The organism is Leclercia adecarboxylata (genome assembly GCF_006171285.1).
In the GTDB taxonomy this organism is placed as follows: Bacteria; Pseudomonadota; Gammaproteobacteria; order Enterobacterales; family Enterobacteriaceae; genus Enterobacter; species Enterobacter barmai.
Genome location: NZ_CP040889.1, coordinates 3,278,087 through 3,393,087 on the forward strand (window position 1 = coordinate 3,278,087; position 115,001 = coordinate 3,393,087).

The 115,001-nt window shown below is 58.4% G+C and carries 103 protein-coding genes and 2 pseudogenes (2 of these 105 running past the window's edge); 60 read left to right on the plus strand and 45 right to left on the minus strand.

Annotated elements, in window-relative coordinates; all coding sequences use genetic code 11:
• A protein-coding gene (locus tag FHN83_RS17400; protein ID WP_139564485.1) for an alpha/beta hydrolase-fold protein crosses the window boundary here: on the plus strand, positions 1-1,224 show its 3' portion. The gene continues 345 nt to the left of window position 1, outside the view; the window shows 1,224 of its 1,569 coding nt (coding positions 346-1,569); its start codon lies off the left edge, out of view; the stop codon is at positions 1,222-1,224.
• On the opposite strand, the gene FHN83_RS17405 is transcribed toward FHN83_RS17400, so the two are convergent.
• Positions 1,210-1,458: a DUF1158 domain-containing protein gene (locus tag FHN83_RS17405; protein WP_039031581.1), complete on the minus strand. Its 249-nt coding sequence runs from the start codon at positions 1,456-1,458 to the stop codon at positions 1,210-1,212. The two genes, FHN83_RS17400 and FHN83_RS17405, sit on opposite strands and share 15 nt — an antisense overlap.
• A gap of 491 nt (positions 1,459-1,949) precedes the next feature.
• On the opposite strand from FHN83_RS17405, the gene FHN83_RS17410 reads away from it, so the two are divergent.
• The 3 genes from FHN83_RS17410 to FHN83_RS17420 all read left to right on the plus strand — a co-directional run bounded on the left by FHN83_RS17410 (position 1,950) and on the right by FHN83_RS17420 (position 9,008).
• Positions 1,950-4,658 (plus strand): cation-transporting P-type ATPase, encoded by a 2,709-nt coding sequence (locus tag FHN83_RS17410; RefSeq protein WP_139565451.1) that lies wholly within the window; start codon positions 1,950-1,952, stop codon positions 4,656-4,658.
• 126 nt (positions 4,659-4,784) lie between these two features.
• Complete coding sequence (locus FHN83_RS17415) at positions 4,785-5,864, plus strand: efflux RND transporter periplasmic adaptor subunit (protein WP_139564486.1); 1,080 nt, start codon at positions 4,785-4,787, stop codon at positions 5,862-5,864.
• Between the two features lie 9 nt (positions 5,865-5,873).
• Entirely contained in the window at positions 5,874-9,008 is a 3,135-nt protein-coding gene (locus FHN83_RS17420; protein WP_139564487.1) for an efflux RND transporter permease subunit, read from the plus strand.
• Here FHN83_RS17420 and FHN83_RS17425 read toward each other — a convergent pair.
• The 4 genes and pseudogenes from FHN83_RS17425 to FHN83_RS17440 all read right to left on the minus strand — a co-directional run bounded on the left by FHN83_RS17425 (position 8,959) and on the right by FHN83_RS17440 (position 12,218).
• Positions 8,959-10,080 (minus strand): YbdK family carboxylate-amine ligase, encoded by a 1,122-nt coding sequence (locus FHN83_RS17425; RefSeq protein ID WP_139564488.1) that lies wholly within the window; start codon positions 10,078-10,080, stop codon positions 8,959-8,961. The two genes, FHN83_RS17420 and FHN83_RS17425, sit on opposite strands and share 50 nt — an antisense overlap.
• A gap of 55 nt (positions 10,081-10,135) precedes the next feature.
• Positions 10,136-10,555 carry a helix-turn-helix domain-containing protein gene (locus FHN83_RS17430; protein ID WP_039031586.1) on the minus strand — a complete coding sequence of 140 codons (420 nt, stop codon included), beginning with the start codon at positions 10,553-10,555 and terminating at the stop codon, positions 10,136-10,138.
• Positions 10,552-10,863: pseudogene (locus FHN83_RS17435) on the minus strand (type II toxin-antitoxin system HigB family toxin). Before FHN83_RS17435 ends, FHN83_RS17430 begins: the two are co-directional and overlap by 4 nt.
• Positions 10,864-11,078: 215 nt before the next feature.
• Positions 11,079-12,218, minus strand: a complete 1,140-nt coding sequence (locus FHN83_RS17440) for a DSD1 family PLP-dependent enzyme (protein ID WP_139564489.1) — start codon at positions 12,216-12,218, stop codon at positions 11,079-11,081.
• A gap of 86 nt (positions 12,219-12,304) precedes the next feature.
• Here FHN83_RS17440 and FHN83_RS17445 point away from each other — a divergent pair, with 86 nt between their 5' ends.
• From FHN83_RS17445 to FHN83_RS17475, 7 genes are all read left to right on the plus strand, one after another.
• Positions 12,305-13,228 (plus strand): LysR family transcriptional regulator, encoded by a 924-nt coding sequence (locus tag FHN83_RS17445; RefSeq protein ID WP_309241910.1) that lies wholly within the window; start codon positions 12,305-12,307, stop codon positions 13,226-13,228.
• A 43-nt stretch (positions 13,229-13,271) separates the two neighbouring features.
• On the plus strand, positions 13,272-13,517 hold the full coding sequence (locus FHN83_RS17450) for a YmjA family protein (protein ID WP_139564490.1): 246 nt from the start codon (positions 13,272-13,274) through the stop codon (positions 13,515-13,517).
• Positions 13,518-13,612: 95 nt separating this feature from the next.
• Positions 13,613-14,101, plus strand: a complete 489-nt coding sequence (locus tag FHN83_RS17455; protein WP_039031591.1) for a cold-shock protein — start codon at positions 13,613-13,615, stop codon at positions 14,099-14,101.
• A gap of 202 nt (positions 14,102-14,303) precedes the next feature.
• The gene (locus FHN83_RS17460; RefSeq protein WP_139564491.1) at positions 14,304-15,017 is read left to right on the plus strand and encodes a GNAT family N-acetyltransferase; all 714 of its coding nucleotides are present in this window, start codon (positions 14,304-14,306) and stop codon (positions 15,015-15,017) included.
• Positions 15,018-15,583: 566 nt separating this feature from the next.
• Positions 15,584-15,793, plus strand: a complete 210-nt coding sequence (locus FHN83_RS17465) for a hypothetical protein (RefSeq protein WP_138369660.1) — start codon at positions 15,584-15,586, stop codon at positions 15,791-15,793.
• Between the two features lie 494 nt (positions 15,794-16,287).
• Positions 16,288-16,440: a Hok/Gef family protein gene (locus FHN83_RS17470; protein ID WP_139564492.1), complete on the plus strand. Its 153-nt coding sequence runs from the start codon at positions 16,288-16,290 to the stop codon at positions 16,438-16,440.
• Between the two features lie 375 nt (positions 16,441-16,815).
• Complete coding sequence (locus tag FHN83_RS17475; protein ID WP_039032710.1) at positions 16,816-16,968, plus strand: Hok/Gef family protein; 153 nt, start codon at positions 16,816-16,818, stop codon at positions 16,966-16,968.
• 96 nt (positions 16,969-17,064) lie between these two features.
• On the opposite strand, the gene FHN83_RS17480 is transcribed toward FHN83_RS17475, so the two are convergent.
• The 4 genes from FHN83_RS17480 to FHN83_RS17495 are packed head-to-tail and all read right to left on the minus strand — an operon-like array spanning position 17,065 to position 21,805.
• Positions 17,065-18,564 carry an FGGY family carbohydrate kinase gene (locus FHN83_RS17480; protein WP_139564493.1) on the minus strand — a complete coding sequence of 500 codons (1,500 nt, stop codon included), beginning with the start codon at positions 18,562-18,564 and terminating at the stop codon, positions 17,065-17,067.
• A gap of 14 nt (positions 18,565-18,578) precedes the next feature.
• Positions 18,579-19,997: an L-fucose/L-arabinose isomerase family protein gene (locus FHN83_RS17485; protein ID WP_039031450.1), complete on the minus strand. Its 1,419-nt coding sequence runs from the start codon at positions 19,995-19,997 to the stop codon at positions 18,579-18,581.
• A 34-nt stretch (positions 19,998-20,031) separates the two neighbouring features.
• A complete protein-coding gene (locus tag FHN83_RS17490) occupies positions 20,032-20,982 on the minus strand; it encodes a transketolase family protein (protein ID WP_139564494.1) in 951 nt (316 codons plus the stop codon).
• On the minus strand, positions 20,975-21,805 hold the full coding sequence (locus tag FHN83_RS17495) for a transketolase (RefSeq protein ID WP_039031448.1): 831 nt from the start codon (positions 21,803-21,805) through the stop codon (positions 20,975-20,977). The genes FHN83_RS17490 and FHN83_RS17495 overlap by 8 nt, the downstream gene beginning before the upstream one ends.
• Before the next feature lie 296 nt (positions 21,806-22,101).
• Between FHN83_RS17495 and FHN83_RS17500 the strand changes: the two genes are divergently transcribed.
• The gene (locus FHN83_RS17500; RefSeq protein ID WP_139564495.1) at positions 22,102-23,052 is read left to right on the plus strand and encodes a sugar-binding transcriptional regulator; all 951 of its coding nucleotides are present in this window, start codon (positions 22,102-22,104) and stop codon (positions 23,050-23,052) included.
• Positions 23,053-23,463: 411 nt separating this feature from the next.
• Here the strand turns inward: FHN83_RS17500 and FHN83_RS17505 are convergent, their stop codons facing one another.
• The 11 genes from FHN83_RS17505 to hypA all read right to left on the minus strand — a co-directional run bounded on the left by FHN83_RS17505 (position 23,464) and on the right by hypA (position 34,229).
• On the minus strand, positions 23,464-24,552 hold the full coding sequence (locus tag FHN83_RS17505; protein WP_039031446.1) for an ABC transporter permease: 1,089 nt from the start codon (positions 24,550-24,552) through the stop codon (positions 23,464-23,466).
• Between the two features lies 1 nt (position 24,553).
• Positions 24,554-26,080, minus strand: a complete 1,527-nt coding sequence (locus tag FHN83_RS17510; protein ID WP_176556502.1) for a sugar ABC transporter ATP-binding protein — start codon at positions 26,078-26,080, stop codon at positions 24,554-24,556.
• A complete protein-coding gene (locus tag FHN83_RS17515) occupies positions 26,080-26,688 on the minus strand; it encodes a DUF2291 family protein (RefSeq protein ID WP_139564496.1) in 609 nt (202 codons plus the stop codon). Before FHN83_RS17515 ends, FHN83_RS17510 begins: the two co-directional genes overlap by 1 nt.
• A gap of 11 nt (positions 26,689-26,699) precedes the next feature.
• On the minus strand, positions 26,700-27,641 hold the full coding sequence (locus FHN83_RS17520) for a D-ribose ABC transporter substrate-binding protein (RefSeq protein WP_039031444.1): 942 nt from the start codon (positions 27,639-27,641) through the stop codon (positions 26,700-26,702).
• A gap of 135 nt (positions 27,642-27,776) precedes the next feature.
• Complete coding sequence (gene entD / locus FHN83_RS17525; protein ID WP_139564497.1) at positions 27,777-28,421, minus strand: enterobactin synthase subunit EntD; 645 nt, start codon at positions 28,419-28,421, stop codon at positions 27,777-27,779.
• Between the two features lie 48 nt (positions 28,422-28,469).
• Positions 28,470-30,554: a formate hydrogenlyase transcriptional activator FlhA gene (flhA, locus tag FHN83_RS17530; protein WP_139564498.1), complete on the minus strand. Its 2,085-nt coding sequence runs from the start codon at positions 30,552-30,554 to the stop codon at positions 28,470-28,472.
• 51 nt (positions 30,555-30,605) lie between these two features.
• Entirely contained in the window at positions 30,606-31,616 is a 1,011-nt protein-coding gene (gene hypE, locus FHN83_RS17535) for a hydrogenase expression/formation protein HypE (protein ID WP_139564499.1), read from the minus strand.
• A complete protein-coding gene (gene hypD, locus FHN83_RS17540; protein WP_139564500.1) occupies positions 31,613-32,734 on the minus strand; it encodes a hydrogenase formation protein HypD in 1,122 nt (373 codons plus the stop codon). The genes hypE and hypD overlap by 4 nt, the downstream gene beginning before the upstream one ends.
• On the minus strand, positions 32,734-33,012 hold the full coding sequence (locus FHN83_RS17545; RefSeq protein ID WP_138369647.1) for a HypC/HybG/HupF family hydrogenase formation chaperone: 279 nt from the start codon (positions 33,010-33,012) through the stop codon (positions 32,734-32,736). Before FHN83_RS17545 ends, hypD begins: the two co-directional genes overlap by 1 nt.
• Positions 33,003-33,875: a hydrogenase nickel incorporation protein HypB gene (hypB, locus tag FHN83_RS17550; RefSeq protein ID WP_139564501.1), complete on the minus strand. Its 873-nt coding sequence runs from the start codon at positions 33,873-33,875 to the stop codon at positions 33,003-33,005. Before hypB ends, FHN83_RS17545 begins: the two co-directional genes overlap by 10 nt.
• A gap of 3 nt (positions 33,876-33,878) precedes the next feature.
• Positions 33,879-34,229, minus strand: a complete 351-nt coding sequence (gene hypA, locus FHN83_RS17555; RefSeq protein ID WP_039031437.1) for a hydrogenase maturation nickel metallochaperone HypA — start codon at positions 34,227-34,229, stop codon at positions 33,879-33,881.
• 233 nt (positions 34,230-34,462) lie between these two features.
• On the opposite strand from hypA, the gene FHN83_RS17560 reads away from it, so the two are divergent.
• The 18 genes and pseudogenes from FHN83_RS17560 (at position 34,463) to FHN83_RS17645 (ending at position 50,133) form a co-directional block, all read left to right on the plus strand.
• Positions 34,463-34,921, plus strand: a complete 459-nt coding sequence (locus FHN83_RS17560; RefSeq protein ID WP_139564502.1) for a transcriptional regulator — start codon at positions 34,463-34,465, stop codon at positions 34,919-34,921.
• A 77-nt stretch (positions 34,922-34,998) separates the two neighbouring features.
• On the plus strand, positions 34,999-35,604 hold the full coding sequence (locus FHN83_RS17565) for a 4Fe-4S dicluster domain-containing protein (RefSeq protein ID WP_138369644.1): 606 nt from the start codon (positions 34,999-35,001) through the stop codon (positions 35,602-35,604).
• On the plus strand, positions 35,604-37,436 hold the full coding sequence (gene hycC, locus FHN83_RS17570; RefSeq protein WP_139564503.1) for a formate hydrogenlyase subunit 3: 1,833 nt from the start codon (positions 35,604-35,606) through the stop codon (positions 37,434-37,436). Before FHN83_RS17565 ends, hycC begins: the two co-directional genes overlap by 1 nt.
• Before the next feature lie 2 nt (positions 37,437-37,438).
• On the plus strand, positions 37,439-38,362 hold the full coding sequence (locus FHN83_RS17575; RefSeq protein ID WP_139564504.1) for a respiratory chain complex I subunit 1 family protein: 924 nt from the start codon (positions 37,439-37,441) through the stop codon (positions 38,360-38,362).
• Positions 38,363-38,377: 15 nt separating this feature from the next.
• The gene (gene hycE, locus FHN83_RS17580; protein ID WP_139564505.1) at positions 38,378-40,087 is read left to right on the plus strand and encodes a formate hydrogenlyase subunit HycE; all 1,710 of its coding nucleotides are present in this window, start codon (positions 38,378-38,380) and stop codon (positions 40,085-40,087) included.
• Positions 40,088-40,096: 9 nt separating this feature from the next.
• Entirely contained in the window at positions 40,097-40,642 is a 546-nt protein-coding gene (locus FHN83_RS17585) for a formate hydrogenlyase complex iron-sulfur subunit (RefSeq protein WP_139564506.1), read from the plus strand.
• On the plus strand, positions 40,639-41,403 hold the full coding sequence (locus tag FHN83_RS17590) for an NADH-quinone oxidoreductase subunit B family protein (RefSeq protein ID WP_039031430.1): 765 nt from the start codon (positions 40,639-40,641) through the stop codon (positions 41,401-41,403). The genes FHN83_RS17585 and FHN83_RS17590 overlap by 4 nt, the downstream gene beginning before the upstream one ends.
• Positions 41,403-41,813, plus strand: coding sequence for a formate hydrogenlyase maturation HycH family protein (locus FHN83_RS17595; RefSeq protein ID WP_139564507.1), 411 nt, complete (start codon positions 41,403-41,405; stop codon positions 41,811-41,813). Before FHN83_RS17590 ends, FHN83_RS17595 begins: the two co-directional genes overlap by 1 nt.
• Complete coding sequence (hycI, locus tag FHN83_RS17600; RefSeq protein ID WP_139564508.1) at positions 41,806-42,261, plus strand: hydrogenase maturation peptidase HycI; 456 nt, start codon at positions 41,806-41,808, stop codon at positions 42,259-42,261. Before FHN83_RS17595 ends, hycI (FHN83_RS17600) begins: the two co-directional genes overlap by 8 nt.
• 187 nt (positions 42,262-42,448) lie before the next feature.
• The gene (locus tag FHN83_RS17605; protein ID WP_139564509.1) at positions 42,449-42,931 is read left to right on the plus strand and encodes an Hcp family type VI secretion system effector; all 483 of its coding nucleotides are present in this window, start codon (positions 42,449-42,451) and stop codon (positions 42,929-42,931) included.
• Between the two features lie 12 nt (positions 42,932-42,943).
• On the plus strand, positions 42,944-43,393 hold the full coding sequence (locus FHN83_RS17610) for an STM2901 family protein (RefSeq protein WP_139564510.1): 450 nt from the start codon (positions 42,944-42,946) through the stop codon (positions 43,391-43,393).
• Between the two features lie 9 nt (positions 43,394-43,402).
• Complete coding sequence (locus FHN83_RS17615) at positions 43,403-43,735, plus strand: DUF1493 family protein (RefSeq protein ID WP_139564511.1); 333 nt, start codon at positions 43,403-43,405, stop codon at positions 43,733-43,735.
• An 80-nt stretch (positions 43,736-43,815) separates the two neighbouring features.
• A pseudogene (gene hycI, locus FHN83_RS17620) lies at positions 43,816-43,920 on the plus strand (hydrogenase maturation peptidase HycI); the annotation flags it as partial.
• 441 nt (positions 43,921-44,361) lie between these two features.
• Positions 44,362-44,736 carry a cell envelope integrity TolA C-terminal domain-containing protein gene (locus FHN83_RS17625; protein WP_139564512.1) on the plus strand — a complete coding sequence of 125 codons (375 nt, stop codon included), beginning with the start codon at positions 44,362-44,364 and terminating at the stop codon, positions 44,734-44,736.
• 278 nt (positions 44,737-45,014) lie between these two features.
• Positions 45,015-46,277 carry a DUF4062 domain-containing protein gene (locus tag FHN83_RS17630; protein WP_139564513.1) on the plus strand — a complete coding sequence of 421 codons (1,263 nt, stop codon included), beginning with the start codon at positions 45,015-45,017 and terminating at the stop codon, positions 46,275-46,277.
• Positions 46,278-46,393: 116 nt separating this feature from the next.
• A complete protein-coding gene (locus FHN83_RS17635; protein WP_139564514.1) occupies positions 46,394-47,185 on the plus strand; it encodes a DUF4393 domain-containing protein in 792 nt (263 codons plus the stop codon).
• Positions 47,186-47,428: 243 nt separating this feature from the next.
• Positions 47,429-48,304, plus strand: coding sequence for a transposase (locus tag FHN83_RS17640; RefSeq protein WP_139564515.1), 876 nt, complete (start codon positions 47,429-47,431; stop codon positions 48,302-48,304).
• A 287-nt stretch (positions 48,305-48,591) separates the two neighbouring features.
• Complete coding sequence (locus FHN83_RS17645; protein WP_139564516.1) at positions 48,592-50,133, plus strand: hypothetical protein; 1,542 nt, start codon at positions 48,592-48,594, stop codon at positions 50,131-50,133.
• 227 nt (positions 50,134-50,360) lie between these two features.
• Here the strand turns inward: FHN83_RS17645 and FHN83_RS17650 are convergent, their stop codons facing one another.
• The 3 genes from FHN83_RS17650 to FHN83_RS28245 all read right to left on the minus strand — a co-directional run bounded on the left by FHN83_RS17650 (position 50,361) and on the right by FHN83_RS28245 (position 55,178).
• Entirely contained in the window at positions 50,361-50,816 is a 456-nt protein-coding gene (locus FHN83_RS17650) for a hypothetical protein (protein WP_139564517.1), read from the minus strand.
• A gap of 293 nt (positions 50,817-51,109) precedes the next feature.
• Positions 51,110-51,631: a hypothetical protein gene (locus tag FHN83_RS17655; RefSeq protein ID WP_139564518.1), complete on the minus strand. Its 522-nt coding sequence runs from the start codon at positions 51,629-51,631 to the stop codon at positions 51,110-51,112.
• Positions 51,632-51,854: 223 nt separating this feature from the next.
• The gene (locus FHN83_RS28245; protein WP_176556503.1) at positions 51,855-55,178 is read right to left on the minus strand and encodes a peroxidase family protein; all 3,324 of its coding nucleotides are present in this window, start codon (positions 55,176-55,178) and stop codon (positions 51,855-51,857) included.
• A 573-nt stretch (positions 55,179-55,751) separates the two neighbouring features.
• On the opposite strand from FHN83_RS28245, the gene hydN reads away from it, so the two are divergent.
• The 6 genes from hydN to FHN83_RS17690 all read left to right on the plus strand — a co-directional run bounded on the left by hydN (position 55,752) and on the right by FHN83_RS17690 (position 65,218).
• Positions 55,752-56,297, plus strand: coding sequence for an electron transport protein HydN (gene hydN, locus FHN83_RS17665; protein WP_139564519.1), 546 nt, complete (start codon positions 55,752-55,754; stop codon positions 56,295-56,297).
• 38 nt (positions 56,298-56,335) lie between these two features.
• Positions 56,336-58,486, plus strand: a complete 2,151-nt coding sequence (fdhF, locus tag FHN83_RS17670; RefSeq protein WP_139564520.1) for a formate dehydrogenase subunit alpha — start codon at positions 56,336-56,338, stop codon at positions 58,484-58,486.
• A gap of 3 nt (positions 58,487-58,489) precedes the next feature.
• Positions 58,490-60,712, plus strand: coding sequence for a carbamoyltransferase HypF (gene hypF, locus FHN83_RS17675; protein WP_139564521.1), 2,223 nt, complete (start codon positions 58,490-58,492; stop codon positions 60,710-60,712).
• Between the two features lie 20 nt (positions 60,713-60,732).
• Positions 60,733-61,746: a HoxN/HupN/NixA family nickel/cobalt transporter gene (locus FHN83_RS17680; RefSeq protein ID WP_419146421.1), complete on the plus strand. Its 1,014-nt coding sequence runs from the start codon at positions 60,733-60,735 to the stop codon at positions 61,744-61,746.
• A 150-nt stretch (positions 61,747-61,896) separates the two neighbouring features.
• Entirely contained in the window at positions 61,897-64,044 is a 2,148-nt protein-coding gene (gene fdhF / locus FHN83_RS17685) for a formate dehydrogenase subunit alpha (protein WP_139564523.1), read from the plus strand.
• A 712-nt stretch (positions 64,045-64,756) separates the two neighbouring features.
• Positions 64,757-65,218, plus strand: coding sequence for a hypothetical protein (locus FHN83_RS17690; RefSeq protein WP_039031415.1), 462 nt, complete (start codon positions 64,757-64,759; stop codon positions 65,216-65,218).
• 544 nt (positions 65,219-65,762) lie between these two features.
• Here the strand turns inward: FHN83_RS17690 and FHN83_RS17700 are convergent.
• Positions 65,763-68,003: a TonB-dependent siderophore receptor gene (locus FHN83_RS17700; protein ID WP_139564524.1), complete on the minus strand. Its 2,241-nt coding sequence runs from the start codon at positions 68,001-68,003 to the stop codon at positions 65,763-65,765.
• 255 nt (positions 68,004-68,258) lie between these two features.
• Between FHN83_RS17700 and fes the strand changes: the two genes are divergently transcribed.
• From fes to entF, 3 genes are read left to right on the plus strand one after another with little or no spacing between them, the layout of a single operon-like run.
• Complete coding sequence (gene fes / locus FHN83_RS17705) at positions 68,259-69,464, plus strand: enterochelin esterase (RefSeq protein WP_139564525.1); 1,206 nt, start codon at positions 68,259-68,261, stop codon at positions 69,462-69,464.
• Between the two features lie 11 nt (positions 69,465-69,475).
• On the plus strand, positions 69,476-69,688 hold the full coding sequence (locus tag FHN83_RS17710) for an MbtH family protein (RefSeq protein WP_039031412.1): 213 nt from the start codon (positions 69,476-69,478) through the stop codon (positions 69,686-69,688).
• A complete protein-coding gene (gene entF, locus FHN83_RS17715) occupies positions 69,685-73,551 on the plus strand; it encodes an enterobactin non-ribosomal peptide synthetase EntF (protein ID WP_139564526.1) in 3,867 nt (1,288 codons plus the stop codon). Before FHN83_RS17710 ends, entF begins: the two co-directional genes overlap by 4 nt.
• A 130-nt stretch (positions 73,552-73,681) precedes the next feature.
• On the opposite strand, the gene fepC is transcribed toward entF, so the two are convergent.
• From fepC to fepD, 3 genes are read right to left on the minus strand one after another with little or no spacing between them, the layout of a single operon-like run.
• The gene (gene fepC / locus FHN83_RS17720) at positions 73,682-74,476 is read right to left on the minus strand and encodes an iron-enterobactin ABC transporter ATP-binding protein (RefSeq protein WP_139564527.1); all 795 of its coding nucleotides are present in this window, start codon (positions 74,474-74,476) and stop codon (positions 73,682-73,684) included.
• Entirely contained in the window at positions 74,473-75,462 is a 990-nt protein-coding gene (fepG, locus tag FHN83_RS17725) for an iron-enterobactin ABC transporter permease (protein ID WP_139564528.1), read from the minus strand. The genes fepC and fepG overlap by 4 nt, the downstream gene beginning before the upstream one ends.
• On the minus strand, positions 75,462-76,466 hold the full coding sequence (gene fepD / locus FHN83_RS17730; RefSeq protein ID WP_138369623.1) for a Fe(3+)-siderophore ABC transporter permease: 1,005 nt from the start codon (positions 76,464-76,466) through the stop codon (positions 75,462-75,464). Before fepD ends, fepG begins: the two co-directional genes overlap by 1 nt.
• Before the next feature lie 111 nt (positions 76,467-76,577).
• Between fepD and entS the strand changes: the two genes are divergently transcribed.
• The gene (entS, locus tag FHN83_RS17735) at positions 76,578-77,825 is read left to right on the plus strand and encodes an enterobactin transporter EntS (RefSeq protein WP_139564529.1); all 1,248 of its coding nucleotides are present in this window, start codon (positions 76,578-76,580) and stop codon (positions 77,823-77,825) included.
• Positions 77,826-77,916: 91 nt separating this feature from the next.
• Here the strand turns inward: entS and fepB are convergent, their stop codons facing one another.
• Entirely contained in the window at positions 77,917-78,876 is a 960-nt protein-coding gene (gene fepB, locus FHN83_RS17740) for a Fe2+-enterobactin ABC transporter substrate-binding protein (protein WP_138369621.1), read from the minus strand.
• A gap of 187 nt (positions 78,877-79,063) precedes the next feature.
• Here fepB and entC point away from each other — a divergent pair, with 187 nt between their 5' ends.
• The 5 genes from entC to entH are packed head-to-tail and all read left to right on the plus strand — an operon-like array spanning position 79,064 to position 83,888.
• A complete protein-coding gene (gene entC, locus FHN83_RS17745) occupies positions 79,064-80,239 on the plus strand; it encodes an isochorismate synthase EntC (protein ID WP_039031405.1) in 1,176 nt (391 codons plus the stop codon).
• A 9-nt stretch (positions 80,240-80,248) separates the two neighbouring features.
• The gene (gene entE, locus FHN83_RS17750; protein ID WP_139564530.1) at positions 80,249-81,859 is read left to right on the plus strand and encodes a (2,3-dihydroxybenzoyl)adenylate synthase EntE; all 1,611 of its coding nucleotides are present in this window, start codon (positions 80,249-80,251) and stop codon (positions 81,857-81,859) included.
• Positions 81,860-81,870: 11 nt separating this feature from the next.
• Positions 81,871-82,725: an isochorismatase gene (locus tag FHN83_RS17755; protein ID WP_139564531.1), complete on the plus strand. Its 855-nt coding sequence runs from the start codon at positions 81,871-81,873 to the stop codon at positions 82,723-82,725.
• A 2-nt stretch (positions 82,726-82,727) separates the two neighbouring features.
• Positions 82,728-83,474: a 2,3-dihydro-2,3-dihydroxybenzoate dehydrogenase EntA gene (gene entA / locus FHN83_RS17760; protein ID WP_139565454.1), complete on the plus strand. Its 747-nt coding sequence runs from the start codon at positions 82,728-82,730 to the stop codon at positions 83,472-83,474.
• Positions 83,475-83,888: a proofreading thioesterase EntH gene (entH, locus tag FHN83_RS17765; RefSeq protein ID WP_139564532.1), complete on the plus strand. Its 414-nt coding sequence runs from the start codon at positions 83,475-83,477 to the stop codon at positions 83,886-83,888. It begins immediately after the preceding gene.
• A gap of 103 nt (positions 83,889-83,991) precedes the next feature.
• Here the strand turns inward: entH and FHN83_RS17770 are convergent, their stop codons facing one another.
• Genes FHN83_RS17770 through FHN83_RS17780 form a run of 3 tightly spaced genes read right to left on the minus strand, consistent with a single transcriptional unit; the run spans position 83,992 to position 86,298 of the window.
• Positions 83,992-85,104: a M20 family metallopeptidase gene (locus FHN83_RS17770; RefSeq protein ID WP_139564533.1), complete on the minus strand. Its 1,113-nt coding sequence runs from the start codon at positions 85,102-85,104 to the stop codon at positions 83,992-83,994.
• Between the two features lie 13 nt (positions 85,105-85,117).
• Positions 85,118-85,582, minus strand: coding sequence for a YjiG family protein (locus FHN83_RS17775; RefSeq protein ID WP_139564534.1), 465 nt, complete (start codon positions 85,580-85,582; stop codon positions 85,118-85,120).
• Positions 85,582-86,298: a nucleoside recognition domain-containing protein gene (locus FHN83_RS17780; protein WP_039031398.1), complete on the minus strand. Its 717-nt coding sequence runs from the start codon at positions 86,296-86,298 to the stop codon at positions 85,582-85,584. The genes FHN83_RS17775 and FHN83_RS17780 overlap by 1 nt, the downstream gene beginning before the upstream one ends.
• 291 nt (positions 86,299-86,589) lie before the next feature.
• Between FHN83_RS17780 and cstA the strand changes: the two genes are divergently transcribed.
• Both cstA and FHN83_RS17790 read left to right on the plus strand, forming a co-directional pair.
• A complete protein-coding gene (gene cstA / locus FHN83_RS17785; protein WP_039031397.1) occupies positions 86,590-88,695 on the plus strand; it encodes a pyruvate/proton symporter CstA in 2,106 nt (701 codons plus the stop codon).
• Positions 88,696-88,754: 59 nt separating this feature from the next.
• Positions 88,755-88,952: a YbdD/YjiX family protein gene (locus tag FHN83_RS17790; protein WP_139564535.1), complete on the plus strand. Its 198-nt coding sequence runs from the start codon at positions 88,755-88,757 to the stop codon at positions 88,950-88,952.
• On the opposite strand, the gene FHN83_RS17795 is transcribed toward FHN83_RS17790, so the two are convergent.
• The 4 genes from FHN83_RS17795 to FHN83_RS17810 form a co-directional block, all read right to left on the minus strand.
• The gene (locus FHN83_RS17795) at positions 88,949-89,353 is read right to left on the minus strand and encodes a helix-turn-helix domain-containing protein (protein ID WP_039031395.1); all 405 of its coding nucleotides are present in this window, start codon (positions 89,351-89,353) and stop codon (positions 88,949-88,951) included. The two genes, FHN83_RS17790 and FHN83_RS17795, sit on opposite strands and share 4 nt — an antisense overlap.
• Positions 89,334-89,630 carry a type II toxin-antitoxin system RelE family toxin gene (locus FHN83_RS17800; protein WP_039031394.1) on the minus strand — a complete coding sequence of 99 codons (297 nt, stop codon included), beginning with the start codon at positions 89,628-89,630 and terminating at the stop codon, positions 89,334-89,336. Before FHN83_RS17800 ends, FHN83_RS17795 begins: the two co-directional genes overlap by 20 nt.
• A 190-nt stretch (positions 89,631-89,820) precedes the next feature.
• Positions 89,821-90,564: an SDR family NAD(P)-dependent oxidoreductase gene (locus FHN83_RS17805; protein ID WP_039031393.1), complete on the minus strand. Its 744-nt coding sequence runs from the start codon at positions 90,562-90,564 to the stop codon at positions 89,821-89,823.
• Positions 90,565-90,623: 59 nt separating this feature from the next.
• The gene (locus FHN83_RS17810) at positions 90,624-91,721 is read right to left on the minus strand and encodes an oxidoreductase (RefSeq protein ID WP_039031392.1); all 1,098 of its coding nucleotides are present in this window, start codon (positions 91,719-91,721) and stop codon (positions 90,624-90,626) included.
• Positions 91,722-91,880: 159 nt separating this feature from the next.
• On the opposite strand from FHN83_RS17810, the gene FHN83_RS17815 reads away from it, so the two are divergent.
• From FHN83_RS17815 to FHN83_RS17830, 4 genes are all read left to right on the plus strand, one after another.
• Positions 91,881-93,383 carry a sugar ABC transporter ATP-binding protein gene (locus FHN83_RS17815; protein ID WP_139564536.1) on the plus strand — a complete coding sequence of 501 codons (1,503 nt, stop codon included), beginning with the start codon at positions 91,881-91,883 and terminating at the stop codon, positions 93,381-93,383.
• Positions 93,380-94,375 (plus strand): ABC transporter permease, encoded by a 996-nt coding sequence (locus FHN83_RS17820; RefSeq protein ID WP_039031390.1) that lies wholly within the window; start codon positions 93,380-93,382, stop codon positions 94,373-94,375. The genes FHN83_RS17815 and FHN83_RS17820 overlap by 4 nt, the downstream gene beginning before the upstream one ends.
• A 20-nt stretch (positions 94,376-94,395) precedes the next feature.
• Positions 94,396-95,460 (plus strand): sugar ABC transporter substrate-binding protein, encoded by a 1,065-nt coding sequence (locus FHN83_RS17825; protein ID WP_139564537.1) that lies wholly within the window; start codon positions 94,396-94,398, stop codon positions 95,458-95,460.
• A gap of 92 nt (positions 95,461-95,552) precedes the next feature.
• Positions 95,553-96,794, plus strand: coding sequence for an LVIVD repeat-containing protein (locus FHN83_RS17830; protein WP_139564538.1), 1,242 nt, complete (start codon positions 95,553-95,555; stop codon positions 96,792-96,794).
• A 53-nt stretch (positions 96,795-96,847) separates the two neighbouring features.
• Here the strand turns inward: FHN83_RS17830 and mtnK are convergent, their stop codons facing one another.
• Positions 96,848-98,047 carry an S-methyl-5-thioribose kinase gene (gene mtnK, locus FHN83_RS17835; RefSeq protein WP_139564539.1) on the minus strand — a complete coding sequence of 400 codons (1,200 nt, stop codon included), beginning with the start codon at positions 98,045-98,047 and terminating at the stop codon, positions 96,848-96,850.
• A 105-nt stretch (positions 98,048-98,152) separates the two neighbouring features.
• On the opposite strand from mtnK, the gene mtnA reads away from it, so the two are divergent.
• Positions 98,153-99,172 (plus strand): S-methyl-5-thioribose-1-phosphate isomerase, encoded by a 1,020-nt coding sequence (mtnA, locus tag FHN83_RS17840; protein ID WP_139564540.1) that lies wholly within the window; start codon positions 98,153-98,155, stop codon positions 99,170-99,172.
• A 101-nt stretch (positions 99,173-99,273) separates the two neighbouring features.
• Here mtnA and FHN83_RS17845 read toward each other — a convergent pair whose 3' ends face one another.
• Genes FHN83_RS17845 through FHN83_RS17855 form a run of 3 tightly spaced genes read right to left on the minus strand, consistent with a single transcriptional unit; the run spans position 99,274 to position 101,113 of the window.
• Positions 99,274-99,816 carry a 1,2-dihydroxy-3-keto-5-methylthiopentene dioxygenase gene (locus FHN83_RS17845; RefSeq protein ID WP_139564541.1) on the minus strand — a complete coding sequence of 181 codons (543 nt, stop codon included), beginning with the start codon at positions 99,814-99,816 and terminating at the stop codon, positions 99,274-99,276.
• Positions 99,813-100,502 carry an acireductone synthase gene (gene mtnC, locus FHN83_RS17850; RefSeq protein WP_039031384.1) on the minus strand — a complete coding sequence of 230 codons (690 nt, stop codon included), beginning with the start codon at positions 100,500-100,502 and terminating at the stop codon, positions 99,813-99,815. Before mtnC ends, FHN83_RS17845 begins: the two co-directional genes overlap by 4 nt.
• Positions 100,499-101,113, minus strand: a complete 615-nt coding sequence (locus FHN83_RS17855; protein ID WP_139564542.1) for a methylthioribulose 1-phosphate dehydratase — start codon at positions 101,111-101,113, stop codon at positions 100,499-100,501. The genes mtnC and FHN83_RS17855 overlap by 4 nt, the downstream gene beginning before the upstream one ends.
• A gap of 124 nt (positions 101,114-101,237) precedes the next feature.
• Between FHN83_RS17855 and FHN83_RS17860 the strand changes: the two genes are divergently transcribed.
• Positions 101,238-102,398 (plus strand): pyridoxal phosphate-dependent aminotransferase, encoded by a 1,161-nt coding sequence (locus tag FHN83_RS17860; protein WP_138369610.1) that lies wholly within the window; start codon positions 101,238-101,240, stop codon positions 102,396-102,398.
• 64 nt (positions 102,399-102,462) lie between these two features.
• Here the strand turns inward: FHN83_RS17860 and citR are convergent, their stop codons facing one another.
• On the minus strand, positions 102,463-103,359 hold the full coding sequence (gene citR / locus FHN83_RS17865; RefSeq protein WP_139564543.1) for a DNA-binding transcriptional repressor CitR: 897 nt from the start codon (positions 103,357-103,359) through the stop codon (positions 102,463-102,465).
• Positions 103,360-104,047: 688 nt separating this feature from the next.
• Here citR and ahpC point away from each other — a divergent pair.
• Together ahpC and ahpF are read left to right on the plus strand one after the other, a co-directional pair.
• Entirely contained in the window at positions 104,048-104,611 is a 564-nt protein-coding gene (ahpC, locus tag FHN83_RS17870) for an alkyl hydroperoxide reductase subunit C (protein ID WP_032617008.1), read from the plus strand.
• Between the two features lie 161 nt (positions 104,612-104,772).
• Positions 104,773-106,338 carry an alkyl hydroperoxide reductase subunit F gene (gene ahpF, locus FHN83_RS17875; RefSeq protein ID WP_139564544.1) on the plus strand — a complete coding sequence of 522 codons (1,566 nt, stop codon included), beginning with the start codon at positions 104,773-104,775 and terminating at the stop codon, positions 106,336-106,338.
• A gap of 57 nt (positions 106,339-106,395) precedes the next feature.
• On the opposite strand, the gene uspG is transcribed toward ahpF, so the two are convergent.
• A complete protein-coding gene (gene uspG, locus FHN83_RS17880; protein WP_138369607.1) occupies positions 106,396-106,824 on the minus strand; it encodes a universal stress protein UspG in 429 nt (142 codons plus the stop codon).
• A 224-nt stretch (positions 106,825-107,048) separates the two neighbouring features.
• Between uspG and FHN83_RS17885 the strand changes: the two genes are divergently transcribed.
• On the plus strand, positions 107,049-108,290 hold the full coding sequence (locus FHN83_RS17885) for a zinc-dependent alcohol dehydrogenase (protein WP_039031378.1): 1,242 nt from the start codon (positions 107,049-107,051) through the stop codon (positions 108,288-108,290).
• A 70-nt stretch (positions 108,291-108,360) separates the two neighbouring features.
• Here FHN83_RS17885 and rnk read toward each other — a convergent pair whose 3' ends face one another.
• Positions 108,361-108,771: a nucleoside diphosphate kinase regulator gene (gene rnk / locus FHN83_RS17890; protein WP_039031377.1), complete on the minus strand. Its 411-nt coding sequence runs from the start codon at positions 108,769-108,771 to the stop codon at positions 108,361-108,363.
• 410 nt (positions 108,772-109,181) lie between these two features.
• Between rnk and FHN83_RS17895 the strand changes: the two genes are divergently transcribed.
• Complete coding sequence (locus FHN83_RS17895; protein ID WP_138369606.1) at positions 109,182-109,802, plus strand: flavin reductase family protein; 621 nt, start codon at positions 109,182-109,184, stop codon at positions 109,800-109,802.
• Between the two features lie 4 nt (positions 109,803-109,806).
• Here FHN83_RS17895 and rna read toward each other — a convergent pair whose 3' ends face one another.
• Together rna and dcuC are read right to left on the minus strand one after the other, a co-directional pair.
• Positions 109,807-110,616: a ribonuclease I gene (rna, locus tag FHN83_RS17900; protein ID WP_138369605.1), complete on the minus strand. Its 810-nt coding sequence runs from the start codon at positions 110,614-110,616 to the stop codon at positions 109,807-109,809.
• Between the two features lie 88 nt (positions 110,617-110,704).
• Complete coding sequence (dcuC, locus tag FHN83_RS17905; RefSeq protein WP_139564545.1) at positions 110,705-112,078, minus strand: anaerobic C4-dicarboxylate transporter DcuC; 1,374 nt, start codon at positions 112,076-112,078, stop codon at positions 110,705-110,707.
• A gap of 736 nt (positions 112,079-112,814) precedes the next feature.
• Between dcuC and pagP the strand changes: the two genes are divergently transcribed.
• Entirely contained in the window at positions 112,815-113,390 is a 576-nt protein-coding gene (gene pagP, locus FHN83_RS17910) for a lipid IV(A) palmitoyltransferase PagP (protein WP_251929718.1), read from the plus strand.
• Between the two features lie 190 nt (positions 113,391-113,580).
• Positions 113,581-113,790, plus strand: a complete 210-nt coding sequence (gene cspE, locus FHN83_RS17915; protein WP_002439184.1) for a transcription antiterminator/RNA stability regulator CspE — start codon at positions 113,581-113,583, stop codon at positions 113,788-113,790.
• Positions 113,791-114,009: 219 nt separating this feature from the next.
• Here cspE and crcB read toward each other — a convergent pair whose 3' ends face one another.
• Positions 114,010-114,393, minus strand: a complete 384-nt coding sequence (gene crcB, locus FHN83_RS17920; protein ID WP_039031372.1) for a fluoride efflux transporter CrcB — start codon at positions 114,391-114,393, stop codon at positions 114,010-114,012.
• A 66-nt stretch (positions 114,394-114,459) separates the two neighbouring features.
• On the opposite strand from crcB, the gene FHN83_RS17925 reads away from it, so the two are divergent.
• Positions 114,460-115,001, plus strand: the 5' portion of a protein-coding gene (locus tag FHN83_RS17925) for a deaminated glutathione amidase (RefSeq protein WP_039031371.1). It continues 247 nt past the right edge of the window; the window shows 542 of its 789 coding nt (coding positions 1-542); it begins with the start codon at positions 114,460-114,462; its stop codon lies beyond the right edge, outside the window.

Consider the following 115,001-nt stretch of genomic DNA (forward strand, 5'->3'; position numbering starts at 1 on the left):
ATGAAAGAGACTTCTGCCTTACCGCGCGTACAAATGCTGATGCCTGAAAGCCCGACGCTGCAGGCGCTGGCTAAAACGGTTGCTGCCGGGGGAAGTACCGATGCGTTCTGGCAGGCGCAAATTCGGCAGGGAACGCCGATGGTGGAGCCGGTTGACGCGCACCACAAGCGCGTCACCTTCCTGTGGCGTGGCGCGCGCGGCAACGTCTTTATTCTCGGTTCTCCGGCGGGGGATCACGATCCGCTGTTCCGCCTCGGTAACAGTGACGTCTGGTTCCGCAGCTTCGTCGTGCCCGCCGACACGGTGATGCAGTACAAGCTCGCCCCGGATGTGCCGACAATTGACGGCTCTCCCCGCGAACAGCGACGGGCGATCCTCGTCAGCGCCCAGGCCGATCCGCTAAACCCGAACACCTTTGGTGAACAGAAAACCGATCGCTGGAACCGCTACTCTCTGCTCGATCTCAGCCCGGCGCGCTACTGCTCCGTTCAGGCCACCTCCAGGCCGCTGACGCAGGGCTCGCTGAGCCGCCAGACGCTGACCAGCACTATTCTGGGTAATTCCCGGGAAGTAATGATCTACAAACCGCGTGGGCCGCAGCCTGCACGCTGGACGTTAATCCTCTTTGACGGCCAGATCTATCAGGACGAGTACCATTTCGCCAACGTGCTGGATGGCCTGATTGCCCGTCACCATCTCCCGCCGGTCAACGTGGTGTTTGTCGACAGTCTCGATCACGCCCGACGCAGTAAAGAGTTGCCGCCGAATGCGGATTTTGCCGACTTTATGGCGCACGAACTACTGCCGTGGTTGCGCGGGCAGGGGGTCGCCATGCAGCGGCAGAAAACCGTGCTGGCGGGGTCAAGCTATGGCGGGATCGCCTCTTCATGGGTGGCGCTGCGCTATCCGCGTCTCTTTGGGAATGTGCTGAGCCTGTCCGGCTCCTACTGGTGGGCCCCGAAAGGGGAAGCGCCAGGCTGGCTGACGCGTCAGTACCAGCAGTCACCGCAGTATCCGGTGCGCTTCTGGCTACAGGCCGGGAAGTTCGAAACCACCGGGCCGGGGGGAGGGATCTATCGCACGACCCAGGATTTTGAACAGGTTTTGCGGCAGAAAGGCTACCGTGTCAGCTTCCATCCGTGGTCCAGCGGCCACGACTACGCGGCCTGGTGTGAAGCCCTGATCCACGGCATGCGCGATTTAACCGGCTTACGCCGCCCGTGAAAACCAGCGGCGCCAGATGAAACGCAGAACAAAGAATTCGATGGCGCCGAGGACTAAAAACCACAGGCAGAAGAGGATGGTGTAAAGCTGGTTGAGATCCATCAGATGGAAGGTGCCCATCAGCTTTTGCGCCAGCACCAGCCCCAGGGAGGGTGCTGGCAGCAGCAGAACGGAGAGAAAGGCCATCAGTAAGATGCCGCCAGCCGTTAACAGCGATTCTAACGGGTGTTTCATAATAATGTTAATCGTCAGTTAAAAATAACATTGTCACGGATAGGGCTTCGTAAAGCAATATCAACCGTCAGAGAGGAGGATGATAAATAATCCTCCGCTAATCCGCTGAATTATCCCTGCCAGAAAAGAATTAATTCAATTAATCTCCGCTAATGTAAATTACTGTCACCCTCCGGCTAATAGTTTTACAAAGGTATAGGTGCTGTATCCAATTAACGTCGCAATAACAACTGCTGCGATTATATATAACGCCAGTCGACGCCCGCGATAAATTCCAAACATGCTGACCTCCGTTTAGTTTAGGTTTAGAAATAATTTGTAAAAATAGCTGTATTGAAATGAAACGTTATCTGTTTAATGCCGTCGATAGCAATAATAGTGCGTTAAATTAATTTCCGTGACAACCCATTATTGTCGACTGATTTATAAAAGCAGAAATGGAATTCAGGCTTTTGCTCACCGCAAACTGAAGGAGCTGATATATGACCAAAATGCACCACACCCAGACGCCGCCCGCGCCGGGCACCACGCCGAACCTGGCGTACCAGCAGACCCTTGACCAGACGCTTGCCGCGCAGCAGAGTACCGCCGCGGGTCTGAGCCGTGCTGAGGCGCAGGCGCGCCTGCAGCAGCATGGCCATAATGCCCTGCCGGAGAAAAAATCCCGACCGGCGTGGCTGCGTTTTCTGGCCCATTTTAATGACGTCTTAATTTATGTCCTGCTGGCCGCCGCGGCGTTAACGGCAATTATGGGCCACTGGGTCGATACCCTGGTTATTCTGGGTGTGGCGGTCATTAATGCGTTAATTGGTCATATTCAGGAAAGTAACGCCGAAAAATCCCTGAAGAGTATCCGTAATATGCTCGCCAGCGAGGCGCGGGTTATTCGTGACGGAAACCATGAAACAATACCCACAACTGAAATAGTCCCCGGGGATATTATTGTCCTGCGTGCCGGAGATCGTATTCCAGCGGATATGCGTTTAATTGAGGCGCATAATTTACGCGTTGAAGAAGCGATCCTGACCGGCGAATCGACGGTCGTGGATAAACACACCCAGCCGCTGAACGGCGAATTACCGCTCGGCGATCGCACCAATCTGGTCTTCTCCGGTACGACGGTGAGCGCAGGCGGCGGCGTCGGGGTGGTGATTGCCACCGGTCAGGAGACCGAACTGGGCCACATTAACCAGATGATGGCCGGGATCGAAAAACACCGCACGCCGCTGCTGGTGCAGATGGACAAACTCGGCAAGGCCATTTTCGGGCTGATCATGGCGATGATGGCCGCGCTGTTCGTCTTCAGCCTGTTGCTGCGCGACATGCCGCTCGGCGAGCTGCTGCTGTCGTTGATAAGCCTGGCGGTGGCGGCCGTACCGGAAGGTCTGCCGGCCATTATCTCCATTATTCTCTCCCTGGGCGTGCAGGCGATGGCCCGCAAGCGCGCCATCATCCGTAAACTGCCCACCGTTGAAACCCTGGGGGCGATGACCGTGGTGTGCTCGGACAAAACCGGCACCCTGACCATGAACGAGATGACCGTTAAGGCGATCATCACCGCCGACAGCTGCTACCGCGTGGAGGGCGACAGCTACGCCCCGGAAGGCAATATCTGTCTGGAGGGCAGCGACGAGCCGGTGCAGATCCAGCCGGGTACCGTGCTGGAGCAGTACCTGCGCACCGTCGACCTCTGTAACGACAGTCAGATGATTCAGGACGAGCGCGGCCTGTGGGGCATCACCGGTGGGCCAACCGAAGGGGCGCTGAAGGTGCTGGCGGCCAAGGCTAAGCTCGCGCCGGTCATGACCACGCTCATCAACAAGATCCCGTTTGACTCCCAGTACAAGTACATGAGCACCCACTACCAGATTGGTAGCGAGGAGCAGATTTTGATTACCGGCGCGCCGGACGTGATTTTCGCCCTCTGCGCGCAGCAGCAGACCCGCAGCGGTGCCGAAGCCTTTAACCGCAGCTATTGGGAAGCCGAGATGGAGCGCTATGCCCGTCAGGGGCTGCGCATGGTGGCCGCCGCGTTCAAACCGGCAAACGGTGAGCAGACGTTAACCCACGACGACCTCAGCCACGGCCTGATCTTCCTCGGCATCGCCGGGATGATGGATCCGCCGCGTCCGGAGGCCATCGACGCCATTCACGCCTGCCAGCAGGCGGGGATCCGCGTGAAGATGATCACCGGGGATCACCCGCAGACGGCGATGAGCATTGGCCAGATGCTGGGGATCAGCAACAGCGCCCAGGCGGTGACCGGCTATCAGCTGGAGCACATGGACGATGCCGAGCTGGCAAAAGCGGCGGTGGAGTATGACATTTTCGCCCGCACCAGCCCCGAGCATAAGCTGCGTCTGGTGAAAGCCCTGCAGGAGAAAGGCGAGATCGTCGGCATGACCGGTGACGGCGTGAACGACGCGCCGGCGCTGCGCCAGGCGGACGTTGGGATCGCGATGGGCATCAAGGGCACCGAAGTGACCAAAGAGGCCGCCGACATGGTGCTGACGGACGACAACTTCGCCACCATCGCCAGCGCGGTGAAAGAGGGGCGTCGCGTCTACGACAACCTGAAGAAGACCATTCTGTTTATCATGCCGACCAACCTCGCGCAGGGTCTGCTGATTGTGATTGCCCTGCTGGCGGGGAACATTATTCCCCTGACGCCGGTGCTGATTCTGTGGATGAACATGGCGACCTCCGCCACGCTCTCCTTCGGTCTGGCTTTTGAAGCCGCCGAGCGCAACATCATGAAGCGCCCGCCGCGTCAGACCGGGCAGCACGTGATGGACGCTTATGCCGTCTGGCGCGTGGCCTTCGTCGGCACCCTGATCGCCGTCGCCGCCTTTGCGCTTGAGGCCTGGCTGGCTCCGCGCGGCCACAGCGCCGAGTTCATCCGCACCGTGCTGCTGCAGATGCTGGTCTGCGCCCAGTGGGTCTACATGATTAACTGCCGCAACACCGAAGGCTTCTCCCTGAACCGCGGCTTGCTTGCGAACAAAGGGATCTGGCTGGTGACGGGCGTGCTGCTTCTGCTGCAGCTGGCGATTATCTACCTGCCGTTTATGCAGATGCTGTTCGGCACTGAAGCCCTGCCGCTGCGCTACTGGGGTGTGACCCTGGGGATGGCGGGCGCGATGTTCTTCATCGTCGAAATTGAGAAGCGACTGACCCGCAGGTTCCGCAAGGCTGCATGACAAAACCTTAAAACCTTACCCCTCACCCTAACCCTCTCCCCACAGGGGAGAGGGAATAGTCGGTGTTCTCCCTCGCCCCTATGGGGAGAGGGCCGGGGTGAGGGGACAAACACCGAGGCATTCTCTATGAAACTGACTTTCCTGCGCGCCGCCCTGGCCAGCGCGCTCCTCGTCTGCACCCTTAATTCCGCCTTCGCCGCCGCCATTCCCGTGCGCGTCGCCACCGTGGAGCAAACCGCCCACGCCGCGGAGCGTCAAATCCCGGGCCGCATCGAAGCCATTCACACCGTTGAGCTGCGGGCCCGCACGGAAGGCGTCATCACCCGGACCCACTTTCGCGACGGGCAGTATGTGAAAAAAGGCGACGTGCTGTTTGAGCTGGACGATGCCGAGCCGCGTGCCGCCGTGCGCCTGGCCCAGGCCGAGGTGAAAAGCGCCGAAGCCACGCTGCGTCAGGCGCAGCAGCAGCTCTCCCGCTTCGAGAGCCTGGGCAACAACAACGCCATCAGCCGCCATGACGTGGACAACGCCCGCATGCAGCGCGACGTGGCCAGCGCCGCGCTGGAGCAGGCGCGAGCCCGGCTTGAGGCCCGCAACCTGACCCTGACCTACACCCGCATCATCTCCCCCATCGACGGCCGCGTGGGGCACAGCCCGTTCCACGTGGGCAGCCTGGTGAATCCTGCCAGCGGCGTGCTGGCGGACGTGGTGCAGCTCGACCCGATCCGCATCGCCTTCGCGCTGGAAGAGGGGGCGTTTGCCACCAAAGCCGGGCAGCATGCGGATATCCACGCCATGAAGCAGGCCTGGCAGGCGCTGATCGACAGCAACGGCCAGCGCGTAAGCGGGGAACTGACCTCGGTGGATAACCGTATCGACCCGCGCACCGCCAGCGTGATGCTGCGTGCCGAGTTCGCCAACCCGCGCCATCAGTTGCTGTCCGGCGGTAACGTGAATGTGTACCTGCGCCCGGCAAGCGTTCAGCCGGTGCTGACCCTGCCTGCTGCGGCGGTCCAGCAAAACGGCGAGGGGTTCTTCGCCTGGGTGGTTAACGCCGACGGCAAAGCCGAAAAACGCACGTTGAACATCGCCGGGCAGATCGGCCAGCAGTTCCAGATTGCATCCGGTGTTAAGCCCGGTGAGCGAGCTATCGCTGACGGCGCGCAGCGCGTGTCGTCGGGCGCTACAGTCCAGATACTGAATTAAGGAGCCATCATGCTGACGTTTTTCATCAAACGCCCGCGCTTCGCGATGGTCATTGCGCTGGTTGTTGCCCTGATGGGGGCTATCGCCCTGAAGATCATTCCCGTGGAGCAGTATCCGCAGATCACCCCCCCGGTGGTGAATGTGTCAGCCTCATGGCCCGGCGCCAGCTCGGCCGACGTGGCGGAGGCCATCGCCACGCCGCTGGAGACCCAGCTTAACGGCGTGGATCACATGCTGTACATGGAGTCCACCAGCTCTGACGAAGGCAGCTACAGCCTGAACATCACTTTTGCCGCGGGCACCGATCCGGATCTCGCCGCCATCGACGTGCAGAACCGCGTGGCCCAGGCCGTGGCGCAACTGCCCACCGAGGCCCAGCAAAACGGCGTGCAGGTGCGCAAGCGTGCCACCAACCTGATGATGGGGGTAAGTCTTTACTCACCCAACAACAGCCACACGCCGCTGTTCGTCAGCAACTACGCCAGCACCCAGGTGCGCGAGGCGCTGGCCCGTTTACCGGGCGTCGGGCAGGTACAGATGTTTGGCGCGCGGGACTACAGCATGCGCATCTGGCTGCGACCGGATCGGATGAACGCCCTGAACGTCACCACCGACGACGTGGCCCAGGCGCTGCGCGAGCAGAACGTGCAGGGGGCGGCGGGGCAGGTGGGAACGCCGCCGGTGTTTAACGGCCAGCAGCAGACCCTGACCATCAACGGGCTGGGGCGCTTAAATCAGGCCGACGACTTTGCCGGGATCGTCATTCGCGCGGGCGAGATGGGCCAGCTGGTGCGCCTGAAGGATGTCGCCACCATTGAACTCGGCTCCCGCAGCTACAGCTCCGGCGCTCAGCTTAACGGTCATGACTCGGCGTATCTGGGGATCTACCCGACGCCATCCGCTAACGCCCTGCGGGTGGCCGACGCGGTTCGTGCCGAGCTGGAGCGTCTCTCGACGCGCTTCCCGGACGATCTGACGTATGAGGTGAAGTTTGACACCACCACCTTTGTTGCGGCGACCATCAAGGAGATTGGCGTCTCGCTGGCGCTGACCCTGCTGGCGGTTGTGGTGGTGGTCTCCCTGTTCCTGCAGAGCTGGCGCGCCACGCTGATTGTCGCTCTCGCTATTCCGGTGTCGCTGGTGGGCACCTTTGCGGTGCTCTATACCCTGGGGTATTCCGCCAACACCCTGAGCCTGTTTGCCATCATTCTGGCCCTGACCATGGTGGTGGATGACGCCATCGTGGTGGTGGAGAGCGTCGAAACCCTGATGGCGGAAGGGCTGAGCCGTACGGCGGCCACCGCCCAGGCGCTGCGCCAGATTGCCGGGCCGGTGATCGCCACCACCCTGGTGCTGCTGGCGGTGTTTGTGCCGGTGGCGCTGCTGCCGGGGATCGTCGGCGAGCTGTTCCGCCAGTTCGCGGTGACGCTCTCGACGGCGGTTACCCTCTCAAGCCTGGTGGCGCTGACCCTGACGCCTGCCCTGTGCGCCATGCTGCTGCGCCCGCGTCCTGCGCGCCCGGCGGCAATTTATCGCGGCTTCAACCGCGGGCTGGATGCCACCCGCAACGGGTACTCCCGCATCGTCAGCCTGTTTAACCTGCGCCCGTGGCTGGCGCTGCTGGCCACCGCAGGGGCGGCCGCGGTAGTGGTCTTCAGCTTTATGTCGATGCCAAAAGGCTTCCTGCCCCAGGAGGATCAGGGCTACTTCTTTGCCAGCGTCCAGTTGCCGGAAGCGGCCTCGCTGGAGCGCACCGAAGCGGTGATGAAAACCGCCCGGGAGCTGATCGCTAAAAATCCGGCGGTGGAGGACGTGATTCAGGTCTCCGGATTTAACATTCTCAACGGCACCAGCGCCTCCAACGGCGGCTTTATCTCCGTGATGCTGAAGGACTGGAGCGAGCGCCCCGCGCTGGATGAGGTGATGGGCACGCTGCAGCGCCAGCTGCTGGCCCTGCCGGAAGCCACCATCATGACCTTCGCGCCGCCGACGCTGCCGGGGCTGGGCAACGCCTCCGGCTTCGACCTGCGCATTCAGGCCCAGGCGGGGCAAAGTCCGGCGGAGCTGGAGCGCGTGACGCGCGAAGTGCTGGCGAAAGCCAACCAGCATCCGCAGCTGAACCGGGTGTTCACCACCTGGAGCAGCAACGTGCCGCAGCTGACCCTCACCGTCGATCGCGAGCGGGCCGCGCGTCTCGACGTGCCGGTGTCGCGCATCTTCAGCAGCCTGCAGACCGCCTTTGGCGGCACCCGCGCCGGGGATTTCAGCGTCAACAACCGCGTCTACCACGTGGTGATGCAAAACGAGATGCAGTGGCGCGAGCGGGCGGAGCAGATCGGCGAGCTGTTCGTGCGCAGCAATAACGGCGAGCGGGTACGCCTGAGCAACCTGGTCACCATCACGCCGACCGTCGGCGCGCCGTTCCTGCAGCAGTACAACCAGTTCCCGTCCGTCTCCGTGAGCGGCTCGGCGGCAGCCGGGGTCAGCAGCAGTACGGCGATGGCGGCGATGGGGCAGCTGCTGGCGGAGCACCTGCCCGCCGGGTATGACTACGCCTGGAGCGGGATGTCATATCAGGAGCAGCAGACCGGGAATCAGGCGATCTGGATTGTGCTGGCGGCGGTGGTGATGGCGTGGCTGTTCCTCGTCGCCCAGTATGAGAGCTGGACGCTCCCGGCAAGCGTCATGCTCTCGGTGCTGTTCGCCATCGGCGGGGCGCTGGTGTGGCTGTGGGTTGCCGGGTACGCCAACGACGTCTACGTGCAGATTGGCCTGGTCCTGCTGATCGCCCTCGCGGCCAAAAACGCGATCCTGATCGTCGAGTTTGCCCGCGCGCGGCGCAATGAGGGGATGGCGATTGTTGATGCGGCGCGCGAAGGGGCCACGCGCCGTTTCCGGGCGGTGATGATGACCGCCGTGTCGTTCATTATCGGCGTACTACCGATGATGCTGGCGACCGGGGCGGGTGCCCAGAGCCGTCGCATCATCGGCACCACGGTGTTCAGCGGTATGCTGGTGGCCACCCTGGTGGGGATTGTCTTTATCCCGGCGCTGTTTGTGCTGTTCCAGCGCCTGCGCGAGTGGGGGCACCGCCTTACGGACTCGTCGCCCACAGATCGCAGTGCTTCTGCACCAGAGAAATAAGTGAACCGCCGTCTGCGATAAAGTCCCGCATCAGGTCTGCCTCGCTCTTGCCCTGCTTTAACCGCAGGGCAATTTCCTGGATCGCGCTGCTGGCGCCCACTTTTTCCGCCGACGGCGCGACGCGCTCCAGCAGCCAGGCGAGATCCTCCGCAATGGTTTTTTGCTCCCCGGTGTGGACGTCGGTCAGGATCCCCTCCAGCCCGTAGCGGCAGGCCTGAAAACGGTTAAAGCGATAGAGCAGAAAATCCCGCTCCTGATGCTTATAAGGCCGGGTGGTCAGCAGCCAGTGGGAGGTGGCCTGGATCAGCCCGGCGATATTAATGGCATGGGCGAGGGTGAGCGGGGTATCCATCACCCGCACCTCCACGGTGCCGAAATGGGGGCTCGGGCGAATGTCCCAGTGCAGATCCTTAATGCTGTCGATCATGCTGGTGTGGCTCAGGCGACGGAACAGTCCTTCGAACTCCTGCCAGCTGCTGACCCACGGCATCAGGCCGTTATCCGGGAACCCGGAGAAGATATTGAGCCTTGATGACGAGAACTTCGTGTCGGTGCCCTGCATATAGGGCGAGGTGGCCGCCAGGGCGATGAAGTGCGGCACAAAGCGCGACAGCCCGTGCAGCAGGTAGATGGCGTCATCCCCGGTGCGACAGCCGACGTGAACGTGCTGGCCAAACACCGTCGCCTGCAAAATCAGATAGCCGAAGCGCTCAAGCGTGGCGTTATAGCGCTCATCCTCGCACACCTCCTGACGCTGCCACTTCTGAAACGGATGCGTACCGCCGCCGCAAATCTGGATATGCTGCTCCGCCGCGGCCCGCAGAATGCTCTGCTGCATCGCGGAGAACTGCGCCGCCGCCTGGTCGATGTTCTGGCACACGCCGGTGGCGATTTCGAGCATGCTTTCGGTGATATCGTGCTTCACTTCCCCGCCTTTGATGTCGTCTTTGACGGCGGCGATAAGCGCGGAGGAGTCCTGACTCAGATCGTAGCCCGGCGGATTAACCACCTGCAGTTCCAGTTCGATGCCAAGGGTGAAGGGTTCAGAGGAATGAAAGTCGGGTAAAGGCATGGCGCACTCCGTTGTCTGTTATACGTTGAGTATAGACAACGGGTGAGGAACGCCTTCAGTCGCCGACAAACGCACTGACCGGCAAATCAAAACGCTTCGCCAGCGCCCGCATATGTTCCAGCGTTAATGTGCGTTGTCCGTTGAGGATCCGGCTGACCAGCGATTTCTTGCCAATCTCATTCTCCAGGTCGCTCTGCGTCAAATGATGCTGATCCATCAGCGTTCGTAGCAGCGCAACGCCGGAAGGCGTACTGGCAATACGGGCGTTAAACTCAGCAAACTCTGGCGATTCATTCTCGTATTTATCGATCTTAGCGGTCAGCATATCGATGAGCGGGCTGTCGGGCTGGTGCTCGATCAGGTACTCCATCAGCGACAGCGCGTCCTCATAGTCTTTACGCGACGGACGTGCTCCCAGAAAAGGCAGGACGTTTGCCAGATCGTTGGCTGCTTTAATGGCCTGTGCATAATTCATTCTTTGGTTCTCCGGTAGAGGTCCGTCAGCTTGTCATACTCTGCATGCGTGCTGATATGTTTGATAAAAATCCTTCCCCGCTCAAAATCAGCAAAAAACATCACTCGCAAGTGCCCGCCGCCTACATCAATGACCCACCATTTTTCCCGGTATTTCATTCTGTCCAGGCTGGGGAATCGCTTTCGCATCCAATCGGGTGACGGGTAGTTTTCTTTCTTTAAAACCCGTTAAAGGTCATCCAGGGCAAGCGCCTGATTGGGAAATCGTCTGGTAGCTAAATCAAAAGGTGCTCTTGATACGACATGCATCCTTGCCCCTTATTTCCATCCTGGAAACATTATAGGAAGTTGATGGCTTGTTGACAATATGGAAACATCGGTTTTTTTCAGACTGGCCCATAAAGTAAACGCCTCCGGAGAACGCGCCATACTTTATGGGGGGCAAGAAGTGAAACAAAGCGTCGGGCACAGGTAACGTTTTAATCTGCGTGACGCATTCCGGAAATCCCTCACTACACCACCCTCTACCAGCCCGTGATCCGGTTCCACGTCCGTTGCTGGCCATCCCTCATCAGCACCTGGTAAACGCTATGCATTGCCGCTGTTGCACAGGCGTGATTAGGCAGGATGCGCAGGCGAGTGCCAACAGGGAAATCTTCCGTTGTCAGGGAGGCGTCAGCAGACAGGGCGATGATGCCGTGCTCCTGATTGGTGATGCTCAGACAAACGCCGTCATAAGGTAGCCCCGCCAGATTACAGACCAGCCCGTAGCCGTAGTCGGTCGCCTGTGAGGCCGTACCCCGGTCGCGGGACATCGCCATCCAGCCGGCATCAATAAACACCCAGTTTTTGTCCCGGTTGTGGCCTGTCACCGTGGTGACGACCGAAAGCGCAATGTCGTCAATTTCGCAGACTCCCACGTTTTTCATCACCAGATCAAAGGTGGTGAAGACCCCGGCTCTCACTTCCGTTATGCCTGCAAGCTCTGTCGAGAAATGCGCGGTCGGGGTGGCGCCGATGCTCAGCACGGGGCAGGGGATACCCAGCTCACGGACCCGACGCCCGGCGAGACGAATGGCATCACACTCGTTCTGCGCGGCCTGACGGATCGCCTCCTCGGTGCGACAGCTGTAGGACTCGCCCGCATGGGCCATTAGCCCGGTCAGCACCGCGCCGTTGCCATGAACGGCTCTCGCCAGGGCAACCAGTGCCTCGCTGTCCGGCGGCAATCCGCCCCGATGCCCGTCGCAGTCCACCTCAATAAATACCGAAAAAACCACCTGATGCTGCCGGGCGTAGTCTGCCAGGGCAAGCGCCTGCTCCGGGGTGTCCAGCAGCAGATGCAGGTTCACGCCCCGCTTAATCAGTTTCGCCGCCCGCGCCAGCTTATGGGGCGCAATCCCGACGGCATACAGGATGTTGGTATATCCGGCATCGGCAAACCCTTCCGCTTCGGCAAGCGTTGAAACCGTTGCCGGCGAGTCCGGATGTTTTAACAGATAGCGTGCGGCTTCGGGCGAGCGCAGGGTCTTCAGATGCGGCCGGACCTGGCTTCCCAGCCCCTCAACATGCGTATAGAGCCGGGTAATGTTGCGCACATAACGGCTCTCATCAATCAGAAGGTAGGGCGTTTCAGGGGCGTTCAGCCAGCGTGGTGTAGTCATGGTGTGGATCTCCTGGAAAATGTCTGGCCAGTTTTACATCTCATGATTTATGTTTAAATAAACAAAACCGTAATCCCTGATTAGGTATGGCCTTAATGATTAACAGCGACGATCTGCGTTTCTTCCATGCGATCGCAACCCATAAAACCCTTGCCGCCGCCGCGCGCGCCCTGAATATTTCCCCTTCTTCGGTGACCCAACGGTTGCAGGGCATTGAGTCGCGGATGGGCGTCAAGCTGATCCAGCGTCCCTCGCGCGTGGTCAGCCTGACCGACGAGGGCTCCCTGGTGCTCGCCCGCGCCCGGCGGGTGATTGCCGAGCTCAGTGAGCTGCAGTCGATCATTGATAACCGCCTGCAGCAGGTGACGGGCAAACTGCGCGTGCTGGCGCCGCTCGGGTTTGGTAATGAGTATGTGGCGCCTGTTCTGGCGCAATACGCCTTACAGCATCCGGGGCTTGAGGTGGAGCTGACGCTGTCCGACGTGCCGGAGTGGTCGTCCATGCACCGGTGGGATGTCATTGTGTATATTGGCGAGCTGCGCGACTCTTCCCTTCGCTGCATCAAACTTGCCGCTAACCGGCGTCTGGTGTGCGCCTCGCCGGAATATCTGGCCGAACAGGGGGAACCGACTTCACCGGCGGCCTTAAAACAGCACAGCTGCATTGCCCTGCGGGAGAATGATGAGGACGTCACGCTCTGGCGTTTTAGCCGCGACGGGACGGAGATGCCGGTGCGGATCCATCCCCGGCTGGCCAGTAACCAGGGCAGCGTGGTTAAACAGTGGGCGATGGCGGGATGCGGGATCATGGTGCGCTCGGAGTGGGATATTGCCCCGCAGCTCAACGCGGGTACGCTGGTGAGAATTCTGGCGGATTACTCGCTGCCCGATGCCGATATCGTGGCGCTGAGCAGTGACGACACGGCGCATCGCTCCCCCCGGGCTGAAAACTTTATCAGATTGCTGCAAGCGTCCCTGGCCTCTCGCCCCTGGGAAGGCAAAACGCCGTGAGAATGCTATTATCAGGCAGCAACCGACACCCTGAGGAACAGATATGAGCAACGACGTACCGATTAAATATTATGACATCGTGGATGAGTACACGACGGAAGCGGCAACGCCGGTGAACGAGTCAGAGCGTGACTCCCTGGCGCTCTATTTCCAGCTGCTGATCACCCGTCTGATGAATAACGAAGAGATCAGCGAAGAAGCCCAGACCGAGATGGCGGTGGAAGCAGGCATCAGCACCCAGCGCATTGATGATATTGCCAATTTCCTCAACCAGTGGGGCAATGAGTAGTTCCTGCGTTAAAGACGTGGTTTGCGCAGGCGTTGTGCTTTACACTGCGCGCGGCAAAAATTGAGTGTGTAACGATTAATTAGGCGGTAACGGCGATGGCGATGAACGGAACAATCACAACCTGGTTTGCAGATAAGGGCTTTGGTTTTATCAAAGATGAAAACGGCGATAACCGCTATTTTCATGTGATTAAGGTCGCCAATCCCGATCTGATTAAGAAAGATGCCGCGGTGACGTTTGAACCCACCACCAACAACAAGGGTTTGTCGGCGTATGCGGTGAAGGTGATCCCGGAGAGCAAGTACATCTTCCTCGACGGCGAGCGCCATAAAATCACCTCCATCAAGACTTACCTGGTCTACAGCGAAGAAGAGCCCGCTGAAACCCGCATTGATAAAGAGAACGGCGTGCTGTCGGTGAAGAGCCTGATGGGCAATATCGCGCCGAAATCAACGGCAAAAGCAGGCGAGATGCGCACGGTGAGAAAACTGGCCATCACCACCTTCCAGGGCAAAACCTACATCTTCTCGGAAGATGAGATTGACCTGGACGCGACGGTGAAAATGCTTAAGAACCTGAAGTAATTTGCATTGCACTGCCGGGTGGCGCTGGCGCTTACCCGGCCTACAAAACGTTTACCTTGTAGGTCCGTGACCTGCTCCCTCCGATTGTCCCCGGGACGCTCCTGGAATTAAATAGCGTTCTTTCCCCCGCCTGCATTACTGTTATCAACTCTATCCTGTATTGTGGTTTAACAAATTACTAACAAACAAAAGGGGTAATGGCGTGCCGGAAATCAATATCTGGGGGCAGACGGTAAACGATCCTGTTCCTGGCTGGCAGGGGGCCAGCATATTAGAGCGTGGGGTGCTGGAGGGGCGTTTTAGTCGCCTTGAGCCGCTGGATGCCCAAAAGCATGCGGTTGATCTTTTCGAGGCGTATGTCCTGGGCGACGACAGCGACTGGACCTGGCTTGCCAGCAATCAGCCTGCCAGCGTTGAGGAGACCGCTCTGTGGGTACAGGGCAAAGTGCAGGATATCGGGCTGGTGCCTTTTGCGGTGATCGACCGCCAGAGCGAGCGTGCTGTCGGGCTGGTCTGCTATATGGCCATTGAACAACAGCTGGGCTCGGTGGAGATAGGGCATGTCACCTGGTCGCGCAATATGAAAAACAGCCCGCTCGGCACCGAGGCAGTCTGGCTGCTGCTGAAATATGGCTTTGAGCGGGGCTACCGTCGGCTGGAGTGGAAGTGCGACTCGATGAACATCGCCTCGCGCCGGGCCGCTGAGCGGCTGGGCTTTACCTGGGAAGGGCGGCTGCGCCAGAAGCTGGTGCGCAAAGGGCGTAACCGCGACAGCGATATGCTGTCCATTATCGACAGCGAGTGGCCGGAACGTGACGCGGCCCTGCGCGGCTGGCTGGCCTTAGAGAACTTTGATAGCGAAGGGCGGCAAATTAAGCGCCTTGAGGCATTTCGCGCGAGTCCGGAAACGGCATGATAATGCGTGTACCGCAGGGGCGCCCCTGCGGTGTTAATTCATACTCGTACGACCTTGCTTTGCTGACGGCTTTCATTTGACTAATGTCAAACTTTTATTACTTATTTAATTGTCTTGAAGATGTTTGTCGATAGCTGTTTTTAAAAAATTGTTACAATCTGCATTAATCTTGCAATAGTCTGTTTTACATAAAATTGCGTGATGGCTCACAGAATATACAAGAGATTAGCGGTACCGGATGCTACCCTTCCTCATTCATTCAGACTTCGCCAGGGCATCTAATGCTCTGGTGTAGCTGAGAATTTCAGCAGGCGCTTAAATCATCCTCTTGTGTCGAACATTGAAGTCTTACTTATGAAGACTAATTGTAAACATGGTTTTTATGTTGATGCTATTTATCATCAGACATAATCATCACTTTCATCTGAAGAAAATCTGCCTGTGAAGTCTTCCTGATTTAACATTTATTCTACAAAATGCTCCCCTGATTCAGAATGTTGACATGTTTAAGCCAGACTTTCATATTTCATTGCGTGAAATAACTGCATGCTTAAGTGGGAGGACGTGTGGAAAAAATCAGAAGCTATCCATCGAAGCGCAGACAGCGGGGAGAAAGTAAAAATGCCCGCTTAACGATGCTGAGCGCCCGCATCGATGATGAACTTTGTGAGTACGTGCAGGCCACCGCTTACGAAACGCGAAAAAGCAAACAGGACATCATTGCTGAAGCCTTAATGCTTCACCGACAGCACCGTCAGGTTAACCCCGGAGGCTGAATACCGCTTCAGATAACAGAAGGGTTTGAGACAATGATGTTATTCCGCGCGTGGCGTTTGCTGGTCTGGATTACGATCGTCACATTGCTGTTAACGATAGTCGCCACCACAGGATCGATTTTGACGCTGGGACTGGTTCAGATCTTCTGCCCTGGTTCGCTGGCAACGTACATAAGATCGCTGATTCACGACTTACAGTTTGTGCTGCTGGCGATGCTGCATTCGGCCCCCGTGAGGGTATCGGTTTAACGTGTAGCGACTCAGAATCTAAACGTTTTCTGAAAGAGAAATTAACCTGGCTAAATAACCAGTAAAAAGGCGGTTTTTTCACCATTGCGGGAGTAGTATTGCGACGGGTGCCTGATGCTTTCTGAGCTCAGGCAGGTCTGGAGATGCAGAAAGCAAAAGCCCCGGAGATGTTTCCATCAACCGGGGCTACCACTCCAAACCCAAACATTTGGATGGTAGCCTCTTCTTAGCAAGGAGGCAATGACATGCTTAACAAGTACGCCTTTGCGGCGATCCTGGTACTGGGCTTAACTGTGCTGGGCGTCACATTTCTGGTTCATGAGCAGTTGTGCGAACTGAGCTTTAAGGAAGGTGGCAGAGAACTGAAAGCTGTTCTCGCTTGCGAAGTGAAGAAGTAGCGGTATGCGGGGAGTAATCCCCGCCTATCCAGATGTCGGTTTGGTGCAGGCACCCGTTTATTTGCCCCGTCTGGTTTATCGCCAGGCGGGGCATTTTTATATCTGCAGAGTGAGAGTACTCATCTAAAGAGACATTTTTTGCAGCGATCTAAACGTATTCTGAAAGAGTAATTCAACTGGCTAAATTACCAGTGAAAGGCGGTTTTTTCACCATTGCGGGAGTAGTATTGCGACGGGTGCCTGATGCTTTCTGAGCTCAGGCAGGTGCGGAGATGCAGAAAGCAAAAGCCCCGGAGATGTTTCCATCAACCGGGGCTACCTACCCAAACCTCAACAATTTGGATGGTAGCCTCTTCTTAGCAAGGAGGCAATGACATGCTTAACAAGTACGCCTTTGCGGCGATCCTGGTACTGGGCTTAACTGTGCTGGGAGTCACATTTCTGGTTCATGAGCAGCTATGCGAACTGAGCTTTAAGGAAGGTGGCAGAGAACTGAAAGCTGTTCTCGCTTGCGAAGCGAAGAAGTAGCGGTATGCGGGGAGCATTCCCCGCCTATCCAGTTGTCGGTTTGGTACAGGCACCCGTTTATTTGCCCCGTCTGGTTTATTGCCAGGCGGGGCATTTTTACGCCCGTACTCGCTTAACCGTCTCCTGCCAGGCTTGCCAGCGGGTCTGCAATCGGACGTGGCGCGCCATGTCCGGCATAAACGTCACATGCTCCGGCAGATACTGGCGCAGCTGCGCGGTGGTCAGGTGAAACAGCGCTTTACGCGCCAGCAGTGCCGCGCCCATCGCCGAGAGTTCCGCCACGTCGCTGCGCATCACCGGGCAGCCGAGAAGGTCCGCCTGGTACTGCATCAGCCAGTCGTTTTTCGTCGGCCCGCCGTCGACCATCAGCGCGTTCAGGGTGAAGCCAGGATGGACGCGCATCGCCTCAACGACATCAGCAATCTGATAGGCAATCGACTCCAGCGCCGCGCGGATCAGGTGCGCGCGTTTCACGCCGCGGCTCAGGCCGTGGATCATCCCCCGGGCATTCTCATCCCACCAGGGCGCGCCAAGGCCGGTGAGCGCCGGCACAAAATAGACCCCGAGCGTCGAGTCCACCGAGCGGGGGAGGGTGTTGAGTTCGTGGGCCAGCTCCGCCTGCGACAGCTCGCTTAAGCCGGTGCTGTCCGCCATCCAGGCCACCGCGTCGCCGGTGTGGGGAATATTGCCCTCCAGCCCGTAGACCAGCGAATCGCCGTCATGCCATGCCACGGTGGTGGCCAGGACGCTGACGTCGCTGCGGGCGGAATCCACCGGCGCCATCACCGACGAGCCGGTGCCGTAGGTCGCTTTCACGCACCCTTCCGCGCCCAGACCGTGGGCAAACAGCGCGGCGTGGGAGTCGCCGATCATCGCCATCACCGGCAGTCCATCAGGAATGGACGGGCAGCCGCGTGTGTAACCAAACAGGCCGCTGGAGGGTTTGATGTCCGGCAGCGCCGCGCGCGGAATGCCAAACAGCGACAGCATCTGTGGGTCCCAGTCGGCGCTGTGCAGGCTCATCAGCTGGGTACGGGCGGCGTTGGCGTAGTCGCAGCAGAAAGCGTCCCCCTGCGTCAGTTGCCACAGCAGCCAGCTGTCAACGGTGCCGAGGCAGATCTCCCCCCGGGCGGCGCGCCGTGCGCCGTCGGGGGTGTTATCCAGCAGCCAGCGCATTTTAGAGGCCGAAAACAGCGGCGCGATGGGCAGGCCCGTTGCCGCCTTGATCTGCGGGCCGTGGCCCTGCTCACGCAGTTGATGGCAAAAGGCCGCGGTGCGGGAACACTGCCAGCTCAGCGCCGGGGCGACAGGGTTACCGGTCGCCCGATCCCAGCCCACCACGGTTTCACGCTGGTTGCTGATTGCCAGCGCGGCAACCCGTTCCACCCCGACGGTAGCAATGGCGCGGGCCACTACCTTAAGGGAGGCCTCCACCAGCAGTTCGGCGGATTGTTCCACCCAGCCTTCGTGCGGGGTCTGGATCGCCAGCGCCCGGGAGAAGCTCGCCACCACATGCCCGTTCCCATCCAGCGCCACCGCTTTGGCATTGGTGGTGCCCTCATCGAGCGCGATGATGATGTCCTTGTTCACCGACATAGTGGCCTCCTGCCTTAGCGATGAAGATAGGTTGAGACGCCGAGGTAGCGGGTGAACGCCTCGTGCAGGATCTCCGCGCTGGCGGAGTGGTTCATCGCCACGTGATGTTCAAAGCCGTTGCGGCAGATCCAGTTCAGCAGGTTCTCCAGATGCGGCACCTGGATCACCGCCCGGCAGCCCACCGTGTCCAGCGGATCGTCCACCGACTGGCCCTGGCCCACGTAGGCTTTGATTTCTCCGGTCAGATCGTCGGTGCTCAGGCGGAAGTAGGTCAGCGGCCCGCTTTTCAGGCGGCCATGCACCGCGCCGCAGGTGTTCTCTTTCCCGACCGTGGTGCCGATGATGTCGGCGGTGCCCATGTGCGGCGATTCGAGGCTGGAGGCGGCGAAGTTACCGCAGTGGAACAAGACGCATTTGTCGCGATCGTCGCCGAAGTTGTTATTCCAGTCGGCAATCGAGGCCGGATTCATGTTGCTGCTGGCGAGGGCGAACATGGAGAGCGCGCCCATCACGTCCACTTCACAGGCGCTCGGCATCAGCTGGCCGGACATCACGCTCATGATCGAGCAGACGTTGATCCCGAGGTTCTCCTGCAGGGAGGTCCAGCACTGGATCGCCGTGGTGTCGATGTCGTTAGCGACCACCCACTCGCTGATCACCACAAACAGCTTCGCCATGGTCACCAGCTTCTCCGGTGGAATGCGGCTGGCGTCGGCGTTGTCGATCAGGATCCGGCGTTTTTCATCCACGCGGATGTCGTCATCGCGCAGGGTTTTGATCCGGGTAAAGACTTCAGACAGGTCGAGGGTTTCCACGGCAATGCCCAGGCGTTCCAGCAATTTTTCGCTGTAGCGCACGGTGTTAAAGCCCGCCGGACGGGCGCCAATCGCCCCCACGCGCACTCCACGCATGCTGCTCACCACGCGGCAGACCTGCTCGAAACGCCTCAGATCCTGCTCAAACACCTCGCCGTTGAGGGCGCAGACGTGCTGGGTGGTGAGGGTAAAGGGAATGCCGTACTGGCGCAGGTTATTGCACAGGGAGATCTTGCCGCAGAAGCTGTCCCGGCGGGTCGCCAGCCCCATTTTATCGAGGTTGTCCTCTTCGGCCTGCACCAGCACCGGCACGTTCAGGCCGGAGAGGCGCAGGGTTTCGGCGATGGCTTTTTCATCGCCAAAGTTAGGCAGTAGCACCACCACGCCGTGAATGCTGTCGCGATGGGCACGAAACAGTTCGGCACAGGCTTTGGCGTCCTGACGGGTTTCCACCCCGCCGAGCTCGGTCTGGCTGGGATCGAGCATAATGGTGTTGATACCCAGACGGCCAAACAGGGCGATGGCCTGCTCGCGTGCTTCCGCCACCAGATAGCTCGGGAAAAATCCGCGGTTGCCGATGACCACGCCCATCGTCAGTTGTTGAGGAATTCGGGACATTGCTTTTCTCTCCAGTAAGATGTTGTTGTTATTTTCAGCAAACCTGTCGCGTCAGCATTTCCCGGGCGTGCTTCACCACCCCAGCGACATCGATCTCATGCCTTGCCCGCGTTGACGCTCTGTCGGCGGCAATCGCGTATTGTCCATCCGGGATCCCCAGACGTTTCAGCGGCACGGCGCAACCCGCTTCGGCCAGCACTTCGGCCACCAGGCTGCCGACGCCGCCGTTGACGTTATGCTCCTCGACGCTCACCACCGCCTTGCAGGGGGCGAGGGTGGCCAGCAGCTGTTGGGTATCACAGGGACGAATAGATGGAACGCTGATAACAGTGGCGTCAATACCTTCTTCCGCGAGTTGTGCGGCAGCTTCCACAATTTCATGCACCGTCGATCCCATCGCCACCAGCGCCACGTCATGACCGGTGCGCAGAACGTCGATTTTGCCTGGCGCAAAACGGTAGCTGTCGTCGTGCAGTTCCGGCAGGGCTTTGCCGTCGAGGCGGATATAGACCGGGCCGACGTGGTCAAGGGCGTAGTCGATGATCTGGCGGCACTCGTTTGGGCTCGACGGGGCGTAAATTTCGATATTGCCGAAACCGCGCATAATGGCGATATCGTCGATGCTGTGGTGGGTGCTGGCGAGGGGGCCGTAGCTGGCCCCGGCGTTCAGGCCGAACAGCTTCACGTTGGTATTGTTGTAGCAGATGTCGACTTTGATCTGCTCGTTAGCGCGGGAAATCAAAAACGGCGCCGCGTTGCAGGTGACGGCAATCTTGCCGCCAATCGCCAGACCGGCCGCCGCGCCAACCAGCGTCTGCTCGGCGATGCCGACGTTCACCAGACGCCCCGGAAAACGCTGCATAAACGGGGAGATTTTTGCCGTGGAGGTCGAGTCCGCCACCACCGGCACCAGGTCCACGCCGCGTTCAACGGCATCAATAAAGGCATCAACCATCACCGTGGCGAGGTGTTCGCTATTACTCATCTTTCAGTTCCTCCAGCGCCAGTTCAACTTCTTCCCCTTTCGGCACCCGGTGGTGCCATTCAGGCCGTCCCTGAATAAATGAAATCCCCGCCCCCTTGGTGGTATGGGCGATCACCACGTGCGGTTTGCCGTTGGGCTTCAGCCCTTCCAGGGTGGCGACCACGTCGGCCATGTCGTTGCCGTCGCAGGCGGTTACTTCCAGACCGAAGGCTTTCCACTTCTCATCCAGCGGATCGGTGTTGAGGATCTCTTTGGTGGAGCCCGCCAGCTGGAGGTTATTTTTGTCGTTGATAATAAAGAGGTTATCCAGCTGGTAGTGGGAGGCCACCAGCGCGGCTTCCCAGTTGCTGCCTTCCGCCAGCTCGCCGTCGCCGGTCACCACAAACACCCGGCGCTTGCTGTTGTTGCGTTTTGCCGCCAGGGCGATCCCCACCGCCACCGGCAGGCCATGACCCAGCGCGCCGGTGTTCAGCTCAATACCCGGGGTTTTATGTTTCACCGGATGGCCGGGCAGGTGAGAGTCGGCATGCTGATAGGTGGATAACCACTCGACGGGAATAAACCCGGCTTCGGCCAGCACGCAGTAGTAACCGCCCACCGCGTGGCCTTTCGACTGGATGTAGATATCACGTTCATCGCTCTCCTGAAGTGCCGGGGAGCAGTTCAGAATGCGGAAGTAGAGGGCGGTGAGCAGTTCGACCTGCGACAGATCGGCCCCGGTATGGCCGCCCGCCGGGCTTTCGGCATTCAGCACGATGATCCGGCGACGAATCGAGCGTGCCCGGGTTTCGAGCTCCGCGATGGAGAGCGAAAACGGATTCATAACATACCTCCTGAATTTATAATCTGTTGTGAATAATTATTCCAGCCGGGTAAGTGATTTCCCTGTTCTCTCTGTCAGAGCAGGGATTTATGACCGCTTTGAATATATATTCAATGCTGATTTATTATTCATAAGATGTAAGATATGCCCAGTCAGAGGGTTTGTCTACGGTTTGAGCGGGCAAATTTCGAAGAAAGGAGAAAAGGATCACATTTGCCTGGCGGATCGGGCGGGTGCTTGCTTGTTAAATATTCAGTGATGAATAAAAATAACGACAGCCGATTAAGGGGAACGTTATGTCGAAACAGGATGAACAGCGATTGCTGGTGAAGATCGCCACACTTTACTACAGCGAGAATAAAAAGCAGTCCGAGATTGCCTCCCTGCTGCACCTCTCGCAGTCCTTCGTGTCGCGGGCGCTGACGCGCTGCCAGAAAGAGGGGCTGGTGAAGATTACCGTCGTTCAGCCGACCAATATTTTCGTCTCGCTGGAAAAGGCGCTGGAAGAGCAGTACGGCATCCGCCAGGCGATTGTGGTGGACGTAGGCGAAGAGCCCACCGGGGCGCAGATTAAGCACGCCATCGGCAGCGCGGCGGCGCACTACGTTGAAACCCGTCTGCGCCCGGAAGACTTGGTAGGGATCTCCTCCTGGAGCAGCACCATCCGCTGCATGGTGGATGAGATGCACCCGCAAAATATCCGCGCCGCAGGGGTGATCCAGTTGCTGGGCGGCGTGGGTCCGAACGGCAACGTGCAGGCGACGATCCTCACCCAGCAGCTGGCGGCGCACCTTGGCTGCCCGGCTGGGCTGCTACCGTCCCAGAGCATCGAACACTCCGTTGAAGAGCGCGCCCGGCTGGTGAGCAGCCCGGACGTGGCGGCGGTGGTGGGTAAATTCGCCGAAGTGGATGTGGCGATTGTCGGCATCGGCGAGCTGGAGCCGTCGCAGCTGCTGAAAAACTCCGGCAACTACTACACCGAAGAGATGCTCAAACTGCTGGCCGAACGCGGGGCGGTGGGGGATATCTGCCTGCACTACTACGACGCCAACGGCGAGCCGGTGCTGAGCGCGGAAGAAGATCCGGTGATTGGTATGGAGCTGGCGCAGATCCGCGCCTGCCCGCAGGTGATTGCCCTGGCCGGTGGGGAAGAAAAACGCAACGCCATCCGCGGGGCGCTGGAAGGGAAGTATATCGATGTGTTGATCACCGATTACCCGACGGCGCGGAGTTTGTTGAAAGCATAGAAAAATGCCCGGCGGCGCTGCGCTTGCACGGGCCTACAGGGTTTTCCAGGCCGGGTAAGGCGAAGCCGCCACCCGGTACAAATCCCGCACCCATGCCCGGATTGCAGCTTTTGTAGGCCGGGTAAGGCGAAGCCGCCACCCGGTACAAAGACCGCACCCATGCCCGTTTTGCAGATTTTGTAGGCCGGGTAAGGCGAAGCCGCCACCCGGCACAAAGACCGCACCCATGCCCGGTTTGCAGTTTTTGTAGGCCGGGTAAGGCGAAGCCGCCACCCGGCATCAATCCCGCACCCATGCCCGGATTGCAGCTTTTAGGCCGGGATCGGTGCGGCCTGATGCCCTCACCCTGGCCCTCTCCTTTGGTCCGAGGGTACAAACATTAAAAACGGCAACCTGGTTGCTGTTTTGCTTTTACTTCCCTTCCATCACCGCCTTTTGCGCTACCACGGCTGCTTTCTGCTGCATCCGGTTTTGCATCTGGTCGATGATCACCGCCACGATAATCACTATCCCTTTGATCACCATCTGCCAGAATTCGCTGACGCCCATCATCACCAGGCCGTCGGCCAGAAAGCCGATAACAAAGGCCCCGATCAGCGTCCCGAGAATGGTGCCGCGGCCCCCGGCAAGCGACGTGCCGCCCAGCACCACCGCGGCGATGGCGTTCATCTCAAACGCGGTGCCGTTCGCCGGATGGCTCGCCAGCAGCTGCGCGGAGACCACAATCCCGGCGATGGCGGCGCAGAAACCGGACAGGGTATAGACCAGTACTTTCACCTGCTTGACCCGCACCCCGGAGAGTTCTGCCGCACGCTCGTTATCACCGATGGCGTACACGTGGCGGCCAAACGGCAGGCGGCGGGCGATATAAGCGATCACCAGCGCCAGGACGATCATCATCCAGATGGCCCACGGAATGCCGAGCAGCGTTCCGGCGCCAATCTCATCGAAACCGGTATTCCCCAGCTGCGGGTTGCCGGAGAGCCCCGGGAAGGTCTGGCCGTCGGAGGTCAGCATCGCCGCCCCGCGCAGCACGTACATGGTGCCTAGGGTGCAGATAAAGGGCGCGACGTTGTAGCGGGTGATGATCCAGCCGTTCATCGCCCCTATCAGTGCGCCAATTAGTAGCACAACGGGCACAATCACCCACACGCTCGGGAAGATGGCGATGCCAAACATCGGCAGCACAATCCCTTTGGTGATCATCCACCCAGCGATCATCCCGCACAGCCCGAGGGTTGCGCCAATGGACAGGTCGATCCCGGCGGTGATAATCACGAAGGTGATCCCCAGCGCCAGGAAGGCGTTGATGGCGATATGCTTAATCATGATCACCAGGCTGCCGGCGGAGAGAAAGCCCGGCACGGTCATGGTGAAGAAGCCGACAATCAGGAACAGCGCAATGAAGGTGCGCATTTTCAGCAGCAGCAGGAGGAGTTTTTCCCGGGAAGGCGCGGCCCCTTTTTGCGGCGTCAGCGCGACAGACTGTGTTGTTTTCATCTTAGAACCCCTGAGCACTTGCGGTTACCAGTGCCGATTCTTCGGCCCGATCGCGAACAATATCGGCGGTGAGTTTGCCGCCGGACATCACCAGAATGCGGTCAGATACCGCCATAATCTCTTTCAAATCCGAGGTGGAAAAGACCACCGCAATGCCCTGCTGCGAGAGCTGCACCATCATGCGGAACACGTCGGCTTTGGCCCCCACGTCGATGCCGCGCGTCGGCTCGTCGAGGAACAGCACCTTCGGGTTGGTCAGCAGCGAGCGGCCAATCACCACCTTCTGCTGGTTGCCGCCGCTGAGCGCCTGGATCTCCACCTCCGGGGTCGAGACCTTAATCGACAGGTTGCCGATGGTGCTGGCCACCACCTCCTGCTCGGCCTTTTGCGCGATGGCAAAGCCGCGCTGTAGCCGACGCCACAGGCTGGCGATGGTCAGATTGCTGGCGACCGACGAGCCGGGGAAAATCCCGGTGCGCTTGCGGTCTTCCGGTACCAGGCTCATCCCCATGCGGATGCGCTCGGCGGTGGTCAGCCGCTGGGGCACCGGTTTACTGTCGAGCCACAGCTTGCCGAGATAGTTGCGTTCGGTGCCGAGCATGCACTCGAACAGCTCGGTGCGCCCGGCCCCCATCAGGCCGTAGATCCCGACGATCTCCCCGGCGTTCACCTGGAAACTCACGTCGTTCACCACCGTATTCCCGGCGGCGTTCACGCAGGTAATGTGCTCCGCCTCCAGCACCGGCGCGCCAAAGGTGCGACCCGGCTCGAGGAAATTGCTCACCGGATCGCTGCCCAGCATCTCGCGCACGATCCAGGGCACGTCGATCTCCTGCACCTTCGCCTCGGCCTGGAACTTGCCGTCGCGCAGAATGGTGATCACATCCCCTATCGCCATCAGCTCTTCCAGCCGGTGGGAGATATAGATGATGGTGACCCCCTGGCGGGTCAGCTCGCGGATCACCCGAAACAGGATCTCCACCTCGGTTTTGCTGAGCGCCGAGGTGGGCTCGTCGAGGATCAGGATGTCGGCGTCCTCGGCCAGGGCTTTGGCGATCTCAATCAGCTGCTGCTGTCCGACCTTCAGGTTGCCCACCAGCTCGCGCGGAGAGATAGGCTGATCGAGGCGTTTTAGCAGCTCTGCGGTGCGGGACTCCTGCTCTGCCTCGTTGATCGGCATGACCCCTTTTTGCAGCTCGCGGCCAAGAAAAACGTTCTCCGCCACGTTGAGGTTTTCAAACAGGTTCAGCTCCTGGTGCACCATGCCAATCCCGTGGCGGGCGGCATCCCGGGTACTGGCGAACGTCACCTGTTTGCCGTTGAGCCACATCTCGCCGAGGCTCGGCTGCTGGACGCCGGCAAGGATCTTCATCAGCGTCGATTTCCCGGCCCCGTTCTCGCCGATAATCACGTTCACTTTGCCGCGCCAGACGCGGTAATCGACCTTATCCAGCGCCACGGTGCCGGGAAACAGCATCGAGATCCCGTGGGTGCTGAGGATAATGTCATCTGCCGGGCTCTCGCTCATCACGGCGTCTCCTGTTTCAGTTCCAGCGCCGTCGCATCAACCGCTTTGCCCGCGTTCAGGGTAGCGGCGAACAGGACGGTGGCATCTTTGCCGCTCCAGCTGTCGTCGATTTTCGGCAGATGCTTCACCGCCTCGCGGTTCAGGGCGCGGGAGAGCTGGGCATACTGCACCTGGTTGGTAAATTCATCGAAGCGGAACCCGGCGGCGTCACGGATGGCGTTGCCGCGCATCACCGGCCCGCTCTGGATCTCCACCGGCTGGCCGTTCACCGTCATCACCAGCTTCTGCTCGCGTTCGTTGCTGGCATCCACGCGCTCCACCTTGCCGGTCAGGCGCACGAAGACGCTCTGTGGTTTGGCCGCAGGGGCGTTCAGCTGGGTGGAGAGGGCGCTGGCGTCCAGGGCATGATCCCTGGCGACGTCGAGGATCCGCGGCTGCCAGGTTTGTTGCGCGATCTGCTGTGGGGTCTTGTTGTCAAAGCTCGCTTTGGCATTGGGATCGGCAGGCATAATCGGCTTGCCGAACTCATCCAGATCCACCACGGTGCAGGCCGTCAGCAACAGGGCGGCAGCGCCTGTCAGCGCGGCGCCCCATTGTGTTAAACGCATACTGCCTCCGCTTATTTGCTGAGGTTAAACAGGTTCAGCTTGCTGGCGTTGGACTCGTCGATCAGCACGCAGTCCATCAGCTGCTTCTCGTCTTTTTGCGCTTTGCCATTTTTCAGGTAGTAGTCGGCCTGCTCAACGGCCATCTGGGCCTGCTGCCAGCCCGGCTGCAGCACCGTGGCTTTGATGTTGCCTTTTTTCAGGATCGAGTCGCGGGTGTAGTCGCTGCCGTCAAAGCCGACCACAATCACGTTGTTTTTCCCGGCGGCCTTCAGCGCGGCTTCGGCACCCAGCGCCATGGTGTCGTTACCGGAGATCACGCCCACGATATCCGGGTTGGTCTGCAGGATGGCTTCCATACGGGTGAAGGCTTCGGTCTGGCTCCAGTTGGCGGTCTGCTGCGCCACCATCTTCATGTCCGGGTAGTCGTCGATCACATCGTGGTAGCCCTGGGAGCGCACGCCCGCGTTGGTGTCCGACGGACGGCCCAGCAGCTCAACGTATTTACCTTTGCCGTCCAGCAGCTTGACGAACTTCTCTGCACCGAGCTGCGCACCCTGATAGTTGTTCGAGACAATCTGCGCCACCGCCACGCCGGTTTTGTTGATTTCACGATCGATCAGGAAGGCAGGGACGCCTGCCGCTTTGGCCTTCTCCAGCGGACCGACGGTGGCATCGGCCCCGGCGTTGTCCAGAATGATCGCTTTCGCCTTACGGGCGATGGCGGTCTCAATCAGCTGGTTCTGTTTGTTCACGTCATCGTCGTGCGAGGCGACCAGCGTGGTGTAACCCAGCTCTTTCGCCTTCGCCGCCGCGCCGTCGGCTTCAGCCTTGAAGAACGGGTTGTCGTGTGAGGGGGTAATAATCGCAATGAGTCCGTTATCGGCGGCAAACAGAGAGCCGGAAGCGGCGATCATTGAGGCCAGTAAAGCGGATTTTACAAAGGTCTTGTTCATTCTTTTTCTCCACATTGAATATTTATTCAATAATGATTTATTATTCAATGTAACGATAAGTCTGCCTGATTAAACTGTCTACGGTTCAGGCCGCTAATTTGTTTAAAAGGAGAAAAGGATCACGATCCTGAGCAATTATTCATCACAGATCAGGGTGACAACCGTGGCGTCCGAACGCAGCCAGTGCGCGGTAAATGCCTGATTTTGTGCAAAGGGGGGAAGGGGGCGGGTCAGTATTAAAGTCAGGGTGTCGTTGGTCAGAGCCGTGACGCGGGCGGACTCAAACCCCATCCAGGCCTGCACCTGAGGGAAGAGCGCTTTGAACAGACTCTCTTTGGCGCTGAACGCCAGGGTAAAGGCCAGGGAGAAGGGAAGACCGCACCCGGCCAGCACCCGGGCTTCCTGAACATCAATGACCCCGTCCTGAATCTCACGGGCTTCGCTTTCATCGATAATCGCCTCGCAATCAACCCCAATAAGGCCACCTTCGCGGCAGATCGCCACAGCCAGCGTGCCGCTGTGGGAGAGGCTACCGCTCACCCCCACAGGCCACAGCGGTTCCCCGCTGCTGCCGATGGCGGGAATGGCCTGGCGGTTCAGGGCGTGGAAGGCAGCGATGCGCCCGGCCAGATGGTCGGCTTTGCGCTTGCGCCCGGCGTCAGCCAGCTGGTGGTGGTGCGGGAGCCAGAGCAGATCGGCGTCGGTAAAGGTGGCCGGATCGAAGGTGATGCGGTGAAGGGTCTGCCCGGCGAGAAGAAATGTGGAGTGGTGAGTGTGCATGTTCTTCTCGCCGTGGACAAAAGGAGAGGTATTTTAGCCTGGTGTGACTCAGGAGAGGACGTTTTTGTCGATCCCCAGGCGTTTCATCCGCGACAGCAGGGTGGTGCGCTTGAGCCCCAGACGCTGGGCTGCGCCCCGTGGCCCGGCGATCACCCCGTTGGTCTCTTTCAGCACCCGCAAGATGTGCTGATACTCCTCTTCCCCTTCGCGGATATCGCTGACGGGCGCTTCCGGCGCGGCACTGCTGGCGCGCTGGAAATCGATATCCGGCATCGAAAGCTGCAGGACGTTACCGCGCGTCAGCAGCACCGCCCGCTCAATGACGTTTTCCAGCTCGCGCACGTTGCCGGGCCACTCCATCCGGCTGAGCTGGCGCAGGGTGTCCGCCGGAATGCTGTCGATGTTGCGCCCCAGCCGGTGGGCAATCTTGAAGGTGAAAGATTTCACCAGCAGGGGAATATCTTCCGGGCGCTCGCGCAGCGGCGGGAGGTAGATCGGGAAGACGTTCAGACGGTAATAGAGATCGCTGCGGAACTCGCGGTCGGCCACCATCTTCGTCAGGTCGCGGTTGGTGGCGGCAATCAGGCGCACGTCGGTGTGGATGATGCGGTTGCTGCCGAGGCGCTCAAACTCCTGCTCCTGCAGCACCCGCAGCAGTTTGGGCTGGAGTTCGATGGGCATATCGCCCACTTCGTCGAGGAACAGGGTGCTTTTGTCCGCCAGCTCAAAGCGGCCGATGCGCTGGGCGCTGGCCCCGGTAAAGGCCCCGCGCTCGTGACCAAACAGGTCGCTCTCCAGCAGGCCGGCAGGCATCGCCGCGCAGTTCATCTTCACCATCCGCCTGTCGCTGCGTCCGCTCAGGTTGTGGATGGCGCGGGCGATCAGCTCCTTGCCGGTGCCGGTCTCGCCAAGGATCAGGACGGTGCTGTTGCTCTGGGCCACCATCTCCACCTGCTTCATCACCGTCATCATGGCGCTGCTGCGGCCGATGATTTCGCCGAAGTCGGTGGCGACGTTGTTGATCTGCTCGGTCAGGGCCAGATTCTCATCGATCAGCCGCTCCTTGAGGTGGCTGATTTCCCGGTAGGAGAGGGCGTTATCCACGGCGATGGCGACACGTTCGGCGATCTGGTTCAGCAGCTTCAGGTTGGTGGGGGTGAACACCTGAGCCTTGCACTGGGCCAGCTTCAGGGTGCCGAGCACGCGGTCGCGGAACATCAGCGGGAACAGGCACAGGGTCTGATCCTGCTCGCCCCACATATCAAACAGCATGCGTTCGTAGGGGGCGTGCTGATCCCGGTGGTGCAGGTTAAGCATCAGCATCTGCTTGTTACGCATCACTTTTTCAGAAAGCGTACCCTTCTCATCCACCTCGCTCTGGTCGTGCAGGGGGGCATCTTTGTCCAGATAGTGGGTGGAGTAGACGATGAGCTTCCCTTTGCGGTCGCTGCGCAGCACCATGCTGATGGAATCAATGCCGAAGTTGCGCTGAATTTCGCGGGAAACTTCCATCACCAGCTCATCAAGGTCGAGCTTCGACAGCACGGCGTTGGTGATGGCGACCAGCAGGCGAAAATCGTTACGCTCCCGCCACAGCAGATCGTAGCTGTCGCTGTTGTGCAGCCGGGCCTGGATCTGCTCGACGGCCAGCCCGGCCGCCTGGGTCAGGGTCTGCAGGCGGGAAAAATCGGTATCCGTCCAGGGCACATCCCGGGTGCGCAGAAACTCGCAGCCGCCCAGAATGCGGCCGTCGGCGGCAATCGGCGTCAGGCAGTAGTGGGCGAACGAGGGATAGCGGTCGAGGGCGGCCAGCTGCGGCCAGGTCTCCTGGAAGGTCGCCGCCGTGCAGTGCAGCACGTCCGGGCGCGAAAGCATGCGGCGGAAAGGGCCGTTCGCCAGCATCGGCTCATCTTCATAGCGGATATCGCAACCCTGGTCGTCGGTGCAGTAGAGATAAACCCGGCGCGATTCCGACTGCCAGAGCAGTATGTGGACGCTATCGGCGAGGTTTATCTGCCGGACGTGCTGGGTCAGCGCCTGCGCCAGGGCGCAAAGATCGGTCTGTTGCAGCAGGGTACGGGTAATATCGAACAGTCCTTGATCGATGGGATCGTTCGTGGGTGTATACGACATGCGTTATATCCAGAGTATCCAGAAAAATGAGCGGCTTATGCGCCGCCCGAATCAGCAAATACGCGGCAGTGGCTCGCTGTGGGGCAAATTCAGCGTCCGTTTTACGCCGTACAGCCCGGTGAGTCGTACCCCTTTGTGCTCAACCACCTCGCCGATAATGGCGGCGTTCCTTCCCAGAGGATGTGCCCGCAGCAGCGCCAGCACCCGTTCGGCGGCCTGGCGTTCCACCACGATAGCCAGCTTGCCTTCGTTGGCGAAGTTGAGCGGGTCAAGGCCCAGCAGCTCGCACGCGCCGCGCACGGCGGGCTTCACCGGCAGACTGCCTTCCTGTATTTCAATCCCGCAGCCGCTGCTGGCGGCAAATTCGTGGGCCACGGCATTCACCCCGCCGCGGGTGGCATCGCGCAGGGCTTTGATGCCGGGCTTGCCGCGCAGGGCCTGAATCAGCGGGGTCAGCACCGCGCAGTCGCTCTGCAGATCGCCTTCCAGCCCTAAGCCTTCGCGCAGATTCAGGATCGTGGCGCCATGATCGCCCAGGGTGCCGCTTACCAGCAATACATCACCGGCGTGAATCTGACGCATCCCCCAGTTTACCCCCTCGGGAACGGAACCGATACCTGCGGTATTAATAAACACCTTATCCGCCGCGCCGCGCGGGACGACTTTGGTATCGCCGGTGACGATGGTGATGCCCGCCGCCGCGGCGGTGGCGGCCATGCTGGTAACGATGCGCTCAAGGGTCGCCATCTCCAGCCCCTCTTCGAGGATAAACCCGCAGGAGAGCCAGCGCGGAATGGCTCCGCTTACCGCCACGTCGTTGGCGGTGCCGCAGACCGCCAGCTTGCCGATATCGCCGCCGGGGAAGAACAGCGGGTCAATCACGTAGCTGTCGGTGGAGAAGGCCAGCCGGTCGCCCTGAGCGGTCAGCTCGTGCAGCGGAATGCGGGCCTGATCTTCCTGTTCATCCAGCAGCGGGTTGCTGAAGGCGCGCATAAAAAGCTCGCCGATCAGCTGCTGCATCGCCTGTCCGCCGCTGCCGTGGGCGAGGGTAATCTGTTTCAACTTTCACACTCCTGAGAACGGTACTGATACCAGGCGCTGCACGCCCCTTCCGATGAGACCATCAGCGCGCCAAAGGCGCTTTGCGGCGTACATTTCCCGCCAAACAGCGGGCACTGCGCCGGTTTGCAGCGTCCGGTCAGCACCTCGCCGCAGCGCGCTTCGGGGTCGTCACACACCGCCTGCGCCTGGGGGCTGAAGTGACGTTCGGCGTCGAACTGGCGATACGCCTCGGTAAGGTGCACGCCGGAGTGGGAGATCACTCCCAGCCCGCGCCATTCGCTGTCGCCCTCCACGCCAAACACCTCGGCGATGGCGGCCTGGGCCACGGCGTTGCCCGCTTCCGGTACGATGCGGCGGTACTGATTTTCCACCTGGCTTATGCCAGCGATCTTCTGCTCCACCAGCATCAACACGCCCTGGAGCAGATCCACCGGCTCAAAACCGGCCACCGCCAGCGGGCGCTGATGCTCGGCGGGGATAAAATCGTAGGCGTGAGTGCCAATCACCATGCTGACGTGTCCAGGGGCCAGGAAGGCGTCGATGCCGTTTTCCGGCTGCTCCAGCAGGCTTTTCAGGACCGGGATCAGCGTGATGTGCTGGCAGAAAAAGAAGAAGTTCTGCACGTTCGCCGCTTTTGCCTGCCGCAGGGTCAGGGCGGTGGCGGGCATGGTGGTTTCAAACCCCAGCCCGAAGAACACCACTTTGCGATCCGGGTTCTGCTGAGCCAGCTTCAGGGCGTCGGCGGGGGAGTAGATGATCCGCACGTCCGCCCCGCGCATCCGGGCATCCAGCAGCGAGCCGTTTTTCCCCGGGACCCGCATCGCGTCGCCGAAGGTGCAGAAGATCACCTCCGGGTGGCTGGCGATTTCGATGCAGGTGTCGATCCGCCCCATCGGCAGGACGCAGACCGGGCAGCCGGGGCCGTGAATAAACTCAATGTTGTCGGGCAGGAGCTGGTCCAGCCCGAACTTAAAGATGGCGTGGGTGTGCCCGCCGCACACCTCCATAATGCGCAGCGGACGCGCGGCGGTGTAGGTTAAAAGCTCAGCCCTGGCTTTCAGGGCCGCGATCAGCTGCATTACCTTTTGCGGGTCGCGGTATTCATCAACAAAGCGCATCAGCGGGACTCCTCGCCAAACAGCAGCGACCCGACGTCCGGCTCCACTTCGAACATATTTTGCAGGGCGGCGAGGGTATCCAGCGCCTCCGCTTCGTCAATCACGCTCATGGCAAAGCCGACGTGGACCAGCACCCACTGCCCGAGACGGCTGTTGCCGCTTTCGTCACAATCGCCCACCAGGGTCAGATCCACGTCGCGCAGCACGCCGCAAACTTCGACGCTGGCCTGCATTCCGTCATGAATGGCGCTGATTTTTCCAGGAACGCCTATGCACATCGTTGCGCCTCCAGCCAGGCAAGCCAGGCGTCCATCCCGTCGCCGCGGGTGGCGGAGACTAACAGAATCTCAATCTCCGGGTTCACTTCCCGGGCGGCGGCGAGGCATTTTTCCACGTCAAAGCTGAGGTACGGCAGCAGGTCGACCTTATTGAGCAGCATGATCGACGCGGCGGCGAACATATGCGGGTACTTGAGCGGCTTGTCCTCGCCCTCCGTGACGGAGAGCACCGCCACCTTGTGACGCTCGCCGAGATCGAAGCTGGCCGGGCAGACCAGATTGCCGACGTTTTCAATAAACATGATGCCGCCATCCGCGAGCGGCAGGCGCGCCATCGCGTCCCCGATCATCTGCGCGTCGAGGTGACAGCCCTTGCCGGTGTTCACCTGAATGGCGGGCGTGCCGGTGGCGCGGATCCGCTCGGCGTCGTTAACGGTCTGCTGATCGCCTTCGATCACCGCGCAGGGCACCTGCTGCTGTAAGCGCTTTAAGGTCTCGGTCAGCAGGGTGGTTTTACCGGAGCCGGGGCTGGAGACCAGATTGAGCGCCAGCTGGTGACGGGCGCTGAACAGGGTGCGGTTGCGCCGGGCAATCGCATTGTTTTTGCCGAGCACGTCCATCTCGATGTCGACCATTTTGCGCTGGCTGAGGCCGGGCGCATGGGTGCCCGCTTCGCCGTGGCCGTAATGCAGCTGGCCTTCAAGCGGCTCGGCAGGGGCAAAAGCCTGAGCGTCCACGCGGGTGATGCGCAGCGCCGGGCGTGTGGCCGGCGCAAAGGGGGCGCTGCGAAAAGCGGAGTGAGGATTATGCTCGTCGCCTTCAATATAGAGGTTGCCCTGATCGCAACCGCAGGTGGTACACATGGTTTACTCCTGTTCAATTTCCAGACGCGTGATATGCAGCCCGTCGTCGGCGACGATATTCAGGTTTGCTCCGCCGCACTGCGGGCAGAGGCGTACGCGGTGGGTCACCAGCTCGACGTACGCTTTGCAGTCCTGACACCAGCACTCCGCCTGCTGCTCTTCGAGATGCAGGGCGCAGCCTTCGGCGACCGTCTCCCGGCACACCAGCTCAAAACAAAACTGCAGGGCGCTGCTCTCCACGCAGGAGAACGCCCCGACGCGCAGCCAGACGCCCGTTACGCGTTTGGCCTGGTGCTGATGAGCCTGTTTTTCGATCAATTCCAGCGCCTGCTGGCAGAGGGTGATTTCGTGCATTGTGCTGTTCCCGGTGAAGTCTGGCCGGATAAAGCAATATTGATGCCATGTTTACGTAATGCCTGGCGAGAGGAGACAGGGCGCGCGGTCAAAGATGACGAAATGACATGTCATTTTTTGTGATCGCTGCGGCTTTAAAATTTATTTTCATTAAAAATCAATAAATTAAAAAATGGCACGAAACGTGCTTAAGGAAGCCAACTCTTTTACACATTACGCATCAGGTACGTCACATGACACTTTCCGAATTAAGTGAGAAAGCCAATATCATCGCCGGACAACAGCGGGTACTTCGCTCCCACTGGAACCACTACGGCAATTCATTGATTCAGGCCATCACGCTCTCTAAAGCCAGCCTGCACCTCACCGTGGGCTGTAACACCGACAACGGGCTTGGCTTCTGGCTGTTCGACCACTTCCTTATCCGCGTGACGCCCGAGCAGGCGTTTAACGGCCACATCTTCAATTACACCGTTGAAGTGCGCGACAACCCGGAGTGCGTGCTGATTGGCCGCGCCCGCCTGAGCGACGACGGCATGCTGGACGACACGATCAACATCGACCAGCGCGAGGCGGTTCTGGACCATTTCCTGAATAAAATCAGCGGGATTTACGCCGCGCTTTATCAGGCAACGCAACGCGGCGAATCCCTGACCCTCGCCGTACTGGCGCAGCACCACGCTGCGGTCTGAGCAGGGTGTCGACAGGTGTCGAAAATGACACTTCCGCCCGTTTTTCGTCAAAAATGACTATCACCAGAGGAAACCAGGTGAATCGTTTTGTAATTGCTGATCCCTCGCTCTGTATCGGCTGCCACACCTGTGAGGCCGCCTGTTCAGAAAACCATCGCCTGCATGGCCTGCAAAGCCAGCCGCGGCTGAAAGTGATGCGTAACAGTAAAGACTCTGCGCCGCAGCTGTGTCATCACTGCGAAGATGCCCCCTGCGCCCAGGTCTGCCCGGTCAACGCCATTACCCGCGCCGACGGCGCTATCCAGCTGAATGAAAGCCTGTGCGTCAGCTGCAAGCTGTGCGGCATCGCCTGTCCGTTTGGCGCCATTGAGTTTGCCGGCAGCCGCCCGCTGGCGATCCCCGCCAACAGCAACACCTCGAAAGCGCCGATGGCCCCACCGGCCCCGGCCCGCGTCAGCCCGTTCCTCGACTGGGTGCCGGGCGTGCGCGCCATCGCGGTGAAGTGCGACCTGTGCAGCTTCGACCCGGACGGCCCGGCGTGCGTGCGCACCTGTCCGACCAAATCCCTGCGTCTGGTGAATAACCAGGACATCGCCCGCGCCAGCAAGCGCAAACGCGAGCTGACGATGAATACGGATCTGGGCGATCTGTCGTTGTTCCAGTCGCAACAAGGAGAGCGCTGATGAATGCCTTTTCGTTAATTGACCTGTCGCTGACGTGGTATCTGACCAGCGCCGTGCTGGCGCTGGTGTTCAGCGCCAACCGCACCCTCAGCAACGCCGTTACCGGCTTTAGCGGGGCGATCGCCAGCGCCATGGCGGTGATGGCGGGAGCGGTTTCGCTGCTGGCCGCGCCGCAGCTTGCGGTGCAGCAGGGGCAGATCCCCTGGCTGCACATCGGCATGCAGATGAGCGGGATCCGCGCGGTCTGGCTTATCGCCATCGGCCTGCCGGCGTTTCTCATCAGCCTCTATACCGTCGCCTGGCACCGTCCTGCGCAGTCCAGAAGCACCGGCCTGCTGACCAACCTGCTGATGGCTACCGCCGTCGCCGCGATCATGGTCGATAACCTCGGCTGGCTGGTGGTGATGGCGGAAATCATGGCCCTGTGCGGCGCGTTTCTTACCGGCTGCGCTCAGTCCGGCAAGCTGTGGTTTGTGCTGGGGCGTCTGGGCACGCTGCTGCTGGCCTTCGCCTGCTGGCAGGCGTGGTGCTACTACGGCACCCTGGATTTTGCGGCGATGGGGGCGATGGCCTCCGGACAGGCACCGGGGGCCAGCATCTGGCTGCCGGGTCTGGCGGGCTTTGGCCTGCTGGCGGGCGTCATTCCGCTGCACGGCTGGGCACCCCAGGCGCATGCTAACGCCAGCGCCCCGGCTGCCGCGCTCTTCTCCACGGTGGTGATGAAGGTGGGCCTCTACGGCATGCTGACCGTCGCCCTGAGTGGGGCGCTGCCGCCGCTGTGGCTCGGCGTGCTGCTGCTGGTGATGGGCATGATCACCGCTTTTGTCGGCGGCCTGTACGCCCTGATGGAGCACAACATCCAGCGCCTGCTGGCGTACCACACCCTGGAGAACATCGGCATTATCCTGCTCGGCCTGGGCGCGGGCGTCACCGGCATTGCGCTGCGCAGTCCGCTGCTGGTGGCGCTGGGCTTTACCGGCGGGCTCTACCACCTGGTGAACCACGGCCTGTTTAAAACCACGCTGTTCCTCGGCGCGGGCGCGGTGTGGTATCGCACCGGCCATCGCGATATTGAGAAGCTGGGCGGCATCGGCAAAAAAATGCCGCTGATCTCGCTCTCAATGCTGGTGGGGCTGATGGCGATGGCGGCGCTGCCGCCGCTGAACGGCTTTGCCGGGGAGTGGGTGATCTACCAGTCCTTCTTCAACCTCGGCGGTCACGAGGTCTTTGTCGCTCGCCTGCTGGGACCATTGCTGGCAACGGGACTGGCGATCACCGGCGCGCTGGCGGTGATGTGTATGGCGAAAGTCTACGGCGTCACCTTCCTCGGCGCACCGCGCACTCCTGAAGCGGAAAACGCCTCCTGCGCACCGGGGATGATGACCTTCAGCACCCTGCTGGCGGCGCTCTGCTGCGTGGCGGGCGGCGTGGCTGCCCCCTGGTTGCTGCCGGTGATTAGCCGCCTGTTCCTGGTGAACGGCGGGGCGGTGAACACCGTCTCCCAGCCGATGATCACCCTCCTGCTGCTGGCGGGGCTGCTGCTGCCGTTTATCGTGCTGGTGGTGTTCAAAGGCAATCGCCTGCCGAACCGCTCCCGCGGCTTCGCCTGGGTGTGCGGGTACGATCACGAGCAATCGATGGTCATCACCGCCCACGGCTTTGCCATGCCGGTTAAAGAGTCCTTCGCGCCGGTGCTGAAGCTGCGCAAATGGCTCAACCCGGTTCGCTTTATCCCCGGCTGGCAGTGCGACTGCACCGCCGTGCTGTTCCACCGTATCGCCCTGATTGAGCTGGCGGTGCTGGTGGTGGTTGTCATCTCCCGAGGAGCCTGAACATGACTTTGATATACGCACTGATTCAGGCGCTGGTGCTGTTTGCCCTCGCGCCGCTGCTGGCTGGCATCACCCGCGTGGCGCGTGCCCGGATGCATACCCGCCGCGGGCCGGACGTCTTCCAGGAGTACCGGGATCTCATCAAGCTGCTGGGCCGCCAGAGCGTGGCGCCTGCCGCCGCGGGCTGGGTGTTCCGCCTGATGCCCTTTGTGATGGTGGGGGTAATGTTTGCCATCGCCTCGGCGCTGCCGGTGATCACCCTGGCCTCGCCGCTGCCTGCGCTGGGCGATCTCATCACCCTGATCTACCTCTTCGCCATCGCGCGTTTCTTCTTCGCCATCGCCGGGCTGGATACCGGCAGCCCGTTCACCGGGATCGGTGCCAGCCGCGAAGCGATGCTCGGGGTGCTGGTGGAGCCGATCCTGCTGCTCGGCCTGTGGGTCGCCGCTCAGGTGGCGGGCACCACCCACATCAGCGCGGTCACGCAGACCATCTACCACTGGCCCGCGGCGCACAGCGTGACGCTGATCCTGGCGATGTGCGCCTGCTCGTTCGCCACCTTTATCGAGATGGGCAAGCTGCCGTTTGACCTCGCCGAAGCGGAGCAGGAATTGCAGGAAGGGCCGCTGTCGGAGTACAGCGGCGCGGGCTTTGCCCTGCTCAAGTGGGGCATCAGCCTGAAACAGCTGGTGGTGCTGCAGATGTTCGTCGGGGTGTTTATTCCCTGGGGACAGATGACGCAGTTCTCCATCGGCGGCCTGGTGCTGGCGGTGGTTATCGCCGTGATCAAGCTGGTGGCGGGCGTGCTGGCGATCGCCCTGTTTGAAAACAGCATGGCGCGCCTGCGCTTTAACGCCACCTCACGGATTACCTGGACCGGTTTCGGTCTGGCATTTTTAGCTTTCGTCTCCTTGCTGGCGGCGTGATTTTAGAGAATAACCATGTCTGAAGAAAAAGTTGGTCAACACTATCTCGCCGCACTGCATCAGGCCTTCCCTGGCGTGGTGCTGGATGAAGCCTGGCAGACCAAAGACCAGATCACCGTCACGGTGAAAATTAACTACCTGCCGGAAGTGGTCGAGTTCCTGTATTACAAGCAGGGCGGCTGGCTGTCGGTGCTGTTTGGTAACGACGAACGCCAGCTCTGCGGCAGCTACGCCGTCTACTACGTGCTGTCGATGGAGCAGGGCACCCGCTGCTGGCTCACCGTGCGCGTGGAAGTGGACGCCGATAAGCCGGAGTTCCCGTCCGTCACCCCGCGCGTGCCTGCCGCCGTCTGGGGCGAGCGCGAAGTGCGCGATATGTACGGCCTGATCCCGGTCGGGCTGCCGGACGAGCGCCGCCTGGTGCTGCCGGACGACTGGCCGGACGAACTCTATCCGCTGCGTAAAGACAGCATGGATTACCGCCAGCGCCCGGCGCCGACCACCGACAAAGAGACTTACGAGTTCATCAACGAACTCGGGGATAAGAAAAATAACGTGGTGCCGATTGGCCCGCTGCACGTTACCTCTGATGAGCCGGGCCACTTCCGCCTGTTCGTTGACGGCGAGAACATCATCGACGCCGACTACCGCCTGTTCTACGTCCACCGCGGCATGGAGAAGCTCGCCGAAACGCGGATGGGCTACAACGAAGTGACCTTCCTTTCCGACCGCGTCTGCGGCATCTGCGGCTTCGCCCACAGCACGGCCTACACCACCTCGGTCGAGAACGCGATGGGGATCGTGGTGCCGGAGCGCGCCCAGATGATCCGCGCCATCCTGCTGGAGGTGGAGCGTCTGCACTCGCACCTGCTCAACCTCGGTCTGGCCTGCCACTTTGTCGGCTTTGACTCCGGCTTTATGCAGTTCTTCCGCGTGCGCGAGACCTCCATGAAGATGGCGGAGATCCTCACCGGGGCGCGTAAAACCTACGGCCTGAACCTGATCGGCGGCATCCGTCGCGACCTGCTGAAAGAGGACATGATCGCCACCCGCCTGCTGGCCCAGCAGATGCGCCGCGAGGTGCAGGATCTGGTGGATATCCTGATGAGCACGCCGAACATCGAACAGCGCACCCTGGGCATCGGCCGCCTCGACCCGCAGATCGCCCGTGACTTCAGCAACGTCGGCCCGATGGTGCGCGCCAGCGGCCACGCCCGCGATACCCGCGCCGATCACCCGTTTGTCGGTTACGGCCTGCTGCCGATGGAAGTTCACAGCGAGCAGGGCTGCGACGTCATCTCCCGCCTGAAGGTGCGTATCAACGAGGTCTTTACTGCCCTCAACATGATCGACTTCGGCCTTGACAACCTGCCGGGCGGCGCGCTGATGGTGGAGGGCTTCACCTACATCCCGAACCGCTTTGCGCTGGGCTTCAGCGAAGCGCCGCGCGGGGATGATATCCACTGGAGCATGACCGGCGACAACCAGAAGCTCTGGCGCTGGCGCTGCCGGGCGGCCACCTACGCTAACTGGCCGACCCTGCGCTACATGCTGCGCGGCAACACCGTCTCCGACGCGCCGCTGATTATCGGCAGCCTCGACCCGTGCTACTCCTGCACCGATCGCATGACGGTGGTCGACGTGCGCAAGAAGAAAAGCAAGGTGGTTCCGTACAAGGAACTGGAACGCTACAGCATTGAACGCAAGAACTCGCCGCTGAAATAAGGACTTGCCATGTTTACCTTTATCAAAAAAGTGATCAAAACCGGCACGGTCACGGAGTCGTATCCCCTGGCGCCGATTGCAGTGGATAAAAATCTGCGCGGCAAGCCGGAGCACGACCCGCAGCAGTGTATCGGCTGCGCGGCCTGCGTGAACGCCTGCCCGTCCAACGCCCTGACGGTGGAGACGGACCTACAGTTCGGCCAGCTGACCTGGCAGTTCAACCTTGGGCGCTGCATCTTCTGCGGACGCTGCGAAGAGGTCTGCCCGACCACCGCCATTAAGCTCTCTCAGGAGTACGAGCTGGCGGTGTGGAGCAAAGCGGATTTCCTGCAGCAGTCGCGCTTTGACATCTGTAACTGCCGGGTCTGCAAACGCCCCTATGCGGTACAGAAAGAGATTGATTACGCGATTGCCCTGCTGCGCCACAACGGCGATAAGCGCGCCGAATCGCATCGCGAGAGTTTTGAAACCTGCCCGGACTGCAAGCGCCTGCAGGGGCTGACCCCGGCGGACAAGATCCAGCTGACCCGGGAAATGGAGGAAGCGACACGATGAGCGAACTGTTAGGGCCACGTAACGAGCAGGGGATGCCGGTCCCGGTGACGGTGGACGAGTCCATCGCCAGCATGAAGGCCTCGCTGCTGAAAAAAATCAAACGCTCCGCCTACGTCTACCGCGTGGACTGCGGCGGCTGCAACGGCTGCGAGATTGAGATCTTCGCCACCCTGTCGCCGATTTTCGACACCGAACGCTTCGGCATCAAGGTGGTGCCATCCCCGCGCCACGCCGACATTCTGCTGTTCACCGGGGCGGTGACCCGCGCGATGCGCTCTCCGGCGCTGCGCGCGTGGGAGTCCGCGCCCGATCCGAAGATCTGCATCTCCTACGGGGCCTGTGGCAACTCCGGCGGCATCTTCCACGACCTGTACTGCGTCTGGGGCGGCACTGACAAGATCGTCCCGGTGGATGTGTACATCCCGGGCTGCCCGCCGTCGCCAGCCGCCACGCTGTACGGCTTTGCCATGGCGCTGGGACTGCTGGAGCAAAAAATCCACGCCCGCGAACCGGGGGCGCTGGACAACCAGCCTGCCGAGATCCTGCATCCTGAGATGGTACAGCCCCTGCGGGTGCGCATCGACCGCGCCGCGCGTCGTCTGGCGGGCTACCGCTATGGCCGCCAGATCGCCGACGACTTTATGCGTCATCTGATCGAGGGCGACGCGAGCGTGGCCCGCTGGCTGGCGAACGAGAACGATCCGCGCCTGAACGAGATCGTCGCCAACCTCATTGAGGTGGTCGGGCAGGAGCGTGTGTGATGAGTGAGACGGTGGTATTCAGCCAGCTCAGCCGCAAGTTCATTGACCAGAATGACGACACCCCCGCCGATGCCCAGCAGGTGATCTACTACGGGCTGGCCATCGGCCACCATCTGGGGGTGATCGACTGCCTGGAGGCGGCGCTCACCTGCCCGTGGGAGGCCTATCTGGACTGGATCGCCACCCTGGAGGAGGGGAGCGAGGCGCGGCGCAAAATGGAGGGCGTGCCGCGCTACGGGGAGATCGTCATCGACGCGAACCACATTGTGATGCTGGCCAGCGCCTTTGACGCCGCAATCGCGCGCCAGACGGCGCAGCAGCAGGAATGGAGCCGGGCGATGCTCGGTATGCTCCACGCCATTCACCAGGAAAACGCCATCTACCTGATGGTGAGGAGGCAACGTGACTGATGTATTACTCTGCGTCGGCAACAGCATGATGGGCGACGACGGTGCCGGTCCGCTGCTGGCCGAGATGTGCCGGGAAGCGCCGCGCGGCGACTGGGTGGTGTTCGACGGCGGTAGCGCCCCTGAGAACGACATCGTGGCGATCCGCGAGCAGCGCCCGGCGCGGTTGTTGATTGTCGATGCCACCGACATGGGGCTCAACCCCGGCGAGATCCGCCGCATCGACCCGGACGACATCGCAGAGATGTTTCTGATGACCACCCACAACATGCCGCTGAACTACCTGGTGGATCAGCTGCGCGAAGATGTGGGGGAGGTGATTTTCCTGGGGATTCAACCGGATATTGTTGGGTTTTATTATCCGATGACGGAAGCGATTAAAGCTGCTGTGGAGAGGGTTTATGAAAGCCTGCTGGACCGGGACGGGGTGTTGGTGTTTGGGGAGTTGTGAGGGGTTATTCTGTACGGATCTAACAACTGAATAGCTGATATTTGCCGAAATCCACAGCGGGAAACCAACAGACCACGTTTAATTCGGAAGCCGTGTAAGCGGCTTTTTTATACATGCCGTATAATTCCCGTGCTATTTCTGTATAATCCACGCTAAAAATAGGGATTTACAACAAGGAGATATGGAAATGGCTATTCCTGGCAACATGTGGCTTTACGACGATGGCGGCGCTCTAATTAAAGGTGGCTGCGATGTTCAACACCGTGACTACAGCATTGAATTCAAGGGTTTTCACCATAACTTATCCATACCAACCGATAATTTTACCGGTAAACCAACAGGCCCGCGCCAGCATTCGGCAATGCTGATCACCAAAGAGTTCGATCCCTCCTCCCCATACCTGTATAAAGCAGTAGCCACCGGCCAGCGCTTAGTTAAATGCGAACTGAAATTCTATAAAATTAATGATGCAGGTCAGGAAGCGGAATACTTCAATATTCTTCTTGAGGGCGTTCGTATTGTTTCAGTTACCCCTACAATGGCTTCTCCGGAAGATCGGAATAACAATCACTTTGAATCGGTGGAGCTTCGCTACGAAAAAATCACATGGAAGCATAATGATGGGAATATTATTTTCACCGATGCATGGAACGAGCGCCAGAAGGCTTAACGAGGTGAGTGGATGGATACCACAGAAGAAAGAAACGGAACGTACTTTTATCACGGTCAATCTAACCTGACAGCTGGCGAACTATTTGATGTGATATTCCTCGAGCAATTTTGTGATGAATTGGGGCTCGGCGTTTCGGCAGGTGCTGCTATCCTTGCTGGTCAACCATGGCTGGAAACAAGAACGAAGCCAGGAACGGCTATCAAAGGAACGAGTGTTGTCTCTAAGTATGCGCGAATGCTGCTTAAGGACACAAAAGTACCCTTTGGCTTGAGAGTTAAAACACCCGTCGGTATAAGCATGAGGAAGACTACCAGCCTCGCCGCTGTCATTGCTCGTTATGTTCCGTGGATTGGCTGGGTTGGTCTGGTCAATTCATTGTACCAAGTCTCACGTAAGACTCAGGCAAAATACAACCTGATTGCTCGCCCTAAAGACCGTATTCAGTTCACATCTTTTTGAAGCAAAAATATGACGATCGCTAATCAGGTACTTGAGTTATTCAACGAAGAGATCTCGAAGGAACTCGACAATAACGGCAATGAGGTCATGCTTGTACTGGATTCTGATTTATTTGACGTGCCAGGAGATGATCTACACCACGTCTTAAATAAGTACGAACAGATATTCAAAGTTGATCTGTCAAATGTGAAGTGGAGTTACTATTTCCCCTGGCAGAATATTCCTCGGCTAAAACGATGGTTTGGTAAAGTAAAACAGCAAGAAGTCGAGGCAACCCGCTTACCACTTACCGTACGTATGTTCGCTGAATCCGCCGAAGCGGGTAAATGGTTATTTGATTAAGGTAAGCCTGCGGGGCCTGGATGTTTAGCTCATACCTATTAGTTCTGCTAGCTGTTCGAAATCCGAACAGCATGATGGGCGACGACGGCGCTGAGATGTTTATGATGACCACCCATAATATGCCGCTGAACTACCTGGTGGATCTGCTGCGCGGGGATGTGCGGGAGGTGGTGTTTTGGGGAGTTGTAGCGCGTAACCACCAAGGTGTCTCTCTGGAAGTGCCCGGTGGCGGCTAGCGCCTTACCGGGCCTACTTATTAATAGAGCGGGTTTTGTAGGCTGTGCAAGGCGTCAGCCGTCGCCCGGCAGAAGCGAGCACAATGTTTAAACCAGGTCGCTGACTGCGTGTACCTCTCTGAAAATGCCCGGTGGCGGCTAGCGCCTTACCAGGCCTACTTATTGATAGAGCGGGTTTTGTAGGCCGTGCAAGGCGTCAGCCGCCGCCCGGCAGAAGCGAGCACCATGGTTAAACCAGGTTGCTGACTGCGTATACCTTTCTACCGGATCTGTGCCTGTGTTGTTATGAGTTCTGATTTTCGTTAAGTGGTAAACCGAAATTTATTTTGACGGGTATATGAGAATGGGAGTTAAGGCGTGAGGTTGCGTGAAAGTGCAGGGAAGATATTTATGCTCGCAGCTGTGGTCAGCCTGGCGGCGGGTTGTGCGCCGTTACAGCCTTCTGGTTGCCATAAAACCACCGCGATGGGTAGTTGCAGTTCTGGCCGCTGGGACGATCAGGATGAATGGGGTGCGCAGGCGCGGGGTATTAAGGCGGCAATAGAGGAAAAAATCGCTGAGCCAGAACGCTGGAAGGGCAAGAAATGCAGGCTGCATATCGAGTTTGCGCAGGATGGCAGGGTTTTGAAGGTGTCTACCAGCGATGGCGATAAAGGGTATTGTGAGGCGGTGAAATTGGCGGCCCAAAAAGCGAAGTTTCCGGCTTTTAGTAATCCGGAGGTGTATCGGGATTTTCAGAAGGTTGGGTTTGATATGCGGGGGTAGGTGGGAATTATTGTGGGAATGTCTGATTATGATTCATAAGGGTACATTGTAACATTCAGAATGTTAGCGCTTTAATAAAACTCGTTCTCATCAGGAGTCATACAATACTTGTTAGGTAAATTAACCCATATTAGTTGTTCTCAGAAATACTAGCTTCGCCAACAACATATTGTAAGTTATACAGAAGCAATGTATTGTTCTGTACATTAAATTTACAAAGACAGCAAAGTCTGTGTTTAAATACGGATCTTTCCGTCGCAAAAGCATTGGGCATTTAAATGAGCCGTCCTACATTTTTCATCTCGTCGACGATTTACGATTTCAAAGATCTGAGATCTGCATTAAAGTATTGTCTCGAGGAGCAAGGGGCAATCGTCCTTGCATCTGAGTTCACTGACTTTCAGAAGCCTTTGGATCAGCATAGCTATGATGCATGTTTGACTGCCATGCAAAAAGCCGACTATTTCGTCCTTCTGATCGGCAGCCGCGTCGGTGGTTGGTATGACGAAAGCAACAAAATTAGCATTACCCATCAGGAATATCGGAAAGCCTACGAGCTTCACAAGCAAGGGAAAATGAAAATCCTTAGCTTTGTTAGGAGCGAGGTATGGCAATACCGTGAGCAGCGCAATGAGTTGAAGAAGCTTTTGAAGGATGAAGCTGTTGATCTTTCACTTAGTCAGCATTTACTCAATGCTCCAAGCAAATTTGCATCTGATGCTGAAGCACTCGCGAATTTCATCAATGAAGTTGGTCGAAACGCAGAAACGAAAAAAGCGCTTAGGGAAGGCTCCCCGCTTCCTACAGGTAATTGGATACACACGTTTTCCAATTTTCGAGATATTTGGAACGTTGTTCAGTCTCAGGTTCTCACGGGGTTGCCTGTAGATAATCTTGCATTTAGGCGTCTCTTAGCGCGGGAACTGACAGAGATCCTTAAGTCGGGGCTAGTGAAGTTCAGAGAAGAAGCCGTTTACTCCCCTATAAATACTGTTGTCAACTTCCACAGAGAGCATAAACTTACGCTTGAGGGCCGTAACAACCAACGTTCAGTGATTAGCCGTAAGCATTGGAATCAAATGTCGACGTTTGGTATTCACCTATTGGGTGATCGGTTTCAGAGTCAAATAGTCGATCGGGCACTTGAGACAAGTCATTTTCTATATTTCGATCAAAAAATTAATGGTTTCGTCGAAACATCTGTGTATGAAGCGTTATTTAAACTTCAGACTGAAATGCGGTCCCTCAATCGAGTAAATGCGACAGATGTGTTATCGGTGATTTTTGAAAACTCACCAGCCCAAAGGGGGGACACGGGCGACTCTATCGACATAGATACAACCAAGCTCCTTGCTTTCCTACATCTTATGGACCGATGGTCAAACGTTGTTCAGCTAAGCCAAGCGATTCTTAAACATCTTTACGGAAACGACTTCGTTATGCCATATCTTCGGCCACGCTCACCAATAGCAGATATGAATGAATTGATTGCAGCAGAATCTCCGTCCGATGAAGATATCTTAAAATACTTGGAAGTATAGTTTGTGGTGATTAACGAATAGTTGCACGGACATTTGATCTGCAAACCATTTTTGCTGCAGTAGAAAGAGGCAGCTTAACAAAATAGGTAAATTTAGAATTATATAATGGAGACAAGATGATAGATGAGAGTGCGAAAGCTATAGCCGAAAAGCTCGCTGTTCCTGTTTATGAAGATGCTCTGCGGCCTTTTACTAAAGAATTATCCAAAGGACTAGTCTCTATTGCCAGAATGGTAAATTCTGGAGTATTTCTAGTAGAAGACAGTGTCCATGCGATGACAAGCGTCTTGCGGATGACAGCTGAGAACCTGGCACTATTACCACCCAAGCAAATTTCATTCGATAGGCCAAGGGTTGCTCTACAGGCTCTAAATGAGGCCAAATTTGCAATAAATGAAGATGAAATACAGCGACTTTTTTCAAATTTAATATCCACAAGTCTAGACAAGAAAACTTCAGGGATTGCTCATCCGGCGTACATCGAAATAATCAAGCAGATCCAGTCGGATGAGGCTAGGATTCTGCGGTTTATGTTTAATAAAGAAACCCACAGAAAAGGTCATGCCCCAATAATTGATATAGTCCAACAAAATTCTGAAGATAGTAACTTCAGAATCACATCAACTACGCCGGAAGTAAACCTAATTTGTGAAGATGCTGAATGTGATAACTCCGAAAATTCAGTTATGTATTTTTCTAATTTGAAACGGTTAGGTTTGCTTATTCCCACAGCAGGAACTTCTTTCCCAAAGGAAGAACATGAAAGAATTTTTTTATCAGATAAAGCAAAAAAAATATGTAGTCAAAATTCGCATTTAGATAGAGTCTCTTATACAAACAGCCAATATAGTTTTACAGGCTTTGGTGGAAACTTTGTCGGTTCGTGTATTGGCAGACATAGCATTTAAGTAGTCAATAAGCTGTGTCGGTTATCCAAGATATAGCGATCATAATTCGCTCACAGCAGACCTCGGATGCTTTAGGCTTCCTGTTAGTGACATGAGTGGAAGCAGAAATTCTAATACAGTGTAAGATTTAAATAAGAAATTTAAAATTGGTAATTAGGATTTGATTAAATTTTCGTTATTCCCATTTATACTAGTGAACTATATAATCAATGTGCTGATGGTTATTATTTAACGGAGGGGGAAATGAGGTTATCACGATCGCTGTGCAAAGTTGTTGGGGACGCCATAGCTAATACAGGATCACATGCAGCGTTAGAATCACTCTTTTTCTCCGCTGGCGCTCCCGGTGCTCCGCCACAAGGATCTCATGGTACAAAGTGGAAGGACTGGCTGTACCTATCTGGACAGGACACGGAAACAGATAGCCTTTCCGTTTTAGGTGGGGTCATCGAAGAGTTTATGGATGTTCCTCCAAAAGAAGAAACCCCCGAATTTTTTGAATGGTTTGAAAAAAGAGCAAGAATTGAAGTTGCGTTACATGATAACGGTTTTCGATATTATCGTTTTGGACGGATATTACCTTTGGGCCACATCCCAACAGATGAAATCCTAAATATAGGGTCGGCAAGCAACACGCACCAGCCGGTTATGCCTGAGAAAATAGAGGTTTTACTGGAAAGATTGGTTAAAGGTTTGCAGCGAGCAATGCATCCTCTCACACATCGTAGGAAAGGAAGTCAAACTTTAACCTTCAATAATGAATACGATGTTCAAGATTTACTTCATTCATTATTGAGGCCATGGATTCAGGATATACGTTCAGAAGAATTTACCCCTAGTTATGCTGGTTCTAGCACCAGAATGGATTTCCTTTTGCCTGCGCATAAACTTGTTCTTGAAACAAAAATTGTTCGTGATCGTAGTCATGCAAAAAAAATAGGTGACGAACTTATAATTGATATTGAGCATTACAGACGACATATTGATTGCAGGAATTTGTGGTGTGTTATATACGACCCCAATAAATATATAACGAATTCACAAGGGCTTAAATCTGACTTGGAAGGGGAACGTTCAAGCAAAGACGGAGAAGTCACAGTTAAAGTGTATGTAATCTAATGAGCGTCTGTACGTCATCATTGACATTACCCATTTTATTACACGTCTGTGATAAGTTAAATGTATAGTGGAAAGCGATATCTTCTATTCTTACTTAACTGATATGCATGCTTCCTGAGCGACTACTTCGTGCTAGAAGCAGGAACTGCAGATTTAAACGAAGCACAATGACTAATGGTGCAATATGAGCCAGATAATTCCGATGTGAATGCCTAAGAGTTGTTATAATAAGCATAATGTTTTAAAAATTTATGAATTTTTACATTTAACTTAATTGAGAGGTGATAATGGGTGCCAATGGTTCTTTAGCAGTCTTCGCCATACTTCTTGCATGGTTTACTCTTTTAACAGAGGAGAAACGTGTTGATTTGAAATTACGAATATCTAAACTTAATATTTTATTTATTATTTTTTTAATATTGACAATCTTGGTGGTTATATATTCTAAGGTTTTGATAAAGATTTTCCCTGTAAAACCTATACCTTGGGTATTAGGTTTTAACGAAGATACATTGTCTTTTAGTTGTCTTTGTATCATAATTGCATTTTTTGGAATTAAGATCCTTGGCAAACGAGTACCAAAAGCAAATCTCACCTATTGGATCACCGTTTCGGAAAAATATCTTCGCGCAAAAAAAATAGAACAACTGGGATATCTTTTTGATAAATACCATGAGCAATTATTCGATATAATTAGTAATAAAAAATGGTATGTACGCGTACACTTTTACTTAAATCCTTCATTGTTTTCTATGGTTGTAGATAAGGAAAATATAAAAAAAATACGATTCAGAAAAATCAGGAAGTTTCTGTCAAAGTTTTTTCCTTATAAAGACAAAAACCAAGAAGTCATTCAGCTAAATATATCTAAGCTTCTGAAGTCAAAATTTTTTGCCCATCATTTAATTGATACTCATCCTCACGTAGCAATCAAGGCTACCTGTCTAAGGTTTAAGGATAATAATGAATATAATACAAGTTTATTTATGTATTTAATATCTAACCCAAATAGCATTATGTATAGAGAGTTACGAGATAACCAAAATCGATCACATACCGGGGAGTATGAACTTGACGAAAGTAATGCCTTACTTAATTTTTATTTAAATGATATTCGTACGGCGATAGATGTAGCGATATGGAAACCTGTAGGTGATTATGTAATTAGCTACATTAAGAAACAGAAAGGAAATTCTAACTTTTACAATCAATCGGATAATTACTTTTCAAGTAGTGATGAGCGTTGGGAGTGCCCAATTTTCGCTGGGTTGGTTTTTTTCGATGTCATGGTATCTACAGCTATATTCAAACGTTCAAAATATCATATGTGGCTCATGTACTATCGTCTTTTTTTAAAGGAGATTCTTGAGAGCCATGAAATATCTTGTAGCATAGATATTAATAGAGAGTTTCCCATGCGATTTGATTATCTAATGTATGAGTTAATCTATAATTGCAATATATGGGTAGGTGCGACAGAACACCTGAACTATGATGGTAGGACAAGAGAAGAAATAGAGCAATCTCCTGAGTACGTTGCCTCTACTACTTTGGGGGAAATGATGTTTCTGATCATTGCTTCAGACAAATTGCAAAAGAAGCAAAAAATATATTTTTTAGAGATCGTCATTAAAAGAATGAACTCCCTTGATCAAAATAAAAAGAGTTTTTACTCTGAAGAAATTTTCAACAATCTTATCCGGCCGTACTCTTTTGCAGCCGTTGATACAAATGCAGTAAATGAATTATGGCAACTTTATAAAGGTGTTGATCATGTTCTAAAAAATGAAAGTTCAACTTTTGAAGTTGAACTTTCAAAAATACATTAGAGAATTAATAGCTTATAGCATTATATTCATCCATCACCTGCACAATATAGGCAGGTGATGTCCTGCTTCCAGTTAACCTATCGAACAAAAAACATATTGTTTAAGTATAACAATAATGACAACTTCCGATCTTCGCTCTCTGTAGACCTTCATTGTTTAATAAAGGAGCTCGCCACAGCCCCTTCACCATCTTTGAATAGAAAGCCTTTACCAACTTACAGCCACACTCAGTGCATCGTAATATAAGGCTCCTTCACAAACTCATCCAACAACCAGACCAGATCATGCAGCAGTCCCGCCAGTTCTTTCTCAACGCTGGCGGCCAGTGTGCCACCCAAAATGGCCTGCACCAAAGCCAGTGCATAATCAACCTGGGGAGCGGTATCCTGCCAGCAGTCCGGCATACAGGAGGTGAGTGTTTCCCCCTGGATCAAGTGCGCGAGAAGGTGCCGCGGGAGATCCGCATCGCAAAGTTCACGCAACTGGCGCAGGGCGTGCAGCAGACGTTCGCAGAGCGCAGTGCGGGATGAACTGTCGTCGGTTTCAATCAGTATGCTCACTAGTGCAGCGCAGTGATCGGCGACCTCAAAGATATCTGCTTCAGCGGTAAGGGGCATGATGGTGAGGTGGTCATTAACAATTTCGTCAGAGTGACAGTAAGTCAGAATCTGGATAGTAGCCATATTGGGCATCCTCTCTAAAAAGTCGCTCTGTAGAATTCGGGTTCCTACGCCCGGTTGCGGATGTGCCGCAACGCAGTCACTTTACGAGCCTGATAACGGGAATAAAAGCGTTAACCCTGAATTACATAGGGTTACTTTGAGGTTTGCGAGGCGCCTTCCAGAAAGGCCATGCCGGGGGCGCTTCGCTTGCCCGGCCTACGATACTTGCCGCACCTTCGGCAGCCACAGCGAACACGCCAGAATTGTCATCGTCATAAATCGAAAATTAATACAGATTAGGAAGGGTTGTTAAATCAGCCAATCTTCCAGAACGGGCGACTGCAGATTTTTTTAACATTCCAGTATTTGACCTGGTTGTTGCCATATTTATTGACGACTTCATCGGAGTTTACGGCCGCGTCAGGAACAAAGTCTGCAGGGACCTGAACAGCCTTGTTTCCTGAGACGATATAGTAATACTTTCCAGCTTCGGGAATGATTGAGGAGTGAGTACTTTGAATGAATTGTCCTGAACTTTCGAGTTGCGACACTGAGTACAGGACATCCGGTTTTACCTTACTTACCACTATGTTCCCTTTAGCCTGAAAAACATTTGAGTCAAGTTCATAGCGATCGGACATGTCGTAGCAATTATCTTTGCTGTTCAGGGTATAAGAACCCAGATAAATGGTCCCTACATTTCCCGCACGGTTGAGAACGTACAAGGTCGCAGCATCTTTTCCCGTGTAGTTATCATAATCAAAAGGTAATACCTTGGCACAACCTGTAAGCCCAACAGAGATAATTGCTAAAGTCAGGGTTTTATTCAGTTTCATATCGTCCTTAATTCCGTGTGATTTTTTTTGTCCCTGTTTAATACAATAATTTTCATTGATTTCAAAGGGTAATACCCATAATTCCGGGTGTGTAGCGGGGAGGGTTGGGCGGTTTTGGGATTATCCTTAGTGCTGTTTATTGTGCAGGCACCAGCACAAGCCTAATAACAAAACTAAAAAATGCAGTTCTGTTGGCCTGTGCTGGCGCGACTTAGTCTTCCCCTTATCCGATCAACACAAAATCATGCATATCGACGGTGTTAGCCTTTACGTTCTCCAGCGTAATGATATTGCCATTAGCCGGGTTGCCGAGGGTTATCAGGGTGCTGTTCCCGGCTCCCCCGGCAATACTGACGCTGCTGGCAAAGTTCGCCGCGCTAATGCCCAACGCACTCAGATCGAGATAGTCCTGTCCGCCGCTGGGATTGCTGTCGAAGCCGCCGGTAATACGGTCTCGCCCGAAGCCTGCGCTAAAGACGAAGGTGTCATTTCCGGCACCCCCGTTCAGGATATCGTCACCCTGGCCGCCCTCGAGCCTGTCGTTACCCGCTCCGCCTGTCAGCTTATCGTTACCGGCTCCGCCCTGAAGGTTATCGGCGCCGTCACCTCCATCGAGGGAATCATTTCCCGCGCCGCCGTTCAGCTGGTCGTTTCCTCCCATCCCATACAGCGAGTCATTGCCGCTGCCACCGGTGATGGTATTGGCAGTGGCATTCCCTTTGCCGGTGAAAGCGCCTGTCCCGGTGAACACCAGGGTTTCAACGCTGGTGGTGAGCGTGTAATTGTTGAGGGTGGTCTGGACAACATCATTGGTCCCGCTATTGAGATCTTCCTTGACGATATCTTTTGTATTATCAACCAGATAAATATCGTCTCCGGCACCGCCTGCCATGGTATCGGCACCCGCGCCACCCTCTAGCCTGTCGTTGCCCGCTCCGCCTGTCAGCTTATCGTTACCGGTCCCGCCCTGAAGGATGTCGGCACCGTCACCTCCATCAAGGGTGTCATTACCGCTGCCGCCGTTGAGGCTATCGTTGCCGGCCCCGCCGTTCAGCGTGTCGTTACCGGCCCCACCGTTCAGCACGTCGTGACCGATCCCGCCATTGAGGATGTCATTGCCGTTCCCGCCGTTGAGGACGAGGTTGTTGTTGGCAACAACCGGCGGTTTACCGAGCTGGCTGGTCCCGAAGATGTCCTCGGGAAGATTGGTCAGGCCGGTGTTGCGTGCCACGATGGCGGCAAAGCCCTGCTCCTCGAGGACGTCGTAGAAGTCCAGATGTTCCACGCGGTCGATATAGTAGAGCCGGTCACCTTCCTGAATGCGGTCAAGTTGCTCGTGGATGATGACCCAGAAGGTCTGGCCCACCACGCCGCCATTAATGTGCTTCTCGGCGAGTCCGCCCACGAACAGATCCACCCTGTCGATGCCCTTGACGGTGTTGCCGTTAACAAACTGATAGCCAGGGTTGGCCGCCAGGAAGCCGGCAATCTGCGAATCCTCCAGCACGAGGTCCGGATAGGCCTGTTTGAACTGCGCAATGACGGTGTCGCTGAGGTTGTTCCGGGCCTGGAAGTCCTCCCATGAACTGTATGGCGTGAGATCGACGGCAAAGCTGACCGCCTCCTTCACGTAGGGATCGCGGGAGGCCAGCAGGTCGGCGCGGATCTGGTTCATCGAACCCAGACCAACGTCCCACTCGCGGGCAACGTCGAAGGCGAACACGTCAGCACTCATACGCACCAGGTCGTTTCGCACAGCGTCGACGATATTGACGTCGACTTCTTCCGCCGCCTGGACAACACCTCCGGCGATGATCCCGGCGGCACCCAGTTGCTCATAGCCTGGTTTTGGAGAGTAGGGCAGTTGCGATGCAGGGAATTTGAACGCGCTGGTGTCGTTGGTCGGGTTGAGGAACGCGTCAAACAGCGGGACCTCCGTGGCATTGCCCTGCGCGTCGAGCACCGTCAGCGTCTGGCCGATTAGCGAATGACCGAACCGGTAAGCGGCCACCGCAAACTCGTGCGAGACGCGGGCATCCGTTTCCGGGTTGTACTCGACGAAGCCGTGATCGCCTTCGCCTCTCATGCCGCCCAGCAGCTTGTCGGCAAAGTCGGTGTAAATAACGCGCTGATATTCCGCCTCGTTGATGATCTTGGCCGCCTGGAACAGCTCTTCCGCGGTTCCCACAAATCCGGCCTCGAGCAGTCCGTTGACGTGGAAGTTGTGGTTCCGCGCCCAGATGTTGTGCACCGCAGTGAGGGCGATGTTCTCGTTCGCCCGTCCGTCACCCGCCACGTAGTGGTCGAGCAGGTTGATAAAGGGGTTGGTGTCGAGCAGCAGCGCAAAGCCGCTTTCCATGAAATTAGCGGTCATGGCAGGGAGCATCGACTGGTTGATCGCGCCATTGCTGTCGACCAGTCCGGCGTAGTACTCCCGGAAGGTGGCGTTGTGATCCCCCGGCAGCGAGGTGTCGGAGAACAGCGTGTTGTTGTTCCAGTGATGCAGGATCAGTTCTCTCAGCGTAGGCAGCAGCTTAAAGTTCGGATTGGAGGGATCCAGTCCGCCCTCCAGCAGCTTGCCCGTAAACCCGCCCAGCCCGTCGCCTTCGCGCAGGAACTGGCCGACGAGCTCGTTCGAGCCGTAAGTCTGGTTCTGGTCAGCGAATGGCGAGGTCTTATTGAGATGCTGCGGGATGCCGTTGGCATCAATGCTGTCAACGGTGCCGCGCGTCAGGTCCGCGGGGTTGGGCACCGAGCCCGGCGCGCCAATCTGGATGGTTCCGTTCCCGCCCTTGGCGAGGAAATCGAGACCGTGATCGAAGTACTGACCGAAGGCCGTGAACAGGCTGTTCACGTTGGCGGCGTTGCCGGAAAGCTCTGCTTCCTGGGTGCCAAGGGCATCGCTGATGGCACGCGGATCCAGCCCGGCGAACAGGGGGTTGATGTCGCGGTTGTGCGTGGTCTCGTTGTAAGCGCCGTAGTGCGCGTCGGTGAGTCGTATAAACGGCTGATCGGCTGAACCATAGTCAAGGTGAGTACGGTTATTGCCGGTGCCTTCGAGATCGCGGATCCCGAGAGCATCGTTGTCTTCACCGCCTTCGCGCCCGTTGACGAGCTCCTTCAGGCTGGCGACATCGCTGGCAGTGAGCGGGAAGGCACCGTCGCCGGCAACATCGTCTTCGCCGCCGCCGTCATCATCGTCATCCCCCGATGATTTATTGCTCGCCAGGATAACGGGTTCGGCCGCTTTTTTCACTTCAACCGTGGATAAGAGGGTGGCCGTCTGGTCAGGGATAATCTTTGACGGCGGCGACGCTGTCCCGGTGTATTCCGCTTTATAGGAGGGAGTAAACAGGCGCTGAAAGCTGTGATCTGTCGTATCAGGCTTGTCCTGTCGTGTGACCAGATTACTGAATCCAACATCAGGGGGGCTCGTACTGACTGGCACCTGGCTGAGTATATTGGCGTTGGCTCCGTCGAAATACGCTTGAGTTATCGCGTTTTGCTGGAGGAGATATTTAAGGTCATGCTTTTTGACATTGTTCATGTTCATTACTCTCAATAATGATTATGACAAGGCATGGAAATGCGCAGCCCGCATTACACGCCTGGATTTGCTAAATAACATATGCACTTAGCTTCTCTTGTTATATCGCGACGCGTCCCTGGCTAAATTAATAAAGTCAAAAAGCAACAGCCTTCAATAACTATCCAGCGATCCAATAACAGATGTGAACTTTTCCAGGAAGATATTTGAGGAAACCCCCGATAATAATTGATTATTAATTTGGCCAGGTTAAAAACAATAAGATAAAAGTTTAAAGGCAGTTCTGATAAATAATACGTTACTATCACCGCTTCGCTGTTATGGCGAAACGAGCGTATATCCTGGGTAATTATAATAATCGTAAGCGTGCTTATTTATTCGCGAAAATAAGTGAGTGAATAGCGTTGTATTATCACAGGATGGTCATTCACTACCCCAACGTCACTCCTGTCATCGTCACTTCTGACGATGACACCTCCCAATCAAACAAAAACCCTGTAAATTCAATACATTAAAATCTGGCGCGATTTATGCATACCTTCCCGCGCTTATAATCATTGCCGGAGTTAAAGGATGAATCGCTTTATCATTGCCGATGCCAGCAAATGCATCGGCTGTCGTACCTGTGAGGTGGCCTGCGTTGTTTCCCACCACGACACCCAGGACTGCGCGTCGCTGACCCCGCAGAACTTCCTGCCGCGCATTCACGTCATCAAAGGCGTCAACGTCTCCACCGCCACCATGTGCCGCCAGTGTGAAGATGCCCCCTGTGCCACCGTCTGCCCGAACGGGGCGATCACCCGCGATAACAATTTTGTGCACGTCCACCAGGAGCGCTGCATCGGCTGCAAAACCTGCGTGGTCGCCTGTCCTTACGGCGCGATGGAAGTGGTGCTGCGGCCGGTTGTCCGCAGTATCGGCAGCGGGCTGAACGTCATGTCGGAAAAAGCCGAAGCCAACAAATGCGATCTCTGCCATCACCAGCCGGACGGTCCGGCGTGCGTGCAGGCCTGTCCGACCAACGCCATTGTCTGCATCGACAGAAAAAAACTTGAGCAGCTGAGCCTGGAGAAACGCCGTCGGGCGGCTCTGGACAACGTCTCTTCCATGATGCTGTAAGCATTGCTTTCTTTTCACTTTTAGCAGGTCTGTTACTGATGAAAAAAATCACCAGCGTTTGCCCTTACTGCGGTGCGGGCTGCAAATTAAAACTCGTCGTTGAGAACAATAAAATCGTCCGTGCCGAAGCGGCAGAGGGCGTCACTAACCAGAATCAGCTGTGCCTGAAGGGCTATTACGGCTGGGACTTTCTCAACGACACCCGCATCCTGACGCCGCGTCTGACGCAGCCGATGATCCGCTACCAGAAGGGCGGCAAGTTTGAGCCGGTCTCCTGGGAGGAGGCCATTCGCTACACCGCCCGGCGTCTCGGCGAGATCAAGGCGAAGTATGGCCCGCGCGCCATCATGACCACCGGCTCGTCGCGCGGAACGGGGAACGAAACCAACTACGTGATGCAGAAGTTTGCCCGTGGGGTGCTTAACACCAACAACGTCGACTGCTGCGCCCGGGTGTGCCACGGGCCGAGCGTTGCCGGGCTGCAGGAGACGCTCGGCAACGGGGCGATGAGCAACTCCATCAGCGATATCGAACACTCAAAATGCCTGCTGATCTTCGGCTACAACTGCGCCGACTCGCACCCCATCGTCGCCCGCCGGGTGATCAAAGCCAAACAGAACGGCGCGAAGGTGATCGTCTGCGATCCGCGCAAAATCGAGACGGCGCGCATCGCCGATCGCCATCTGCAGATCAACAACGGCTGCAACATGGCGCTGGTCAACGCCTTCATCTATACGCTGCTGGAGGAGAACCTCTACAACAGCGACTACGTGGCGCGCTACACCGACGGGCTGGAAACGCTGCGTGAAACGGTGCGCGACTACGCTCCGGAAAATGTCGAAAGCATCACTGGCGTCAGTGCCCGGCAAATCCGCGATGCGATGCGCATTTATGCCGCCGCGCCGTCCGCCACCGTGATGTGGGGGATGGGTGTCACCCAGTTTGGTCAGGCGGTGGACGTGGTGAAAGGGCTCTCCACCCTGGCGCTGCTCACCGGCAACCTCGGGCGCGAACATGTGGGCGTTGGCCCGGTGCGCGGCCAGAATAACGTCCAGGGGGCGTGCGACATGGGGGTCATTCCCAACCAGTTCCCCGGCTATCAGGACGTGACCGACCCGCAGGTGCGGGAGAAATTCGCCCGGGCGTGGGGCGTCGATCCCGAGCGGATGGATGACCAGGTGGGCGTGCGCATCACCGAAGTGCCGCACCTCGCGCTGGAAGGGAAGGTGAAAGCCTATTACATCATGGGGGAAGATCCGCTCCAGACCGAGGCGGACCTGGGCCTGGTGCGCAAAGGCTTTGCGGCCCTCGACTTTGTGGTGGTGCAGGACATCTTCATGACCAAAACCGCCGAGGCGGCGGACGTGCTGCTGCCCGCCACCTCCTGGGGCGAACACGGCGGAGTCTTTACCTGCGCCGACCGTGGCTTCCAGCGCTTTGAAAAAGCCGTTGAGCCAAAGTACGACGTCAAGCGCGACTGGGAGATCGTCAGCCTGATCGCGACAGAAATGGGCTACCCGATGCACTACCGCGACAACCAGCAGATCTGGGACGAGATGCGCGAACTCTGTCCGCTGTTCTACGGCGTGACGTACGAAAAAATGGGCGACATGGGCCACGTCCAGTGGCCTTGCCCGACGCTCGACCATCCGGGCACGCCGTGGCTCTACGAGGGCAACCGCTTCGACACGCCGAACGGCAAAGGCCAGCTGTTTGCCGCCCCGTGGCGCAAACCTGCGGAAATGCCGGACGCCGACTACCCGCTGGTGCTCTGCACCGTGCGCGAGGTGGGTCACTACTCCTGTCGCTCCATGACCGGCAACTGCGCCGCGCTGCAGGCCCTGGCGGATGAGCCGGGCTTTGTGCAGATGAACCCGCAGGATGCGGCAAAACTGGGTATTCAGGATCGCCAGCTGGTGTGGGTCAGCTCCCGTCGCGGGAAGGTGATCAGCCGGGCGGACGTCAACGAGCGCATCAATCAGGGCGCGGTCTACATGACCTATCAGTGGTGGATTGGGGCCTGTAACGAGCTGACCCAGGACAACCTTGACCCCATTTCGAAAACGCCGGAAACCAAATACTGCGCGGTCAAAATCGACGCCATCGCCGATCAGCCCTGGGCGGAAAATTACGCCCAGACCACCTATCACGACATGAAATCACGCCTGCGTGAGGCGGTAGAGAGTTAATCAATGAGTACAAACGGCACGCTGGTGCGCATTCGCGGCAAAGTCCAGGGGGTGGGATTCCGCCCCTGGGTCTGGCAGGTGGCGCAGCAGCTGGAGCTTAAGGGCGACGTCTGCAACGACGGGGACGGGGTGGAGGTGCGCCTCGTCGGTGAGGCGCAGGCTTTTATCCGCCAGCTGGCCGCCGGATGTCCGCCGCTGGCGCGCATCGACGACATCAGCCAGCAGCCCTGGCGCTGGGCGCAGCGCCCGGTGGACTTCACCATTCGTGCCAGCGCCCACGGCCAGATGACCACCCAGGTGGTGCCGGATGCCGCCACCTGCCCGGCGTGTCTGGCCGAGATGAACGATCCGCACGAGCGCCGCTACCGCTACCCGTTTATCAACTGCACCCACTGCGGGCCGCGCTTCACCATTATCCGGGCGATGCCCTACGACCGCCCGGCCACCACCATGGCGGCGTTTGCGCTCTGTCCGGCCTGCGAGGCGGAGTACCGCAACCCCGCCGACCGGCGCTTTCACGCCCAGCCGGTGGCCTGTCCGGACTGCGGGCCGCAGATTAGCTGGGTGAGCGGTGCGGCGCGTGAGGAGCGGGAGCCCGCCCTGCAGGCCGCTGTGTCAATGCTGAAACAGGGCGGGATCGTGGCTATAAAAGGGCTGGGTGGCTTCCATCTGGCCTGTGATGCGCAAAACCCTGCGGCGGTAAATACCCTTCGCGAGCGTAAGCGCCGCCCGACTAAGCCGCTGGCGGTGATGATCCCCGAGCGTCTGGCGGTGTGGCTGCCTGCTGACGTGCAGGCGCTGCTGCGCTCCCCGGCCGCGCCGGTGGTGCTGGTGGCTAAACACACGCTGTTTTGCGAGGCCATCGCCCCCGGCCTTAACGAGGTGGGGGTGATGCTGGCCGCCAACCCGCTCCAGCACCTGCTGATGCAGGATCTCGATCGCCCCCTGGTGATGACCTCCGGCAACCTCAACGGCTGTCCGCCAGCGTTGACCAACGACAAAGCCCTGCGCGATCTGGCCGGGATCGCCGACGGCTGGCTGCTGCACAACCGCGATATCGTCCAGCGCATGGACGACTCGGTGATGCGCGCCAGCGGCGAAATGCTGCGCCGCGCCAGGGGCTTTGTGCCGGATGCGCTGCCGCTGCCGCCCGGTTTTGAGCATGCGCCGTCGCTGCTCTGTCTCGGGGCGGATCGCAAAAATACCTTCTGCCTGGTGCGCGGCGGGCAGGCGGTGCTGAGCCAGCATCTGGGGGATCTGCATGATGACGACGCACAGGCCCAGTGGCAGCAGGCGCTGACCGCCATTCAGGACATCTGGCAGTTTACCCCCGAGCGGGTGGTGACCGATGCCCATCCCGGGTATCGCTCCACGCAGCTGGGGGAGGCGATGCCCTGTCCGCAGCATCGCGTGCTGCATCACCACGCCCACGCCGCGGCCTGCATGGCGGAGCACGGCTGGCCGCGCGACGGCGGGGATGTGATTGCCCTGGTGCTGGACGGTATCGGCCAGGGCGAGAACGGCGCGCTGTGGGGCGGGGAGTGCCTGCGGGTGAACTACCGCACCTGTGAAAAGCTGGGCGGACTGCCTGCGATGGCGCTGCCCGGGGGCGATCTGGCCGCGCGCCAGCCGTGGCGCAACCTGCTGGCCCAGTGGCAGGCGTTTGTGCCGGAGTGGCCGACCCTGCCGCAGACCGCCCTGCTGGAGAATAAACCCTGGCAGCCGCTGGCCCGGGCCATCGAACGCGGGATCAACGCGCCGCTGGCCTCCTCTGCCGGTCGGCTATTCGACGCCGTGGCAGCGGCGCTGAACTGCGCCCCGGAACAAATCAGTTATGAAGGGGAGGCTGCCTGTCGGCTGGAGGCGCTGGCCCTGAGCGCCGCGCCGCAGAGCCATCCGGTTACGATGCCGGTGCGCGACGGCGAACTGGATATGGCCACCTTCTGGCGGCAGTGGCTGAGCTGGCAGGCGTCTGACGCTGAGCGGGCGTGGGCCTTTCACGACGCGCTGGCTAAAGGGCTGGCGACGCTTGCGGGCGAACATGCCCGGCAGCATCAGCTTTCCACCATTGTGTGCAGCGGGGGCGTGCTGCACAACCGCCTGCTGCGGGAACGTCTGCAGTTCTGGCTGAGCGATTTTACCGTGCTGTTTCCCGGGCGGCTTCCCGCCGGTGACGGGGCGGTGGCATTTGGGCAGGCAGTGATTGCCGCCGCGATTTTTTCTTGAATCTGGATCTGACTATGTACATGAAATATTTCAATAACCATCCCAAAGCCATGGCGCTGATGCTGGCGTTAATCGCAACCAACATTCTGGCCTGGGCGCTGGCCTTTTACCTCTTTCACGCCACGCCGTCGCTTCTGGCGGCCAGCCTGCTCGCCTGGTGCTACGGCCTGCGCCACGCGGTGGATGCCGACCACATCGCCGCCATTGATAACGTCACCCGCAAGATGATGCAGCAGGGCAAACGCCCCTGCGGCGTGGGGGCCTGGTTCTCGCTGGGGCACTCGACGATTGTGGTGCTGGCCTCCATTGCCATCGCCGCCACCGCCACGGCGTTCAGCCGCAATATGGAGTGGTTCCACGAAACCGGCGGCACCATCGGGACGGCGGTCTCGGCTTTCTTCCTGCTGGCGATGGCGCTGGTGAACCTGGTGATCCTGCGCGACGTCTGGGGCAGCTTTAACAAAATGAAGCGCGGCGAAAGCGTGCCGGATGCGGTGTCGTTTGCGCAGGGCGGGGTGATGAACTGGCTGTTCCGCTCGGCGTTCCGCCTGGTCACCCGCAGCTGGCACATGTATCTGGTGGGCTTCCTGTTCGGCCTCGGGTTTGATACTGCCACCGAGATCGGCGTGCTGGGGATCTCCGCAGCCGGTGCCTCCAGCGGCATGTCGGTGTGGGCGATTATGGTCTTCCCGCTGCTGTTCACCAGCGGCATGGCGATGATCGACACCCTCGACAACCTGATTATGGTGGGTGCGTACGGCTGGGCGTTCAACAAGCCGCAGCGCAAGCTCTACTACAACATGACCATCACCGGCACCTCGGTGGTGGTGGCGCTGTTTATCGGCGGGCTGGAAGCGCTGGGTCTGCTGGCGGATAAGCTGGGCCTGGAGGGCGGCCTGTGGAACGGCGTCGCGGCGCTGAACGACAACCTGGGCAACGCCGGGTTTATCGTGGTCGGGCTGTTTGTCGCCTGCTGGCTCATCTCTCTGATTAACTACCGCTTTAAAGGCTACGACGCTCTGATTGTCCGCTAACGTCATCCCTGTCCGTTCGTCATGACACTTTTGACGAACGGACCTCTCACCTTCATTTATCCCACTATTTTTCAATGACTTAATTTAATATTTCAGGCTGGCATAGTTAATGCATAGCGCTGGGGACATATTACCAACGGAGTAACACCGATGAAGAAAGTCGTCACGGTTTGCCCCTATTGCGCATCGGGTTGCAAAATCAACCTGGTGGTCAATAACGGCAAAGTCGTCAAGGCTGAGGCAGCACAGGGTAAAACCAACCAGGGCGATCTCTGCCTGAAAGGGTATTACGGCTGGGATTTTATCAACGACACCAAAATCCTCACCCCGCGCCTGAAATCGCCAATGATCCGTCGCGAGCGCGGCGGCAAGCTGGAAGCCGTCTCCTGGGACGAAGCGCTGGACTACGTTGCCGGCAAGCTCAGCGCCATTAAGGCCGAGCACGGCCCGGACGCGATCATGACCACCGGGTCATCGCGCGGCACCGGGAATGAAACCAACTACATCATGCAAAAATTTGCCCGCGCGGCAGTCGGCACCAATAACGTCGACTGCTGCGCGCGCGTCTGACACGGCCCATCGGTTGCAGGTCTGCACCAGTCGGTCGGTAACGGCGCAATGAGTAACTCCATTGTCGGTATTGAGAATGCCGATATGGTCTTTATTTTTGGCTACAACCCGGCGGATTCGCACCCTATCGTGGCGAACCGCGTGATCAAAGCCAAACGCAACGGGGCGAAGATTATCGTCTGCGATCCGCGCAAAATTGAAACTGCGCGCATTGCGGATATGCATCTGGCCCTGAAAAACGGCTCCAACATCGCGCTGCTTAACGCGATGGGGCACGTGATTATTGAAGAACAGCTCTACGACCGCGCGTTTGTGGCGGCACGCACCGAGGGCTTCGAGGAGTATCGCAAGATCGTCGAAGGCTATACGCCGGAGTCCGTTGAGGCGGTCACCGGGGTCAGCGCGGCGGAGATCCGCCAGGCGGCGCGGATGTACGCGGCGGCAGAAAACGCGGCGATCCTCTGGGGAATGGGCGTGACCCAGTTCTATCAGGGGGTGGAAACCGTGCGCTCGCTCACCAGCCTGGCGCTGCTGACCGGCAATCTCGGCAAGCCGTCCGCAGGGGTTAACCCGGTGCGCGGCCAGAACAACGTGCAGGGCGCGTGCGACATGGGTGCGCTGCCGGATACCTATCCGGGCTATCAGTACATCAATAAACCGGAAAACCGGGCCAAGTTTGCCAAAGCCTGGGGCGTTGACTCGCTGCCTGCCCATACCGGGTATCGCATCAGCGAGCTGCCTCACAGGGTGGCCCACGGCGAAGTGCGCGCCGCGTACATCATGGGGGAAGATCCGCTCCAGACGGACGCCGAGCTCTCTGCGGTGCGTAAGGCGTTTGAGGAGCTGGAACTGGTCATCGTGCAGGACATCTTTATGACCAAGACCGCTGCCGCCGCCGATGTGATCCTGCCGTCCACCTCCTGGGGTGAGCACGAAGGGGTCTACACCGCCGCCGACCGTGGGTTCCAGCGCTTCTTTAAAGCGGTCGAGCCGAAGTGGGATCTGAAAACGGACTGGCAGATCATTAGCGAAATCGCCACGCGGATGGGCTACCCGATGCACTACAGCAATACCCAGGAGATCTGGGACGAGCTGCGTCATCTGTGTCCGGATTTCTACGGCGCCACCTACGAGAAGATGGGCGAGCTGGGTTATATCCAGTGGCCGTGCCGTGACGAGTCAGAGGCCGATCAGGGGACCGATTACCTGTTCGAAAAAGAGTTCTCCACCCCGAACGGGCTGGGGCAGCTCTATACCTGCGACTGGGTCGCGCCGATCGACAAGCTGACGGAAGAGTATCCGCTGGTGCTCTCGACCGTGCGTGAAGTGGGGCACTACTCCTGCCGCTCGATGACCGGTAACTGTGCCGCGCTGGCAGCGCTGGCCGACGAGCCGGGCTATGCGCAGATCAACACTGCCGACGCGGAGCGTCTCGGCATTGAAGATGAGGCGCTGGTGTGGGTCACCTCGCGTAAAGGGAAGGTCATCACCCGCGCGCAGGTGAGCGATCGACCGAACAAAGGTGCGGTGTATATGACCTACCAGTGGTGGATTGGTGCCTGTAACGAGCTGGTGACGGAGAACCTGAGCCCGATTACCAAAACGCCGGAGTATAAGTATTGCGCCGTGCGCGTGGAGCCGATCGCTGACCAGCAGGCTGCGGAGCAGTATGTGATTGATGAGTATCATAAGCTGAAGAAACATTTGCGGGAGCTTGCTGTCGGGTGAGTGGAACATGCGGGTGCTGTGGTGGTTCCGTTCTCCATACGTTCGCTGCTTTTCTGTAAACCACGTCACCTGTGAACGTGTAAAGGGGGCTATCGCGCCCCCTTTACAATCCCGGCTCCCGGCAAAGAAAATCGCCGCTTCGCGGTCCCCTCAGCTTATGCCCTTCGGCTATCGGGTCGGGCGTGATCCTGGATCCCTGTAGGTCACGCCCTCTCGGCGCATCCCTGCGCCTCGCCCCGGCCTACGGTCAACGCCTCAGCGATTTTCAGCCGGATTCTGGCGTCGCTGTAAGTCTTTTATTCTTTTCACTTTCTTCATCGCTGGCTTTTGGGCTTGGGGTTTTGTAGGCCCGTGCAAGCGCAGCGCCGCCGGGCGGGGCCTGGCTGTTTCCATGTAATATTTTCTGTTGCTTTAAATCTTTGCGAGGCGGCTTCCGGGAATGGTTTTTCTGGGTTGTTGCCTGAAACGCATTGCCTTATCTTCCTGTTGCGCCTGCAAAATCAGGCGTCGGGATTGGAACCCTGACTGACTTTATCGATGACATAAGAGGCCTTATGTCGTACGCTCTGCTGCACTTAATGGTGGGCTGGCGGGGGCATCGTAAGATGCGCCGGTATCCGATAAAGCCGGTAGTTCCAACCTCGCTCAGTCCACCGCCACGAGATTGGAACCTCTGACGGTGGGTTTAAAAACTTTATCGGAGGCTGCCACTATGGCTACAACCCCAACCCAGGCTCACCCATTATTTACCGTACCTTTCTCCCACAACACGGATTTCACCGTACTGGCGAACCACTGTGAGCGTTTCGCTTACACCCTGCTGGAAACCGACGAACCCGCTGAAAAGCTGGCGCTGTGCGCCCGTCTTTGTGCCTGTCTCGCGCTGTTACAACCCACGCTCAACGAGCCTATCCCGGCGCACATGGTGGAACAATTCACCCTCAACGATCTGCCTTCTCGCCTGCCCGCATTCGAGCCGGAAAGCGACCAGCTGGGCATCTATTGCCAGACCGTTACGCAGCTTTTAATCAGCAACGTCCTGCCGCCGGAGATGGCGCGCGTGATGGAGGGGCTGCTGTATGACCTGGTGAGCTTTTACGCCGACACGCTCAACGCACCACGCTGGCTGCAAACGCCGGATGGACGCGTAGCAATTGATGCGTTGAAAAACTGAGTTTGTAGGCCGGGCAAACGCAGTGCCGCCCGGCGCAACAATGCCGGGTGGCGGCTTCGCCTTACCCGGCCTACCAGACCCGGCGCAATAAATGTTAACGCAATGAAATAATCACATAAAAATAAAAGGCTTACAGCGGCTCCCTGGTCCGGCTGAAAATCGCTGAGTCGTTTCCTGTAGGCCGGGGCGAGGCGCATGGACGCGCCGAGAGGGCATAGCCTGCAGGGATGCAGGCTGGTGCCTGACCCGATAGCCGGAAGGAATAAGACGAAGGGACCGCGAAGCGGCGATTTTCTTTGCCGGTAGCCCGGGTTGCCAGGGTGGTGGCGATTGAGCCACCCTGGCACGTTCACCGGTTGTGCAGTAACAGAGAAGCACGGCTCTGGAAGTGAACGGAACCACCACCGTAGCCGCATATTCCCCTCAACTCTGAGGCAGATGAACCTCAGCAGCAACTGAAAGTGAACGGAACCACCACAGCAGCCGCATGTTCCCCACCAACCCGCAATAAAAAAGGCAACTCATCGTTGCCTTTTTACTCTCATCAGAACCGCGTATTCACACTCATAAACCAGGTCCGCCCCGGCTCATTATAGGTATACGCCCCAGCACCATACATATACGCTCCCGTCGTGGTATTCCCGGTCGTCTGGGCATTACCCGCACGCCACTGGCGTTTATCGAAGACGTTATCCACGCCGCCGGTCAGGCTAACGTATTTGGTCACGTCCCAGGTCGCGCTCAGGCCGACGATGCTGTACGGGCTCACTTCATCCGTCTCAGACCCGACCGCCGGCTCACCTTTGTAGTTGTATTTCTTCGGCTGCTGCTTGCCGTACCAGGTGAAGGTGGACTGCAGCGACACATCCTGCTGTACCTGCCAGCTCAGGGTTGAGTTCAGCGTGTACTCCGGGATGATCGACAGACGATCGCCGGTCTCCTTGTTCTTGCTTTGCAGCATGTAGGTGATGTTGTTGGTCCAGTTGATGGCGTCGCTTACCGGCACGTTCAGGGTGCCTTCCAGACCTTCCACCACCGCTTTCGGCACGTTTTCCCACTGATAAATATCAGTTTTCGTTTTACCGGCAGAGGTCTGCCCAATCGGCGCGTAGCCCGCTTCAATCTTGTCGCGGTAGTCGTTGCGGAACCAGGTCACGCCCGCCAGCCAGCCGTCGCGTTTCCACTCCAGGCCGATCTCTTTGTTGATGCTGGTTTCGGCTTTCAGATCCTCGTTACCCAGCATGTAACAGCCCACGCCGTCGGCGCTCGCATAGCAACCCTGGCCCTTGCTGTAGAGCAGGTAGTTCGGGTTGGTCTGGTACAGGCTCGGCGCTTTATAGGCCCGGGCGATACCCATCTTCAGGGTGAAATCATCCCCCAGCCCCTGAGAAAGGTTCAGGGACGGGCTCCAGTTGTTGCCAACGATGGAGTGATGATCGAAGCGCAGCGCCGGGGTCAGCATGGTGCTGTCGGTCAGCTCCATGTTGTTTTCCGCGAACAGGGAGAAGATTTCCGCATCGGAGTACGGGCTGCGATTGTCGGTCATCCCGGGGATCGCACCGCCCTGCAGGGCCTGGCCGTTGGAGGACATATCCTTCATCCGCTGCTGATCCCACTCGGTGCCCAGGGTCAGGTTCTGGTTGACGATAAAGTCGATCGGCAGGTTGATCTCGCTGTGCAGCATCACGTCGGACAGATCGGTGTCGGTGAACTTATCGCTGTTAAACAGCCCCTCCAGACCGCCAGCCAGCCCTTCGCCCAGGCGGGAGTTGCGGGTGTGTTCGTACTGCGCCCAGTTGTTGGTGGTGATACCGTTATCCCAGCCGCCGGTCCAGGTCAGGGCGAAGTTCTGGCGATAGATACGGTTGGTCTCTTTGCCGTAATTTTTCTTCACCAGCCCGTTGCTGCTGTTGTCGTTGTTGGTGTTCTGGGTATCACCGGCATAGAGGTTGTTCTGACGGCTGTAGCCTGCCTCAAATTGCAGGGCCTGCATCGGGGCGAATTCCCAGCGCAGCACGCCGTTAACGTCTTTATTCTCAACGCCTTCACGTCCGGCTGGCAGCGTGTCGGCATAGGCGCCGGTACGCTCAGACTCATGACCTTGGTTGATATCCCAGGCGTCGGCCTGGGTTTTATCCAGGTTGCCGTACAGACGGAAGCTGAAAGCATCGCCCAGCGGACCGCTGAGGCTGAAGTTAGTGCGTTTGGTGGAACCCTCTTCGTTATGCTCAGGAGCATTCAGGTAGGTGTTCCAGGAGCCATGCCACTCGTTGCTGACCTTTTTGGTGATGATGTTCACCACGCCGCCCGCCGCGCCGTTACCGTAACGCGCCGCAGCCGGGCCGCGGATCACTTCGATGCGTTCGATCATCTCTGGCGGCACCCAGCCGGTATCGCCGCGGGTGTCACGCTCGCCGCGCCAGCCCAGACGGATCGAGTTACGGCTGGTCACCGGCTTACCGTCGATCAGGATCAGGGTGTTTTCCGGGCCCATGCCGCGAATATCAATCTGGCGATTGTTGCCGCGCTGGCCGCTGGTGGAGTTACCGGTAAGGTTGACGCCCGGCATGGTACGGATGATCTCGGACACGTCGCGCGCCGACGGGTTTTTACGGATCTCATCGGCGGTGATGGTGGACACGCCCGGCGCCTGCAGGTTCTGCTCGGCGGCGGTGATCACCATCGTATCTTCGTGCCCGGCGGTTTCGGCTGCCATCGCAGGCAGTGCCACACCATAAATCCCCAGATTGACCAGTAAGGCCAGTGAGTGAAGCTTGTTATTCATTGTATGTCCTGCTTTTCGATGCCGCGTTCCCCATGGCTCCGTTCCCGAATGGGTGAGGAGGCGGCAGGATGTCGCCCGCAGTCTGCGAAAACCTCTCGATCCTGAGTCAGTACGCAGCGCATGGCATGGTTATTTAAAGTTCGCGCTTCCCACAGCGCGCCCATACGCTATTGCAAATGAAAATAGTTATCAATAATATTATCGATATTGTTTATCTTTAATCAAAAAAACAGAACAGTTCATGGGGTTAAATCGGTGACGACGCTGGAGACGGGAAGTGATGCCTGGTGGCAGTCGAAACAGGGGCCCGAAGGGGTGCGGGAAGGGGACCATTATCGGGTGACGTTTTACTGGCGCGACCCGAACGGCACGGAGCAGGCCTCGCCGCTGAAAAGGGTGTGGCTCTACATTACCGGCGTGACCGATCACCACCACAACGCCCGCCCGCAGACGCTGGTGCGCATCAGTGGCACCGACGTCTGGCAATGGCAGGGCGAGTTCAGCCCCAACTGGCGCGGCAGCTACTGTTTTATCCCCTCTGAACATGATGACGACTTTGCTGATGCGGTGTTTGCCACCGACCCGCCGGACCGCATGGCCCTGCGCGAAGGCTGGCGCAAACTGCTGCCAAAGGCCATCGCCGATCCACGCAACCGGCAGCACTGGCGCGGCGGCCGCGGCCACCCGGTCTCGGCGCTCGAAATGCCCGAAGCACCGCTCCAGCCCGGCTGGGATCGCCCCGAGACGCCGTATCAACCTGCTCAGTGCATTACCTGGCAGAGCGCAAAACTCGGCAACACCCGCCGGGTGTGGATCTTCACCACCGGCGAACAGACCCCGCACGAACGCCCGCTGGCGGTGCTGCTCGACGGCCAGTTCTGGGCCGAGAGCATGCCGGTGTGGCCCGCGCTCACGGCGCTCACCCTTGATGGCCAGCTGCCGCCTGCGGTCTACGTACTTATTGACGTCATCGATACCGCCCATCGTACCCGCGAACTGCCCTGCAATCCCGATTTCTGGCTCGCCGTTCAGGACGAACTCCTGCCGCAGGTGCAGGCGCTGGCCCCGTTCAGCGAGCGGGCCGATCGCACGGTTGTCGCCGGGCAGAGCTTTGGCGGCCTCTCCGCCCTGTATGCCGGGCTGCACTGGCCAGAGCGCTTTGGCTGCGTGCTCAGCCAGTCGGGGTCGTTCTGGTGGCCGCATCGCGGTGGCCAGCAGGACGGGGTGATTATCGAACAGCTCAAAAACCAACAACTTTCAGCGCAGGGACTGCGCATTGTCCTTGAGGCGGGGCGACGTGAACCGCTGATTTTTCGCGCCTGTGAGGCGCTTTATGCCGGGCTACAGCAGACACAGCAGCCGGTTTTCTGGCGTCCGGTGGACGGCGGACATGATGCACTTTGCTGGCGGGGAGGGCTGACGCAGGGGCTGATGACTCTCTGGCAGCCGCTTATTCAATAACGGAGTCTGGTATGGAATTCAGTAACCCCTTCGACGATCCGCAGGGTCTGTTCACTATTGTGCAAAACGCCCAACAGCAGTACAGCCTGTGGCCGCAGCAGTGCGCCTTGCCCGACGGCTGGCGCGTGGCCTGTGAGCCGCAGTCGCAGGAAGCCTGTCAGCAGTGGCTTGCCGCCCACTGGCAAACCCTGATCCCGGCCCATTTTGCACAGGTGAAATCATGAGCGCACAACGTCCACTCGTGGCCGCCCAGCCGGGGATCTGGATGGCGGAACAGCTTTCCGACCTGCCCAACGCCTGGAGCGTGGCCCACTACGTCGAGCTGACCGGCCCGGTTGATGCCCCCCTGCTGGCGAAAGCGGTGGTGGCCGGAATGATGCAGGCCGACACCCTGCGCACCCGCTTTAGCGAAGATAACGGCGAGATAGGGCAGTGGATCGACGACAGCCTCATCCTGCCGGAACCGCACATCCTCGACCTGCGCGCCGACGGCGATCCGCACGCGGCAGCCCTGGCGGTTATGCACGCCGATCTTAACCAGAACCTGCGCGTCGACAGCGGCCAGCCCACGGCCTTCCACCTGTTGATTCAGGTGGCGGACAACCGCTGGTACTGGTATCAGCGCTATCACCATTTAGTGGTGGATGGGTTCAGCTTCCCGGCCATTACCCGCCAGATCGCCGCCATTTATCGTGCCTGGCTGAAAGGCGATGCCACGCCGGATTCACCCTTTACGCCGTTTGCGGAAGTGGTGGAGGAGTACCAGCGCTATCGCGACAGCGAGGCCTATGCGCGCGACGGCGCGTTCTGGGCGGAGCAGCGCAAACAGCTCCCGCCGCCGGTCTCGCTCTCCAGCGCGCCGCTGCCGGGTCGCGCCGCCACGACCGACATTCTGCGCCTGAAGCTGACCGCCGATCGTCACGCCTTCAGCCAGCTGGCAAACGCCAGCCAGAGCCAGCGCACCGACCTTGCGCTCGCGCTGGTGGCCCTGTGGCTCGCCCGCCTGACCGGGCGCATGAACTACGCCGCCGGGTTTATCTTTATGCGCCGGATGGGCTCCGCGGCGCTCACCGCCACCGGCCCGGTGCTGAACGTGCTGCCGCTGGCGGTGAACATCAACCCGCTGGAGACGCTGCCGGAGCTGGCCCAGCGCCTGGCCGGACAGATGAAAAAGATGCGTCGCCATCAGCATTACGACGCCGAGCAGATCGTCCGCGACAGCGGGCGTGCCGCCAGCGACGAGGCGCTGTTCGGCCCGGTGTTTAACGTCAAGGTCTTCGACTATCAGCTGGATATAGACGGCGTACAGGCGGTGACGCACACCCTCGCCACCGGTCCGGTGAACGACCTGGAGATGGCGCTGTTCCCGGACGAGCAGGGCGGGCTGAGCATTGAGATCCTCGCCAACAAGCAGCGTTACGATGAGGCCACCCTGGTGCGCCACGTCGAGCGCCTGCATGGCCTGCTGGCGCAGTTTGCCGCCAACAGCGATCTGCGCTGCGGCGAGGCCGAAACCGTTTCTGACGACGAATACCGCCTGCTGGAGAAGATCAACCAGACGGCGGTTCCGCTGCCGCTCACCACCCTGAGCGCGCTGGTGGCGGAGCAGGCGGCGAAAACCCCGGACGCCCCGGCGCTGGCCGATGCGCATGTGGAGCTCACCTACCGCCAGATGCGCGAGCAGGTGGTGGCCCTGGCAAACCAGCTTCGCGAGCGTGGCGTGAAGCCCGGCGACAGCGTGGCGGTGGCACTGCCACGCTCGGTATTCCTGACCCTGGCCCTGCACGCTATCGTCGAAGCGGGGGCCGCGTGGCTGCCGCTGGATACCGGTTATCCCGACGATCGCCTGCAGATGATGATCGAGGACGCGAAGCCGTCATTGCTGATCACCACCGACGACCAGCGCCCGCGCTTTGACCATCTGCCAGTAACGATTTTTAGTTACAACACACTATTACCTGCTGCGGACTCTGAACCTCTGCACCTGAGCAGGCCGGAACAGACCGCCTATATCATCTTCACCTCCGGCTCGACAGGGCGGCCGAAAGGGGTGATGGTCGGCCAGACCGCCATCGTCAACCGTCTGCTGTGGATGCAAAACCACTACCCGTTAACCGCCGAAGACGTGGTGGCGCAAAAAACGCCGTGCAGCTTTGACGTCTCGGTATGGGAGTTCTGGTGGCCGTTTATCGCCGGGGCGAAGCTGGTGATGGCCGAGCCGGAGGCGCACCGCGATCCGCTGGCGATGCAGGATTTCTTTGCGAAATACGGCGTCACCACCACCCACTTTGTGCCGTCGATGCTGGCGGCCTTTGTCGCCTCGCTGACCCCGGAAAACGTCGCCTGCTGCGCCAGCCTGAAACAGGTGTTCTGCAGCGGCGAAGCCCTGCCGACCGAACTGTGCCGGGAGTGGGAGCAGCTTACCCATGCCCCGCTGCATAATCTGTATGGTCCGACCGAAGCGGCGGTGGACGTCAGCTGGTATCCGGCGTATGGCCCTGAACTGGCGGCGGTTACGGGCAACAGCGTGCCGATTGGTTTCCCGGTGTGGAACACCGGCCTGCGTATTCTGGATGCGATGATGCGCCCGGTGCCGTTCGGCGTGGCGGGAGATCTCTACCTCACCGGCATCCAGCTGGCGCAGGGCTATCTGGGCCGTCCGGATCTGACCGCCAGCCGCTTTATCGCCGATCCCTTTGTCCCTGGCGAGCGCATGTACCGCACCGGGGACGTCGCCCGCTGGCTGGACAACGGCGCGGAGGAATATTTAGGCCGCAGCGACGATCAGCTGAAAATTCGCGGCCAGCGCATTGAGCTGGGGGAGATCGACCGGGCGATGCTGACCCTGCCGGACGTGGCCCAGGCGGTGACCCATGCCTGCGTCATTAACCAGGCGGCGGCCACCGGCGGCGATGCCCGTCAGCTGGTGGGCTATGTGGTTTCTGAGTCGGGCCTGCCGCTGGATCGCGATGCGCTGCTGGCGGCCCTGAAAACCCGGCTGCCGCCGCACATGGTGCCGGTGGTGATTTTGCAGCTGAGCGCATTGCCGCTCAGCGCCAACGGCAAGCTGGATCGCAAGGCGCTGCCGCTGCCGGAACTGACGGTTAAAGCCCAGGGGCGCGCTCCGGAAACCGATGCCGAATGGACCATTGCCGCCGCGTTCTCGGCCCTGCTGGGGTGTGAGATCAACGACACCGAGGCGGATTTCTTTGCCCTCGGCGGCCACTCGCTGCTGGCGATGCGTCTTGCTGCCACCCTCAGCCGCCACTTTGCCCGTCAGGTAACGCCCGGCCAGGTGATGGTGGCCTCGACGGTGGGCAAGCTGAGCGCCCTGCTGAGCTCAGAGATGAGCGACGAGCAGGCGCAGCGTCTGGGCTACGAGACCATTTTGCCCCTGCGTGAAAGCCACGGCCCGACGCTGTTCTGCTTCCATCCTGCCTCCGGTTTTGCCTGGCAGTTCAGCGTGCTGGCCCGCTACCTGAGCCCGCGCTGGTCGATCACGGGTATCCAGTCGCCGCGACCGGGGCCGATGCAGGACTGCGCCACCCTGGACGAGGTGATCGAGCAACATCTGGCGACGCTCCGCGCGCAACAGCCGCACGGGCCTTACTACCTGTTCGGCTATTCCCTGGGCGGCACGCTGGCGCAGGGGATTGCCGCGCGTCTGCGGGCACAGGGAGAGGCCGTGGCGTTCCTCGGCCTGCTCGATACCTGGCCGCCGGAGACGCAAAACTGGTCCGAGAAAGAGGCTAACGGTCTGGATCCGGAAGTATTAGCGGAGATCGAGCGTGAGCGGCAGGCGTTTCTCGCCGCCCAGCAGGGTCAGGCGTCCGGGGAGCTGTTCAGCGCCATCGAGGGTAACTACAGCGATGCGGTGCGCCTGCTGACCACGGCGCACAGTTCATCGTTTGACGGCAAAGCGACGCTGTTCGTCGCCGAGCGCACGCGAACCATGGATCCGCATAAAGCCTGGGCAACCTGGGTGGAAGAGCTTGAGGTGTATGCTCAGGACTGCGCCCACGTGGATATCATCTCCCCGCAGGCATTTGAGCAGATAGGACCGGTGCTGAAGGAGATTCTGGGGTAGTAAAACCGCCCGGCGGCGCTGCGCTTGCCGGGCCTACGGGTTTTGTCGGCCGGGTAAGGCGGTGTGCCCGATGTGCAGGCAAAATGGATTTTGTAGGCCGGGTAAGGCGCAGCCGCCACCCGGCGTTTTTTTACCGCCGTCCCAGCGGCACCACCAGCGGCGTACCCGCCACCGGATCGTCAATAATCATGCAGCGCATGCCGTAGATCCGCTCGATCAGCTCGGGGCTAACAATCTCTTTCGGCGCACCTTCCGCCACAATCTTGCCGTCGCGCAGGGCGATCAGATGCGTAGCATAGCGGCAGGCCTGGTTCAGGTCATGCAGCACTGCCGCCAGGGTAAAGCCCTGCGTGCGGTTCAGATCGCTCAGCAGTTCCAGCAGGTCAATCTGATGGCTGATATCCAGCCAGGTGGTCGGCTCATCCAGCAGCATGATCGACGTCTCCTGGGCCAGCACCATCGCAATCCACGCCCGCTGGCGCTGTCCGCCGGAGAGGGTGTCGACACTTTGCGCCGCCAGGTCGGTAATACCGGTCGCCTGCATCGCTTTGGTGACCGCCGCCTCATCCTCTTTGCGCCAGCGGGTAAACAGCGGCTGGTGCGGATAGCGCCCGCGCGCCACCAGCTCCTGGACGGTGATATCCCCCGGGGTGGTGGCGTTTTGCGCCAGCAGCCCGACCCGGCGCGCCACCTCTTTGCTGGCAAAGCGCTGGATCTGCTCCCCGTCGAGAAACACGTTACCGTGCAGCGGCGTCATCAGGCGGCTCAGGGTGCGTAACAGCGTCGACTTTCCGCAGCCGTTGGGGCCGATAATGGCGGTGAAGTGGCCATCGGGGATCGCCACCTGCAAATTCTCAGCCACGGTTTTTTTACCGTAGCCGAGGGTCAGATTTTCGCCGCGCAAGCGGGTTGCAGTCTCTGTCATTTCTTGCGGGACTCCTGAACAAGCAAGACGATAAGGTAGATCCCGCCAAGACTGACGGTCACCACGCCCACCGGAAGTTGATACGGCATAAACAGCTGCTGGGCGCAGAGATCCGCCGCCAGCAGCAGCAGCGACCCGCACAGCGCCGACTGGGTTAACCCCCAGCGGGCGGTGCCGCTCAGACGGCGGGCGATGTGCGGTGCGACAAGGGCAATAAAGGAGATCGGCCCGGCGATAGCGGTGGCCGCGGCGGTTAACACTACCGCCACCAGCATCAGCATCAGACGCGAACGCTCGACGCTGACCCCCAGCGCACAGGCGCTGTCGTCGCCCATCTCCAGCAGGCGCATGCGCTTCACCAGCAGCAGGGCGCAGATAAACATCAGCACGATCAGCGGGGCGGCGGGCAGGGTTTTGGCCCACGTCAGGCCGTTGAGCGACCCGGCGAACCACAGCCCGGCTGAGAGCGAGGTCTCCAGCGAGGCCTGCAGCAGAAGCCAGGTGTTAAACGCCATCAGCATGGCGCGCATGCCGATACCGATGATGATCAGGCGGAAGGTCTCAATGCCGTCGCGCCAGGCCAGCGCCCAGACGACAAGCGAGGTCAGAATGCCGCCCGCCATCGCCGCCAGGGTGATGGCCGTCAGATGCTGACCAAACAGCACCATCGCTACCAGCACGCCGCTCCAGGCCCCGGTATTAAAGCCCATCACGTCCGGGCTCCCGAGGGGGTTGCGCATCAGCGACTGGAAAATCGCGCCGCTGATCCCAAGCGCCGCGCCCACCAGCAGCGCCATCGTCAATCGCGGCAGTCGCCATTCGTTGACCACCATGGTGATATTGCGCGGGGCACTGCCGGTCAGGGCATCGAGCACCTGAGTGAAGTCAAGCATCACCGCCCCGCTCTTAAGGCTCAATATCGCCACGCCGAGGCTGACCAGCACCAGCAGCAGGCAGCTGAAAACTAAACGTCGGGACGGGGCCATCACAGGGCACCTCCGCGCTGGCGGCGAACCAGGAAGATCAGCACCGGCGCGCCGATAAAGGCGCTGACCACCGAGACGCGCAGCTCACCGGGCACCAGCAGACGCCCGAGAATATCGGCAAACAGCAGCAGGGCAGGGGTGGCGAGCAGCGTGACCGGCAGGGACCAGCGGTGATCGGCCCCCACCAGCCAGCGCGCCATGTGGGGCATCATCAGTCCGATAAAGGCGATGGGACCCACCACCGCCGTGGCGCTCCCGCACAATACGGTGATGGTCAGCAACCCCAGCAGCTGGGTGCGCGCCACGCGACTGCCCAGGGCGGTGGCCGTGTCGCTGCCGAGGCTCAGGCTGTTCAGCGCCCGGCTTAACAGCAGCGCCACGGCGGCGGCAATCAGCACCGGCACGCTCACTACCTGCAGGGTTTGCAGAGTACGGATATCCAGCGAGCCCGCCTGCCAGAAGCGCAGCTGGTCGTAGACGTCCGGGTTGAGCAGGGCGATGCCGTTGGAAAGGCCGTCCAGCACCGCGCCCAGCGCCACGCCCGCGAGCGTCAGGCGCACCGGGCTGAGCTGGCCCCCGCCCTGGCTGCCGGTAAAGGCCACCAGCAGGGAGGCGGCAAAGGCACCGCACAGGGCCATCACCAGCTGTTCGCCGGGGGATGAAAAACCAAACAGCGCCGCGCCCAGCACGATGGCGAAGCTCGCCCCGGCGTTAACGCCGAGAATGCCGGGATCGGCCAGCGGATTGCGGGTCAGGGTTTGCATTAACGCCCCGGCGAGACCGAGGGCGGCACCGGCCAGTAGCCCGGCGAGGGTACGCGGCAGGCGGGCATCCCGCACGATAGTGCAGTCGGCGCTTTGACAGGTAGCGGAGAAGGCATCGACTACCACCGAAAACGGCAGCGGTTTGGCACCCACCAACAGACTGAGGGCGATCGCCAGCGTGAGCAGTAACAGTAAGCCGGGCACGGCAACGGCGCGTGACGCGGAAAGGGAGTACGACATAGCAACATCCATGATTTGATAATGATAGTAATTATCGTTATCTATCTTATTTGGCTATGTTAGCATGTGCGGCCATGGAATTGGTACAAAAGAAACCATTAAGGCTTTGTAATGACCCGACAATCCTGGCTGCTCAATCTGAGCCTGCTGAAGACCCATCCGGCGTTTCGTGCTGTTTTTATTGCCCGTTTTATCTCCATTTTATCCCTTGGCCTGCTCGGCGTGGCCGTACCGGTGCAAATCCAGATGATGACCCACTCCAGCTGGCTGGTGGGGCTCTCCGTTACCCTGACCGGCGGGGCGATGTTTATCGGCCTGATGGTGGGCGGGGTGCTGGCGGATCGCTACGAGCGTAAGACGCTGATCCTGCTGGCCCGCGGCACCTGCGGGGTAGGGTTTGTCGGCCTGTGCCTGAACGCCATGCTCCCGGAGCCGTCGTTGATCGCCATTTACGCCCTCGGCCTGTGGGACGGCTTTTTTGCCTCCCTTGGGGTAACGGCGCTGCTGGCGGCGACGCCAGCGCTGGTGGGGCGCGAGAATCTGATGCAGGCGGGGGCGATTACGATGCTCACCGTGCGTCTGGGATCGGTGATCTCGCCGATGGTCGGCGGGCTGCTGCTCGGCACCGGGAATGTGGCCTGGAACTACGGTCTGGCGGCGGCGGGCACCTTTATTACCACCTTAACCCTGCTGCGTCTGCCTTTACTGCCGCCTCCGCCGCAGCCGCGGGAACATCCGCTGAAATCCCTGCTGGCGGCGATCCGTTTTCTGTTCAGCAATCCGCTGATCGGCGGCATCGCCCTGATGGGCGGCCTGCTGACGATGGCGAGCGCGGTGCGGGTGCTCTATCCGGCGCTGGCGCTGGAGTGGCAGATGAGCGTGTCGCAGATCGGTCTGCTGTATGCCGCCATCCCACTGGGCGCGGCCTTTGGTGCGCTTACCAGCGGCAATCTGGCGCAGAGCGCGCGTCCGGGGCTGATTATGCTGCTGGCGACCCTGGCCTCGTTTATCGCCATTGGCTTCTTTAGCCTGATGCCGGTCTGGGCGCTGGGCGTGGTCTGTCTGGCGCTGTTCGGCTGGCTGAGCGCGGTCAGTTCGCTGTTGCAGTACACCCTGATCCAGACCCAGACCCCGGAAGCGATGCTCGGGCGCATCAACGGCCTGTGGACGGCGCAGAACGTCACCGGCGATGCCATGGGTGCGGCGATCCTGGGTGGCCTGGGGGCGATAATGACCCCGGTGGCCTCGGCGAGCAGCAGCGGATTTGTGCTGGCGTTAGTGGGGGTGATGTTGCTGGTGGTGCTGGCGGAGTTGCGCCGGTTCCGGCAGGAACCAATGGTTATTGAAAAGGTGTCATAGCCCGATTTTGTAGGCCGGATAAGGCGAAGCCGCCATCCGGCAAAAGCGCCCGGCGGTGCTTCGCTTGCCGGGCCTACGGGTTGGGAGCCCTTTATTTGAAAAGCGTCTCTAAACGTTCTAACACCCGCGTCGCACTGAAATAATCCAGACGGAAAGTCTCTGTGCCCAGCGCCCAGACGCGCTTGTTTTGCACCGCTGGCAGATGGGCCAGCAGCGGGTTGGCGTAAATCGCATCCACGTCCTTTTGGTCGCCGGCAAACAGGAACAGCCCTTCGCCGTTCAGCCCGGCGGCCAGGTTTTCCCCCCCTAACTGCACGATGTCGTGGCGCTTACCCTGGCTCTGGGACGGGTTCAGCCCGGCGGGCAGGGTGGCAAGGGAGAAGCCCAGCTGTTGCAGCAGCTTGCCCTGCGCCGATTCGGCGGTCCACAGGTTGGCACTGTGGGCAGCGGCGGTGTAGACGATGGCGTTGACCGGCTGCGGCGGCAGCTTCATCTGCTGCTTCACTCGGGCGAGCTGCTTATCGAACTCGGCAATTCGGGTTGCAGCCTGCTTCTCCTGGCCGGTAATGGTGCCGAGCTGGGTCAGCAGCGCCTGCCAGCTTTTGTCGTCGTAATTGATGATAAGCGTCGGGGCGATGGCCGAGAGCTGATCGTACAGCGCGACGGCAGAATCGCCCCCGGTGGCGCTGATCAGGATCAAATCCGGCATCTGGGCGGCAACGGCTTCGGCGCTAGGCTCGCCGATATAGAGCCGCGCCAGCTTACGCTGTTTGGCGATGTCGCCCCACTGGCGTAAAAAGCCCCGATCGTCCGCGACGCGGTTGTTTGGCGTGGTAGCACCGCTGGCGACCACCGGGGCGTCAATCGCCAGCAGGGAGCCGGTGAGGGTCACGCTGGTGGAGACAATGCGCGTCGGTTTGCTCTCCAGAGTGTGCGTTCCACGGCTGTCAGTGACCTGACGCGGCCAGTCGGCGGCGACGGCTGAGGTTAATCCTGAAAGTAAAAGGCTGATTAAAAGCAGGGTGTTACGGCATGCGGCGGGCAGTTTCACTAAGGTGCATCCTGTTTTTGTTGGAGTTAATGCTTCTCATTTTCATGAATGAGGCGCAGGGATGCAAGCGATAGTCGCACAAGTTGCGCGCTCTGCGGTTGACACCATCGCGCTCTGGGATTAGGTTAGCCAGCGAAAATATAAATGATAATAATTCTTACTGCTTTTATCATTTCAGGAGGATGATATGGATACGTCACTGGCTGAGGATGTTCAGCACACCGCGACCCGGCTGCAAAAAGACAGCTTCTTTTTTATGTCGCCTTATCGCAGTTTCACCACGTCTGGCTGTTTTGCCCGCTTCACTACCCCTGCCGTCAACGGCGACGATCCGGCGAGCGCGTTTCAGCAGCAGCTGGCGCAGGCCTTTGCCGATGCCAAAGCCGCCGGGATTGCTAACCCGGTGATGGTCGGGGCCATCCCGTTCGATACCCGTCAGCCGTCGTCGCTGTTTATCCCCCAGCAGTGGCAAAATTTTGCCCGCCCGGCGCGCCAGCAGTCTGCCCGCTATGCCGCCCGGTCGACGCCGCTGACGGTGAAATCCCGCACCGAGATCCCGGCGCAGTTAGCCTTTGAGGATATGGTGGCCCGCGCCGCGGCGCTGACCGCCACCCCGCGCGTCAACAAAGTGGTGCTCTCCCGGCTTATCGACATTGCGACGGCGGAGAACATCGACAGCAGCGCGCTGCTGGAAAAACTGATCGCCCAGAACCCGGCCAGCTTTAACTTCCACGTCCCGCTGGAGGACGGCGGGGTGCTGCTGGGGGCGAGCCCGGAGCTGCTGCTGCGTAAAGAGGGAGCGCACTTTAGCTCCCTGCCGCTGGCCGGTTCCGCGCGTCGTCAGCCGGATGACATTCTCGATCGCGAGGCGGGCAACAAGCTGCTGGCCTCGGAAAAAGATCGCCACGAACACGACCTGGTCACCCAGGCGATGAAAGCGGTGCTGGCTCCGCGCAGCCATCAGCTTACCATGCCTGCGTCTCCGCAGCTGGTCACCACGCCGACCCTGTGGCACCTGGCTACCCCGGTGGAAGGCGAGGCGCGCGAGCACGAAAACGCCCTGACCCTGGCCTGCCTGCTGCACCCGACCCCGGCCCTGAGCGGCTTCCCGCACCAGGCGGCGAAAGAGTTGATCGCCGAGCTGGAGCCGTTCGACCGCGAACTGTTCGGCGGCATCGTCGGCTGGTGCGACAGCGAAGGCAATGGCGAGTGGGTGGTCACCATCCGCTGCGCGCGCATTCAGGCCAACAGCGTGCGCCTGTTTGCCGGTGCCGGGATTGTTCCGGCCTCTTCGCCGGTGGCCGAATGGCGCGAAACCGGCGTGAAACTGACCACCATGCTCAACGTTTTTGGCTTGCACTAAGGATTAAACATGACCCTTCCCTTTACCCGCTGGCCCGATGATTTTGCCCGCCGCTATCGTGAAAAAGGTTACTGGCAGGATCTGCCCCTGACGGACATTCTGACCCGTCACGGCGACAGCGAGGCGCTGGCGCTTATCGACGGCGAACGCCGCATGACCTATAGCCAGTTCCGGCACGCCGTCAATAACCTCGCGTCTGCGCTGCAGGCAAAAGGGATCAAGCGTGGCGAAACCGCGCTGGTGCAGCTGGGCAACGTCGCCGAGTTCTACATCACCTTTTTCGCGCTGTTGCAGGTGGGCGTGGCCCCGGTAAATGCGCTGTTCAGCCATCAGCGCAGCGAGCTGAACGCCTACGCTTTGCAGATCAAACCTGCGCTGCTGATTGCCGACCGCGAACATGCGCTCTTTGCCGGCGACGATTTCCTGAACACCTTTGTCGATCAGCACCGCTCCGTGCGCCTGGTCTGGCTGCGCGGTGATGAGGGGGAACACGCCCTGGAGGCGGCCATTGACCGCCCGGCGGAGAACTTTATCGCCACCCCGACCCCGGCGGACGAAGTGGCCTTCTTCCAGCTTTCCGGCGGCAGCACCGGCACGCCGAAGCTGATCCCGCGCACCCACAACGACTACTACTACAGCATCCGTCGCAGCAACGAGATCTGCGGTATCACCGCGCAAACCCGCTACCTGAACGCGCTCCCTGCGGCGCATAACTTCGCCATGAGCTCCCCGGGCACGCTCGGGATCTTCATGGCCGGGGGCTGCGTGGTGCTGGCTCACGATCCGAGCGCCACGCTCTGCTTCCCGCTGATCCATCAGCATCAGGTTACCGTCACCTCGCTGGTGCCGCCTGCGGTCAGCCTGTGGTTACAGGCTATTGCGGAAGGGGCGGGCAATGCCCAGCTGGCGTCGCTGGAGCTATTGCAGGTTGGCGGGGCGCGGCTTTCCGCAACGCTTGCGACCCGCATTCCGGCCGAGATTGGCTGCCAGCTCCAGCAGGTGTTTGGCATGGCCGAAGGGCTGGTGAACTACACTGCGCTGGACGATTCGCCGGAGCGCATCATCAATACCCAGGGTCGCCCGATGTGCCCGGATGATGAAGTGTGGGTGGCCGATGAGCACGGCAATCCGCTGCCGCGCGGCGAGGTGGGGCGTCTGATGACCCGCGGGCCGTACACTTTCCGCGGCTATTTCAACAGCCCGGAACACAACGCCAGCGCCTTCGATGAGAACGGCTTTTACTGCTCCGGGGATCTGATCGCCATTGACGAGCAAGGCTACATCACCGTGCAGGGGCGCGAGAAAGATCAGATCAACCGTGGCGGGGAGAAGATTGCCGCCGAAGAGGTGGAAAACCTGCTGTTGCGCCACGAATCGGTGATCCACGCCGCGCTGGTCAGCATGGAGGACAGCCTGCTGGGCGAGAAGAGCTGCGCGTATCTGGTGGTGAAAAAGCCCCTGCGCGCGGTCGAGGTGCGCCGCTTCCTGCGCGAGCAGGGCGTGGCTGAATTCAAGCTGCCGGATCGCGTGGAGTGCCTGGAGGCACTGCCCCTGACGCCGGTAGGCAAAGTCGACAAAAAACAATTACGCCTGTGGCTGGCCGAACGGGCGCAGGGCTGAGGAGCAAGACGATGGCAATTCCAAAATTAACCGGTTACGCGCTGCCAGGCGCGGCAGATCTGCCGACCAACAAAGTGAGCTGGACGCTGGAGCCTTCCCGCGCGGCGTTGCTGATCCACGATATGCAGGAGTATTTCCTCAACTTCTGGGGCGATAACTGCCCGATGATGGCGCAGGTGGTGGCGAACATCGCCCGCCTGCGCGACTACTGCAAGCAGCAGGGCATTCCGGTTTACTACACCGCCCAGCCGAAAGAGCAGAGTGATGAAGATCGCGCCCTGCTGAACGACATGTGGGGGCCGGGCCTGACCCGCTCGCCGGAGCAGCAGCGCATTGTCGCACAACTGACGCCCGATGAGGCCGACACCGTGCTGGTGAAGTGGCGCTACAGCGCGTTTCACCGCTCGCCGCTGGAGCAGATGCTGAAAGAGACCGGGCGCGACCAGCTGATCATCACCGGCGTGTACGCCCACATCGGCTGTATGACCACCGCCACCGACGCCTTTATGCGCGACATTCAGCCGTTCTTTGTTGCCGACGCGCTGGCGGATTTCACCCGTGACGAGCATCTGATGTCGCTCAAGTACGTGGCCGGTTGTTCCGGGCGCGTGGTGACCACCGACGAGCTGCTGCCGTCCATTCCTGCCTCGAAAGACGCACTGCGGGAACTGATCCTGCCGCTGCTGGATGAGTCCGACGAGCCAATGGATGACGAAAACCTGATCGACTACGGTCTGGATTCGGTACGAATGATGGCCCTGGCGGCGCGCTGGCGCAAAGTGCATGGCGATATCGACTTCGTGATGCTGGCGAAAAAACCGACCCTGGATGCCTGGTGGGCGCTGCTCTCCCGCGAGGTGAAATGATGCTGGATTTCACGGGGAAAACCGTCTGGGTGACCGGGGCCGGAAAAGGCATCGGTTACGCCACCGCCCTTGCGTTTGCCGAGGCGGGGGCAAAGGTGACGGGTTTTGACGTCGCCTTCCCGCAGGCGCGTTATCCGTTTGCCACCGAAGTGCTGAACGTGGCTGACGCTGTTCAGGTAAACGAGGTCTGCGGACGTGTGCTGGCGACGGTTGATCGCCTGGACGTGCTGGTTAACGCCGCCGGTATTTTACGCTTGGGGGGAACGGACCAGCTGTCGCAGGACGACTGGCAGGAGACGTTTGCGGTCAACGTGGGCGGGGCGTTTAACCTGTTCCAGCAGACGATGGGCCAGTTCCGTCGTCAGCAGGGCGGGGCGATTGTCACCGTAGCATCCGACGCGGCGCACACCCCGCGCATCGGCATGAGTGCTTACGGCGCCTCGAAAGCGGCGCTGAAGAGCCTGGCCCTGACCGTTGGCCTTGAGCTGGCGGGCAGCGGCGTGCGCTGCAATCTGGTCTCGCCGGGCTCCACCGATACCGACATGCAGCGCACCCTGTGGGTAAGCGACGACGCCGAGCAGCAGCGCATTCGCGGCTTTGGCGAACAATTCAAGCTGGGGATCCCGCTGGGCAAAATTGCCCGTCCGCAGGAGATCGCCAGCACCGTGCTGTTCCTCGCCTCCGACCATGCCAGCCACATTACGCTGCAGGATATTGTGGTGGACGGCGGCTCCACGCTGGGGGCCTAGATGATCTGGAAACGACATTTATCGCTGGAGGAGCTGAACGCCTCCAGTCAGAACACCCTGGTGGCGCATCTGGGGATCCTCTACACCCGTATCGGTGACGACACGCTGGAAGCTGAAATGCCGGTGGATGCCCGCACCCATCAGCCGTTTGGTTTATTGCACGGCGGCGCGTCGGCGGCGCTGGCGGAGACACTGGGGTCGATGGCTGGTTTTCTGATGACCCGCGACGGGCAGAGCGTGGTGGGAACGGAGCTGAATGCCACCCACCACCGGGCGGTATCGCAGGGGAGAGTGCGCGGGGTGTGTCAGCCGTTGCACCTCGGGCGCACCAGCCAGAGCTGGGAGATCGTGGTATTTGACGAGCAGGGACGGCGCTGCTGTACCTGCCGGTTGAGTACGATGGTGTTGGGGTAGAGTGAGATTGTGCGTGCTGGCCCCTCACCCTAACCCTCTCCCCATAGGGGAGAGGGAACGATTACACCCTCTCCCCTATGGGGAGAGGGCCGGGGTGAGGGGTTTACAACATGGACACCACACGCTTCAACAACCTGATCCGCGGCGCGATCGAGGCAATCTCCAGCCACTCCGCCGGGCTGTGGAATCCGGCACCGATCGGGCCAAAGCCGTCTAACGTCGGGATGCCCAGCGCGGCGGTATGGTTGGCATCGCTGCCGCCGCCCACCGCCTGCCAGGTTATGGCGATCCCTTCTTCGCGTCCGGCGTTTTCAACCTTCTGCATTAATGCCCGGGTGTCGTCGCTGGTGGCCATCGCCGGTTTGTGATTTACACGGGTGAGGGTGGTGGTGACTCCGTCAAGGAAGCCTTTCGCGCATAACCCCTCCAGCGCCTGATGCACCCGGTCATACTCGTCGTTTTCCCAGAAACGCACGTCCAGCTCGGCACTCGCGCTGTCTGCCACCACGTTGCCCGCGCTGCCGCCCTGAATCACTCCGACGTTAAGGGTCGTGCCGCGATCCCAGTCTGTTAACCCGTTAATGGCAATAATCGCATTAGCCAGCGCCGTTATCGCCGAGCGGCCTTTCTCCGGGTCGTTACCCGCGTGCGCCGCCACGCCGCTGAAGTGCAGCTGGTAGCCCGCCATCCCTTTGCGGGCTTTCACCAGCGAGCCGTCGGCGCGCGCCGCTTCACACACCAGCACGCAGCGGGACCGTTTTGCCAGCTCGCCGATCCATGCGTGGGAGTGCACCGAGCCGGTCTCTTCGTCCGGGTTCATCGCCACGGCAATGGACAGCCGCGCTTTGTCAGCCGCGTCCAGCCCGCGCATCGCCCACAGAATATTCAGCAGGCCGCTTTTCATGTCCGAGACGCCAGGGCCGTACAGCCGTGTTTCATCCTGACTCAGCGGACGCGCTGCCGCCGTGCCCGGCGCAAACACCGTATCGAGATGGCCGACCAGCAGCACGTCAAATTTCTCCGCCTGCGGCTGGTTAGTGACTAAAACGCCAGGGCCCACCTGGTTGCCGAGATCCACCTGCTCAGCATGCCAGCCTTCGGCCTGCCACAGGCGCTGCATAATGCCCGCCACCGTCGCGACGCCGTCGAGGGTTCTGGTGCCGCAGTCGACGTTGACCAGGGTTTTCAGCTCTTCAATGTAATGTTCAAGGTTCATGCGAGGTCCTTTTTCAGAGAATAATGCGCATCAGCAGCATGGCTAAGAAGGCGTTGATGACGGAGATGCCGATCATCAGCGGAATACGGGTGGCGCGGGTGCCAATCACCCCCAGAATGCGCCCGAGGTACTGCACCTGAGAGCCCATCAGGTAGATGGCCGGGGCGAGGATCGCCAGGTGCTCGCCGGTGAGAATGCCTTTATCAAACAGGCCGATGGCGACGCCGATCCCGCCGCCCATCGACATCCAGCCGCCAATCAGCACTGCGGCGGCCTCGCCCGGCAGGCCGAACAGCCCCATCAGCGGGGCGAAAACCATCCCCAGCCCCTTTAACGCCCCGGTGATCTCCAGGGCTTTGATAATGATGAAAGCCATCACCACGTTCGGCAGGGTGCTGCTGGTGGCGATGTTCCAGCCCTTGCGGGCGCCTTCGACGAAGACGTCGGTAATAACAGGATTTGATTGTGGGGCGCTCATCAGGCTTCTCCTTGTGCCGGGGCAGAGGCGGGGGCTTTATTCTGGAATCTGACTATCAGGCGCATCATGTTGGCGCCGACGATTTTCATGATGAACATCACCCCGATACAGGCTCCGATGGAGGTCGGCACTGCCGCCGTACCGTCGATGGCTACCAGGGTGAAGAGGATCGCGCCGGACGAGAAGAAGTTGGTGATCATCGCCCCGGCGGAGAACTGGAACATGGCGAAAACGTCTTTTTCGTTCTCGGTGATCTGCCCCTCGTCGGCGAGGTTGCGGGTCAGCGATGCGCCCACGTCGGTGCTTTGCAGGCTGCCGATCATCGCCAGGCCGGTAGTGCCCGGGATGCCCAGCAGCGGGCGCAGTAGCGGGGTCAGCAATTTACGCGCGGCACGCAGGGCACCGTAGTGCTCCAGAACATTGATCATGCCGAGCGCAAACATCACCGCCGGGATAAGCCCCAGGGCAAACAGAAACCCATCCATCGCGCCGCTGCCGCCGGTGCCGCGAAAGGCGCTGGTGGCGGTGGTTAAGGTGCCATCATCAAGACTCGCTTTACTCACCACCTTGCCAAACGCGCCGTTGAGGGTGGTGAAATCAAACACGCCGTACCACTCTTTACCGCCCAACAGGCCGGAGAAAAAAACGGCGGCAAACGCCAGAGCAAAATAGGCGCCGGGACCAACCTTGTACTCCTCAGGGTGTGAACTTTTCATTTCCTTTTCCTTGTTTATGTGAGGTCTCGCCTGGCTATTCTGGTGAGAAAGACCACAAAAAAACTGATGTAAATCATCCTGTAATTGCGGATAAGGGGAAATTTGCGCGAAGTGTGAAGTGGGTATTAAGCGAGACGGCGGGCGTACAGGGTGAAAGTGATCGGCTTAACACTGTTATGTAAATGACTGGTTGGATGTCTGTTTTTACGTGTAGTTGAGTTGTTAAATCTTAAGCGAGTGTTATAGATACAAAATGTAACATCTCACTTCTGCGATGATGGAAACCATATCATGAATAACTCAGGGAAATACCTCATATGGGCAGGGCTCTCCGTGGTGGGGGCCTTTGCGTTGGGCTATATCGCCCTCAACCGCGGTGAACAGATTAATGCGCTGTGGATAGTCGTCGCAGCGGTCTGTATCTATCTGATTGCCTATCGTTTTTACGGCAAGTTTATCGCCCGCAACGTGCTCTCGGTTGATCCGACGCGCATGACCCCTGCGGTGCGCCACAACGACGGGCTGGACTATGTGCCAACCGATAAAAAAGTGCTGTTCGGTCACCATTTTGCCGCGATTGCCGGAGCCGGGCCGCTGGTCGGGCCGGTGCTTGCCGCGCAGATGGGCTATCTGCCGGGGATGATCTGGATCCTCGCCGGGGTGGTACTGGCCGGGGCAGTGCAGGACTTTATGGTGCTGTTCGTCTCCACCCGCCGCGACGGGCGTTCGCTCGGCGAGCTGGTGAAAGAGGAGATGGGCCCGACCGCTGGAGTCATTGCCCTGATCGCGACCTTTATGATCATGGTGATCATCCTCGCGGTGCTGGCGATGATCGTGGTGAAAGCCCTGACCCACAGCCCGTGGGGAACTTATACCGTCGCCTTTACCATTCCGCTGGCGATCTTTATGGGCATCTACATTCGCTATCTGCGCCCGGGGCGCATCGGTGAAGTGTCGGTGATCGGCCTGTTCTTCCTGGTGTTCGCCATTATCTCCGGCGGCTGGGTGGCCGAGAGCCCGACCTGGGCGCCGTACTTTGACTTTACCGGCGTGCAGCTGACCTGGATGCTGGTGGGCTACGGCTTTGTGGCGGCGGTACTGCCGGTGTGGCTGCTGCTGGCCCCGCGCGATTACCTCTCCACTTTCCTGAAAATCGGTACCATTGTCGGGCTGGCGATTGGCATTCTGATCATGCGCCCGACCCTGACCATGCCTGCGGTGACCAAATTCATTGACGGCACCGGCCCGGTCTGGACCGGCAACATGTTCCCGTTCCTGTTTATCACTATTGCCTGTGGCGCGGTTTCTGGCTTCCACGCGCTGATCGCCTCCGGCACCACGCCGAAGATGCTGGCCAATGAAAGCCAGGCCTGCTTTATCGGCTACGGCGGCATGCTGATGGAGTCCTTCGTGGCCATTATGGCCCTGGTCTCGGCCTGCATTATCGATCCGGGCGTCTACTTTGCGATGAACAGCCCGATTGCGGTGCTGGCGCCTGCCGGTACGGCGGACGTGGTGGCGTCTGCGGCACAGGTGGTCAGCGGCTGGGGCTTTGCCATTACGCCGGAGACTCTGACCCACATTGCTAACGAAGTGGGCGAGCAGTCGATTATCTCTCGTGCGGGCGGTGCGCCGACCCTGGCGGTGGGGATGGCCTACATTCTGCACGGCGCGCTGGGCGGCCTGATGGACGTGTCGTTCTGGTATCACTTTGCGATCCTGTTCGAAGCGCTGTTTATCCTGACGGCGGTGGATGCGGGGACGCGTGCGGCGCGCTTTATGCTGCAGGATCTGCTGGGGGTGATCTCCCCGGGCCTGAAACGCACCGAATCGCTGCCGGCTAACCTGCTGGCGACGGCGCTCTGCGTGCTGGCGTGGGGCTACTTCCTGCATCAGGGGGTAGTCGATCCGCTGGGCGGCATCAACACCCTGTGGCCGCTGTTCGGTATCGCGAACCAGATGCTGGCCGGTATGGCGCTGATGCTCTGCGCGGTAGTGTTGTTCAAGATGAAACGTCAGCGTTATGCCTGGGTGGCCCTGGTGCCAACGGCCTGGCTGCTGATCTGTACCCTGACCGCCGGCTGGCAGAAAGCCTTCAGCCCGGATGCGAAGGTGGGCTTCCTGGCCATCGCCAACAAGTTCCAGGCGATGATCGACAGCGGCAAGATCCCGGCGCAGTACACCGAATCGCAGCTGTCCCAGCTGGTGTTTAACAACCGTCTGGATGCCGGGCTGACCATCTTCTTTATGGTGGTGGTTGTGGTGCTGGCGCTGTATTCTCTGAAGACCGCGATGGCCGCCCTGAAACAGGACAAGCCAACGGCGAAAGAGACGCCGTACGAGCCGATGCCAGCCAACTATGAAGAGATTGTGACCCAGGCGAAAGGGGCGCATTAACCCGTGTGCCGGGTGGCGCTAGCGCTTACCCGGCCTACATTTTCTGTGAGATAAAAGAAATGTTCGACACCCTATCCAAAGCCGGTAAATATTTAGGTCAGGCAGCAAAGATGATGATCGGCGTGCCGGACTACGACAACTACGTCGAGCATATGCGCGTCAACCACCCCGACCAGACGCCAATGAGCTACGAAGAATTTTTCCGCGATCGCCAGGATGCGCGTTATGGCGGCAAAGGCGGGGCGAAGTGCTGTTAACCCTCTTTCGGTAAATACAGACTGATCTGTTCCTGCTTACAGCCATAAATGGCGGCCAGTTTCTCACGAGTGCGTTTTTGCGGGCGGGAGTCAACGGCTTCCAGCTGCGACACGGCGGACTGGCTGATGCCGAGTTTGTCGGCGACCTCCTGCTGGGATAAGCCGCGATGAATGCGCCAGGCCGCCTGCAGGCTGACGTTTTCGCTATGCATCACGTTGCAGACCTCCCCTGGTAAACCCACATTATCGTAAATATCTGATTCGTATGGGATGTCTTCCCATTCGTTTTCATCGTCGTCATCGTACTCCAGCATGGCTAAGCGCATGCGAAAATACTCGCTGTACGGAATGACGGCATATTGCGCTTTTCCTTCTTCATCCTTAATTAACTGAACAGTCATATTCCATATGCTCCTCATGAAGATAGGTCGTTGTTGTTCGACGCTTAACGGATACCACGTAACAGGTATCGCTTTGCTGATTCTCTAACGTGTAGATGACCCTGTAATCACCCACTCGCAAACGATGGTGGTTTTCGGGTGAGGACAATTTTTTTATATCTGCTACGGGAGAGGCGTTGTCATCCAGACCTGCCAGCCTCAACTCAATGCGCTTCCGATAACGGGGATCAATTTTCGCCAGCTGCTTCTCTGCGGTTTTTGACCAGACAATCTTCATCCGTACCTCCACTGTACACCCACACAAAATATAAGGAAATAATAAGACTATTAGATAAATTCCGAATTACTTATGGGCTACTGTAGGGCGGTGGGCAGGGCGAAAAAAGGGGCAGATAACGGTTCGTCGAAGCGGGTCGAAAACGCCTCTGCCAGAGAACAGAGGCTTACATCAGAACTGCGAGCGGGCATCAGGCGTTCAGCCCGCCGTCCACGTCCAGGCCGGTACCGGAGATCTGCCCGGCGGCGGGGCTGGCGAGAAAGGTTACCGCAGCGGCGACATCATCCGGCTGACCGTAGTGGCCGAGCGCAATAAGCTGACGCTGGGAGGCGGCCTGCTCGCCGTCTTCCGGGTTCATGTCACTGTTGGTCGGGCCGGGGTGGACCAGGTTAACGGTGATCCCGCGCGGGCCGAGGTCGCGCGCCAGCCCTCGGGTCAGCGAGTTGAGTGCCGATTTGGTCATGGAGTAGACGGCGATACCTGGCTGGGCCACGCGGTTGGCCAGACAGCTGCCGATGTTGATGATCCGCCCGCCGTCGGACATATGGACCAGCGCCTCCTGAATGGCGATCACCACCCCGCGAATGTTGACGTTGATAAGGGCATCAATGTCCGCCAGGGTCATGGATTCCAGCGGGCCGCCGCGGGCGATCCCGGCGTTATTTACCAGAATATCCAGCCCACCAAGGCTGCGCGCCGCCTGGGTGACGGCGTCCTGAATTGCCTCTGCGCTGGCGCTGTCCGCCTGGATCGCCTCGGCGTGCCGCCCCAGCGACCGGATTTCATCCGCGACGGCCTGGGCTTTATCGGCGGATTTTTCATAGGTGATAACCACATCGGCACCCGCCCGGGCCAGCGACAGCGCAATGGCACGGCCTAACCCACGGCTGGCACCGGTAACCAGCGCCTTCTTACCTGTTAAATCGATCTGCATGATGACCTCAACTCAAGTGATGAGAACCATCATTAGGTATAGAGGGCGTTTGCCCGACGTCAATGCGCCGGGTGGCTGAGGTTTTCGACTTTTTCAAACGCCGCGCGCAGAACCTCAGGCGACAGGGCGATCGGCAGGGCGTGAATCGACTCCACCGGGCGCAGGGTATGGGCGATCACCCGGTCCAGCTCCTCGCGGTTGTGGATGTCTATCTCCAGCTCGCGCAGGGTGGTGGGCAGGTTAAAGCGCTGGTACGCCGCCGCCAGTTCGCGCAGCACGTCGTCCTGACCAAGCAGGGCGCTCTGCACCAGAATGCCGTACGCCACCTTGGTGCCGTGGAGGAATGGCGCGGTCTGCGGGAGTACCGTTAAGCCGTTATGCACCGCATGCGCTGCCGCCACGCGGGTAAAGCGCTCGCCGAGCCCGCCGACCATCCCGCCGCCCGCGATAATGGCGTCCACCACGTCATGAAACTCCCGGGTCACTTCGCGGCGGGTCTGATCGGCCAGCGCCTGCTCGCTGTGTTCTAGCAGCACGTCGCGGATCGCCAGCGCGCCGTTAATGCCGAGCCTTACCGTCAGCGGCAGGTGTTCCGGCTCAGGTGCCAGCACCACCGCTTCATACCATTTCGCCAGGGTATCGCCAATGCCAGCCAGCAGGTATTCCGCCGGGGCGTTGAGGACGATCTCGGGTTCAACCAGCACCAGGTAGTTGGCATCGTTAAAGATCTCAAAATGCAGCGCCTGCCCGGCATCGTTGTACCACACCGACAGCGGGGTCCATGCCGCGCAGGTGGCGGCGATGGTAGGAATAGCCACCAGCGGCAGACCCAGACGACGGGCCACCGCTTTGGCGGTATCCAGCAGCGCGCCGCCGCCGACGCCAATCACCACGCTGCGGTCATCCCCCGCGGCCTGCGCCAGGTCATTCACATCGCGCTCGCTGCAGTGGCCTTTAAACAGCAGCTGCTTTGCCCCCGGGGCGTTAAAGCTCTCCGGCAGGAACGGGCGGGCACCGGCAATGGCGCGTTCACCGTAGATCCACACCGCCCGGGAGAGTTGCACCGGGGTGAAAAAATCGTCCAGCCGGGCCAGGGCGCCGCGGTGGGAGTAGTAGTTTGCCGGGCCGGGAACGACGCGGATGTCAGTGTTGCTCATGATGTTGTCCTTTTTGCGAAGCGCTAACCTGATGTTATGTCTGGACATCCGGATGGCTAATGCTTTTTTGCTTTATCTTATGCTTTTTCCGTCGTTGCCAGCCAGACAAGGCTGTGAAAAATTCTATAAATCAAACGATTAATTACAGGATAGCAGCGGATGACAACCAGTCGCCTCGAGATGCGTGGCATCAGCCTGGCTTTTTCTGGCTTTCAGGCGTTGTCGCGCGTTGATTTCACGTTGACGGGCGGATCGGTACACGCGCTCATGGGTGCGAACGGCGCCGGGAAGTCCACGCTGATGGCGGTGCTGTGCGGGACGCACGGGCGCTACGAGGGCGAGATCAGCATTAACAATCAGCCCGTCGCCATTCGCGAGCCGGTGGATGCCAAACAGCTGGGCATCCACCTGGTGCAGCAGGAGGTGGACGTGGCGCTGATCCCCGGCCTCAGCATTGCCGAAAACATTATGCTCGACCATCTGGCGCAGCCGGGGCACCGCTTCCGCTGGGGCACGATGCGCGAGCAAGCCCGCCAGGCGCTGGCGCAGCTGGACGTTACCCTCGACGTGCGGCGCTCCATCGACAGCTGCACCCTGGCGGAAAAACAGCAGATTTTGCTGGCGCGGGCGCTCTCCCATCACTGCCGCTTTTTAATTCTGGATGAACCCACCGCGCCGCTGGACGCCCACGAAAGCGAGCGGCTGTTCGCCGTGGTGCGCCGACTGCAGCAGCAGGGGATCGGGGTGGTGTTTATCTCCCACCGTATTCACGAGCTGAAGGCGATCTGCGACACCTTAACGGTGCTGCGCGACGGCAAGCTGATTGAGTCCGGCCCGATGGCGGAGCTCAGCGGGGAAGCGATTGTCGAGAAGATGCTCGGCCATGAGCTGAGCGATATCTACCCGCCAGCGCGACCGCCGCACAGCCAGGAGACGCTGCTCCGCGTGGAGGGGTTGCACGACGAAGGGCTGCTGAAGGATATCTCCCTGCACCTGCGTAAGGGCGAGATTCTGGGGATCGCCGGGCTGGCGGGAGCCGGGAAAACCGAACTCTGCAAGGCGCTGTTTGGTGCCAGCAAAAGCCAGGTGGCGAAGGGCGAGCTGAACCATCAGGCGTGGAAGCCGCGCGATCCGGCGGATTCCGTCCTGCGCGGGCTGGCGCTGGTGCCGGAAGAGCGGCGCAAAGAGGGCATTTTTATCGATGAGCCGGTGAGCATGAACCTGGCGGTGTCAGCGGATAACACCTTTTCGCGCTGGAGCCTGTTTGGTCATCGCCAGGCGTGGCGCTGGGCGGAAGAGGTGATTGCCCGGGTGGGCGTGCGTGCCCGCGGGCCGGGGCAGGTGCTGCGCCGTCTGTCGGGGGGCAACCAGCAAAAGGTGGCGATCGGCAAATGGCTGCGCGGCAACGCTCAGGTGCTGATCTTTGACGAGCCCACCAAAGGGGTGGACGTGAAGGCCAAAACCGATCTGTTCCAGCTCATTGACGGCCTGGCGCGGGAAGGCAAAGGGGTGATTTACGCCTCGGGGGAGTTTGCCGAACTGGTGGGCCTGTGCGACCGCATCTGCGTGTTGTGGGACGGGCGCATCGTGGCGGAAGTCGAGGGGGCAAACGCCCGCGAAGAGACATTACTTTATTATTCAACCGGAGGAACGGCGTCGTGAGCAAGGCCCTTTCAGTGACGGCGGCGGCGTCTGGCCGTCAGCAAATTTTCGATTTTCTCTACAAATGGGGCATGTTGCTGACGGTGGTCGCGCTGGTGGCCATTTTCGGCGTGGCGTCAGAGAACTTCCTCGATCCCAACAACATCATCAACATTCTGCGCTCCATCGCCATCGTGACGGTAATTGCCGTCGGGGTTTCTATCTCCCTGACCATCGGTGGGTTCGACCTCTCCGTGGGCTCGACGGCGTCGCTGGCCAATGCGCTGGTGATCTCGCTGTTTGTCTGGCACGGGTTTGGCACCACCGAATCCATTCTGATCACCCTCGCGCTCTGTACCCTGGTGGGGCTGTTTAACGCCTTTTTGATCGTCATCCTGCGCATTCCCGACATGCTTGCGACCCTTGCCAGCCTGTTTGTGATCCAGGGCGTGGCGATGACCTACAGCTACGGCGGGTCGATCACCGAAAATATGGTGCTGCCGAGCGGCGATATGGCGGAAGGGACCATTCCGGCGGCGTTTGGCGCGCTGGGCCAGGTGCCGACCATCGTCATCATCATGCTGGCGGTGACGCTGCTGGCGCAGCTGGGGCTGTCGCTGACCACTCATGGCCGCCGGATGTACGCCATTGGCGGCAACCCGGAAGCGGCTCGTCTGTCCGGCATTCGCACCACCCGTTACAAAGTGGCGGCCTACGTGATTGCCTCGCTGCTGGCGGGCCTGGGCGGCATTCTGCTGGCCTCGCGCATTGGCTCCTCGCAGGTGAACGCGGGCGGGGGCTACCTGATGGATGCGGTGGCGGCGGCGTGGATCGGCTTTTCGCTGGCGGGCTCCGGCAAACCGAATGCGCTGGGGACCCTGGTGGGGGCGGTGATCCTCGGCGTGCTCTCGAACGGGCTGGTGATGCTCTCGGTGCCCTATTACGCGATGGACATTATAAAAGGGCTGGTGCTTGCAGTGGCGCTGGCGATTACGTACGTACAAAAACGCTAACAACACAACGGGATAACAGAATGAAAAAAGTTGCACTCTCTTTGCTGACGCTGGGATTACTGAGTTCACTGCCGGGCTATGCGGCGACGCCTGCGCCGGTTCCGGCGGCCATTGCCAATCACGACGGCCAGATCCGCATCGCGGTCATTCGTAACCTCGGCTCTGACGACAACACCACCCAGTTTGTGGCCGGTGCGGTCCAGGAAGGGAAAAAGCTCGGCTTTAAGGTCAGCACCTTTTTAAGCAACGGCGACGATGCCAAATTCCAGGACTTCGTTAACCAGGCGATCAGCCAGAAATATGACGGGATTATTCTCTCCCAGGGTCGCGATCCGTACTCCACCGCGCTGGTGAAAAAGGCGGTGGATGCCGGGATCAAGGTGGCGGTATTTGATACCGCGGTAAACGGTGAGATCCCGGGCGTGACCGTTACCCAGCAGGACGACGCCTCCCTAACCAGCCTCTCATTCGGCCAGCTGGTGAAAGATTTCAACGGCAAGGCCAATATCATCAAGCTGTGGGTGGCAGGCTTCCCGCCGATGGAGCGCCGTCAGACCGCCTATCAGGAGCTGCTGAAGCAGAACCCGGGCATCAAAGAGCTGGAGTCCATCGGCGCGGTCTCCTCCGACGTGCAGGGTGACACCGCTAATAAAGTGGGCGCGGTGCTGGCGAAATACCCGAAAGGCAAGATCGACGCCATCTGGGGTACCTGGGATGCCTTCAGCCAGGGCGCGTATAAGGCGCTGAAAGAGAACGGCCGCACTGAGATCAAACTCTACAGCATCGACATCTCTAACCAGGATCTGCAGCTGATGCGCGAAGCGGGGAGCCCGTGGGTAGTGAGCGTGGCGGTGGATCCGAAGCTGATTGGCGCCACTAACGTGCGTCTGATCGCCAACAAAATTGCCGGGGAAGCGACGCCTGCGACCTATGACTTTAAAGCCGCGGCCATTCCGCAGGCGCTGCTGTCGGCCCAGCCGGGTGCGGTGAACGTGGCGTCTCTGGGCAAGATCATTCCAGGCTGGGGCCAGACCGAAGACTTTATCGCCCCGTGGTTCGCAACATTGGAAGCGAAGGCAAAATAAACATTGCCGGGTGGCGGCTGCGCCTTACCCGGCCTACATTTCGCACCTGTAGGCCCGGTAAGCGCAGCGCCACCGGGCGAAAGGACTCAAATATGTCTTCATTACCTCAACCCGAATACAGCCGTAATATGCGCTTAATCGGCCACAGCGATCAGGGCGGACGCCCGGACGGCGTGCAGCTGATGGTGCATCGCGGCTTCGCGTATATTGGCCATATGGTGTCCCAGGGCTTTTCCATTGTGGACGTCCGTGACCCAAAAAAACCGAAGGCGGCAGGCTTTGTTCCCGCGCCGCCCGGCACCTGGAACGTGCATCTCCAGGCCCACGACGATCTGCTGCTGGTGATCAACGCCCGGGATCTGTTTGCCGATGCCCGCTTTGCGGATGAAAAGGTCTACTACACCCGCCAGGTGGGAGAGACGGTCAGCGACGTACAGGACAAAGGCTGGAGCGCCGGGCTGCGCGTCTTTGATATCTCCACCCCGGATAAGCCGCGGGAGATCGGTTTTCTGTCGCTGAGTGGTATTGGCATCCACCGCATCTGGTACGTGGGCGGACGCTGGGCCTACGTCTCGGCGCTGATCGACGGCTTTACCGACTATATCTTCCTGACCATCGATCTGGCGGATCCGCGCAAGCCGCAGGTTGCCGGGCGCTGGTGGCTGCCGGGAATGAACCAGGCGGCAGGGGAAACCCCGGACTGGCCGGAAGGCAAACGCTACGCTCTGCACCACGCCATTATCGCGGGCGATACCGCCTACGGCAGCTGGCGCGACGGCGGTCTGACGCTGCTGGATGTGAAAGATCGTAGTCAGCCGAAGCTGATCAGCCATCGCAACTGGAGCCCGCCGTTTGGCGGCGGTACCCATACCGCGCTGCCGCTGCCGGATCGCGACTTGTTAGTGGTGCTGGACGAAGCGGTGCTCGACAATCAGGAGGACGGCGAGAAGCTGATCTGGCTGTTTGATATTCGTGAGCCGTCGAACCCAATCAGCATCGCCACCTTCCCGCAGCCAGAGGAGCGGGATTATGTGGCGAAAGGGGCGCACTTCGGGCCGCACAATCTGCATGAGAATCGGCCCGGGAGCTTTGTCAGCTCAACGCTGATTTTCGCCACTTATCAGAACGCCGGGGTACGCGCCTACGACATCTCCAATCCGTATCGTCCGGTGGAGACCGGGGCGCTGGTGCCCGCCGCGCCGGAGAAGATGATGGATACGCGGCCCAACCGTCCGCAGGTGATCCAGTCCTGTGATGTGTTTGTTGATGCGCAAGGGATTATTTACAGCACGGATTACAACGGCGGGTTGTCGGTGATTGAGTATTTAGGGTGAAGGAAAATCGTAGGCCCGGTAAGCGTTAGCGCCACCGGGCAAACAGACCGCACCTAACTGTACTGACGCACCCGCGCCAGCAGATCGTCCACGCTGTCGATGCGATCGGCAATCACAATCAGGGCCTTGCCCAGGGTAATGGCGTGGCGTAGGCATTCGTGGCGCATCTCGTCATCACGGATGGTGTCGATATCGGCCACGTGCGACAGGCCCACGCTGCGGCGGATCAGTTCGGTGCCGCAGAAGCCAATGGCGTCATGCCAGACCTTTTTCAGAAACGCGCTGGCATAGCCCGGCACGCTGAGCGCGGCATCGCGGGATTTTTCTGCGGCCAGGGCCTGGAAACGTTCGGCGAAGGTGGTCCACAGCTGCTGAATATCAATCAGACGCTGTTCACGTCCGGCGGCCGCGTCGCGGATGCCCAGATGCCCCGGCAGGCCGCAGAAGTTCAGCAGCAGGTTGCCGATGGCCGTGCCGATATCAAACCCAATCGGGCCGAAATAACCAAACTCTGCATCAATGGCCTTCAGGCTGCCGTCGGCGACAAAAATCGAGCCGCTGTGGATGTCGCCATGCAGCAGCGCTTCAGCCTGGGAGAAGAAGCGGTGCTTCAGGGCGGCCACGGCAATTTTCAGCTGATCGTCGTTGCGCAGGGCGGCGACGTCGCTCTCCAGCGCCGCCGGGTAGTTATTACGCTCGTGGATCTGGTACGGATCGTTGAAGAACAGATCTTCGGTGATCTCGCACATTTCCGGGTTGATGAACTGCGCCACCTGCGCTTTTTTGGCGTGCGGGTGCAGGAAGAAATCGCTGGTGTGGAACAGGGTGTGGGCAAGGTATTCACCCAGCTGGCGCGCCGCCTGCGGGTAGTAAACGTTGTTGATAAGCTCGCCGCGCCAGATCTTATGACTGGAAAGATCTTCCATCACCATCACCGCCAGCTCCGGGTCGAAGTGGTGGATTTTCACCGTATGCTGCGGGCTGTGCTGATAGTGTTCTACCAGGGTTTGCGCTTCGAGACGGGCGCGGTCCAGCGTCAGCGGCCAGGATTCACCCACGCAGCGCACGTAGGGCAGGGCCTGCTTAACGATGATGCGGCTGACGCCCTGGTTATCGAAAATTTTAAACACCAGATTGAGGTTACCGTCGCCTACCTCCTGCGCCTCCACCAGCGAGGAGGGATCGTCGAGGCCTCCAAACTGTTGGGCATACGCCACGGCGTCCTGAGCGGTAAAGGTATGGTATTGCGACATTGCCTGTTCCTCATCTGTTCCGGTAATAAAGACATTTAGACGTCTATACATCTGAATTTTATCCTGACACAATGTGCTACAACAACGCAACAGAGAATTAACGACATGCAGAGATTACAGACGACCAGCCTGCGGGTGACGGAAAATCAGCTATTTATTCTCGACCAACAGGCGCTTCCGCAGGAGAAACGCTGGCTGGATGCGACAACGGTAGAGGCGCTGGTGGGGCATATTCACGCCCTGCGCGTGCGGGGCGCGCCGCTGATTGGGCTGTCTGCCAGCCTGCTGTTAGCCCTGCTGGCGGAGAACGGCCAAAGCCGGGATGAACTGGCGTTGGCGCTGGAGACTCTGCGCGCCTCACGCCCGACGGCGGTGAACCTGATGAACAACCTCGACCGCATGAAGCAGGCGCTGTGGCAGGAGGATTTTGTCCCGGCGCTGGTGGCGGAGGCGCTGCGCCTGATCGACGAAGATAAGCAGCTCTGCGACGCCATCGCCCGCGCGGGCAGCGAGCTGGTGAAGCCGGGCAGCCGTCTGCTGACCCACTGCAACACCGGCGGGCTGGCAACCGCGGGCGTGGGCACGGCGCTGGGGGTGATTGCCCTTGCGCATCAGCAGGGCAACGTCAGTAACGTCTGGGTGGATGAAACCCGTCCGCTGCTGCAGGGCGGCAGGCTGACGGCCTGGGAGCTCGGCGAGCTGGGCGTGCCGTACAGGCTAATCACCGATTCGATGGCGGCCAGCCTGATGGCCAAAGGGCAGGTAGATGCGGTGTGGGTGGGGGCAGATCGCATTGCCGCCAACGGCGATGTGGCGAACAAAATCGGCACCTATTCGCTGGCGGTGTTGGCGAAATTCCACGGCATTCCGTTTTATGTTGCTGCTCCGCAAACGACGCTCGATCCGAACTGCCCGAACGGGGAGGCGATCCCTATTGAACAGCGTGATGCCCGGGAAGTGACCGGCGTAGCGGGGAGCTTCGGGGCGGTGCAGTGGGCACCGGTTGATGCAGAGGTGTATAACCCGGCGTTTGACGTTACGCCTGCGGCGCTGATCAGCGGCTGGGTGCTGGATAGCGGAGTGGTGTGGCCTGAGGATGTGGCGGGCGGGGTGTTTGGGGCATAGTGCGGTCTGAGTAATGCCGGGCGGCGCTGCGCTTGCACGGGCCTACAAAACCTGGTTTTGTAGGCCCGTGCAAGCGCAGCGCCGCCGGGCATGGCACGTTGCTAGGGCAACCTTGGATACGCATCCGCAATGGCGTCGCCCGTAAACTGCGCCACCCAGCCTTCGGGGTTATCGAAGATGCGAATGGCGGTAAAGTTCGGCTCGGAACCCATATCAAACCAGTGCGGCGTCCCGGCGGGAACGGAGATCAGGTCGTTTTTCTCGCATAAAACCTGATAAACCTGGTCGTCAATGTGAAGGCAGAACAGCCCGGCACCTTCCACAAAGAAACGCACTTCATCTTCGCCGTGGGTGTGTTCATTAAGAAACTTCGCACGCAGGGCCTCTTTTTGCGGGTTATCCGCACGCAGGCTGATCACGTCCCAGCTCTGATAGCCCTTTTCCGCCACCAGCTTGTCGATGGCGTGCTGGTAAGCATTAATCACCGCCTCTGGCGCCGGATCGCGGCCTAAGTCACGGTCGGCTTCCCAGCGCTCAAAGCGGACGCCACGGGCGTTAAGCTGTTGTGCGATGGCGTCGGCATCAGTGCTTTGCCACTGCGGCTGGCTGGCTTCTTTATCGGAAAAAATAGTCAATGCGCTCATGAAGGGATCTGCTCCGGATTGATGTCGTCAAATTGATGCACCTGGTGATGGTGGCTGGCACCGTCATCATCGCCGCGAATCAGCTGCAGGGTACGAAAGCCGGCCTGTTCAGCGGCGTCCAGCTCCTGGTGAATATCCGACAGGAACAGGATCTGCGAGGGCGCGACGTTAATCTGGGCCGCAATGTTCTGATAAGACTGCACCTCGCGCTTGGCACCCACGTGGGTATCAAAGTAGCCGCTGAACAGATGAGTAATATCACCTTCGTCGCTGTAGCCAAATAACAGTTTCTGCGCCGCCACGGAGCCGGAGGAATAAACATAGAGATCAATACCCTGCGCTTTCCATTTTTCAAGGGAAGGCAGAACGTCCGGATAGAGATGGCCGGTGAAGTCGCCGTTGAGGTAGCCCTCCTGCCAGATGATCCCCTGCAGCGCTTTCAGCGCCGTGGATTTGCGATCTTCGTCCATAAACGCAAACAGGGTGTCAATCAGTTCGCGGGTGCTGGCCTGCGGCGCGGCAATCTCTTCACGCAGGTTGTCCAGAATGGTGTTGACCGGCTCGGCATACTGCTGCGCATTAACAAACGCGGCCAGCCGCTCGCGCGCGTAGGGGAACAGGACATTATGGACAAAACGAATATCGCTGGTGGTGCCTTCAATATCCGTCACAATCGCGCGAATCATACTCTCTCCAGTTGTCGTAAACGCATCTCGCACTCGAACAGGAATTCGAGGCCTTCAAGATGACGCCGGGCTTCTGCCACGTCGCGTCCCCAGCAGGTTAAGCCATGACCGCGCAGAAGAAAACCATAATTCAGCGGGCGCTCCCGGGCGTAATGGGCGATACGCGACGCCAGCGCGTCGATATCCTGGTCGTTATCAAAGAGGGCTACCGGGACGGTATCCAGATGCGTGGTCTGTCCGCTGAGCGATTTTTGCATCTCAAAGCCGCTAATGTGTAGTTCAGGCCCTGTGACCAGTCGTGACAGCACCGTCGCGTTGACCGTGTGAACGTGCAGCACCGCGTTTGCGTCCGGGAAGAGGCGATAGACCAGAGTATGCAGACCGGTTTCGGCGGAGGGTTTTCGCCCGGAGGGGGCGCGGTTGGTGGCAATTTCAACCTGCAGGAAATCAGCGGTCGTCAGGCTGCCTTTGTCTTTACCGGATTCGCTGAGCCAGCACCAGGTGTCGTCCTGGCGTATGGACATATTGCCGCCGGTGGCGGGGGCCCAGCCTTTTGCGCCGATCCAGTGGCAGGCTTCGACCAGGGCGGTGAGTTGCAGGTTGTCTGTCATCTTCCTTCTTACCTCTTCGGCCAGGAATATCATTATGGTTTAGACGTCTAAGCGTCTTGATTGCCAAATACTAGCATCGTGTTATAGTGGCAGCAACATTTGTGTTACATACAGGCCCGTCGAAATGAGTAATAACCCACTGATTCCACAGAGCAAACTCCCCGGTCTCGGCACCACCATCTTTACGCAGATGAGCGCTCTGGCGCAGCAGTTTAACGCCATCAATCTGTCGCAAGGTTTTCCCGATTTCGATGGGCCAGAGTATCTCCAGCAACGGCTGGCTTACCATGTGGCGAACGGCGCAAACCAGTATGCGCCGATGACCGGCGTGCAGCCTCTGCGTGAGGCGATTGCCGACAAAACCGCGGAGCTGTATGGCTACAAACCGGATGCCAACAGCGACATCACCGTCACCGCTGGCGCAACCGAAGCCCTGTACGCCGCCATTACGGCGCTGGTGCGCTCGGGCGATGAGGTGATCTGCTTTGAACCCAGCTACGACAGCTATGCCCCGGCGATTGAGCTGTCGGGTGGCGTAGTGAAACGTGTGGCGCTGCAGCCGCCGCATTTCCGCCCGGACTGGCAGGCCTTTGCAGCGCTGCTTGGCGAGAAAACCCGGCTGGTGATCCTCAACACCCCGCATAATCCGTCGGCAACCGTCTGGCAGCAGGCTGATTTCGCCGCCCTCTGGCAGGCCATTGCGGAGCGTGAAATTTATGTCCTGAGCGATGAAGTGTATGAGCACATCTGCTTTGCCGACGCGGGGCATGCCAGCGTGCTGGCCCATCCGCAGCTGCGGGAGCGGGCCGTAGCTGTGTCATCGTTTGGCAAAACCTTTCACATGACCGGCTGGAAAGTGGGGTACTGCGTGGCGCCTGCGGCCATCAGCGCCGAGTTGCGCAAGGTGCATCAGTTTCTGACGTTCGCCGTCAATACCCCGGCCCAGCTGGCCATTGCTGATATGCTGCGCAACCAGCCGGAACATTACCGCGAGCTGCCGGACTTCTATCGTGCACGCCGGGATCGCTTTATCGACGCACTGAGCGACAGTCGTCTGGAGATCCTGCCCTGTGAAGGCACCTACTTCCTGCTGGCGGACTACAGCGCGATTTCCGATCTGGACGACGTCAGTTTTTGCCAGTGGTTAACCAAAGAGGTGGGGGTAGCGGCGATCCCGTTATCGGTGTTCTGTGCCGATCCGTTCCCGCACAAGCTGATTCGCCTCTGCTTTGCCAAGCAGGAAGCCACGCTGCTGGCGGCGGCGGAGCGGTTAAACGCGCTTTAAAAACAGGATGGGAGGCTGAACATTCAGGTTGTTATTTACTTCAACCGGAATGTTCAGCAATTATTTAATTTATTACCGACTTTATAAACTGGGCAAAGATATCGCTATTAAGCGCCGTTTTGTTATAGAGCATGTATAAATTTGCGGTAGGCAGTTCAATCGGCGTATCGAATTTCCGGATATTCATCGTATGACGGTATTGCTCATAGGTGCTTTCCGGCAATATTCCAATTAAATTTGACGAACTTATTATCGATATTAAGGAAATAAAGGAGTCGCTGCGAAATGCAATGCTTCTGTTCGGCATGACCCGGTCAGCAATCGCATGAAATTCTCTTACCCCTGGTTTATCGCTGATCAGCTGGGTGAACTTTTCATTTTGCATCTCCTCAATCGTTGCGCTCTCGCCAAGGCGCGGGTGATCGTTGCGACACACATAGATAAATTTCATCGTCTTAAAATGGGTGCAAACAACCGAGTGATTTTCTATTGGGGTGAAGTTAAATATCAGGTCTGCTTTTCTGTAGGCCAGTAAATCTTCAGCGCTTTCTCCTGATAACAACACATCCTGCAACTCAACGGTATAGTTGTACTCTTCCATCAGCGAAAGTACCGGGTTCAGTATGTTATGCGGCGTCAGGATCTGCGGGCAAAAGATATGAATCTTCTTTTTCAGCCCGGGCATGTTCATCATGTTAATGGTCTGCTCAATCTGGTTGAGGTTTTGCTCCAGATGCAAATGCAGATTGATACCTACCGTGGTAGGCGTAATGCCTTTACCTGACCGGATGAACAGCGGATCGTTAATCTGATTACGCAGTCGTTGTAACGACTGGCTGACGGCAGAAGGGGTGATAAAAAGCGTTTCTGCTGCCTTGCTGATACTCAGGTGCTGATAGATGCACTCAAATATAACCAACAGATTAAGGTCAAACTTTTTAAGATCGTAGAGATTAGCCATGTTTCATCCTGAGTAGACTTTTTGTTACTGCGGTTATATACACAATGATTATAGAAGTTAGTTAGCCATTCACCATCCATTTGATCGGATAACTTAACTGAATTTAAATTCTGACTTAATATATCATGGCTGTAGATTAATGAAATAAAGGCTACGCATTTATTGGAATAAATTTATCTGCGAAACGCTGGCGGAAGTATTGAATTTCTCCCACCCGCCTGGTATTAACGCGATCCCATCATAGTGTTCGATGGTTCTTTATCGGCAAGTCCGACCACCTGCTGTCATTCCTGCTGAACGATCATGTAACAGATTGCCGGGCGAACGTCTGAATTCTTTATAAAACAACGGCAAAGCTGTGATTAGATAAAACCTATCGCAGCCATAGATATTACAACGGCTTTGCCAATTGCCCTTTGGTGGGGTGGGTGGTGTAATCCACTTCGCTGTTACGACCTTGCTAAAGGTGATGTAGAGCGCAACACATCGCCAGCTTTGGCTGGCACCGAAGAGCCCCTGGGTTAGTCGGGTATCAGGGCCGCCGTCAGGCGGCCTTTTTACTTTGGTCCATCAGGGTTTCGTAAAACGTTGTTAGGTATTGCTGATTGATTTGATACGGCAAACGCATTAGCCGGTTTGCTTAAAGTTGGTTACCTTAGCTCTCAACGAAAACACGGAGGAAGTACAGATGTCTTTAATCAACACCAAAATTAAACCTTTCAAAAACCAGGCGTTCAAAAACGGTGATTTCGTAGAAATCACTGAGAAAGACACCGAAGGCCGCTGGAGCGTGTTCTTCTTCTATCCAGCAGACTTCACTTTCGTTTGCCCGACCGAACTGGGTGACGTTGCAGATCACTACGAAGAACTGCAGAAGCTGGGCGTGGACGTTTACTCTGTCTCTACCGACACCCACTTCACCCACAAAGCATGGCACAGCAGCTCAGAAACCATCGCGAAAATTAAATACGCGATGATCGGTGACCCGACTGGCGCCCTGACCCGTAACTTTGAAAACATGCGTGAAGACGAAGGTCTGGCCGATCGTGGCACCTTTATCGTTGACCCGCAGGGCATTATCCAGGCCATCGAAGTTACCGCTGAAGGTATTGGCCGTGACGCATCCGACCTGCTGCGCAAAATCAAAGCGGCTCAGTACGTTGCTTCTCACCCAGGCGAAGTATGCCCGGCGAAATGGAAAGAAGGCGACGCGACTCTGGCTCCATCCCTGGACCTGGTTGGCAAGATCTAAATCTGTAAAGCCCGGCGGCGCTGCGCTTGCACGGGCCTACCGATTCGCTTTTAACGGGTGCGTCGCACCCGTTATTCCCTCAACACCATGATGCAAGTTGCATTCAGGCAGCCCGGATAAGGCCGCTTGCATGATGATGTTTTTTAAGCAGGAGATGAATAATGCTCGACACAAATATGAAAACCCAGCTCAAAGCCTACCTTGAGAAGCTGACCAAACCTGTTGAGCTGATTGCCACGCTGGATGACAGCGCTAAATCGGCAGAAATCAAGGAACTGCTGGCGGAAATCGCCGACCTGTCTGAAAAGGTCACTTTCAAGGAAGATAACGGTCTTGCCGTGCGCAAACCCTCTTTCCTGATCACTAACCCAGGCTCCACTCAGGGTCCGCGCTTTGCCGGTTCCCCGCTGGGCCACGAATTTACCTCACTGGTGCTGGCACTGCTGTGGACCGGTGGCCATCCGTCGAAGGAGACGCAGGAAATGCTTGCGCAGATCCGCGACCTGGACGGGGATTTTGAGTTCGAAACCTACTACTCGCTCTCATGCCATAACTGCCCGGACGTGGTGCAGGCGCTGAACCTGATGGCGGTACTGAACCCGCGCATCAAACACACCGCTATCGACGGCGGCGTGTTCCAGAACGAAATCACCGATCGCAACGTGATGGGCGTTCCGGCGGTCTTTGTGAACGGTAAAGAGTTTGGTCAGGGTCGTATGACGCTGGCAGAAATCGTCGCCAAAGTGGATACCGGCGCAGAAAAACGTGCCGCAGAAGAGCTGAACAAGCGTGATGCCTATGACGTGCTGATCGTCGGTTCTGGTCCTGCGGGGGCGGCGGCTGCGGTTTACTCCGCCCGTAAAGGTATTCGCACCGGTCTGATGGGCGAGCGCTTTGGCGGTCAGGTACTGGATACGGTGGACATTGAAAACTACATCTCCGTACCGAAAACCGAAGGCCAGAAACTGGCTGGCGCCCTGAAAGCGCACGTCAGCGAATATGAAGTGGATGTGATCGACAGCCAGAGCGCCAGCAAACTGGTGCCTGCGGCGCAGGAAGGCGGCTTCCATCAGGTTGAAACCGCGTCTGGCGCAGTGCTGAAAGCGCGCAGCGTGATCATTGCCACCGGCGCCAAATGGCGCAATATGAACGTGCCTGGTGAAGATCAGTATCGCACCAAAGGGGTGACCTACTGCCCGCACTGCGACGGCCCGCTGTTTAAAGGCAAGCGCGTGGCGGTCATCGGTGGGGGCAACTCGGGTGTGGAAGCGGCTATCGACCTCGCCGGTATCGTTGAGCACGTCACGCTGCTGGAGTTTGCGCCGGAGATGAAGGCCGATCGGGTCCTGCAGGATAAAGTACGCAGCCTGAAGAACGTCGATATCATCCTGAACGCGCAGACGACCGAAGTGAAAGGCGACGGCAGCAAAGTGACCGGGCTTGAGTACCGCGACCGCGTGAGCGGCGATGTGCACAGTGTGCCACTGGCCGGGATCTTCGTACAGATTGGTCTGCTGCCAAACACCACCTGGCTGGAAGGCGCGATTGAGCGCAACCGCATGGGCGAGATCATCATTGATGCCAAATGTGAAACCAGCGTGAAGGGCGTATTTGCGGCGGGCGACTGCACCACCGTGCCGTACAAACAAATTATCATCGCTACCGGCGAAGGGGCGAAAGCGTCACTGAGCGCCTTTGATCATCTGATTCGTACCAAAACAGCATAAGAACGTAAGACAACACCTGCAATGTGAAGAGGCTACCCTGGGGTAGCCTCTTTTTTTTTATCTCACCACCAGCACCGGAATGTAGGCGTGGCGGATGACGTTAGAGGCGTTCGAGCCCAGCAGATGGGTGGAGATGGACGGGTTACGTGACCCGATCACCACGATATCGGCTTTCAGCTCGCTGGCCACCTCGTTGACCACGTCGCGCACGTTACCAAAACAGACATGGGTGCGGATCCGTGAGGGATCGATGCTGAAATGGCTGACCATGGTCTGCAGCCGGGTCTTCGCTTCCTGCTCGATATGTTCTTCGAAGCGGCGCATATCGGCGGCGAAGCGATGCAACCCGAAGGTGGCAGAGCCCGGTAATACATGCAGTAAGTGAATAATGCCATCCTGCTGCGCGAGGAATTCAGCGTGGCGAATCGCCTTGTCGCTCAACTCCATCTCAAAAACATCCACCGGCATAATAATCGTCTGGTACATACCCGTTTCTCCCTGTTATTTACGCTTAATCCATTCAAACACAAAATATAAATAGATTCTGATACCTCGGTGACACTTTTTAATATCGCTTCGTTTGCTGGCGTTTTGCCGCATCGCTTCCTTGCCAGGATTATTCCCAAAGCCGCCCATTTCCCCTGTATATCCCCGGCGATAGCTACCCTTTGAAGGTAAACCCGTCTTTTTTCTCTGAAACCGGAGGTCAAATGAAAGCATTGACGTACCACGGTCCACACAGCGTTAAAGTTGAAACGGTACCCGATCCGGCCATCGAACAGGCTGATGATATCATTCTGCGCATCACCGCAACCGCGATCTGCGGTTCTGACCTGCACCTCTATCGCGGGAAGATACCGAAGGTAAAACATGGCGATATCTTCGGGCATGAATTTATGGGCGAAGTGGTGGAGACCGGACGAGAGGTCAAAAACCTGAGCAAGGGCGACCGGGTGGTGATCCCCTTTGTTATTGCCTGCGGCGACTGTTTCTTCTGCCGCATGCAGCAGTATGCCGCCTGTGAAAGCACTAACACCGGGCAGGGCGCGGCCCTGAACAAAAAGCAGATCCCGGCTCCGGCGGCGCTGTTTGGCTACAGCCATCTGTATGGCGGGGTGCCCGGCGGCCAGGCGGAGTATGTCCGCGTGCCAAAAGGCAACGTTGGCCCCTTTAAAGTGCCGCCGGTGCTTTCAGACGATAAAGCGCTGTTCCTCTCCGACATCCTGCCTACCGCCTGGCAGGCGGCCAAAAATGCCCAGATCACCCGGGGCAGCAGCGTGGCGGTATTTGGTGCCGGGCCGGTGGGGCTGTTGACCCTTGCCTGCGCGCGCTACCTGGGCGCCGAGCAGCTGTTTATTGTCGATCACCACGATTACCGGCTGCGTTTCGCCGAGATGCGTTACGGCGCTATCCCCATCAACTTTGATCGCGACGAAGACCCCGCCGAGAAAATCATCGAGCAGACCGCCGGAAATCGCGGCGTGGACGCGGTGATCGACGCGGTAGGCTTTGAGGCGAAAGGGAGCACCACGGAAACGGTATTAACCAATCTCAAGCTCGAGGGCAGCAGCGGCAAGGCCCTGCGGCAGTGTATCGCGGCGGTGCGGCGCGGTGGGATTGTCAGCGTGCCGGGCGTCTATGCCGGCTTTATTCACGGTTTTCTGTTTGGCGATGCCTTCGACAAAGGGCTCACCTTCAAGATGGGGCAAACCAACGTTCACGCCTGGCTTGGCGAGCTGTTGCCGTTAATTGAGAAAGGGCTGCTGAAACCCGAAGAGATCGTTACCCACTATATGCCGTTTGAAGAGGCGGCTCGCGGCTACGAGATCTTTGAAAAACGTCAGGAGGATTGCCGGAAAATCATTCTGGTGCCCGGTGCGCAAAGCGCGGAAGCGGCAAAAGATCGGGTTACAGGACTGGTTAACCCTGTGCCTGGGGACACGCTTTTGTAATGAAAGAGAACGGAAAGAGGATGCCCGGGCATCCTCTGGGTAAAGCGCTTAAACGCTTATTCAGATGGGATTAGCGCAGGTATTCGCCCGCCGCTTCAGGCTGCCAGAGCAGTTCCAGCACCTCCAGATGCGTGGCGGTACCGCCCGGCAGCTCCCAGTGGATGGTATCGCCGGTACGCAGTCCAATCAACGCGGCACCCACCGGCGCCAGCACCGACAGCTGCGTGCTGCTGTCGGTCATCTGCGCCGGGTAAACCAGCGTGCGGGTGCGCACTTCGCCGTTGGTCAGATCGCGAAACTTCACCTTGCTGTTCATGGTCACCACGTCGGACGGCATGTCCTGCGGAGCGCACATCTGGGCGCGATCCAGTTCTGCGTTCAGGGCATCCGCAATGGGCAGCGATGCAAAGGCCGGTTGCTCCAGCAGGCGGTCGATACGTTCAGCATCGAGTTCGTTAATGATAATTGTGGGTCTGGACATTATTTACTCCATGTCGTTAATGCTGCGACAGCCGCAGAAGAGATGCCAAAAGAAAACCCTCGCCATCCGGTAGCGAGGGTTTAACTACCCCTGATAATACTGAGTCTGCGCCCGGGTTTGAAGTGATGGTTGTCACATTCATGGCGTGGATGTAGTCCGGGGGCATCAGCTGGGTCGATAGTATGAAATTCAAGCGAAAAAAGTGATCCTTCTGAAATTTGGATTATCCTTCTAATGCGCAGGTTATGTAGCGTGACACACCCATAACAGCAGAACAACGAAGACTGTAGCACCTAATTCATTCTTACTTTTCTACGGATTGCGTTACGCTGATCCTCTTGGGGCAGGGGGATGAGCGAAGCGTAATCCGTGCCTGCCGGTGTGAAACATGAATCTGACCAGAGAGCGCTATGTACTTCTACCAACCTTCCCAGGGACACGGCCTGCCGCACGATCCTTTAAACGCCATTGTTGGTCCACGTCCGATTGGCTGGATTGCGTCATGCGATCCTGAAGGACGCCCCAATCTGGCGCCTTACAGCTTTTTCAACTGTTTTAACTACCACCCGCCAATCATTGGCTTTGCCAGCTCGGGCTGGAAAGACAGCGTGCGCAATATTGTCGAGACCAAAGAGTTTGTCTGGAATCTCACTACCCGCGATCTGGCCAGCGCCATGAATGAGACCTCGGCCAGCCTGCAGCACGGTGAGGATGAGTTTCTGCGTGCCGGGCTGACCAAGGCGGAGAGCAGGTTGGTGAAGGTGCCGCGCGTTGCCGAAAGTCCGGTCAACTTTGAGTGCCGCCTGTCGCAGTGCATCCAGCTTACTGCCGCCAGCGGCGCGCCGGTCGATACCTGGCTGGTGCTGGGGGAAGTGGTGGGGATCCACATTGACGAAAGCCTGCTGCATGAGGGGATCTACCAGACGGCGAAAGCGCAGCCGGTGCTGCGCGCCGGTGGCCCGACGGCGTACTTCGCCATTAGCGAGGATCAACGCTTTGACCTGGTCCGCCCGGACGCGCGAAAAGGGTAAGGCCTCAGTAGCCGATTTTATCGATTACAAACTGTTTCCCGCAGTTGCCCGGATGCGGCTGCGGGGCAAATGAGGCTGTGGCCAGCGGGGCGTTGATGCTGGCCGCGGTGAGCGACATCTGCATCTCCGTGAGATACGCCGGGTTGCCGCTGCAGCTGAGCTTAACGGCTTTGACCGTGGCGGGCCCCCAGCTCCTGGCGACCGCGGCATCGAAGGCGCTGCGGGTGACGGTTTTGCCGTAGTTCTCTGCGAGGAACTGCCCCAGCGGGCTGGCTTTCACTTCCTGGTTCATGCGCACCATGGTGCCGAAATAGGCGTCCGGATCGAAGCCGAAGCAGACCCCGTGTTTGGCATATTCGTAACGCTCAAGGCAGGAGTTACCGCCTGCACCGGGCATCACCTCGTTCAGCTTAGCGGCCCCGGTCAACGACAGGCCGGTCTCTGCGGCGTCGCATTTACGGCTGGCTTTTGCCTCCGGCATATTCGGGATGGGGCGGGTTGCGCAGCCATAGCGCATCCAGCGACGATCGTCGACGCCGCGGGCCGCGATAGACTTCGGCAGGCCCGGCCACAGGCCATGCACGGTGAGGATGGTCGTTTTGTCGTCACGCTCTTTTTGCAGGCGGCACTCGTCCGGCGCTGCGCGGTTGCGGTCATGCAGGCTCTGGCAAAAACCAGACTGCCATGAGAGCGCCAGCACGTAGCGATCGAAATCTGCATATTGCGTCGCCTGAAGCGGGGCTGCCAGGGCTGGCAAAGCGCACAGCGCGACTGCGGTTGCGCTGACAGGCAAAACGAAATCCTTTCTGAACATGTCAATTCCTGATGGTTGTAAGCAAAATATTGCTGGGAGTTATTAAAGCACAAAAAGCGCCCGCAGGCGCTTTATGCTGTGGGCAGACTTAGCCTACCGCGGTGCCAGGCACCAGTACTTCAGTGGCAATAATGACGATGACCAGCCCAACCAGCACCGGAACAGAGGTGCGTTTCACCACTTCGAACGGCGAGATTTTTGCCATCCCGGCCACGGCTACGACCACGCCGGACACCGGGGAGATGGTACGGCCCAGGTTAGAGGCCTGCAGCATTGGGATGGTGAGATAGGCCGGGTTGATACCGGACGAGTGCGCCAGTTTCGGGATCATCTCCACAAAGGCATAGAATGGCGCGTTACCGGAGCCGGTGGTCATCGCCGCCAGCATGGTCAGCACCACCAGCACCATCATCAGGATAATGCTCGCTGAACCGAAAGAGGTGGCAATCGAGATCAGGCTCTGGATAAAGCCGATGGTGCTCAGCCCCTGGGCAAAGACCCCGGCCGCAACCAGCAGCATGACCACGCCAGCGAAGGCGTCCGCCATGCCTCGATAGGCCACTTCCAGGCCGCTAAAGACCTTCTGGGTATTGAAGACGCGCACAAATTCCAGCACCGCGGCAATCAGCATGCAGAGCACCAGGATGGTGATGATATGCAGCTCCGGGCCCCATTTGCCGTCGAAAATCAGCACCCCGATAATCGGTGTGAACGGCAGAATGGCATAGAAGGAAGGGGCGGTAGTGGTGATTTCGCTGACGTCGAGACGCTCGTGAGAGATGTTCTCTTTTTTATCGAGGTAGCGCTGCCAGAAGAAGTGCGCAATCGCCATGCCGATAATGGCGGCAATCGAGATCGGCAGGGTGGTTTTAAAGGCGAAATCGATCAGCGGCATCTCGGCGGCTTTGGCGGCCAGCACCACGTCACCGGAGGTAGGCGAGAGAATAATCGCCGCCGGAGAGGCACAAATAGCCGCTGCCGCACCGCGGCTGATCCCCACGTTAACCATCACCGGGAACAGGGTCGCCATCAGCAATACGCCCAGGCCGGTTGCCGACGAGACGGCCAGCGACATCAGACAGGCCACGAAATAGGCGGCAATCATCAGCAGGTAAGGGGAGTTGATATAGCTCAGCGGCTTCGAGGCCAGCTTGACCACCATATCGTTAGCGCCGATATGGGTCATATAGGCGGCAAACCCGCAGAGCATCATGATCATCATCCCCAGATCGCCACCGCGGCTCATCAGCAGGATTTTGATGTATTCAATAATGTCGGTCGCCGTGTAGCCGGTGCTGGTGGCGCTGGACGGCAGCACCTTGTGGCCCATCAGGGCGCTGACGATCAGCAGGGCAAGACCGCCGACAAACAGCACCCCGGTAGCGGAGTAACCTTTGATGATGTAGCGTGCGACGCCGACAATGACTATCACCCCGATCAGGAGCTCGATAAACGTTAGCATGGATCCCTCAGTTTCCCGCCGCCCCAGAGCGAAAGGATAAATAAACAATGAAAATAAGGTGACAAAATGTGCCGAAATAATGGCCCGGCCTCGCTGACTAAAATCAATAAATCTACTACTAAAGGGGCGTTCCTCCCGATTTTGCTACTGCTGCGCGATTTATCTGCGCTGGTTGGTCCTGTTGCGGGGCCTTTGTCGCTCGGTGCGGATGACCAGGGGACAGGCAGGGTATTGCGTTGCTGAAAATAGTGCTACTGACATAATAAAGATTATATTTGTGTTGGTTTAGCTGAGGTTTAAAATGTCCTGGATAAACGTGTCATGATGACGAGTTAATGTTTTGTTTTCCGCCGCATAAATTGTGAATTTATCGTGCTCAGAATGCATGGCAGAGTTCAGCATTATTATGCTGCTGTATTTAATAAAATGATGATTCATTGAAGAAAGCGATTTACACCTCCATGTCCATCTGCGGTAGTGCACAGCCGCCTCGATGCGCTAAGGCAGCGGTGGCGGGCCACCGGCAGTGGTGTTAGCTGTACTTTGCTGTATAAGTTGTTGCATCAACATAATATTTCTTAATCAGCGCTTAATTACTCCTTAAGCGTGTGTTGTATTACCAGGAGTATTCTTATCCATTCGAGTTAATAATTAAGATTTACGCCAATGCTGTCAGGTTTTCATTCATCTATTCTGTGCAAGAACACGCAGTGAATATGAGAATGGTAATTTTATTGTGAAATTTTTTAATAAGCCTGTCCTTATTTTTTCTTTTATTTTTGCTCAGTTACCTTTTTCTACTGCGGCAACGGCTAAAGACGTACCTCCTCTCAGAGCCTGGGTCAAAACTATCCACAACGATATGGTTGAAACCTGGGAAGAACCCCAGCATTACGATCTTTATGTACCCGCCATCACCTGGCATGCCCGCTTTGCTTACGACAAAGAGAAGACCGATCGCTACAACGAGCGTCCGTGGGGGGCTGGCTTCGGTCAGTCACGCTGGGATGAAAAAGGGAACTGGCACGGCCTTTACGCGATGGCGTTCAAAGACTCATACAATAAATGGGAGCCCATTGCAGGCTACGGCTGGGAGAAAACCTGGCGTCCGCTGGCCGATGACAACTTCCATGTGGGACTTGGCTTTACCGCCGCAGTGACGGCGCGCGATAACTGGAATTACATCCCCATTCCGCTTGCCCTGCCGCTGGCCTCCATAGGGTATGGTCCGGCGACCTTCCAGATGACCTACATCCCCGGAACCTATAACAACGGTAACGTTTACTTCGCCTGGATGCGGTTCCAGTTTTAACTGAAAAAACTTTACGTACTGGCGATTTAATAGCCAGTTGTTGAATCGTAAAGGATAAAAATTGGGGCGCAAAATTTAACGCGACTTTTGTCACTTTTCTTCAAAAAGGCGCTGGACAAAACCGCTCACAATTGTTGTACTGATACCCGACACAGCATTTGTGTCCAATTTTCATGTAAAGGTAATTTTGATGTCTAAGATTAAAGGTAACGTTAAGTGGTTTAATGAGTCCAAAGGATTCGGTTTCATTACTCCGGAAGATGGCAGCAAAGACGTGTTCGTACACTTCTCTGCAATCCAGAGCAATGGTTTCAAAACTCTGGCTGAAGGTCAGCGCGTTGAGTTTGAAATCACTAACGGTGCCAAAGGCCCTTCTGCTGCTAACGTAATCGCTCTGTAATTCAGACGAGACAGCCAGAATTTCAAAACCCGCTCATTGAGCGGGTTTTTTTCGTTTTGTCTTAGCTGAACAAGTACAGTCTCAAAAAGCTGGCAACGATCGCCAGGCTCAGCAATACCATCCCCGCGCTTGTTATTTTCTCTTTCATGGCGACACCCCTCAGTGTATGTGGTGACAGGGTGCCTGAGAAAAATTAAGCCAACATTAAGGCCTGGATATTTAATGCGCGTTAACCGCAGAAATTAACCAGAATGCGAGCGCGGTCATCATTAGCGAGCCCAGCAGGTTGACGGCGATGTTCAGCAGCGCCCATGCCGCCCGCCCATCCTGCAACAGAAACACCACTTCTGCTGAAAATGTCGAGAAGGTGGTCAGCCCGCCGCAGAAGCCGGTGGTGATCAATACTTTCCAGACCGGATCGATGTGAGTCATTCTGTTGAACCACGCCAGCCCCAGGCCAATAATAAATGCGCCCAGGAGATTGGCTGTCAGCGTGCCGAACGGGATCTGCTGATGAAGCGGATTAAAGCGCATGCTCAATAGCCAGCGCGCTACGCTTCCTGTGCCCCCACCGATAAAAACGGCTAAAAGTAGTTGAAACACGAACAATACCTGCTGTTTGATGTGTAAGGGCTATGAGTGTAACGCCGTTTAATGCAGGGGGAAAATATGTACGTTGCGGTTGGACAATTTGCAGTAACAGCGGACTGGCAAAAAAATGCCGGAACCTGCGTTTCACTGATGGCTCAGGCGGCAGAGCAGGGGGCATCATTGCTGGTGCTGCCGGAAGCGCTGCTGGCGCGGGACGACAACGATCCTGACCTCTCCGTGAAGTCAGCCCAGCAGCTTGACGGAAGTTTTCTGACGCTGCTGCTGGCCGAGAGCGCGCGTAATAACCTGACCACGGTGCTGACCGTGCATGTCCCTTCTACTGCGGGCAGAGCGATTAATACTCTTGTTGCCCTGCGCGGCGGCAGGATCGTTGAGCAGTACGCCAAACTTCATCTTTATGATGCGTTCAGTATTCAGGAGTCCAGACTGGTTGATGCTGGCTCGGTTGTACCGCCGCTGATTGAAATAGACGGCATCCATCTTGGATTAATGACCTGCTACGATCTGCGCTTTCCGGAGATGGCGTTGAACCTGGCGCTGGCGGGGGCAGAAGTGCTGGTCCTGCCTGCGGCCTGGGTCAGAGGGTCGCTCAAGGAGCA

What these genes read in the sequence shown, in the direction of transcription:
- FHN83_RS17805 (WP_039031393.1), bottom strand. Translation starts at nt 90,564, where the DNA reads ATGCAGATCGATTTAACAGGTAAGAAGGCGCTGGTTACCGGTGCCAGC.
- FHN83_RS17405 (WP_039031581.1), bottom strand. Translation starts at nt 1,458, where the DNA reads ATGAAACACCCGTTAGAATCGCTGTTAACGGCTGGCGGCATCTTACTG.
- FHN83_RS17500 (WP_139564495.1), top strand. Translation starts at nt 22,102, where the DNA reads ATGTCGAAACAGGATGAACAGCGATTGCTGGTGAAGATCGCCACACTT.
- FHN83_RS17655 (WP_139564518.1), bottom strand. Translation starts at nt 51,631, where the DNA reads ATGAAACTGAATAAAACCCTGACTTTAGCAATTATCTCTGTTGGGCTT.
- entH (WP_139564532.1), top strand. Translation starts at nt 83,475, where the DNA reads ATGATCTGGAAACGACATTTATCGCTGGAGGAGCTGAACGCCTCCAGT.
- FHN83_RS17775 (WP_139564534.1), bottom strand. Translation starts at nt 85,582, where the DNA reads ATGAGCGCCCCACAATCAAATCCTGTTATTACCGACGTCTTCGTCGAA.
- FHN83_RS17510 (WP_176556502.1), bottom strand. Translation starts at nt 26,080, where the DNA reads ATGAGCGAGAGCCCGGCAGATGACATTATCCTCAGCACCCACGGGATC.
- mtnC (WP_039031384.1), bottom strand. Translation starts at nt 100,502, where the DNA reads ATGATTCGCGCGATTGTGACGGATATTGAAGGCACCACCAGCGATATT.
- hypB (WP_139564501.1), bottom strand. Translation starts at nt 33,875, where the DNA reads ATGTGTACCACCTGCGGTTGCGATCAGGGCAACCTCTATATTGAAGGC.
- entC (WP_039031405.1), top strand. Translation starts at nt 79,064, where the DNA reads ATGGATACGTCACTGGCTGAGGATGTTCAGCACACCGCGACCCGGCTG.
- FHN83_RS17635 (WP_139564514.1), top strand. Translation starts at nt 46,394, where the DNA reads ATGATAGATGAGAGTGCGAAAGCTATAGCCGAAAAGCTCGCTGTTCCT.
- fepD (WP_138369623.1), bottom strand. Translation starts at nt 76,466, where the DNA reads ATGTCGTACTCCCTTTCCGCGTCACGCGCCGTTGCCGTGCCCGGCTTA.
- FHN83_RS17495 (WP_039031448.1), bottom strand. Translation starts at nt 21,805, where the DNA reads ATGAATCCGTTTTCGCTCTCCATCGCGGAGCTCGAAACCCGGGCACGC.
- FHN83_RS17830 (WP_139564538.1), top strand. Translation starts at nt 95,553, where the DNA reads ATGTCTTCATTACCTCAACCCGAATACAGCCGTAATATGCGCTTAATC.
- flhA (WP_139564498.1), bottom strand. Translation starts at nt 30,554, where the DNA reads ATGTCGTATACACCCACGAACGATCCCATCGATCAAGGACTGTTCGAT.
- mtnK (WP_139564539.1), bottom strand. Translation starts at nt 98,047, where the DNA reads ATGTCGCAATACCATACCTTTACCGCTCAGGACGCCGTGGCGTATGCC.
- FHN83_RS17445 (WP_309241910.1), top strand. Translation starts at nt 12,305, where the DNA reads ATGGCCTTAATGATTAACAGCGACGATCTGCGTTTCTTCCATGCGATC.
- FHN83_RS17845 (WP_139564541.1), bottom strand. Translation starts at nt 99,816, where the DNA reads ATGAGCGCATTGACTATTTTTTCCGATAAAGAAGCCAGCCAGCCGCAG.
- FHN83_RS17800 (WP_039031394.1), bottom strand. Translation starts at nt 89,630, where the DNA reads ATGAAGATTGTCTGGTCAAAAACCGCAGAGAAGCAGCTGGCGAAAATT.
- ahpF (WP_139564544.1), top strand. Translation starts at nt 104,773, where the DNA reads ATGCTCGACACAAATATGAAAACCCAGCTCAAAGCCTACCTTGAGAAG.
- FHN83_RS17700 (WP_139564524.1), bottom strand. Translation starts at nt 68,003, where the DNA reads ATGAATAACAAGCTTCACTCACTGGCCTTACTGGTCAATCTGGGGATT.
- FHN83_RS17645 (WP_139564516.1), top strand. Translation starts at nt 48,592, where the DNA reads ATGGGTGCCAATGGTTCTTTAGCAGTCTTCGCCATACTTCTTGCATGG.
- fepC (WP_139564527.1), bottom strand. Translation starts at nt 74,476, where the DNA reads ATGACAGAGACTGCAACCCGCTTGCGCGGCGAAAATCTGACCCTCGGC.
- FHN83_RS17455 (WP_039031591.1), top strand. Translation starts at nt 13,613, where the DNA reads ATGGCGATGAACGGAACAATCACAACCTGGTTTGCAGATAAGGGCTTT.
- hycC (WP_139564503.1), top strand. Translation starts at nt 35,604, where the DNA reads ATGAATGCCTTTTCGTTAATTGACCTGTCGCTGACGTGGTATCTGACC.
- fdhF (WP_139564520.1), top strand. Translation starts at nt 56,336, where the DNA reads ATGAAAAAAATCACCAGCGTTTGCCCTTACTGCGGTGCGGGCTGCAAA.
- FHN83_RS17560 (WP_139564502.1), top strand. Translation starts at nt 34,463, where the DNA reads ATGACACTTTCCGAATTAAGTGAGAAAGCCAATATCATCGCCGGACAA.
- FHN83_RS17415 (WP_139564486.1), top strand. Translation starts at nt 4,785, where the DNA reads ATGAAACTGACTTTCCTGCGCGCCGCCCTGGCCAGCGCGCTCCTCGTC.
- entS (WP_139564529.1), top strand. Translation starts at nt 76,578, where the DNA reads ATGACCCGACAATCCTGGCTGCTCAATCTGAGCCTGCTGAAGACCCAT.
- FHN83_RS17680 (WP_419146421.1), top strand. Translation starts at nt 60,733, where the DNA reads ATGAAATATTTCAATAACCATCCCAAAGCCATGGCGCTGATGCTGGCG.
- hydN (WP_139564519.1), top strand. Translation starts at nt 55,752, where the DNA reads ATGAATCGCTTTATCATTGCCGATGCCAGCAAATGCATCGGCTGTCGT.
- FHN83_RS17810 (WP_039031392.1), bottom strand. Translation starts at nt 91,721, where the DNA reads ATGAGCAACACTGACATCCGCGTCGTTCCCGGCCCGGCAAACTACTAC.
- FHN83_RS17780 (WP_039031398.1), bottom strand. Translation starts at nt 86,298, where the DNA reads ATGAAAAGTTCACACCCTGAGGAGTACAAGGTTGGTCCCGGCGCCTAT.
- uspG (WP_138369607.1), bottom strand. Translation starts at nt 106,824, where the DNA reads ATGTACCAGACGATTATTATGCCGGTGGATGTTTTTGAGATGGAGTTG.
- FHN83_RS17895 (WP_138369606.1), top strand. Translation starts at nt 109,182, where the DNA reads ATGTACTTCTACCAACCTTCCCAGGGACACGGCCTGCCGCACGATCCT.
- FHN83_RS17515 (WP_139564496.1), bottom strand. Translation starts at nt 26,688, where the DNA reads ATGCGTTTAACACAATGGGGCGCCGCGCTGACAGGCGCTGCCGCCCTG.
- FHN83_RS17610 (WP_139564510.1), top strand. Translation starts at nt 42,944, where the DNA reads ATGGATACCACAGAAGAAAGAAACGGAACGTACTTTTATCACGGTCAA.
- FHN83_RS17585 (WP_139564506.1), top strand. Translation starts at nt 40,097, where the DNA reads ATGTTTACCTTTATCAAAAAAGTGATCAAAACCGGCACGGTCACGGAG.
- FHN83_RS17410 (WP_139565451.1), top strand. Translation starts at nt 1,950, where the DNA reads ATGCACCACACCCAGACGCCGCCCGCGCCGGGCACCACGCCGAACCTG.
- FHN83_RS28245 (WP_176556503.1), bottom strand. Translation starts at nt 55,178, where the DNA reads ATGAACAATGTCAAAAAGCATGACCTTAAATATCTCCTCCAGCAAAAC.
- FHN83_RS17490 (WP_139564494.1), bottom strand. Translation starts at nt 20,982, where the DNA reads ATGAGTAATAGCGAACACCTCGCCACGGTGATGGTTGATGCCTTTATT.
- rna (WP_138369605.1), bottom strand. Translation starts at nt 110,616, where the DNA reads ATGTTCAGAAAGGATTTCGTTTTGCCTGTCAGCGCAACCGCAGTCGCG.
- hypA (WP_039031437.1), bottom strand. Translation starts at nt 34,229, where the DNA reads ATGCACGAAATCACCCTCTGCCAGCAGGCGCTGGAATTGATCGAAAAA.
- FHN83_RS17590 (WP_039031430.1), top strand. Translation starts at nt 40,639, where the DNA reads ATGAGCGAACTGTTAGGGCCACGTAACGAGCAGGGGATGCCGGTCCCG.
- FHN83_RS17855 (WP_139564542.1), bottom strand. Translation starts at nt 101,113, where the DNA reads ATGACAGACAACCTGCAACTCACCGCCCTGGTCGAAGCCTGCCACTGG.
- FHN83_RS17470 (WP_139564492.1), top strand. Translation starts at nt 16,288, where the DNA reads ATGCTTAACAAGTACGCCTTTGCGGCGATCCTGGTACTGGGCTTAACT.
- FHN83_RS17420 (WP_139564487.1), top strand. Translation starts at nt 5,874, where the DNA reads ATGCTGACGTTTTTCATCAAACGCCCGCGCTTCGCGATGGTCATTGCG.
- FHN83_RS17440 (WP_139564489.1), bottom strand. Translation starts at nt 12,218, where the DNA reads ATGACTACACCACGCTGGCTGAACGCCCCTGAAACGCCCTACCTTCTG.
- entE (WP_139564530.1), top strand. Translation starts at nt 80,249, where the DNA reads ATGACCCTTCCCTTTACCCGCTGGCCCGATGATTTTGCCCGCCGCTAT.
- FHN83_RS17630 (WP_139564513.1), top strand. Translation starts at nt 45,015, where the DNA reads ATGAGCCGTCCTACATTTTTCATCTCGTCGACGATTTACGATTTCAAA.
- FHN83_RS17430 (WP_039031586.1), bottom strand. Translation starts at nt 10,555, where the DNA reads ATGAATTATGCACAGGCCATTAAAGCAGCCAACGATCTGGCAAACGTC.
- FHN83_RS17545 (WP_138369647.1), bottom strand. Translation starts at nt 33,012, where the DNA reads ATGTGCATAGGCGTTCCTGGAAAAATCAGCGCCATTCATGACGGAATG.
- FHN83_RS17790 (WP_139564535.1), top strand. Translation starts at nt 88,755, where the DNA reads ATGTTCGACACCCTATCCAAAGCCGGTAAATATTTAGGTCAGGCAGCA.
- citR (WP_139564543.1), bottom strand. Translation starts at nt 103,359, where the DNA reads ATGGCTAATCTCTACGATCTTAAAAAGTTTGACCTTAATCTGTTGGTT.
- hycE (WP_139564505.1), top strand. Translation starts at nt 38,378, where the DNA reads ATGTCTGAAGAAAAAGTTGGTCAACACTATCTCGCCGCACTGCATCAG.
- dcuC (WP_139564545.1), bottom strand. Translation starts at nt 112,078, where the DNA reads ATGCTAACGTTTATCGAGCTCCTGATCGGGGTGATAGTCATTGTCGGC.
- FHN83_RS17795 (WP_039031395.1), bottom strand. Translation starts at nt 89,353, where the DNA reads ATGACTGTTCAGTTAATTAAGGATGAAGAAGGAAAAGCGCAATATGCC.
- FHN83_RS17690 (WP_039031415.1), top strand. Translation starts at nt 64,757, where the DNA reads ATGGCTACAACCCCAACCCAGGCTCACCCATTATTTACCGTACCTTTC.
- FHN83_RS17825 (WP_139564537.1), top strand. Translation starts at nt 94,396, where the DNA reads ATGAAAAAAGTTGCACTCTCTTTGCTGACGCTGGGATTACTGAGTTCA.
- FHN83_RS17520 (WP_039031444.1), bottom strand. Translation starts at nt 27,641, where the DNA reads ATGAACAAGACCTTTGTAAAATCCGCTTTACTGGCCTCAATGATCGCC.
- FHN83_RS17860 (WP_138369610.1), top strand. Translation starts at nt 101,238, where the DNA reads ATGAGTAATAACCCACTGATTCCACAGAGCAAACTCCCCGGTCTCGGC.
- cstA (WP_039031397.1), top strand. Translation starts at nt 86,590, where the DNA reads ATGAATAACTCAGGGAAATACCTCATATGGGCAGGGCTCTCCGTGGTG.
- fepG (WP_139564528.1), bottom strand. Translation starts at nt 75,462, where the DNA reads ATGGCCCCGTCCCGACGTTTAGTTTTCAGCTGCCTGCTGCTGGTGCTG.
- FHN83_RS17425 (WP_139564488.1), bottom strand. Translation starts at nt 10,080, where the DNA reads ATGCCTTTACCCGACTTTCATTCCTCTGAACCCTTCACCCTTGGCATC.
- FHN83_RS17640 (WP_139564515.1), top strand. Translation starts at nt 47,429, where the DNA reads ATGAGGTTATCACGATCGCTGTGCAAAGTTGTTGGGGACGCCATAGCT.
- mtnA (WP_139564540.1), top strand. Translation starts at nt 98,153, where the DNA reads ATGCAGAGATTACAGACGACCAGCCTGCGGGTGACGGAAAATCAGCTA.
- FHN83_RS17710 (WP_039031412.1), top strand. Translation starts at nt 69,476, where the DNA reads ATGGAATTCAGTAACCCCTTCGACGATCCGCAGGGTCTGTTCACTATT.
- FHN83_RS17615 (WP_139564511.1), top strand. Translation starts at nt 43,403, where the DNA reads ATGACGATCGCTAATCAGGTACTTGAGTTATTCAACGAAGAGATCTCG.
- rnk (WP_039031377.1), bottom strand. Translation starts at nt 108,771, where the DNA reads ATGTCCAGACCCACAATTATCATTAACGAACTCGATGCTGAACGTATC.
- entF (WP_139564526.1), top strand. Translation starts at nt 69,685, where the DNA reads ATGAGCGCACAACGTCCACTCGTGGCCGCCCAGCCGGGGATCTGGATG.
- FHN83_RS17605 (WP_139564509.1), top strand. Translation starts at nt 42,449, where the DNA reads ATGGCTATTCCTGGCAACATGTGGCTTTACGACGATGGCGGCGCTCTA.
- hypD (WP_139564500.1), bottom strand. Translation starts at nt 32,734, where the DNA reads ATGCGCTTTGTTGATGAATACCGCGACCCGCAAAAGGTAATGCAGCTG.
- FHN83_RS17625 (WP_139564512.1), top strand. Translation starts at nt 44,362, where the DNA reads ATGCTCGCAGCTGTGGTCAGCCTGGCGGCGGGTTGTGCGCCGTTACAG.
- entD (WP_139564497.1), bottom strand. Translation starts at nt 28,421, where the DNA reads ATGCACACTCACCACTCCACATTTCTTCTCGCCGGGCAGACCCTTCAC.
- FHN83_RS17755 (WP_139564531.1), top strand. Translation starts at nt 81,871, where the DNA reads ATGGCAATTCCAAAATTAACCGGTTACGCGCTGCCAGGCGCGGCAGAT.
- FHN83_RS17815 (WP_139564536.1), top strand. Translation starts at nt 91,881, where the DNA reads ATGACAACCAGTCGCCTCGAGATGCGTGGCATCAGCCTGGCTTTTTCT.
- FHN83_RS17885 (WP_039031378.1), top strand. Translation starts at nt 107,049, where the DNA reads ATGAAAGCATTGACGTACCACGGTCCACACAGCGTTAAAGTTGAAACG.
- FHN83_RS17505 (WP_039031446.1), bottom strand. Translation starts at nt 24,552, where the DNA reads ATGAAAACAACACAGTCTGTCGCGCTGACGCCGCAAAAAGGGGCCGCG.
- FHN83_RS17480 (WP_139564493.1), bottom strand. Translation starts at nt 18,564, where the DNA reads ATGTCGGTGAACAAGGACATCATCATCGCGCTCGATGAGGGCACCACC.
- cspE (WP_002439184.1), top strand. Translation starts at nt 113,581, where the DNA reads ATGTCTAAGATTAAAGGTAACGTTAAGTGGTTTAATGAGTCCAAAGGA.
- FHN83_RS17575 (WP_139564504.1), top strand. Translation starts at nt 37,439, where the DNA reads ATGACTTTGATATACGCACTGATTCAGGCGCTGGTGCTGTTTGCCCTC.
- FHN83_RS17475 (WP_039032710.1), top strand. Translation starts at nt 16,816, where the DNA reads ATGCTTAACAAGTACGCCTTTGCGGCGATCCTGGTACTGGGCTTAACT.
- ahpC (WP_032617008.1), top strand. Translation starts at nt 104,048, where the DNA reads ATGTCTTTAATCAACACCAAAATTAAACCTTTCAAAAACCAGGCGTTC.
- FHN83_RS17595 (WP_139564507.1), top strand. Translation starts at nt 41,403, where the DNA reads ATGAGTGAGACGGTGGTATTCAGCCAGCTCAGCCGCAAGTTCATTGAC.
- FHN83_RS17770 (WP_139564533.1), bottom strand. Translation starts at nt 85,104, where the DNA reads ATGAACCTTGAACATTACATTGAAGAGCTGAAAACCCTGGTCAACGTC.
- FHN83_RS17650 (WP_139564517.1), bottom strand. Translation starts at nt 50,816, where the DNA reads ATGGCTACTATCCAGATTCTGACTTACTGTCACTCTGACGAAATTGTT.
- hypF (WP_139564521.1), top strand. Translation starts at nt 58,490, where the DNA reads ATGAGTACAAACGGCACGCTGGTGCGCATTCGCGGCAAAGTCCAGGGG.
- FHN83_RS17485 (WP_039031450.1), bottom strand. Translation starts at nt 19,997, where the DNA reads ATGTCCCGAATTCCTCAACAACTGACGATGGGCGTGGTCATCGGCAAC.
- FHN83_RS17450 (WP_139564490.1), top strand. Translation starts at nt 13,272, where the DNA reads ATGAGCAACGACGTACCGATTAAATATTATGACATCGTGGATGAGTAC.